Below are 115343 nucleotides of genomic sequence, written 5' to 3' on the forward strand. Positions count from 1 at the left end.
AAAGAAGGGCAAAGATGGACGACTTTTACGCCGCCCGCAGCAGGGTTATCCCGCCGCTACCGTGGTCGACTTTCTCACCGCCGTTCTCACCCGGTATCGGCCAAGACGGATGAAAGGCACCAACACCATTTGGTGTTGGTGCAGTAACGTTAAGCGCTCATTTGCGCAACAGGCTCGCCACTTTCTTCCCAAGAGCGGATTTCATCCTCGCTCGCCTTTGGTGAGAAAAGACCTGTCATGGCATAGATGATGCCGATGACAGGCGACAGCCAGCAGGCAAATGCGAGCGGAATATACAGCAAGTTCTCGAAGTTGCCGTCTGCGATACCCAAGCCAAGCGCCGTAATGACGAACGCACCACCTGCATTCCACGGGATAAGTGGGGACACCAGTGTTCCGCCCTCCTCTACCGCACGTGACAGGTTCAGCGGGGAATAGCCCATCGCGCGATAGACCGGCGCGTACATCCGACCAGGCAGAGCGATCGACAGGTAAGGATCACCTGCAACAGTGTTGGTCGCGACAGATGTCAGGATGGCCGAGGTTTGAATGCCGGCAAACGTCTTTACCTTCGCGATGACAACTTTGATGATGGCCTGAAGGCACCCAACACGCTCAAGCGCTCCGCCGAAACCCAGGGCCAGCAGCACCAACGAGATAGTCCACATCATCGACTGAATGCCTCCGCGGTTCAGCAGGGGGTCGATCTCTGGAACCCCGGTGTCGATCGAATAACCGCTGTTGGCGAAGGTAAACGTTTCATGCAGTCCAGCCCCCTGACAGAAGATGGCCATGACACCACCCGCGACGGCCCCTGCAAACAGCGAAGGGATCGGAGGTTGTTTCATTACCGCCAGCACGATGACCAGAACGGCAGGAAACAGCATGATCGGCGAAATCCAGAACGCGTCATCCAGCGCGGTCGTAATCGCGTGAATACGGTCGAACGAAACCTGAGATGTGTCGATCAGTGTGAAGCCAACGACCAGGTAGATCACCAGTGCAATCAGCATCGAAGGAACTGTCGTTGGCAGCATGTTTCGAATGTGATCGAACAGGTTGGTCCCCGTCACAGCAGGCGCGAGGTTGGTTGTGTCCGACAAAGGTGAGATCTTGTCCCCAAAGAATGCACCGGAAACCACTGCACCTGCGGTCCAATACATTGGAATACCAAACCCTGCACCGATCCCCATCAGCGCAAGGCCGACGGTGCCCGTTGTTCCCCACGACGTGCCCAATGAAACAGAAACGATGGAACAAAGTACCATACCTGCGGCAAGGAAAAGCTCAGGCGACAAAATTTTGAGGCCATAATAGATCAGCGTCGGAACCGTTCCGCTTGCGATCCAAACACCAATGATCATGCCCACTGTGATCAGTATCGAGACCGATGGTAGTGATATGTTGATGACGTGAAACACGCCTTCTTCGATGTTTGGCCATTTGTGGCCTAACGTAAGGCCAACAATCCCCGTGATCGCAATCCCGAATGCCAGCGGGATGTGCGGGGTAAAGTCGCCAAAATAGAAAAGTTGCAGCCCAAGCACGCACAGGGTCAGCACTATGGGAACAAGGGCCAGAACAATGCCCGGCTGCCTTATATTGTCTTCATTTGCAGACATATGGGTCTCCTACGTCAGAATGATCCAGAACCGTGATGATCTGCGGAAGAAACCAAGTTTGGCTGGGTGAGACTGTCGGTCAGAGCGCACATCCTATTAGAATTTGCGACATTGGGGCGTCAGATTTTGACGTCTTCGAATGAGTTAAAGGTTGATCAAGCGATCACGCCAAAATTTTCGCACGTTTAGGCTGTTTCACCTACTTTGTCGGAGGACACTACAATTTTTGCTAGAATAGAAATGGTTTTGTTGCTTTCGCCCCTTCCGGTCATCCAGCGGCGCCAACCGATGCTGCGACACGGTCTGTCGAAATCGCGGTTCGTTGCGAACGCGAAACATGCAGTCAGTTGCGCCCGCGCCGTCGAAACAAGCCGCCTAGAGTGTGCCGCACTCGTTGATCGTTCTGTCCAGAACATTTTGCACAGGTTGAGGGCTTCTGAGACCACGCAGTGTAGTTTAGACCTTAAAACGGATTGGCTTTGAGGAGGAGCACATGCCGGTATCCGGACCGCCGCTGGCAGAACCGGCAGATATGACAGACTTGCTTCGCCGAGGTTTGTCAGCAAATCCTGATGGGACAGCACTCTTTGCGTTAGATGGAGCTCTGACTTGGGGTGAGTTGGATGCAGCTTGCACGCGGCTTGCACACAGTTACCTGAATCTTGGGCTTGCGCCGGGAGAACGCGTGGCATCAATCATGCCGAACCGAGGAGCGTTGGTGATCCACTACCTGGCTTGTATGCGGGCCGGTCTGGTGGCGATGCCGCTTAACTATCGTTACTCAGCTGCAGATGTTGACTACGCACTTGGGTTGGCGACGCCAGCAGCGCTATTGGTGCATAGTGAGCGGGTCAAAGATTTGTCCGCAGTTTCCAGCATAGCGCAGTTGCCGGTGGGATTAATTGCGCATGCAGGAAAATTAAATGGCGCGTTTGTCTTTGAGGACCTTATGGACGCGGAACGTGATGATGCATTGCCTACAGTTCTGCCGGACGATCCAGCGTTCATATTTTTTACTTCCGGGACCACTGGTAAGCCGAAAGGTGTAACGCATAGCCATGCCAGTATGGGAAGCATGGTGGCCAGCAATGCGCAGGGGCTGGGTTTGGATTCTCAGGACGTGATACTACCTGCCTCGTGGATTTCGCATACCGCCGGGTTACGGCTCACGTTCGCAGGACTTTGGTCTGGCGCCAAGACAGACGTCGCGCGGAGTTTTGCACCTGACGAACTCCTGCAATTGCTGCGGCAGACACGTCCAACAATTGCGCAAATCCTGCCTGCCCCCTTGGCGGCACTGCTTACGTCTCACGGCGCAGTGCGAAAAGACTTTAGCTCTCTAAGGACGATGATGGCGGGAGGGGACAAGCCCTCGCAAAAGATTGTCAGAGCGTTTGACGCGCTGGCTGGCGTACCAATTGGATCGTTCTACGGCATGACCGAAATGGGAACGTCGCATTCCAACACGCATGGAGGCGCTGACAAGGCTGGCGCGGTAGGACTGAACAATCCGGGATATGTCTCAGAACTTCGCAATGAGGCCGGGGAGGAAGTTCCCATAGGGACGGACGGTCGGCACTGGGTAAAGAGCCCAAGCATGATGACCGGGTACTGGAAGAATCCGGAGGCAACCGCGGCGGCGTTTCGGGATGGTTGGCTCGACACCGGTGATTTGATGCGGCGGGATGCGGATGGCTATTTTTGGTTCCGTGGGCGCCGGAAGCAGATCATTGTCCATGACGGCTCGAATATCAGCCCAGCGGAGGTTGAAGATGCATTGACAGCTCATCCAGCCATAGCAGCAGCAGCGGTGGTTGGGGTGCGGGACGAGATGCATGGCGAGGATGTATGGGGGTTCGTGAGTTTGGCCGAGGGAGTCGCACCAGTTCGCGCAGGTGAGATAATTGAGTTCGCGCGGGAGCGGATTGGGTACAAAGCGCCAGATGTAGTTAAGGTATTGAATACGCTTCCGTTAACAATCGGCGGCAAACTGGACCGGGTGGCACTAATGCGACTGGCGGCAGAAGAGAGCGGTCCCGCGCACGTTTTGTAAGCACTTTGGCGGGCCGACAACAGCCGCAGCCGGGCTTCCGCCCGTCTCATCAGGAAACATCACGCCTTACCATAAGTACCGAACTGCTGAATGCTGCGTCCAGAACCAATGGCCTTTGGCCTCAGTAAGGTAACATTGCAGAAATTACGAAATGGCCAAAACTTGGAACTCGGCCAAGTGTATATGTCCTGTTGTCGCTGTCCATCTTCCGAATATTCTCTGCAACAGCGATGTACCCAGCGTTTTAAATTCACACGACGCGCGACTTGTCATACTTACCCGAAACACCGCCCAAATCTTTGACGCTTCGGCGCGCAATCAGTGATTATCATTTCTGAGAAAGACCCCGAGAGCAAAGCGCTCAAACTTGATCGGATGCAATCTAGCTCTTTTTTTTCGTTCTTGTAACGGCACGCCAGTCCTCCGTTGGCGGCCTGTTCATTAGGCTTTTGGCACGGGCTATCATTGCGACTGAGGCGGGATCCCCGTTTCGTGCCTGGTCTGCGGCCTCGAATGCAGCAACGGCCATTTCGAACTGCCCTGCCCGATAATGTGCAAGGCCTTGTTCATAGAGCTTGATCCAAGCAAGAGACCCGACAAACCCATCCTGCATGGCAATTAGTTCATAAACCACCAGTTCTTCGATGCGCCCAAAGACGGTAAGCGTGTCCAACTCGCGGACTACTATTGTGTCGGCCGCCTGACGCCTCGTCTCCGGCCCGATCAGGATCAGCGTGCCATAATCTTTGTTGGCACCCTCCAACCGGCTGGCAACGTTCACGACATCGCCAATCGCGGTGTAATTCAACCGCTCTTTTGAACCGATGTTTCCGACCAGAGCATCGCCGCTGTTCAGCCCGATCCTAATGCGCAGGGGGTTGCCTGCCTCATCTTCAATTCCGGACGCGTCCACGGCAGCGATAAGGTCCAACGCCGCGCGACAGGCATTTTCAGCGTGGTTGGCGTCATTGCGCGGTGCCCCCCAAAACGCCATCACAGCATCACCAATGAATTTATCGATCGTCCCGCCGTTTTGAGTGATAGCCGCGGAGGCCGCGCTGAAGAACGGTTCCATCAGTTGGGCGATCTTGGGGCCGAGTTTTTCAGACATTCCCGTGAAACCTGTGACATCGCAAAACAGCACCGAGATCTGCTTCATGTCTCCGCCTGGTTGCGTCTTGATACCCTCGGCGATCAGCATGCGCACCAGATCGGTGGGCACGTACTTGCGAAATGCAGACAGGCCCGCAGCCATACTTGCGGTCGCTGCAGAGAGATTTTCAAGTTCAGACAACTTGGAAGGCCGGCGCGCAATCCGTTCGACGTCAAAGCGTTCAATTTTTCCAAGGTCTGCTGCGATGCGCGCTAATGGATTTGCCACAACTCTTCGGATCAGCCAGATCGCCAGCCCGGTTGCGACAACCACTACAAAGACCAATACGTAAATCAGGTTAATCAGCGTTTCATCGATGCCCGAAAGAAAGGCCGCTTCAGGTATGACTGTGGCGACGCGCCAGCCGTAAAACCCCAGTGGTGTCAGCGCCACCGCATAAGGCACCCCGTCGATGACGGCACGTTTCGTCAAAGTGCCGGGGGCATTGGTTTGTGGGTCAGCCAATAGCCTTTCACCTGACATCATGGCGACTTCATAAAGCTTGCCCTCGCCCATGCGCGCAGGAGTAATCTCATCCGCTTCAGCGTCGGGTACCGCAATAACCTGTCCATTGGCGTCTAGAATAAATGCCGCGCCGAATTCGCCGGGTGCAAGCGTAGCAAGAAAGCGCGACAAACGATCCGTTTCGATTGCAACGGCCAGAACCCCTTGTCGCGTGCGGTTCACGTCTATGGGTCCGGCAAAGGCGTAAATGGTTTTGTCACTATCAGGAAGGTCGCGAGCTTCGATCCACCCAGGTGAGCTCAGGCCCATGAAGTTTTGAAACCAGGCATGTTCGCGCGGATCGTAAAACGTTTCGGTAAAGGTCCGTTCTTCGAACTGGATGTCACCTGGAATGAAGATGTAGCGGTCCTTCCGAAGCATTCGGTCCCGAATACCCTTGTCGATTTCAATCATCTCAAGCCCGCCGTCACCCAAGCGATGTGACGCAAAAAAATTGCCATCTGGCCAGCCGAAGAAAATCCATGAGATATTCGGCTGCGCCTGCAATTGTGACAGAAAAACAAACTCTCGCTTGTCGGCCTGCCGTGTCGCGATGACGTTCTGCACAAAAATAGTGCGAACGGCTGCCCAGGCGGCTTCGGCCGACCTGAGGGTCACGCCCACCTCGATGCGGACGGCATTTGCAATCTGGCCGTTGATTTCAGCCGCTAGCATGCGGCTGTTGTCGCGCGCTGTTGTCCACCACAGCGAATGGACGATAAAAGTCGACACCCCGATAGACACAGCCACCAGAATTGACACAGCGATGCCCACGCTAAATCGCAACTAAATCTCCGACAACAAAGTCATGCACTTAAGTATTGGATTGAGACCAATGGTAAGGCAAAGCTTTCTTGGGTGCAGTCCAGAAAACTCACGTATCTGTTAAGTACAAGCAAAGGACTATGCCCAAGTAAACACTTGAATACCATCTGCTGGGTTTGATCTTTGCAGCGTTTTCCAGACGCTTCGCGCAGATTAAGGTGTGGCCCGCAGCGGAGCTAGGCCCTGCCGCTCCGACGGCGTGGTGTGCTCATCAAAGGATGACATTGGCCGCAGATGCAGATGATCCAACGATTTAGTGTCCAGTCGGCGCAAAAAAACGTTAAGTCTATGGATCGAGGAACGCTTCGTTCGGGTGAGCATTCAATTGTCTCTTGATTGAATCTATGTCACCCAGAACCCAAAGGCTCCCGATTTTTTGGCCTCTTAAAGTAAAGAACGCTGCACCGGACCACTCGATCCGTTGCTGTGTTCCGTCAACCCCGAAAAATTTGCCTTGGTGAGTGCCGACGAAAGACATTCGAGCGGCTGCGTTTTCTCCTGCATCGACGATTTCAATAATATTGCATTGAAAATCCGGGAGAGCCGCTCGAACCTCTTCCATATAAAGAATAAATTCATCTGGTCCTGAGCGCTTCGGGCCGAGGCTCCCGCGAAAATCGAACTTTGGGTGTAGGATTTCCCGGGCGCAATCATTGTCCGCGACGTTCCATACTTCGTGGTAAAATCTCTTGATAAGATCAGACAGCGTCATGAAGTCTCCCCAACATTGGTGATTTGCTCCAAACATCATATCGCGAACTCGCGTGCTAATGGCCTACCAAAGACCTTAACACCCAACGCGGGCTTCGGTGATATAGTCCAGCGCCAACGACGAATTGGCGTTGAGACGGGAGAGGCGGAAGGGAATAACCGCCATGACAACGCGGATTTATCTGCCATTTGAGCCTGCCTGCCAGCCTGAAAAAATCGTGTCATCCTCCAAAACGCCCCATTATGCCTAAGCCCGTCCGGTCCATCCACGTTCGCCTTGTGATCGCCGAAAACCTCAGAGACCTGACGCTGTTCAATCTTGCAATTGAAAACATGCAGCGAAGTTGTGATTTAGTGAAGCTCAAGGTAGCCAATGTGTACGTCTCCTGTCACATCCAAGAGGCCGCTTCGATCATTCAAATTAAATCGCAGAGGCCGACGCGTTTCGAAATCTCGGATGGCACGAAAAATTGCACGCGCACTGGATGGAGGAACCATTGATGGTCGGATCAGTATACCTTTGACCCAGCGGGTTTACGAACGTCTGCACATATCGACGCGTCAGGCTGCCCGCCTCGCAAGGGATTAGTTGAGTTGCATCGGGCTGGGCCTTACTTCTTAAGGCACACATTCTATGCGGCGCACAAAGGTTACACACTTCCACAAAAAGACCGGCAGCCTGCGAGCTGTTCAGCGGCTGCTCGCTCATACCATAATGGACAACACAGTCCGCTCTCTTGAGGCTGAGATCGAAGATGCGTTGGCTATCTCTGAAAACGTGGAAATCTAAAGACGTGGGCTGTCCATACATCCAGCCCAGTGCGGAACTCAGAACAATCGATCGATGCGGCAAAACAGTTTGTCTGATACGGGCGTTGACCGATCCTGCTGCACCCGTATTCAACATCAACCGGGAACCACAATGCGGGCATTCGCTGTTTATTTTGCCCAATGCTGGTTTCAATGTCGCTGCTTATGTCAGTTCTTTCCGGATGTGCTGGGCAGCAAGTTGCGAAAACCGTTGTGTGGCGGCCGATCTGTACTGGGTTGGCGGGTACACTGCGTATATCCCTCCGGACGGGAGGGTCCAGTCCGGAAGAAGCTGGACAAGGGATTTTTCCGCAAGCTCTTTTCGAACATAGAAGTCTGGAAGGATAGAGATACCCGCAGACTCAAGTGTCATCGATTTGATTGCTGGCGTTACGTCCGCTGACAGGGCACGCGTCATTTCAACGTCGACCGAGTTGCCGGCGCGCGCTGTAAACCGCCATCGGAGCGGAGCAGATAATGCTTGATGCTCGATAAATGGGAAATTCGCCAAATCGCCTGGCGTTTTGGGGTCGCCAAACTCATCGATTAATCTAGCAGAGGCGACGACGATCTGCCTGAAGGCCCCAAGTTTACTGGCGATGTTTGCGGAATCGGCCAACCAGCCGACACGGTACGCAATGTCGAACCGCGCCTCGACCGGATCAATGCGTGCATCGCTCAGCGTCAGATCTATGGTTACTGCGGGGTACATTCTGCGAAATTCCGCCGCGGCAGGGGCAACATAATCAGTGCCAAAATCAAGTGGCGCAGTGATGCGCAATGTCCCGGATGGTTCGGTGCTGCCGCGGCGCACCATCGCATAGGCTTCTTCTGCTTGCGCAACAGAAGCCTGCGCAGCCGCGTAAAATGATTGACCGATTTCAGTCAGGTTCAGATGGCGGGAATTTCGGACAATCAAAGTAGCCCCCAGCTCTTTTTCAAGAAGCTGCAATTGCTTGCTGACAACTGCCTTGCTGACACGCAAGCGATCTGCCGCAGCCGTGATGGTTCCGGCCTCGGCTATTGCCAGAAAGTACTCCAGGCGGTTCAGGTTTGACTTAGCCATTTAATGTCAACTTTTAACTGACTTTAAGTCTATATAAAACGCATTTAGTTGACAACATCGGCTCCTTATTTGTTGCGTACATGGCAACCGCGACAGCCTTTCAAGGTTGCCCCTGACAACGGAGATGACGATGAAATCAATCCTGACCGCCACAACAGCTGTGATGATTTCGACGGCTGCGGTTGCCGCCGATCTTAAAATCACCCATTTCACACCTAACGAGGGCAGCCTTTTCCCGGTTTCTTCAAACTTGATCGAAGGGCCCACCGAGATACTGCTGGTCGATGCGCAGTTCGAAAAGGATGATGCCGAACAACTAGTCAACTTGATTAAAACCACCGGCAAACCGCTGACGACCGTTTTTATCAGCCACAAAGACCCCGATTTTTATTTCGGGCTTGATACGATCCGCGCAGCTTATCCCGATGTCAAAATCGTCGCCACGCCTGAAACCGTGAAAGGGATCGAGAAGACGATCCAGCTCAAATATGATTTCTGGGGGCCTATCCTGAAGGAAAATGCTCCGGCCGAGTTGATTATCCCGGACGTGCTAAAAGGCGACAGCCTGACCGTAAACGGAGAAAACATTCAGGTCGTGGGTCTGGATGGCCACGATCCCGTCCACACCTTCCTCTGGGCACCCGGTGAGAAGACTGTTCTGGGCGGTGTAATTCTTTACGAAAACATCCACGTCTGGCTTGCAGACAGCCAAACACCCGAAAGCCGCGACAAATGGCGAGCGACACTGGACCAAATCACCGCGCTCAACCCTGACCGTATCATTCCGGGGCACGTTATTGGTAAAAGCACCGAGGATCAAAGCATCGTCGATTTCACCAAAGAATACGTCGCAGCGTTCGAAACGGCGTCGGAGAAAGCAGAAAACTCTGCTGAGTTGATTGCGACGATGCGGGAAACCTACCCCGACTTTGAGAACGTGGGAGATCTAGAACTCAGCGCTCAAGTTATCGAGGGCGAACGTTCCTGGCCCTGAGGTCGAGGTTAGGGTCAGGGTGCGAGATTGCCCGGCCTTGCAATTCTAACGTCGGAGCGTTGGTTCTTCAGTTCCGACGCTCTGCCATTAAAATGTTCAGATATTGAGGGCGAATTAGAGTGCCTAGGCCACCAGATTAGAAACCGGCGCTCGTATACTTGGCGGTTATTGACACTAAGGGTTCGAAACGCGCCTAAAACGCGGCCTAAGATATCAATTTTGCAAAATAATATTTGTGTTTGGCGATTTTTGATCGACGTCCTGAATCCAATTTCGTTTGAGTGTATATATCTAAAAGTTGTTACTTAGAATTTGTTCTACGAAACTAATCTGCGAAATTTAAGCGGCCTTCAAAACACTAAATAAATTCGTAAAGACCGCTATCGAACCATGCAGTCTGTGATCGGAACCGGCGTGCCGTAATTTTCGTCCGTCCCTATCAACACACCATCATCACCGGGTATTGCACAATTTGACATGCAGCGGGAGGCAAATACGTCTGGACGGGCATCGCAAATGAAACCATCGACATTAGGCATCGTCACTTTCGTCATGCTGTTGCGATCCAGCGTTGCTCCGGCAGGTAGGATGTCGTTCAGCACCAAAATATACGCAGTAAGAGCATAGACGTCGCTATCGCTTAGTGAATGGGCCGTTGCGAACGGCATAGCGCGGCGAACATAATCAAAAAATGTTGTGGGGTACGGCCAGTAACTGCCCACAGTTTTCGCAGGCGAGTTTTCGGTGTCGGTCAAAGGCGGCGTCGAACCGACAAGAGTGGGAAACGCGCCACGATCCAATAGTACCTTCACCCCCACGCCTTTTTCGCCGTGGCAGCCCGAGCACTTGTCCATATAAATTTTGCCACCCTCTTCAGCGCTGCCCGTTCCTTCGGGAAGTCCGGTTCCGTCAGGGAAAACGTTAAGGGACCAAACCTCAAGTTCTGTCTCAGAGATTGTTTGGCCAAGACAATGGGGGCGATCATTGCAGTCGTTGGTCTGCGCAAAAGCCAGCCCAGAGGCCATTGTCATCAGAATGGTACAGAAAATCAGGTTACCCCTGCGCATTGTATACCTCTCCGTTGCTTTCGACCCGCCACGTCTGGATGCCATTATTGTGGTAGGATGAAAACTTGCCGCGCGCTTCGACGAGTTGCTGAACGAAGGGCTGCGTATAGCCGGTTTCGTCAGTGGCACGGCTCATTAACAGCGTTTCACTCCCGTCCCATCTCCAGGGTATGGTGAATTCCGTCAGGCATTTCGACATCACCGGCTCGGTCAGTTGCGCCTGAGACCAGTTTCGCCCACCATCGAATGACACATCCACATGTGAAATCTTCCCGCGTCCGGACCACGCGATGCCTCGGATCTGGTAGAACCCTTTTTCTGGCAAAGACTGACCTCCTGACGGGAAGGTGATGATAGACTTGGCCTCCATCACCAGCGAAGAAATCCACGCCTTTCCGGACTTCAGCAGATCGGTGTATTGACCGGTTTCGAACGTCGCAAAAAGGGGTTGGTCAGTTACCTCTATCCGCTGCACCCATTTGATGTTCAGATTACCTTCGCAGCCCGGAGCCAGCAGCCGCACCGGATACCCCTGTTCCGGGCGCAACATCTCGCCGTTTTGCGCAAAGGCGAGGATACAATCGTCCAGCGCCCGGGCCATCGGTAAGCTTCTTGCCAATGCCCCGGAATCTGCACCTTCAACAATCAGCCACTTGGCCCTCTCAGTATCGGCACCTGCCTCAAGTAACAGGTCAGACAGTCGAACGCCGGTCCATTCCGCGCAGCTGAGAAGACCGTGAATATCTTGCGCAGTCAAATTTGGTGAGGTTTCTTGCCCGCCATAAGTGGCTTTGCCCCAAATCAGATCGCTGTTGCCGGAACATTCAAGAAATCTGAACGTGGTGACAGTGGGAAAGCGGCGAAGATCCTCCATGCTGAGTTCAAGATTGCGGTCGACAAGCCCGTGAATGACCACTTTGTGCTTTGCCGGATCCATGTCCGCATAACCACCGTGTGATCGTTCATAAAACAGCCCATTGGGTGTGATGATCCCACGCAGGTCCTGCAACGGCGTCCCGGTCCAAGAGGCTTCGTTCATCGGCGGAACATAACCCTTTGGCGCATATTCGGTTGGCGTTGGGCGACGGATAACTTTCTTTTCGAATGATGATGGGTGACCGTATGGATTTATTCCGACCGGATTGCCCAATTCAGTTGCCCAAGGGCGTTGCAGGGGACCGGCCGCCGCGCCCTCAGCCCCGAGCCCGGCAATCAAACTGGCCGCAGTGCCGGTGACAACGCCGGCACCACTGGTCAACACACGGCGCCGCGTAAGATCGGCACTGGGCTTAGCCTGCTTGTCTTGATCATCACTCATATCAAATTCCACTTTTCCCGTTCGGGGTCGGTGCCACCTATTTCAATATCGCCTCGATGTCGGCATCGGTAAATTTGGGCAGATCCGGCGTTTCCGTAGCGAATGCGTATCGGAGAAAATTGGCCAATTCCGCGATCTGTGTCGGTGTCATACGTTCCTTGAATGCGGGCATCGGGCTGGAATTGGGCACGGATTTGGGGTCAGGAAAACCGTTGACGATTGCATAGAGCATGTTTCGGCCCCCAATTTGCGCAAGCGTGGAGTTGCCTGCCAGTGGCGGTGCTCCATCTTTCACGCCCTTACCGCGCGGGCCATGGCACATCGAACAATTGTTCAAATACAATGTCCGCCCCTCGGGATATGTTTCAGCAGTTTCACCATCAGCGGCGGCCAATCCAACGGTGCCATAGGCCATCGGGGCAGATGGCAAATCCAAAAGATAGGTGGCAATGGCTATTCGGTCTTCATCGGTTAATTGCGACAGCGAATTCTTCACCACCAGATACATTTCTTTGAATGCAGTGCCTTTGGGCCCCCTGCCCGTTTCGAAGAATTCGACCAGGTACTCTGCAGTCCACCCGCGCCGTTTCAGTGCCCCGGGTCGAATATCAGGGGCTTCATAGTCCACAAGCGGCGCTCCGGCCAGCGCCCGGTCATGCTCTGCAGCGCCAAACATGTTATGTGGCGTGTGGCAGGCCCCACAATGGCCCAGACCTTCGACCAGGTAGGCACCTCGGTTCCAAACCGCATCTCGAGACGCATCAGGTTCGTATGTCCCACGCGCCGCAAATAGAACATTCCAAAAAAGAACAAGCTGTCGAATATTGAAGGGAAAACGCAATTCGTTTTTTGGAACGCTTTGCTCAACCGGCGCCTGCGTCATTAAAAAAGAAAGCATCGCGTCGGAATCTTCGCGTGTCACAAGGTGGTATGACGGGTATGGCATTGCCGGATAGAGCGGTCGAAATGTTCTATAAGACCCATACGCAAGGACTTGATAGAATTCAGCCGAGGTCATTCCTTTGATACCATCTTGAGAAGGGGTGATGTTAGCGGAATATACCCCACCGAACGGCGTATTAAGCTTTAGTCCGCCTGCAAACGCGGCTCCGCCTTCGGTAGTATGGCAAGACGTGCAGTCGCCCGCTGCGGTCAGGTATTGCCCTCGCGCGACGGTTTCGGCATCGGTCGCTATCGGGCGGTTCTCAACACTGGGTACAGCCCACAGCCAAAAGAAAACAACGATCAGTATCATTGCGCATATGGAAGCTAGAACAATAACTCTTAAAAAGCGCACCATAGTTATATTTCGACTATTCAGTTTGATTTCGAAAATTGAAGGCGATGCTAAAGCATTACCACATCTGCACATATCTGTCTTGGGTGCGTTGTTATGTTATACGTTTTCCGGTTTCTTGTTTTTTGGATTTATAAGTGAATAACCCAATATTCTGCGTAATTTCCGACTAGAGTTTCAGGCACCGATGGGTGCATTTTTTGGGGCTTGCGGTAGTTGAATTGGTGCTTTCAGGCAAATTTGAACCAATCTGAGCAAGGCCAGGAGAGCAGTCCTTTTTGCAGCGTAAGGATCGCGCCATTCGGCACGAGCGGGCCAAATCAATCTAAGGAGTATAGATTGACGAGAGTTCGCCCCGAATTGAAGTGGTTGTAGACGGTGAAATGAACGCGGCTAATTTCTGCAGACTTCGATACGCCTGAAACGCTGCATCTCGGTTCTCTTCGTCGGAAAAGGAGGTGTGAGTTCTCAATCCGGTTGTTAAGCCACTTGCCCGTGCTTTGATTTTATGTTGCACCCAGTTCTCTGAGCGCGGCCCTTTATGACGTGAACCGATCCGTGACAACCTTATCCACAGTGCCGTGTCGCTTCATCAATTTCTCAAGGAATTCCAACGCTGTCTGGTTGCTTCGTCGTTTGGCGACAATGGCTTCAAGCACTTCGCCTCTATGGTCGAGTGCACGCCACAGTAAGTGCCGCGTGCCATTTATCTTCAAGAACACTTCGTCGACATGCCATTTCGCTTTTCAATAGGCCCGCAACTGTAGGACCCGTTTTCTCCGGATCTCCGACGCGAATACGGGGACAAAACGGCTCCAAAAGTAGCGTATGGTTTCATGACTAACCTCCACCCTGCGCTCATGCTGCAGACCGTCAACATTTCGGAACGAGCGGGGGGAACCGAACGTGCAACATGACTGCTGGGTGGAAGACTTCGGAACTAGTTTTGAAAAACTTGAATGGCGATCGTTTATTCGTTTACTAAGGCCAAGAATGCGCCCTTCCCGCCTTAAGCCAAGTTCTTTAGACACGGCCTTTCTAACAGCGCTTCGCTAATCCTACCAATTGCCCCCGATGGCATTCAGTCACAGGCTGCCGTCACAATCATTTCTACTTTCAAAACACTGCGGGCCAGTTTGGACTCTCCGCAGGCGCGGGCAGGAGCGTGGCCTTCGGGCACCCAAGCGTCCCAAACAGCATTCATCTCGGCAAAATCTACCATGTCAGCCAGCCAGATTTCGCATTTCAGAATACGGGTCTTGTCGCTGCCGGCTTTGGTCAACAAGTCTTCAACTTTAGCCAGGATGTCGCGTGTTTGTTCGGTTACTGTAGGTGCGTCCGAGGTCTGGCCGCATAGATAGGCGATTCCATTGTGTTTGACGATCCGGCTCATGCGCTGGCCTGTTTCGATCCGAGTGATGGTCATGCTTCGAGTCATCCCTTTCAGTGAATATTAGGTTGGATTTATGATAGATCGTTTACCAATTCGTTTTGGTACCCAAAGAGCGCTGGCAACCCGCCTGTGTGCAACATGACAACTTTCTGTCCGGATTGGATTTCTCCCGTACTCACCAAATGCAACAACCCCGCAAAGGTTTTTGCGGAATAGACGGGATCAAGGAAGATACCTTCAGTGCGCGCCATTTTTTCCAAGGCCGCGCGGGTCATTCCACTTAGTTTCCCGTAACCTGGAGGCAGCGCTTCATCCAGCACGTTGATCCTGTCCAGCAATAGTGCTGCGTCGATGTCCAGCAGATCCGCCAGTTTCTGCAAAACGGTATTCATCCGGGCCCTTTGCTGATCACGATCCCTCCGCACGCAGACGCCGAAGACTGTCGAGGCTTTTTCTGCCAAGACTAGTCCGGCTAACAGACCTCCATGTGTGGCTCCACTACCCGAAGGTACGACGACCGCGTCGAAATCCGGCATCTGATGACACAATTCTTGTCCAGCAACGACATAGCCCAAGGCGCCCAATGGTGGATGATTCAACCCCAGATGAATGACATATGGCTTGCGTCCTTGAGCCTTCAGTTCATCTGCACGCGCGTGCAACGCAGCATCTGCACCGGCTTCGTCCTCGCCTTCGGGATAACTCATGTGTTCGGCACCCAAAATCTTTGCCAGCAGCACATTTCCCGAGCTGTAATACTCTTCACCCATGTCCGGCACACGCTCCTCCAATTGCAGAACAGATTGCATGCCCAATTTGGCGGCAGCGGCTGCCGCGGACCTAACAAAGTTGGACTGAACTGCACCGGTGATCAGAATGGTATCGGCGCCTTGTTGAAGTGCATCACCGAAATAGAACTCAAGCTGCCGCGTTTTGTTTCCACCGAACCCAAGCCCGGTCAGATCGTCGCGTTTCAGCCAGAGGTCGATGCCCAATTCCGAAGACAACCTGTCCAAGCGTTCCAAAGGTGTTGGACCCGCCATGAGTTTCGCTCGTGGAAATCCGTCCAAGATGTTTTTTTGCGTCATCGTCGGTCCTTCGATTTTACGTAATTGTAAATGCGCGATGAAAGAGAACACCGCAGGCGATCAACGAAACCACGCGGATAGCTGTTGTTACGAGGGATTGTGGTAAATGAGGGCCAGCGGCGCGACCCAGGACGCTGCCAATCAGTGTGAGCGCGACATAGCCCCATAGTTGCGACCCAAAAGCGATCACCTGCGCCTCTGACAGGCTGTGCAATAGGAATGCGATACCGTAGGCCACGAGCGCAATGGGTTGAACCAGCTTTGCGACTTCTTTGGCTGAGCGCCCCTGCGCGATCAACCCGAATACCATAAGAGGACCCGGTGTCGCCGCCCAAACAGTCGCCAGTCCAGCCAATCCTGATACAACTGAAAATCCTGCCGTTCCAATTGGGCGACGCACGGGTAGCAAGGTCGTAAGAAGCCCGATCAGCAACAGGCTGCCCGTCAGCGCAAGGACAAATGCCTCACTCAACAGCGGATAGACCGCAAGGCCCGCAACCACCCCGCCAAGACATCCGAGAATTGCCGTTCGAATAGTCCGAATATTAGCATTCAGCACGTGCCGATCAGTCGCCACCACTGAAACGATAGTATTCAACAGCAGCAGTACCGGAACTGCTGTCGATGTACCAAGCAAGATCATCATCGGTGGCCCTGCGATGATGCTGAACCCTATGCCAACGCCGACTTGCAGCATTGCGCCAAGGCCAAGGGCGCCCAATAAGATGGCAAAATCAACGGACACTTATATCCCCCATGTCCCGCGCGATACCGCTGTCCCTTTACGCCCAAGGCATGATGCCAGCATAGTTTTTGCGCGTCGCAACGGTATGCGCCATCTGCGCCAGTGTCGTCAAATCGAAGACTGGCAGCTGCAGATCTTCCTGAAGGCGCGCGGCATAGGGCGGCAAATCTGTACACTCCAGTACCAGCGACCGAATTTCCGGCGCTTTGTTTCTTAACCGCCTCGCCGCCTCAAGCACTTCGGCCTCGATCAAATCTGTGTCCATGCGGGTCCGCGAGTTCCGCAAGATCACTTCAGCGAATTCGCTGGTATCCTCTAACCCTTGCACCGCAACGGGAATATCAGCCGCCCCGACACCTTCGAAATGGTTTGGCGTCAGCGCTGATGCATCGGCGGTCAGCACGCCAACCGGAGCATTCGCCCCGGTCATGTGGAATGCCAGAGGCACCTGGATCAGGCTGGATGCGAAGACAGGTACAGAGACGGCTGCGGCGAGTTCCTTTTGAAACAAGGCCAGAAAACCGCAGCTTCCCGTGATGGCGCGCACGCCCTCTGCCTCAAGCCTTTTTGCTCCTTCAATAAACGGTGCCAGCAGCTCGGGCGTTGGGTTGTTCAGCAGGGTAGGCACAGTGATGCCGTCGATCATTTCATACAGCACCGGAAACGGAAGGCTGGACGGGTTCTTGATATGCCCGGGTGGTTTCGGAAAATAGCTCTCAAGGCACAAAACCCCGATCGAAGCCCCGCAGATGTTTTGGCCGCCTTCGTAAATTGGCATGGTGCTCAGGTCCTTTCGAATTGGAGATTTAGAAGCGGGTCAGCGAGAATGGGTCCAGGTTTATGTTCGGGCTGCGACCAGACACGAGATCCGCCACAAGTTCCCCTGTTTTAGGCGCCATCATCAGGCCGTAGTGAGAATGCCCGAACGCGGTGTAGAGCCCGCCGTGGCCATTGAGCGGTCCAATCGCAGGCAAGCTGTCGGGAAACGAAGGACGTCGGCCCATCCAGAACTGTGCTTCGCCTGTGTTCAGGTCCGGCACCAAAGACTTGGCCTGATCGGTCAGTATCTGTTCCTTTCGAGGGTCTGCTGGGGCATCGACGCTGCCAAATTCAGCCGTACCCGCGACCCGCAGGCCGCCCTGCATCGAACTTGCAACGACCTTTGCATCCACATCCATGACCGAATTGTTCAGTACAGCGGTCGGGTTTGGAAACTCAACATGATAACCCCGCTCGGCGACAAGGGGCACGGGGAGTCCCAATAGTTTCAACAGCTCGGCAGACCACACTCCGGCAGCAAGGACGACTTGGTGCGCATTCAACGTGATTTGCGACGTGGAAATTTGCCAGGCGCCATCCTCAGCGCGGACCAGATTGCTGACTTCGGCTCGCACAAATTCGGCCCCTTGCGCACGCGCCTTGTCGGCCAGAACAGCACCCAAACGTCCCGGCGAAGTTGCGCGCGCCTGGCCCTTGATCACAATCGCCGCCTTGAACTCCTCTGAGAGTGCAGGTTCCAAGCGCCGCAGTTCAGCACCATCGACACGCTCCAACTCTCCTCCTTTTTCCCGGCGAATTTGATAGCCAAGCTCATCCAGGTCGGCCTGGTCTGCGTTACGGAATGCGTGGATATAATAGCTGTCGGCGATTAGCTCTTCGTACCCAGTGCCTTGGAGATGTCGGCGATACAGATCAATGGACGGGCGACACAAAATCTCCATCGCATCCGAAACTTCGCGCACGGACTTTTCGCCGGACTTTCCCAGAAAGCGCAGCCCCCACGGGATCATCTTCGGCCAGAATGACGCCCGAACCGACAGTGCACTTTTGGGGTCCAACAGCATTTGAGGAAGTTTTTTCCAAATGCCTGGGACTGCCTGCGGAATGATCGACCAGGGTGACACAACACCTGCGTTGCCGAACGAAGTTTCTTGCCCCGGATCGCCCCGGTCAACAAGGCGGACCGGTATGCCGCGTTCCTGAAGCGACAGGGCGCAACAGATGCCGACGATCCCAGCGCCGATGATGGTCACTTGTTCTGTCATCGTATCAGGCCGGGGATTGGCTGCGGTTGCGCGCGATCAACTGGGTGACGATGACCGGCGAGGCCACGGCCAGCGCGATTAGGTCCGCTGTCAGGCTGGGCGCGACGAAGATCACACCCGCAATTGCCATCAGAACACGCGACGCGAGGTTCAGTGGCTTCAGCCAGTAACCCACGACTGCAGCGGACAGGGCAATAACACCGGCTATGCAGCTGGTCGCGGTATATGTGAATTCCCACAAATTGAACCCGGTTGAGGACACGAACAGCAAGACCGGTGCGTAGACAAAAGCCATCGGTGCAATCACCTTGCCCAACCCAAGGGTGAAGGCGGACAAACCAGTTCGGAACGGATTAGAATTCGCAATGGCCGCTGCTGCATAAGCCGAGGTGCAGACCGGAGGTGTGATCTCGGAAACCACACCATAGTACAGCACGAACAGGTGGCTCGCGATGGGTGGAACGCCCAACTGCGCCAGCGCAGGCTGCGCGACCGAGACCAGCATGATGTACAGGGCCGTCGTGGGGATGCCTGCCCCCATCAGGATGCAAACGATGGCAATGAAGACCAACGAGATGAACAGTTGCAGGTCTTCCATGGCGAACAGTTGGAAGCTGCCGAACGAGATCATGTTATAAAGATCTGCCGCCAAGTTGCCCGCGCCCTGTGTAACCATGAACCCGATGCGGAAACCGATACCGGTTGTGTTGATCACACCCACGACGATACCGACCGCAGCCGCAGCGGCACCTACCGCCAGCGAGTATTTCACACCCAATTCAACCGCTTGCAGCATCTCGGGCACTTCGATGCGTTTCTGCGGGTTCAGCGTGGCGATCACCGACAATCCGCACAAGATCAGCGTCATGGTCAGATCGAATCCGCCATCCGAGAATTTCCACAGCACAAAGGCCAGGAACGCCGCGGCATAGATCAGCGTTTGTGGCTGCTTGATGCGCGACATGCCTGCGATAACGGCGAGCGAGATACCGCAGAAGGCGGACATGAACGGCGTGTAACCTGTGAACAGCACGACCAGCAGACCGATCAGAGGTACGATGTTGGCCCAACCTTCGGCCCAGACGGCTTTGAGCTGCGGCAGTTGCTCTTTCGCCAGACCCTGCAGGTTCAGCTTGCGCGCCATCAGGTGCACCACCGCGAAGACTCCGACGTAGTGAAGGATCGCTGGGAATATCGCGGCGATGACGATGGTGGTATAGGGAACCTCAAGAAACTCAGCCATGATAAAGGCGGCGGCTCCCATGATCGGTGGGGTGATCTGGCCCCCGGCAGAAGACGCGGCCTCGACGCCGCCCGCAAAATGGCCGGGGTATCCAAGGCGCTTCATGTTGGGAATTGTCAGCGCTCCGGTCGAAACGGTGTTTGCCACCGAAGAACCCGAGATCGTGCCGAAAAACGCCGAGGATACCACCGACACTTTTGCCGGACCGCCAGTATAACGGCCCGCCAAAATAGTTGCGTTGTCGATGAACAACTGTCCCAGCCCCGTGCGCTGCGCAATGACGCCGAAGAGGACGAAATGGAACACGATGGTCGAGACGACCCAGAGGGTGACGCCATAGATGCCTTCCTGCGGGAAATACATCGACGATACGAACGTTTTGAAGTTCACGCCGGGATGTTGCAGCAGGCCGGGGAAATACGGACCCAACAGGGCGTATGAGATAAAAACACAGATGATGAGCGGCAGCACCCAGCCCAGCGTGCGGCGCGCGATGTCCAGAACCAGCAGGATGATGATTACGCCCAAAACCACGTCATAGGTGTTCGGGTTGCCCATTCGGAACGTCTGTTCCTCGATCCCCAGAAACGGAATGCCGCGCCAGGCGACCCCAACATACAGCGCTGCGATGATCCCCAGCGCCATAAAGACCAAATCGTACAGAGGGATGTTGCCGATCCGGAACCGGCTGACCTTGAGCGCATAGAGGCTTTTGGAGCCAATAATCGGAATTGTCGCGTAGACCAGAATGAACAGCAGCGCCAGATAGATGCCCATATGCCAATGGTCGGCGGGAAGGCCAAAACCGGCTGTAAAGAATTCGTAGAACGCAAGGATCAGGGCAACAACGCGCAGCACCTTGCCCGCGGCGGGTGTGACCTGTCGGACAGCGGCACCTTCGTCGAACTGTTCTTCGATGGCCGCCAGCTCTTCGGCCGTCAGTTCGTGGTCATCAAGTTTCTGGGTCTCGGACATGATGGCCCCCCGATTTCGCATAATTCCAGAGTACGGTGCCCCGCGCAGGGGCACCGACGACAAGTGTCAGTAAGGTACGGTTACTGAAGCAGACCGGCTTCTTTATAGAACTTCTCGGCCCCCGGATGCAGCGGTACACCCAGCGCCTCGACACCATCCAGCGCCGTGTCGGGTGTGATCTGCTTGCCCTTGGCGTGGCCATTGTCCAGCAGCTTGCGGGTGTTGTCGTTCCATAGGGCCTTGGTCAGGCCATATACCAGTTCGTCGGACAGTTCCGAAGAAACAACCAACATTGCGCTGACCGCAGGGGTTTTAGTCTCACCGTCAATGCCTTCATAGACGCCCCCTGGGATGGTCGAGGGAATATAGGCCGGGATGATCTCGTTGATCTTCGCCATGTCTTCGTCTGTGAAGGAATGCAGGTTCATACCCTTGGTTGACGACAGCTGCACCATCGCGGCAACCGGCCAGCCTGCAGCGTAGAAATAGGCATCCAATTGTCCGTCAGCCAAACGCTCGGCGCTTTGGCTGTTGTTCAGTTCGGCCTCATCCATATTGTCGCGGTTGACGCCCCAGGCATCCAGCATCTGCAGCACGGCAACCTGTGTACCGGAACCGGCTTGCGCAATGCCTACGCGCTTGCCTTCCAGATCGCTCAGGTCGTTGATCGTTTGACCTGCGGGCAGAACCAGATGCAGGTCTTCGGGGAACAGGTTGGCCACGATGCGCAGATTGGGGTGGGGTTTGCCCTCGAACTTACCCTCGCCCAAATACATCGAGCGGGTAACGTCGGCCGCAGCCAGCCCGGCCTCCAATTCTCCGTTCTGAACAGCGGCGTTGTTGAAGACGGACGCGGTGGTGGATTGCGCGATAGCAATCAGGCCCGGAACACCACACTGGCCGCCTTCTTCGCACGGGCGCGATCCCGGAGGGGCGGAGATTCCGTTTGCGATGGTGCCGCCGATGGGGAAGTAGGTTCCGCCTGCACCACCAGTCCCGATGCGGAAAAAGGTTGGGTCCTGTGCCAGCGCAGGGGCGGCAAGCGCGCCTGCCAGGGCCAGTCCGGTCAAGCATTTCACAAATTTCATCATCATCTCCCTTGTTGGATCGTCGGATTCGGTTGGGCCGAATTTCGATCCTGCAAGCGTAATGGCAATTTTCATTAATACAAATTTGTTATATTTCACAAAACTAAAGTTTAGCTTATACATTTTACATGAATCTTACGCAGCTCACCGTTTTTCGCGAGGTGATGGAGACCGGCTCTATCTCTCAAACCGCCAAGAAACTGAACCGCACCCAACCAGCGATCAGCCTAGCCTTGAAGAACCTTGAAAGGGATCTGGGGCTGACACTGTTTGAACGTAAAGGGCGGCGGTTAGTGCCTGTTCCCGAAGCGCATTACCTATTGGCCGAAACCACAGGCATTCTGGACCGCCTTGCAACGATTTCCAGCACAATGGAGGGGCTGATCAAGGGACATTCCGGCAGCCTCAATATCGCGACAATGCCGGGCCCGTCCGCCTTTCTATTCCCACGTTTCATCAGTCAATCGGTCGGTGAGAACCCCGAGATTCGCATCACACTGTCAACGCGTAGTTCGCCTCAGATTATGGAGCTTGCGGGGACGCAGAACATAGATTTCGGCTTCGCTGATTTTGAACACTCGGCAGGAAAAAAACCTCAGTATTCGGCCGAGTTGATCCGAGCAGATTGTTTTTGTGCCGTAGATCGTGAAAGCCCGCTTGCCTCCCATAAGATCGTTTCCATTTCCGATCTTGATGGCGCTCCTATGGGAGGATTGCATGCAACGCATCCGTTCCAAAAAAAAATTCGGCAAAAGTTTCAGGAAGTATCAGCCAACTACAACCCAACAGTGACCTGTCAGTACTTTTTGCCGTTGATACCGTTTGTAAGCTCGGGTCAGTGTTATTCAATCGTGGATCCATTGACCGTCGCGACGGAACAAGCGCTAAACCTGTCCAACGGAAAGGTTGCTTTTTTACCTTTCAAACAACCGCTCAGATATGAATACGCTCTTCTTGAGCCTGATCACCGACCACCGTCGCAATTGGCTTTGAAGATCAAAGCTGGTTGGAAAGCCGAAGTATTAAAGATGTTGGAAGGGGTGAAAGCCAATCCCGATGCGGTAGGGATAGCTGAAGCGAGAAGCGAACAGAACTAAATTGGGTACTATCAGACGAATTAGAACTAGTCTCTGGTAGGCCAGTGAAGTTGTCGCTAGTACCGCGCCAAGTTCGCGCGAGTCGACAAGAGCGGCGGACCTTATCAACTTGAAGGTGTCTCAACTGGCAAGAGATCGCTCCGGGTTGAAGTGACTGTAGACGGAAAAGTGAACGGCGGCGAAATACTGCGAACTTCGCGTGCGCCTGAAACACTGCATCGAGCGTTCACAGAAAGTTGGGCCGGTTTCTTCTGAGATGAGTAACCCTGTGCTATGTTTTTCTGCACCTAACGACAGAGGTACAGTTTTCATGCGACCCCAAACGCGTAATAGCATTTTGACGCTTGGCATCGCCATTGCGTGTGTCGCTGCAATGGCGAACCTTGCTCTTGCCTCAGATGAAGAGTGTGGCGCACCCGACGAGTCTTGCAAACTAGACAACGGTGAATACTACGCGGCCTTGCCAAAGATTCCGGAAAAGGCGCCTGCCGTCATTTGGTTGCACGGTTTTGGGCGGTCTGGCAAGGCGATGATCCAGAATTCCGCCTATGTCGACCCTTTCATCCGGCGCGGCTACGCAGTGATTATGCCCAGCGGACAACCCAGTATAAATAACAAAGACCTCGATTGGGGGGTGGCTGACGGATATGATCTGGCACGCGACGATGTTGCCTTTCTCGGCGCTGTGCGCACCGACGCAGTGGAGCGGTTCGATATTGACCCGTCGCGAATACTGATCGCAGGCTTCTCTCGCGGTGGCTCGATGGTCTGGGACGTTGCATGCCAAGCGCCAGAGTTGGCGAAAGGCTTTGCTGCTGCGGCTGGGGCGTTTTGGGAACCCATGACCACAGAGTGCAATGCGCCCGTTCACCTGTTTCACGTTCACGGATTCAAAGACCGAATGGTGCCGTTCGAAGGACGACAACTGACATGGGAGGGTGTCGAATTCAACCAGGGTAATGTCATGAAGGGCGTGGACGTCTGGCGCCGCGAGAACGCTTGCTTGGGTAGTGCGGAGAACAGCATTGAGGACGATAATTCGATGCAGAAGGATTGGACAAATTGCGCCGCCGGCTCGATCCGGCTGAAAGTTACCAAAGACGGTCACGGCGTGCCCGATGGCTGGCGGAACGCGGTTCTGGACTGGTTCGAAGCGCTGCCTTGAGCACTGGAGGGGGCCACCGTCCCTGTGGGTATTGTGATCTGATTTGCATTCGGTGGCACCCAGCAGTTTTGTTGAAAGGATCCGAGAATGAAGGAACAGGTTTCTGATCACTATGGCCGCAGCCGCAGACTGATTGACCAGATAGCTGATGACCTGAGTAATACGGGCATTGACCCGACGAAACTGCGCGCCGCTGATTTTGAACCTATCGATGAGTTTCATTTTCGAGGCAGACAAGCGACTTTACAGTTGTTGGAGAAACTAGAGTTATCGCCAGGTTCAAACGTGCTTGATATTGGTAGTGGACTGGGTGGGGTCGCCAGAACAATTGCGGAAGAAGCAAGGGCCAAAGTTACAGGCATAGATCTGACGCAAGAGTTTTGCGACGCAGCTACAACCATTTCAGAGTGGGTCGATCTTGGTGAACAAACCACGTTTATTCAGGGGGATGCGACAAAGCTCCCATTTTCGGACAGCAGGTTTGATGGCGCGGCAACGGTTCATGTCGCAATGAACATCCCGGACAAACTTTCGGTGTACAAAGAGGCGCATCGTGTCCTGAAGCGCGGAGCACGATTTGGAGTTTATGACATACTACAGGGCGAAGGTGGTGACGTCGTATATCCGATGCCGTGGGCTATGGACGCCTCAATCAGCCATCTCGCGACCCCGAAGGAAATGGCCAGTTTTCTGCATGATGCTGGTTTTAAGATATTGGACGAAGAAGATTCGACGGCTGAAAGTTACGACTGGCTCAAAGCGCGAATTTCGAAGCCCAAGTCTGATCGCACCATGCCGGTTACGACGCAAATTCTATTTGGGAACATCGCCAATGATATGGTTCAGAACCAACTTCTGGCTCTGGACGAACGTCGTTTGTTAACATACCGCTTCATTTGCACGGCCTGACGATGAATGTGCGCTGGCGCTCGAACCAGCTTCTCTGCTGGATCTGCAAGCGCGGATCCCACTTAGATTGGGCAAATGGCACGAAGTTGAACCAAGGAAGGCGGCATAGCAGTGTGAGCTTGCTTCACTGCATGACTTGGCCGCTGATTGGTTCACAATTACGGCCAGTTGGTTGCGTCGGCCCTTGGCTTGCGGTTCAAAAACAATAAGAGGTTTGGTTACGATGGAACTGATTTACGTTGATGGCTCGCCATTTGCACGAGTGGTCAGAATTTTGGTTCATGAGTGGCGGCTTGTGGTTAAATGCGCTGAAGTGCCTTTTCCCTTGCCGCCTGAAACAGATGCATTGACCCCAATGGGGCAAGTGCCGCTCTTGATCCGAGAAGGCCTGCCTCCATTGTTTCCAACGCTCAACATAATAGAGCATCTGTCTTGTCTTGCCGCCGAAGACGTTCCGTTTCCTTATAACGATCAGACACGTGAGAATCTGGTCATTGCTCTTTCTGCTGGCGACGTATTGGCTCAAGCGGCATATCAGCAATGGTCCGGACTTGGCCAATCTGCCGAAAACGGATTGGGATTTGAACCGGGTGCGCGAAACTTGGAGAGATTCATCCGCACGATACTTTGGCTATCCGAAAAAACTGAAATCGAAGAGATTGCCAGTATGGTCGCCGCCGTTTTTCTATACTGGGCACGTGATCGCCAGATCGCCGGACTAGAATTGGCTGATGCGCGCTTTGATCGTTTTGAACCGTTGCTTTCTCGCCCAAGTTTCCAATTAACCAAACCCCGACCTTATGGACTTGTTGCTAACGATCAGTCAGCAGATGATCCCTTTGAGTGAACGTCTGCCGATAATTCTTTAAATCAAGCGTCCGCTTTTGGAGTAACTTGGGACCTCAAAAATCAGCTTCTCTGACCTCACCTATGTGCTACGGCTTCTCGTGATTTCGGCCAAAAAACTTCGACAACAACCGATCCCGACACAACAAAAATTGCCGCAAGCTGAAGCCACGTTGGGCTGTTGCCCAAAAAAACTATCGCCAAAACAGCTGCAATCACCGGCTTAAGAAAAAATATGTAAGAGGCGCGCGTCATGTCTGTGGCCGCCGCCAGCCCCCCGAACCATAGAAGTTGCGTGATCGTTGTGTTCCAAAGCCCCAGTACAATCAGCGACCAGAATGCAACCGCGGGCATTTCGGCAAGCCTCAATGGATTAACCCAATTACCCCAAAAGATGCCAACGCCGATCCACAATCCAATTGCGCCGATTGCAATTGCCAGCGTGGTGATCCGCATTCCGCCGTGGCGCACCATGAGCGGTTTGGCCATTACGGAGTAACCCGCTACGAGGGCTGCACAGAGAATTGCCATTAGAACACCCCAAAGAGATTTACCTCCCGCGGTCAGCACATCCAGGTATCCATCCGTGAGAAGCGCGGCCACACCAGCCACGGCAAGAATGCCGGTGATTATTTTAACTGCAGAGATCGGGGTACGATTGACCAACAGATTTAACAGCCCGACGAAAATCGGGATCGTTGTCACTAGTGTTGCCACCTGTATCACGCTGGCGAAGTCCAGCGACCAGTGAAAGAAAAGATAGGCGAGAGAAACTCCAAGCAGCGACAGTGGCACCAAAATCCGCCAATCCTCACGCAATGGGGTCAAAAGGTCGCGCGTATCGCTGCGCATCATTGACCAACTGACTAGCCCGACAGCGCCGATCAAATAACGCCATACAGAAACCTCCGGGCCAGCAACTCCGGTCAATTTGGCAAAGAACTCTGAACTTGCGTGACCGCATACGCCCACAAATACTGCTAGATAGGCCCATTTGGCGGGGATGTTCATTGCTGTTCGATCTCCTCTCCAAAGTTTGCCAGGCTTTCAACAAGGCGTTCCGGTCGTTCAAGTGGCTGTAGGTGGCCAGCGTTTTCCCAATCCTCCCTGCGAGCCTCGGGCAATTCAGAAAACAATCGATCTATGACTTCGACGTCCCGGAAGACACGGTCGTGCATGCCAGTTATCGAGAGAACCGGAAGATCAAGAGACGACCACGGAAAATCCCAATCTGTGTCGACGGAATTCCGCATCAAATTGGCGTGCCCATGCATTTGGTCGAGTGGTTCATATGGGCCCCTGAGGAAATTTGGTCTAACATTAGAGGCAAAGTCGGGGTTGGTCAGAAGTGGCATCATCAGCCCCATGAATAAAGAAGCTCCCCCTTTCTCGACATAGTGCGGAAGCGCATCGTTAATCCATGCAATACGTGGGTTAATCTCGCGCAAAGTATTCAGCAAAATAATCCCGCTGGCCGGCGCGCCCGCGGCATAGGCCTGAGACGCGTACAGCCCACCTATGGACAGACCGGTCAGAATTGATGTTGCTGGCGCAACCTCTCTGAGAAGGTGAACCAAGTCACCAATAATCAATTCATTAGTTAGCTCTAGTTCCGGGCTGAAGCGCGATTTGCCCTGCCCCCGAAAATTATAGCTGAGCGTCCCAAAGCCGCGCTTCCGAAGGTCAGGTGCAACTTTAGCCTCCCAGTGATCGGTCGATCCTGTAAGCGCATTAATGAACACAAAGGTTGGCGCTTCGGATCGCGTTGGTGCCGAGTGGAGATAGAAAACTGAATTGTTTGCATCAATGTGGAGATCCGCCATGCGTCGCTCCCCCAAGCCATACGACAGCTTACAGCATGAAACGGTTTTGACCAACTTATCCGACCGCGAGCAGTACCTGTTACCGGCGCAGATGATTGACATCTGGCTCAGAACTCCCGCACCTTGCAACTACCTTCCGTGGCTGCCAGCATCCCCAAACCGGACATTGGCGTTTTCGACTAATTACTGCACAATAACAAAAGGCAAACTGAACCAACGCATTTTTCTGCGGGTCAGAGAATATGGAAAAAGACCGCAACACCGGCCCGAACGGGCCAAACTTCGTTGCGCGAAGCGTCGCCGGGATCGCCCTTTCGGTTCGGGTCAAACTGCTTGTCGCGTTTTTAGGCATTACCTGCCTGCTTGTCGGATTGACGCTTTTTGGCCTCTATTCTCTGCATCACGCTAATGTAAGGACAGAAGCGATGGTCCGCGATCAGGAGCGTATTGCGTTTTTGACCGACACCTACGCAACCATTTCCAACTTGCAGGCTTACCTACTGGCAACCTTTTTGCCGCCAAAGTCCATAAACGTGGTTGGTGACGGCGGTCTTTTCATTACCGCTGCTGCCAGCGCCTACAACATCGCATCGGCGCTGGAACGCGATCTGGGGGTCGGTGCCCGGCGTTTTGGACAGCCAGGCATGCCTGACGAAAGTTTCATTGCGCAGCTGCGCTCGGACCTGGCGCCAATCATACCAGTCACACTGGAAATGAGGCGTTTGGACCGCGACGGTGATGTTCAGGCCGCCGCCGAGTACGGCATCGAAAACGGTTTTGAGCGTCTTCAGGCGATGCAGCGCGATGTTTATACCGCCGCGCAACGTATCGAGAACGAGATGCGGGACCGGGCACGTACGACGACACAGGCCTATCTAACCTCACGTCAAAACATCGTAGCGGCGGCGCTAATTGCAGTTGGAGTTGCGCTTTTACTTGGGTATTCGATCTCTTCCTCCCTTCTTTGGCCAATTCAACGCATTCGCGTGGCCCTTGGGAAGCTGTCCAAAGGTGGATTCGATGAAAGGGTTAGCGTGCCCAATCGGGATGAGCTTGGCGAGCTGGCCCATCATGTAAATCAAACAAGTGAAAAGCTAGGAAACCTCTACGAGCAAGTCGAGGCACAAAAATCGAAACTGGCCGAATGGAACGCTGCGCTGGAAACGCGGGTGGCAGAACAAGTTGAAGAGATCGAGCGCACCAACCGCCTGAAGCGCTTCCTGCCCGCTCAAGTGGCTACGATGATTATTGGCGCCTCGGATGAAGAAGACGTGCTTCGAACACACAGAGCAGAGATCACGGTTCTGTTCGCCGATTTGCGAGGATTTACGGCATTTGCAACAGCCGCAACTCCGGATCAGGTAATTGAAGTTCTCAACACGTTTCACGGCACTTGCGGACCACTTGTCGAGGCACATGGAGGAACAGTGGAACGGTTTCTGGGCGATGGTCTATTGGTTCTGTTTGGAGCTCCGGTTCCTGTGGAGAACGCAGCGCAAAAAGCTGTAGACTTGGCTCAGGACATGCAAAGTAAAGTACGCGAAGCGATGGTCCCGTTCAAAGCCGGGGCAGACGGGCGAATACTTGGGCTGGGAATTGGGATCGCAACTGGCGCGGCTACGATGGGCCAAATTGGCTTCGAAAGTCGTCTGGACTACTCTGCCATCGGCCCGGCACCTAATCTCGCTGCAAGACTCTGCGACATCGCCAAAGATGGTCAGACACTCATCTCACACGCCACTGCTTGGCAGGTGAACGGCGAAATGATGCCGGCAGGTCCGTTTGATCTAAAAGGTATCGGTTCGAACATAGCCGCGTTCGAACTCATGAGTCGGTAAAGAGCAGCCCGCACAGGGCGATGACGCAAGGATCTCAGGGAAGTTTTATTATTGGCCTGTCCGACAATGAAGATATTGGCTCGTAATGTTGGTTTGATTATGCGGCGTGTTTGCAGTGGTGCAATCGGCGCGCTTCGAGTGTTTTCTGTTTGATCCTATCTCGTGGTTTCAGAATGGCATTGTCTCGCCCTAAGTAGGCGTCTGCTGGTGTTACGTTGTTCAGGCTCTCGTGGCAGCGCGGATGATTGTAGTGATCGATGAAGGCCGCGATCTGGGCTTCAAGATCGCCGGGCAAGAAGTAGCTTCACAGTAAAATGCGGTTCCTGAGTGTCTGATGCCAGCGTTCAGTCTTGCCTTGGGTCTTTGGATGATACGTGCACCGCGTGAGTTCTTCATGCCTTTGTTCTGCAACCACGCGGCTACGTCGCTCGAGACGTATCGAATGCGATGTGTCTAACGAGGCTCAGGTGCGATCAATGGTTGAAACCACTGTCTCCAAACTTGGTCGACTTGATTACCCATGCATCACACTGTTTTCCCGACCTAAGCTCCCGCAATTTCACCGACGAAGCATTTGCTCGCAGCTGAGAGGCATCGCGTTTCACCAGTCAGGGGATTTGCCAGAGGTGCTACTGCAAGGACCGAAACCACAAAAAGATCGGAACTACAGAAATTCAGAAAAATTTTATTATTTTTCAAGACAATATACGTTCCACCACGCGCCGCCCGAAATCATGTGTTGGTCCTTCCCAATGCGGGCTGAGGCGGCCGCCGTCGTAGACAGGGGACATTCGGCCCTGCTGCAGTAGTTCGAGCATACCAAGATCCTCACGGTTCAGATCCTCCCACATCTGAATCAGTTCGGCCCGCGCGTCTGCATGGCTGTCCGAGGTGGCGGCATCACCGATAAGGAAGACATGCAGCTCTTCACGGGTCTTGTTTGGGGCTACCGGATAGCTGACCAGCACTGTGAACTGATCGGGGAAAACCTCTGCGGCAAAATGCGGGAAGCATAGGAACCACAGACCCCGCTTCGCGTCTCGTTCAGACAGGCCCGGGTAATGTGGCAGACGATCGCCGCGACCTTCACCCAATTCGGGGAAGATATAGTCGTTGTAAAACACGTGCCGATCCCATTCACCAGACCAACGTACGTTCATCGGCGCGAACTTCAGCAATTTTGGATGCACGGAAAAGACATGATAGCCTTCCATGTAATTCTCGTAGACCAGCTTCCAATTGGCCTCGACCTCGAAATCGATCTTCCCGGCCCAGCGGATCGATTTGAAGTCATAGCCCCGCGTGCGCTCAAGCATGGGTTTCAGCCAGTCCAGCAGCGGTTCTGCGTCCCCCGAAATGTTGACAAAGATACAGCCATTCCAGACCTCACATCGCACCGCCACCAAATCGAGTTTGTCGCCACCCCCGTCCTCGAAGCGGTCAGTGACATCCGGTCCGCTAAAATGTGGCCGTGCCCGCAGCTTGCCGTTCAGGCCATAGACCCAAGCGTGATAGGGGCATGTCAAGGTTGATCTCTTGCAAGGTTCGGTGACAAGTCTTGCACCGCGATGGCGACACACATTGTGTAATGCGCGAATTTCTTCGTGCTGGTCACGTAAGATTATCAGCTGCGCTCCACCAATTTCGATCGGTTTCATGTCTCCGCGCTCGGGCAATTCTGCGGTCGCTCCAGCAAAAACCCATGACCGGCGAAAGCAATGCTCCTGTTCCAGTGCCAACCATTCCTCGGACCAATAGGCCGCATTCGGCAGACCGCTGGCCTCCTCAATTGGGGCAAATGTCCGAGCGAACCCTTCCTCGCCCAGCAATGCCTTAACCTTTTTGAGGACCGGCGTGTCGGTGGACTGACCGTTCATGGGGCCTCCATTTAGAGAATTCTTGCGCCATGAGGAAAATTATGCACGGTAATTTTTCATGTACGTCAAGGAAAATCACAAAACAGGTACACAGGACTCGCTCAGTAAGCTGGGTGAAGACCTGCGTGCCCTGCGCAAAGCCCAGAGTATGACATTGAACGATTTGTCAGCAGCGTCGGGGCGGTCGGTATCGTTTCTGTCCAAGATCGAACGTGGGTTGGCGCGTCCCTCGGTAACGGCCCTGCAAGAGGTGGCAGAAGCATTGGGGGTTCCGGTGGGCTGGTTCTTTGAGACGGACGGTCCCGTCCCTGCCGAAGAGCGACCCTTCATCGTACGCGCTGATCGACGTCGCAAGCTGACCTATTCGGGGCTGTCGGGCACAGATTACATGGGGTTCGAAGATCACTTGCTTTCTGCCAGCCTGGACCGGCAATTAGCGATGGGCATTTCCACCTATGAACCCGGAGGCAGCACCGGTGACGACCTCTACACCCATGAAGGGGAAGAGGCCGGGATGGTGCTGCAGGGCGAGATCGAACTGACGCTGGATAACAGGGTTTTTCGCTTGCAAACCGGCGACAGCTTTAGCTTTTCCGCTGACATCCCACACCGATATCGCAATCCTGGCACTGTCGAGGCGCAAATCGTCTGGGCCAACACACCGGTTACCTTGAAAAGGTAGGATATGACAGAACACGCGCGGGTAGTTGTGATCGGCGGGGGCAATATGGGTGCCAGCGTTCTGTATCACATTGCCCAATTTGGCTGGACCGATTGTATCCTGATCGAGAAGGCCGAATTGACCAGCGGGGCCACTTGGCACGCGGCGGGTCTTGTCAGTCGCATGGTCGGCGGACACGCGCTTGGTTCGATTCATGACTACGCTGTGGATCTATATAAGCAAATTGAAAGGGAAACTGACGTCGGCGTAAGTTGGCACAATTGCGGTTCGCTCCGGGTGGCAACCAGCCCCGATCACATGGATTGGATCAACCATATTCGCGATGCTGTTCTCGCACGAGGTCAAGAGGCGCATATCATCGATCGGGCGGAAGTCGCACGGCTGAACCCGCTTTACGATGTCGAGGCAGCGGGCGTTTTGGGAGCACTCTACACCCCTGATGACGGCCACGTAGATCCCTCTGGCACCTGTCAGGCCATGGCGAAAGGCGCTCGACAACTTGGTGCGAAGGTGCGACGCAATTGCCGCGCGACCAGCTTGCGTCAATTGCCTTCGGGGGAATGGCAAGTCGATACTGAACAAGGCACAATCATCGCCGAGCATGTCGTCAACGCCGCCGGTTATCACGCGCGGCAGGTCGGTGCGATGGTCGGGCTGGACCTACCAATTACAACTATGTTGCATCACTACGCAGTGACCGATGCCGTGCCGGAATTTGCGGCAATGGACCACGAGATACCTGTCACCCGCGACGATTATTTCTGCGGCTATGTCCGGCGCGAACAAGGGTCCGCTCTTGTCGGGCTGTATGATAAGCAAGACCCGCAATCGGTCTGGCTGGATGGTTGTCCGTGGGACAGTGCAAACGAGCTATTTGAACCCAACTGGGACAACATCACCCCGTGGCTGGAAAACTGTTTCGAACGGATGCCCGCGCTGATGAACCGGGGTATCAAGCGCGTAGTGAACGGCGGTATCACCTATACACCCGACGGCGCGATGATGCTGGGACCGGCACCGGGTTTGCGGAACTACTGGCTGGCCTGCGGTGCGACCGTGGGCATTGCCTGGGGTCCGGGTGCCGGGCGCGCCTTGGCACAGTGGATGGTGGATGGATCAGCTGACATATCCACCCGCGCTTTCGACCCGCGCCGCTTCGGAGTTTGGGCCAACGCCCATTATGCCCGGGCGCGCGCGACCGAGGATTACACCTTGCGGCAGGCAATGCCGTATCCGCAGTTGCAGCGAGAAAGTTGTCGCGAGATCCGCGTTTCCGGCGTGCATACCCGCACCAAGGCGCTGCACGCTGTGTTTGAAGAGGTTGGCGGCTGGGAACGTCCACGGGTTTACGGCAAGCCTGAATGGGAGTGCAAGGAACCGCAATCCTGGAGGCGCGGCCCTTCGTGGGAAGCCGCCGTGAAAGAGGCCCGCGCGGTGCATGAGGGTGTTGGTATTGGCGACTTCTCGGCCTTTTCCAAGTTCGAAATCACAGGCCCCGAAGCCGAAGCCTATCTAAACCGTCTCTGCGCCAATCGGATGCCCAAAAGTGTCGGCGGCACATGCCTGACACTGCTTCTCAATGAACAAGGCACGATCGAGGGCGAAGCGACGATTGCGCGGCTAGCCGAGGATCGGTTCTGGTTTGTCACCGGTGGTCCGTCTGAGCGCCGCGTCTGGGACTGGATCACCATCCATCAGCGCGGTTCGGAGGATGTGACCTTACGCAACAAGTCTGACGATTGGGGCATCCTGACTGTGGCCGGACCTAAAGCACGCGAGGTGCTTGCACCGCTCAGCAACGCTTCGCTGAACAATGCGGAATTCGGCTGGCTGAAAGCACGCGAGATGTCGGTCGCAGGGGTCAAGCTGATCGCGTTGCGCCTGTCCTTCTCGGGTGAATTGGCTTGGGAACTGCACGCGCCCATGGCTCAGCTCGGCACGCTTTGGGATGTGCTTTGGGACAAAGGACAGCCCCACGGAATGTTGCCGTTCGGATCAAAAGCGCTCGAGATGATGCGCATGGAAAAAGCCTATCGCAGCGGGCATGAATTGGCCAATGACGCCAGTCCCGTTCACACCGACCAGATGCGATTTGTTAAGTTCGACAAAGAGTTTGTCGGCAAAGAGGCCCTGACCAAACTGGCCGAGGCGGGAACCTCTTCGGTCATCGCGTATTTGGACATCCTGATGGAAGGCACAGATGTGCTGGGCGGAGAGGCGGTCTATCTGGACGGAGAAAAGGTCGGATCGGTGTCCTCGGGCGGCTTTGGCCCGGTCACAGGGCGCAATCTGGCCTTTGCCTTTGTGAAACCGCACGCCGCACTGCCGGGGACAGAGCTTGAGGTGATCGTGTTCGGCCATATGCACAAAGCCACCGTGCTGGCCGATGCGGTTTTTGACCCGCAAAACATGCGTCTGCGCGACGTCGAGTATGCGTGAGGGAGGTCCGAGATGATGCGCCATGAACCGTTTGCCGAATTCTCTAAGGCCGTTCTGACTGCACCCGACATCAACTGGACCAAGCTGAACGACTACCGCATGGGTCGCATTCGTGAAGCCATGGTGGAAAAAGATGTAGAACTAGCTGTCATTACCAACCCGCTGACCATGTGCTATGCGGTGAACTACCATGAATACATGCAGTTCCAGGCCCGCATCCCGCTGATGATGCTGATGATCTTTGCTGACGGGCCGGTGGTTTTCAGTGGCGCGTTTATCAAGGATCTGGATCACGTAACCGAATATATCCCGATGTTTGGTCTAGCTCCGTTCCTTGCTGGTTTTGACCAGGAGGAGAACACACACAAGTTCGTGGATTTTGTCAAAGGTCGTCTCGCTGGAAAAGGGCGCTGCCGTGTGGCAGTCGACCGCTTGGATGCCTCTGCAGTGCAAGGTTTGATGCAGGCAGGGTTCGAGGTTGTCGACGCGCCCGGCTTTTTGGAGAAAGCCCGCTCGATCAAATCTGAGGAGGAGATCACGCTCTGCCGTTACGCCATCGACGTTGCACAGCTGGGCATTACCAAGATGCACGAGGCGTTCCAGCCCGGTATCTCGGAAAACGAACTGTGGAGCATCCTAAGCCAGGTTAACATCGCGCATGGCGGCCTTTGGTCCGAAGCACGGATGCTGGCCTCGGGTGAGCGTACCAATCCATGGCTGCAAGAGGCAGGAGAACGCCGCGTTCAGAAGGGTGAGCTTTTGGGGTTTGACACCGACATGGTCGGCCCTTTTGGTTATATGTCCGACATTTCCCGCACCTGGTTCTGCGGCGAGGGGAAGGCTCCTGATGATTTCCGCGATCTCTACAAGCGAGCTCTTGATGAGATCGAGCACAACAAGGCCAATGTGCGCCCAGGTGTGTCATTCAAGGAATTGGTGGACAATAGCTTCCGCCACCCCGAAGAGTTCCACGCCCACCGATACCCCTGCATCATGCACGGTGTGGGGATGTGCGACGAATATCCGTATGTTCCCTATCCACAGGATTGGGACCAAATCGGCTACGACGGGATCATCGAGGAAAACATGATGATCTGCGTTGAAGGATATGTGGGTTCAGATCGGGGTGGTAGCGGCGTCAAGATCGAGCATCAGTTTCTGGTCACCAAAGACGGGCTCGAACAGCTTGACACTTATCCCTATGACGAAAGTCTGTTGAGATGATGAGGGCGTCGCATCCAAGCTAAAAAGTGATGATATGAACGCCGAACCCATTATTGCGCGGGGTTGCTATCCTGGTGATGGCCCAATGGACAATTTAACGCCAAGCTACTGGCTGAAATCAAAACATACGCAGCGTCTTTCTGAAAACCTCGGGTTGTTCAGATCAGAAACACACCATACCGGACATAGGTTATCCCAAAAATGTAGGACAACGAAATTCAAAAGCGGGTTTTGCTGCACAAGCCGAACCCAACAAAATCGTAAGCCGAAATATTGTAAAAGCCTTAGTCGAACTTGAGATTTTGACACTCGATTCAGAAAATATAGCTGATAGTTATTGGAGTTCGCCAGTTTTCCTAAACATAACGGCGAAACACTTCGGTAGGTGAAGATCGCCCGGAAACTGTTTGTCTCCCGCACCCAATACAGCCGTTAAACTATCAACGGGGCGCTGTCAGACAAAATCGAAACAGTCTCAGCTAGGCCAGTATTGCTGCCCTTTATGCCGTACCAATTTCCCACCACTCGGCAAGAGCGGCGGGTGCGTGTCAGCTTGAAGGTGTCTCTGCTGGCTAGCGATCTTTCCTGATTAAAATGGTTATAGACGGAGGAGTGAACGGAAGCGAATTTCTGTAAACTTCGCATGCGCCTAAACCGTTGCATCGCTCGTTCGCGTCGTCGGAAAGGAAGGTGTGAATTCTCAACGCGGTTATTGAGCCACCCGCCCGTCTGCTGTTTTTCGGTGGCACCAAGTTCTCTGAGAACGGCCCGATATGATGCGAAGCGATCCGTGACGACGTTTTCCGCATCACCGCGTCGCTTCATCAATTTCTTGAGGAATTTCAGTGCTGCGGCTTTGTTTCGGGCCTGGAGACCACGTCTTCCAGCACCTCGCCTTCGCTATCAACGGCCCGCCAAAGATAATGACGCTGGCCATTCACCTTCGCAAAAACCTCGCCCACATGTCCTTTCTATTTGGAGAACGCGCGCAGTTGCTGAACACGCTTCCGTCAAATCTCAGCAGCAAACATCGGGCCGAAACGGTTCTGCCAGTAGCGCACAGTTTTTTTCTGGTCACGTCGATGCCACGCTCGTGCAAAAGGTCTTCTGCCCTGCGAATTGATAGTGGGACTGAACATATAGCATCACGGCCAGACGAATGACCTCTTTCCATCTCAACCCGAGTTCTTTTGACAAGACCGAAATCAATCTCTGGGCGCGATCTTCAGAAACTGAGCAGGATTGTCGACCACTGATTTTTTGGTGCGAGCAGGTTTTTCTGCGTAATCGCATGGCATTTTTGCTTTTGGCTCGAAACAGCCATCTAAGACTTTTGGGCATGTGCCTGCTTACTGGCAGGCAGCTGTCATTCCTTGGATGTTTGCAGGTCATCCAATGACATTGGCGAATATCTCGCCAAGCGTGCTTAAGATCAGCGACGAACGAAGGTGCAGGCCCCAGAATGAATGACAAATCCCAATTTCCGTATCAATACCTTCCGATCAATTGGGTGGGCGGCGATGACGTCCGACAAATGAGAACCAGCCTCAGACCGAACTCCCCTGACAGGACGGAACCATCTTCACACAAACCTGTTCACGTAGTTTTCCAGAACCTCCTGGCGACCAGACTTTGGCTTCGGGTTAATACCCTCATCTATAACCCGGGCGGATACTTGTTCCAGACTGCTTTCTAACATTGACGCCGCCTTTGGGGTGTTCCAACCAGAATACCTATCCGAAAGCGCGGCATCCAAACCACCGTCTTCAATCATTGCCGCGGCAGCCTTTAAACCACGCGCACAGTTGTCCATTCCGCCGACATGAGCAGCCACCAGATCACTGGCATCAATTGACTGTCGGCGTATTTTTGCGTCGAAATTTGTGCCTCCAGTCCTAAAGCCCCCTGCTTTAAGAATGTGATAGTAGGCCATTGCAACTTCGGCAGCATTGTTGGGGAATTGATCAGTATCCCATCCAGACTGGTAATCGTTACGATTCATATCAATCGACCCCAGCATTCCTTCGGCGGCGGCAACCGCAATTTCATGTTCGAAACTATGGCCCGCAAGGATGGCATGGCCCTGCTCGAGGTTCAGTTGCACTTCATTTTCCAACCCATATTTTCTGAGAAATCCTATGCAAGTCGCGGCGTCATAGTCGTATTGGTGTTTGGACGGCTCCTGAGGTTTTGGCTCTACGAGAATGGCACCTTTGAAGCCGATCTTGTGTTTGTACTCCACGACCATGTTCAGAAACCGGCCCATGTGATCCAGCTCGGTTTTCATATCCGTGTTCAAGAGGGTTTCGTATCCTTCACGCCCCCCCCAGAGAACATAATTGTCACCGCCCAGTTTGTGGGTAGCGTCCAGACACGACTTTACTGTAGCCGCTGCGAACGCGAATACGTCGGGATCTGGGTTCGTGCTGGCTCCGGCCATCCAGCGACGATGACTAAACATATTGGCCGTCCCCCAAAGCAACTTGGTTCCAGACACCTGCATCTTTTCACCGATGTAATCGGTGATTTCTTCCAGCGTTCTCAGGTTGTCGGCGAAGTTTCCTTGTTCCGGGCGGATGTCAGCGTCGTGCCAGCAAAAGAACGGTTGGCCAAGAATTTCAAACATTTCGAAGGCGATATCCGCTTTCATGCGCGCCCGCCCCATATCGTCCTGTGGGTGCCAAGGACGCTCAAAGGTAGGGCCACCAAAAGGATCGCCACCTTCCCACGCGAAAGAGTGCCACCACGCCACCGCAAATCGCAGATGGTCTTCCATGCGTTTTCCCATGACAAACTCATCTGGATTATAATGTCGGAAGGCCATCGGATTATCGCTTTCCGCACCCTCATACTGAATCTGATCGATCCCGTCGAAAAATCCGCTTGCCATACTTGCCCCCTAATCTGCTATTTGGCTGGGCTGTTTGCCCAGAATGATCATTGATAAAAGGTCGTCGTCAGTGACGTCCGAGATATCGACAGTCCCAACCAATTTCCCGTTTTTCATCACAGAGGCGCGATCGCATAGCTCCATGACGGCATGCACATCGTGATCGATCAGGAATATTCCGATACCTTGCGCCTTTAGCTGATGGATCAAATCTGCAACCATCTGTGTTTCATGCGGCCCAAGCGCTGCTGTCGGCTCGTCCATAATTAGAATACGCGCATTGAAGTAGACGGCCCGAGCAATCGCCACAGACTGTCTTTGTCCCCCCGACAAGGCGGAGACCGGATCGTTGAACTTTTGAAAGTTCGGGTTGAGCTGCGCCATGATCTTTCGACACTCGGCCTCCATGGCTGCATCGTTGACCAACCCGAAAGGTGTCGTCATCTCGCGCCCCAGGAAAAGATTCGACGTCGCATCCAGATTGTCGGCCAAGGCGAGCGTCTGATAAATAGTCTCGATATTATTCGCCCGGGCGTCACGGGGGTTGCCAATCTCGACCGGCTTGCCATCGATCAGGATCTCACCGTGATCCATTTGATAAGCGCCGGACAATACCTTGATCAAAGTAGACTTTCCGGCCCCGTTGTGGCCAAGCAGTCCTACGACTTCACCCGGATAGAGATCGACCGACACATGGTCGACGGCTTTGATCCCTCCGAAGGAAATCGAAATATCGCGCATCTCGACCAATGGCGGTGCGCCCGATCCTCGACCAGAGTTTGAGGGGGGTTGCTGCGTATCTTGAGCTTGCATCACTTGGCCCCTAGTCGCTTGCGATAGACGATGTCGATGTACACAGCCAGCACGAGAACGCTGCCGACCACGATGTTCTGGAACGGCGCATCCACTCCAACCATGGCCATACCCGATTGAAGCGCTTGCATGATCAATGCGCCAAGGATCGCGCCGTAAATTGTGCCGATACCACCTGACAGAGCGGTCCCACCGATAACGGCAGCGGCGATCACTCTAAGCTCGTCCAGCGTGCCAATATCGTTCGAATGGTTCGCCAGACGCGCCGAGGCGACCACAGCAGAAACGGCGCACAGGAAGCCCATAAGCGCAAAAATCTTCACGGTCAGAAGCCGTGTATTGATGCCGGAAAGCTCTGCTGCATCCGGGTTGCCGCCGGTGGCAAAGATATAGCGTCCAAACCGGGTTTTACGTGCCACGATTGTCAGCGCGACGGCCACGATAATCAGGATGAGGACAGAAATCGGTATGCCGTATCCTACAACCAGCCCCTCTGGCATAGTCTCCCCGCGCGCTTCAAACATACGTTGCAGTCGGCGTGTCGGAATGGCGTAACTGTTTACGATGTAAACGTAACCAAGGATAGCGATTGCGATTATGCCGGCCAGTGTCGCTTCGGCCCAAACGGGTTTCACAGGGAATCCATGAGCCGCTTTCGCGCGTCGGCCACTCCACAAAGCCCAGATGGCGATCGCAGTCGCAAAAAAACCGAACAGCCAGCTTGTGGTTGTTCCCAATGTTCCGTTGGTACCGCCAAACATCAGAAACGTACTATCCAGAGGGCCTATGGTCTGGCCGCTGGTCAAGTACCAAGCCACGTTTCTCCAAACCAGAAACCCACCGAGTGTTACAATGAAAGCCGGTATCGTCAGGTACCCGACCATCCAGCCGTGAAACGCACCAATCAAGGTGCCGACAAACAGCCCGACAATAATGGTAATCGCCCAGGTTGCCGGGTTGTTCAAACCCATACCGAGCACCTGCGGCAAGAGCTCAGTTTGCGTCATTGCCATCACTGCTGACGTTGTTGCCAGTAGTGCTCCGACAGACAAGTCGATGTGCCGCGTAACAATTATGAACACCATCCCGCACGCCATAATGGCAACCGAAACCGTTTGGATAGACAGGTTGAAAAGGTTCCGAGGCGTCAGGAACCGTCCGTCTGTGAAGATGTTGAACCCGATGCACAGGATGACAAACGCGCCGATCATTCCCAAAAGCCGCATATCCAGTTCCAATTGCTGGAACAGGCTGGGTTTTGCTTTTTCTGGTATCGGCTGAGACGAAGTTTCGGTCATTTCCGATCTTTCATTTTCAGCAGTGTTCCCCGGCCCCCAAGAGGGCCAGGGACTTCGAAGTTTAGTTGCAGGGAGCTGGACCGTTTTCAACGCCCTGGCACAAATCCTCCAATGGAATCCATCCAGCATCTACAACGACGGATAGGTTATCCTTGGTGATCGGTACGGGCGCAAGGAATACGGAATTCATCTCGGTGCCACCCGGTGACGTCCAGCTGACTGCACCTTCCACATCAGCTGGGCTTGTGCCGCCACTCAAAGCAACCGCGATCTCGCCAGCTGCTTTACCAAGCTCACGGGCATCTTTCCAAACCGAAACGGTCTGAGTGCCCAACGCGACGCGGTTCAGTGCCGCGTGATCTCCGTCCTGACCTGACACTGGAATACCTTCCATGCCCTGCGCAGTCAGCGCCGCAACGACGCCGCCCGCTGTCCCGTCATTCGACGCAACAACCGCATCCACGTTGTTTTCATTTGCGGTCAGAATCTGCTCCATGTTCCGCTGTGCGTTCGCGGGTAGCCATCCATCTGTATATGCTTCCCCAACGATCACAATGTCTCCGCTGTCTACAGCCGCGCCGATGATCTCTTGCTGCCCACCCCGCAAAAAATCGGCGTTCGGATCAGTAGGAGAACCCTTGATCATGACGTAGTTGCCTTTGGGCATGGCTTCAAAAACAGCCCGGGCCTGCATTCTGCCAACTTCCACGTTGTCGAAAGTTAGATAAAATGCACGGTCGTCCTCAATCAGTCGATCATAAGCGATGACCGGAATACCCTCGTCGGCCGCGGCCTGAACAGCCGGCCCGATGGCCTGCGCGTCCTGCGCCAGAATGATAAGTGCGTCTACACCCTGAGCAATCAGGCTTTCAATGTCCGATAGCTGCTTTGCGGAGGACGATTGCGCGTCCGCCGAAATGTACTCGGCACCCCCTGCTTCAAGCGCAGATTTGATGGCTGCCTCATCAGTTTTCCAACGCTCTTCCTGAAAATTCGACCAGCTTACGCCAACCACAGGCTCCGCGAATGCCGTCGAGGCCAGCAAAGTGGCCACAGCTGAAACGCTGAGAATTCTTTTCATGATTTCCTCCCATTTGCCGAGCCATCATTTCTCGATTCGCGGCTCTCCCAATTCTGAATAGCATATTTATTTCAGTCAGTAAAATATTTAGCCTACAAGACACCTCTAAATTCACTTAAGTTGGGTTCAGAGTAAGATTCGCGAGGGCAAGATGCTGAAAAGCAAAGCGTCTGTGGTTTCCTTGGACCAAAGAAACGCAACCCGCTTGCGGGTGTTAGAACAGATAAGAAGCAAGGGATCCGTGTCACGGATCGATATCGCGTCCGCATTGGAAACCAGTCCTGCCACGATCACCTCAGCGACGGCAGATCTGATCTCGGCGGGGCTGATCAAAGAGATTGAAGGCGAAGCAAAGTCAAAGTCGGGAAAAAGAGGACGACCCAGGGTTTTGCTGCAATTGGACGGCCAGTCGTTCCTTGTCGCAGGTCTGAAGATTGCACGCCAGATGATCTCGGTCATTCTCGTGGATTTTGAAGGGAACGAGGTGACGTCGCACAAGGTCCCGCTTGAAGACGCCCGAATGTTGCCAGCAAACCTAGTTTCGACTATTCGCATGGCCCTTGAAGGCACGTGCCAGCAGGTCGGCCTTTCAATCGGTCACTTGGCTGGCGTTTCAATCGGATTGGCTGGGCAGATCGATGCGGCTAGAAACTTTGTCCACTGGTCGTCTTCGGTGACCGAAAGAAACTTTGATTTCAGCCCTTTACTTGCAAAAGAGCTCCCCTGCCCTGCCTTCGTGGAAAACGACGCCAACCTCGTTGCAAAAGCCGAACAGCTTTTTGGGCTAGGCAAAGGGCTGAAGAACTTTCTTGTTGTCACGATCGAGCATGGTGTTGGCCTCGGCATCGTTTTAGACGGCAGACTCTACCGCGGTGAAAGAGGCTGCGGAGCCGAGTTTGGGCACACCAAAGTGCAACTCGACGGCGCTCTGTGCCAGTGCGGGCAACGTGGATGCCTGGAGGCCTATGTCGGAGATTATGCCTTAATCCGGGAAATGACCGTCACGGGGCAGGCCGATGACATGCAAACGGTCTCGGACATCCATACTCGAGCCAATTCCGGTGATGATAGAGCCGCCTCGGTGCTTGCACGTGCGGGTCAGATGTTTGGTCTTGGAGTGTCCAATCTGATCAATCTGTTCGATCCTCAATGCATCATTGTATCAGGCGCGCAAATGAGCTTTGAACACCTCTGCTCAGCAGAAGTTATGACGCGCATTCGAAATGGCGTGGTGAATGTCGACGCACCCTTGCCTGAAATCAAAGTGCATCACTGGGGAGATCTGATGTGGGCCAAAGGTGCGGCCGCGTACGGGATCGAGCAGGTCTCGATCCTGAAGGTAAAGGAGCTTGCGTCGAATGCGTCCTGAAATTGCGGCACTACTCGTTCTTGTGTCAGCTGCAGATGCCGATACACAGCCTCAATTCAAAACTGTCGACGTGCCCGCTCATATCTACGATGGCGGTTGGGAGCACTTTGTTGGCGGCGGAGTAGCGGTCTTCGATTGTGACGGAGACACGTTACCCGAATTGTTTGTAGCGGGCGGGTCCAATCGATCTCAGCTGTTCAAAAACACTTCTGAGACCGAGGTTTCTTTTTACATTGAGACACCGGATCAGCTGTCCTTAACCGGAGTAACCGGCGCCTACCCATTGGACATTGACGGCGACGGGTTAATGGATCTGGCCATATTGCGCGTGGGCGAAGATGTCCTGCTTCAAGGACAGTTGGATTGTCAGTTCCGTCCCTTCAAAAACATCAAGTTCCGTTCCGAGGATCGCTGGACCACTGGGTTCTCGGCCACATGGGAAGACGACCAATATTTGCCAACTTTGGCATTTGGAACTTACGTGGATCGCTTCGACCCGGAAGGCCCGTTTGAATCCTGCGAACCAACCCTACTCTATCGCCCGAACGGGGGCAGCTACGGCGCCCCCCAGCAGCTAGAACCCAGCTACTGTTCGCTTTCCATTCTGTTTTCCGACTGGGCGCGAACTGGACGTGCGGACCTTCGTGTCAGTAATGACCGCCACTATTATGTGCGCAATGGTCAAGAACAGCTATGGGCGATGGAACATGAGCCGCGGCTGTACTCATCCGAAGACGGATGGCTGCCTTATTCGATCTGGGGTATGGGTATTGCCTCCCGCGATCTGACCGGCGACGGCTTTCCCGAGGTTTATCTGACCTCCATGGGTGACCAGAAGCTTCAGGTGTTTGATCCTGATGCCAACGGCCCGACGTGGCGCGATGCGACCTACGAAAAAGGCACAACTGCCCACAGACCGCATATCGGCAATGACGGAAGGCCGTCGACCGGCTGGCACGCACAGTTTGGAGACGTCAACAATGACGGCCGAGACGACATCTTCGTGACCAAAGGCAATGTCGAGCAAATGCCGGATGCCGCCCTGAACGACCCAAACAACCTTTTGGTTCAGCGCTCGGAAGGTCACTTTATCGAAGCCTCGGCAGAGGCTGGTGTTGCTTCGATGGCGAAGTCTCGCGGTGCCGCGCTAGCAGACCTGAACAACGATGGGAGGCTCGATCTGGTGGTTGTAAACCGAGGATCAAAACTTGACGTCAGTCAAAATATCTCAACGGGCGGCAATTGGCTATTGGTTGATGTTGTTCAGGACAAACCCAACCATGCGGCGGTCGGGGGATTTGTCGAGGTTCAAACCACGCAAGGTTTGCAAACACGTGAAATAACAATTGGCGGCGGACATGCTGGTGGCGTGGCCGGATATCATCATTTCGGCTTGGGACACGAAACCAAAGTGCGGCTTAGGATGATCTGGCCGGATGGAGAAGAAAGTACATGGCAGGACGTCGTGCCGAACCAGATTATCCAATTGCACCGTTGACTTATTGATCTACCGGCAGACCGCTCGGAACTTGGGCCGGCACTCCCAGTCTCTGCGCCGGGTCCTCAAGGCTTGCCAGAAAACTTAAAAGCGCGTCGACCTCCTGATCCGTCAAACTAACCTTTGGCAAACTGTTGGTTTTCGCTATGGCGTCGAGATGTTGCTGATCCAGCAACGGAGTTTCGTCTTCAGAGCCCGGAAAATCTGGCAACAAGGCCATGTCCACCGTGTAGTTTCGCAAGGACGAGACCGGGTCCAGATGGTGGCGCACGATGTCCTCGAGCCGTGCAAAAGCACCATTGTGCCCGTAAGGCGCGGTCAGCGTTACATTGCGGAGAGACGGTGTGCGAAACGCGTACGCATCTTCGACACGACCTGTAACACGTATTCGCCCATCATCGCGAACATGGTTCTCAAACCGCGCGGCCTTTCCGGGCCCGATTTGCGGCAAGGCAATCGAATGAAACTTGTGATCCGTCTGGAACCAGCCTGCGTGGCAGGCACTGCACCCCGCCTTGCCATAAAACAGATTCATGCCAAGTTCGGCGTCTTCGGATAATGTGCCCTCGCCTCGCATCGCGCGATCAAAGGGGCTGTTGTCGGCGCGCCATTCGAATGCGATGAAATCTGCGATCACGTTTGCAATGGCCGTGAATGAGATCTCGCCACCCAACGTAATGCCATCAAAGCGCTGTTTGTATTCTGGGACAGCGGCAACACGTGCCGCAATCAGATCCCACGCGCCGTCTTGTTGCGTCAATAGCCCCAATCGAACCGCTGTACTGACGTCATTTTCCGAGTAATGACCGGCCATTTCGTCTGGCGAAAGAACCGGGAACATCGCCTGCGCTGCCAATGCCGATTGAAAACCGGGCCGCATATGTGTCCCCAAAGGTGTTCTGATCCCGTATGGTTGCGTGGGATCTGCTTCTAGACGTCCATCATGGAAAAACGTCGTGAACTCCGTAGCGCCTAGATTCCAAAGCGCAGGTGAGTTTCTGGGGATGCGTTGTTCCGGGGTATTCCTGGGATCCAGCGTGCGTTCAGTGCCCAAACCCTTGCCGCCTTCCCCAATTCCAAGCGAAAGGCCATCCGACGTGCCAAGCCTGGGATGATGGCAGGTCGCGCAACTGATATTCTTGTTGCCGGACAAAATCGGGTCATAGAAAAGCAACTGTCCCAATTCCACGCGGTCGAAATCGGGTTCAAGGAATGTCGGAGGTGGTCCAAGCTTCTGAGCATTGGCGCCTGTACCAGCGATCAATAGGCTGATGGTGGCAATGAATAAACTAACTCTCATTGCCACCTTCCGAAATCTCGAGTGTGAGAACCTGCCTGTACGGTCTCTCGGGCGTGCAAATGATCGATGGAAACGAAGGAATATTGGACGCGTTCGGGTGCCCTGATGGCTCTATGCACAAACCAGCTGCACCGCGTAGTGGTTTCGCCAGTTGGGCACCCGAATAAACCTGTGCTCCGGGTTGGTCAGAATAGGCAGCCAGAGAAAGACCTGAAGGCGCGGTGAGTTTCGCGACCGGATCTTCCGGATCGCGATCTTGGTCAAAGCAGAAATATTGATCGATCGCCCTTGGAACATGCCCGATCGATCTCGGCGCAGAAAAATCCAATTCGGTGTCCTTGGTCGAGCACACCGCGCCATTCGGAACCCCTTGTTCGTCAAGTTCCAAGTACCTACCTGAGGCGAGTTCCAGTTTGTGTTCGTCAACACCCTTTGAGCTGCCCAATGTATAGTAGTTATGTTGTGCAAGGCTAATCGGCGTAGGGCGGTCAGTATGCCCTGTTAGCGTGTAGATCAACTTTGGGTACCGAAGCGTTACGCTGACCTCAATCCAGACATTGCCCGGAAAACCGTTTTCCACGTCGCGTGAATGGTATTGCAATACCGCTACATTTGATGCGGTCTGCTCAAGGTTCCAGAATTGCTTGGAAAGTCCGTCTGCTCCCCCATGCAGAGTATTTTCCCCCTCATTGGCGCTAAGCTCAAATTCTGCCCCTGCCAACTCAAATCGAGCGCCGCCGATCCGGTTCGCAACACGTCCGACAATTGCACCCATATATGTTGAATCGGTGAAGTACTGGGTTGGGTCATTGAACCCCAAAATAAGCGGTACGTCCTTGTGCCACCAACCCTGTGTGATCGCCCCGTAGTTCAAAATCGAGGCCCGCATGCCCCCATCGATCAGCATAACCGTTTCGACGCGAGAAGGTTTTCCCACTTCAGGCATAATCAAACCGCCAAGGGCGCCAGCGCCTTATAGAATTGCCGATATCGACAGTACTCGCTTTCATATGGTTCAACCAGATCGCTGCGCGGTTCGATGCTTTCCTGAATTATTGGCGGTGTCATGATGTCGTCGGGATTTGCGTTGTTGGCCGCACAAATTGCGAGACGCGCAGCGCCCATGGCCGCTCCGAATTCGCTGCCTTTCGGCACGTCAAGCTGCACATGCAATACGGTCGATAGCGTTTCCAACCAGAACCTCGATCGTGCGCCGCCTCCAACAGCCACCAATTTGGCTGGCGCGGTTCCTGTGCTCTTCAAGGCTTCAAGACAGTCCCGCATAGCAAAGGCGACGCCCTCCATCACAGATTGGGTCAGATCAGCGGGTTCCGATGCGACGTCCACACCCAAGAAAGCTGCCCGAATCTGGCTGTCGTTATGTGGCGTTCGCTCGCCTGAAAGATACGGCAGGAACGTAATCGAAGACGGTCCGACAATGCTCTCAGGTACCATCGACGCCAATTTTTCAACAGGCGCGTTGAGATTGCGCGACAGCCAATTCATACTGTTTGTTGCCGAGAGTATGACCCCCATTTGAATCCACATTTCGGGCACAGCATGGCAAAAGCAGTGTACGGCAGTTTCAGGCGCAGGGGCATAGGCATCCCGAGCGACAAGAAGAACGCCGGACGTGCCCAACGACACGAATCCCGTGCCGTCCTGAATGCTCCCAATACCGCAAGCCGCCGCAGCGTTGTCACCCGCGCCACCCGCCACAACGACAGGGCCAGAAAGCCCCCATGCCTCCCGCAACTCAGTTTTCAGTTCACCGCCCCGGTCATTTCCCTCGACCAAGCGAGGCATTTGGTCCAACCGCATGTGCCCCAAACCCAGCGCCGTTTCTGACCACTGCCGTTTATCAACGGCCAACCATGATGTACCGGCACTATCTGACATGTCCGATAGGTACTCACCCGTCAGCCAAAAACGCAGATAGTCTTTCGGCAATAGAACCTTAGCTGTTTTTGAGAACACATCAGGCTCGTGCGACCGCACCCATTCCAGTTTTGGTGCGGTGAATCCGGGGAAAACAATATTCCCCGATAAGATCCGCATCTGTGGCGTTTGATCGAGCCTTTTTGCCTCGTCAGCCGACCGTGTGTCGTTCCACAGTATGCAGGGTCTCAGGACCTCTCCATCAGCATCCAGCAGTGCCGCTCCATGCATGTGCCCGCTCAGACCAATGCCGCGAAGTTTTGCGAATGCCAGTTCGTTATCCGCACGTAGCTTAGCAACAACCTTAGCGCACGCGTTGATCCAATCTGATGGGTTCTGCTCTGACCAACCTGGTTTTGGCGTCGAAGTAGAAATGCCAGCTTCTGCGTCGCTGACGACGTGACCGGATTCATCGATCAATATGCCTCTGAGGCCCGACGTTCCCAAATCCAACCCAAGATACATTCGGCGCCACCCTTCGAGTTTTATTTTAGTTGGTAAAATTAATCATGGAAGATGCCGTGTCAAGGCGACTGTCGTGCTATTCCAACTTAACCCAAGCCGCATTTCTTGCCGAGCTTTGAACACAAGCTGCGACGAACCTGACGCCATTCAATCCATCCTGAACGGTTGGATAGATCACCGACGGATCAGGTTGTTTGCCACTTCTAAACGCGATTATGGCATCCGCAGCTTCACTGTAGATATTTGCAAACCCCTCTAGATACCCTTCGGGATGGCCGGGGGGCACCCTGCTCAGCCGACTTGCTGCATCTCCTGCACCGGCCCCATTTCGGGTGATCAGGCGCTTTGGTTCGCCATAGGGCGTAAACCAAAGATAGTTCGGGTCTTCCTGCGCCCATTCAAGCCCACCCTTTTCACCATAGACACGCAATCGCAGGGCATTTTCGTTGCCGGGTGCAACTTGAGAGGACCACAGCATCCCACGCGCGCCACCGTCAAACCGCAGCAGGACATGCGCGTTGTCGTCGACTTTGCGCCCCGGCACAAAGGCCTGCAAATCAGCCGCGAGGCTTTCTGCCTTTAAGCCTGTCACAAAGCAGGCGATATTATAGGCATGGGTTCCGATGTCGCCTGTTGATCCCCCTGCGCCCGAACGCTCAGGATCGGTTCGCCATTCGGCCTGCTTGAAATCCTGCTGCTCGGTCAACCAGTCCTGCGGATATTCAACCTGAACTACGCGAATTTTGCCGATCTCCCCATTGGCGACCATCTCACGCGCCTGGCGAACCATTGGATAGCCGGTGTAGTTATGGGTCAGAATGAACAGCGCGTTTGAGTTTTCCACGGCTTTGACCAGCTTTTTTGCATCGGCAAGGGTCGAGGTGAGTGGTTTGTCACAGATCACATGAATTCCGCGCTTCAGGAATTCACGCGCGGCGGCGTAGTGAACGTGATTAGGCGTGACGATTGAAACCGCCTCGATCCCGGATTTCAGCCGGGCTTCTCTTATCGCCATTTGTTTGAAGTCTTCATAGACCCGTTCGAGCCCCAATACCCGTCCGCTTTCAAGAGATTTTTCTGGCGTAGAAGACAAGGCACCGGCAACCAGCTCGAACTTGTCGTCCAGTCGCGCGGCTATGCGATGAACACCGCCTATGAAGGCGTCGTTTCCGCCGCCAACCATTCCAAGTCGAATACGACCAGAGGTTTCTTCACTACGTCCTGTGACCATCACTCAATCCCCAGCATTTTGCGATTGGCCGCTTCGTCTGCGCCACCATCAGCGAAATCATCAAAGGCTTTCTCGGTCACACGGATGATGTGATCGGACACAAATTGAGCGCCTTCACGCGCTCCATCCTCAGGGTGTTTCAGACAGCATTCCCATTCGACAACTGCCCAACCATCAAAGTCATTCGCCGCCATCTTTGAGAAGACCGCACCGAAATCCACTTGGCCATCACCAAGCGATCGGAACCTCCCGGCACGATCAACCCAACTTTGATATCCGGAATAGACGCCTTGCCGACCTGTCGGATTGAATTCAGCGTCTTTGACGTGGAACATCCGGATCCGGTCTTTGTAGATGTCGATATTGTCCAGATAGTCGAGACATTGCAGGACGTAGTGCGACGGGTCGTACAACATACACGCACGCGCATGATTGCCCGTCCGTTCAAGGAACATCTCGTAAGTCACACCGTCATGCAGGTCTTCGCCCGGATGGATTTCATAGCACACATCCACTCCGCAGTCTTCCGCGTGGTTCAGGATGGGGACCCAGCGGCTGGCAAGCTCATCAAAGGCCGTTTCGATGAGGCCAGCGGGGCGTTGCGGCCAGGGATAGACATAAGGCCAGGCCAGTGCGCCAGAGAACGTTGCGTGCGCTGAAATCCCTAGATTCTTTGAGGCTGACAGCGCCTTCTTAACCTGATCCACCGCCCATTCCTGACGGGCTTTTGGATTTCCCCTGACGCTTTCGGCGGCGAAGCCATCGAACGCGGTGTCGTATGCGGGATGCACAGCGACAAGTTGGCCCTGAAGATGCGTGGATAACTCAGTAACCTCGACGCCGTTCTCTTGGGCCTGTCCCTTGAACGCGTCGCAGTAGTCTTTGCTTGAGGCGGCCATTTCAAGGTCAAACAACCGGCCGTCCCAACTGGGCACCTGAACGCCTTTGTACCCACAGTCCGCCGCCCATTTGGTGATGGCATCCCACGAGTTGAAAGGTGCTTCATCTCCAGCGAACTGAGCCAGAAACAACGCCGGGCCTTTTATCGTTTTCATAATGTCTCCTCCCCAAAATACCAACGCCTCTATGGCGGCAAATTTTCCTTCAGATAGATGTCGATGCGGATGCGTTCTTGTGCCTTGTTGAAAGGAACCTTGTCTGACGTTGCACGCAGCAGGCGGACCGCAGATCGTACCAGGTGCCCCGAGTCTTGTGAGATCAACGCATCAAATGTTCCACGGCTTAGCGCGTCGCGGCTAAGCGGCGTAAGCTCGTGGGCAATAATCACCAGATCTTTACTGATTTTGCTGTCTGATAGAAATTGGATCAGTCCGGCGTTGCCTGCGGCGGAAGAGTAGATCCCGACGAGATCTGGGTAGGTCTCAAAAATCTCGGGCATTATCTTGTAGATCAGTTCGGGGTCATCGCGACCTTCGACCGACGCCACAACTTCGAGATGCGGAAAATCTTCGGCAATAACAAGATCGAAACCCTGCCGTCGTTCCAAATGATCCCGAGCCAAGCGCGAGCCGGTCAGGACCAACACCTTGCCCTTGCGATGCACGAAGCGCCCCATCAGTTGAGCAGCCGTGCGACCGGCTGATACGTTGTCAATGCCAACGAAATGGTCGCGGTCCGAACTGGGAAGGTCGGACACCAAAGCCACTACCGGAACGCCTTTGTCCCGGACCCTTTTCACAGCGTCGCGCACAGAAGGTGTTTCCGGGCCGAAAACGGCGACACCATCGACATCCCGGCTGTCCAAAGCATCTAAAATTTCGACTATTTCCTGGGGATCAAACGGAGCCACCCGTTGAATTTTCATCCTTGTCCGCTCGATGAACTGATCGCGTGATTGTTCTAAAATTTGCTTGCTGAGCGCTTCAACAAACTCATTGTCCGTATCTGGCAGGACGAACAAAAAGTTATAAACACGCTGTCGCGCAAGATTGGCTGCAGCAGTATCGCGGACATAGCCAAGCTCATCGATTGCCTGTTGAACCTTTTTTACGGTTACGGCGCGAACGCCCGGTCGCCTGTTTAGGACCCGATCGACGGTTGCCAGGCTAACACCCGCAACACGCGCGATGTCATTCACAGTTGGTTTATTCACCAATTCTAGTTTGTGTTTTTGATCTTCCACGAATCGTTCAGCCTTTGATTTCCTGCGCCAACCCCTCGAACAGCAAGGCGACGGCTTCAGCGCCAGGATCGTTGTTTCCCATCAGGTTTTCCGCGGGAACATAGGCGGCCCGACCGGCCTTGGCACGGTGAATATTCGCGGTACTGTCCGCACCTGCGCGCGCCGCCTTTGCAGCTTGGGCCAAACCCGAGGGCAAAGCGTCCAGCGCGGGTGCCAATGCATCGATCATCGTTCTGTCCCCAACTTTGGCCCCGCCAACCTGGCTGACGCGGTTCAAACCTTCCACAAGGGATTTCGGGATTGACGCGCCGCTGGCACAGGCGTCTCCTGCAGCATTGAAGAAGATGGCAAGTATTACGCCTGAAGAACCGCCCATTGTCTGGCTGAGTTCGTTACCCAAAGCCGGGAAGAGTTGCGTCAAATCTGCAAGGGGCATTCGGTCCAGACTACCCTGCAATGCCCGTGCCGCTGTTGCCAATGTGCTGCCAGTATCGCCATCGCCGGATTTGGCATCCAACTCGTTCAGGTCCTTCTCGGCATTAATCAGCAATTCGGACAAACGCGTAATTGTTTCCTTTGTGGCTGGATTGTTCGAGGGAATAGGATCAATTGGGGTCAAGCCATCGGGCAGCGGCGCAACTTGAATTGGGCCGACCGCGTTGACGCCAGGCCATGCCGCCAGAGCGACCGGAGATTCAAGGGCCGACAATTCGCCCTGACTGACGGGCAACACAGAAACAGAAAACCCGTGCATGTCTAGCGATGTCATCATTGGCGCAGGTCCAATGACATGACGGGCCAACCCGGTTTCGGACAATGCATGTGTCAGAACGGACATTTCCAATGGCGTTGTCGACCCAAGGTTGTTGATCAACGCGACACATTCCCCAGAGCTAACCCGTTGTTTCAACTTTTCCACGATGGTGGACATAGCCGTAACCGCGTTCGCAAAATCCACCTGCTCGACACCCGGTTCGCCATGGATACCCAACCCTAACTCCGCTTTGCCCGGCGCGATCCTGTCCTCTTTCGGAGACCCCGGAACGGTACAGGTGTCCAAACTCATACCGATGCTGACGACCTTGGCTATGGTGCGTCTCGCTGCGGCGGTGACGGTGTCCAGGTCAGCACCGCTTTCGGCGAGCGCGCCTGCAATTTTGTGTACGAACAAGGTCCCCGCCACACCGCGCGGCTGCGGCAGGTCTGGCAAGGCGATGTCATCATCCACCACGACCATCTCAACCTTGCGCCCTAAAGCACGGGCACGCTCCGCCGCTAGCCCAAAGTTCAACCGATCGCCCGTATAATTCTTGACGATCAGCAAACACCCCGCCTCACCAGTCACAGCGAGAATACCCGCAAGAACCGCTTCGACTGAGGGTGATGCAAACACTTCTCCACACACGGCTGCTGTCAGCATGCCAGCCCCGACAAAGCCCGCATGAGCAGGCTCATGACCAGACCCGCCGCCAGACACCAAAGCCACCTTCGATTTGTCCCAGTCCGAGCGGTAAACCACCTTGATATGCGGGTAGCCGTCCAATCGGGTCAATGCGCCGCCGGAAGACGCCAAAAGGCCGTCTATCGCCTCTGTTACAAGGGTTTCTTTTGTGTTGAGGAACTGGGCCATGCTTTTGCTCCTTAAGTCACGCGCGCGCCAGAGGCGTCAAAATACAATGGGTTGTGAGGGCGTATTTTTATCGTTTGCCCTGCGGGGTAATCCTGATGAATATCGATCAAGGTCACGACCGAATGGCCGTTCAAATCCAGGTGCAATCGCGTTTGGTCCCCCAGGTGTTCGGCACGAATAACACGGGCATCACTGCCCTCACCTTGCACGATATTCTCTGGACGCAAGCCAATCTGAGGGCCTTTGTGATCCCCTCCAAACAATTCGGATGGCAGAATGTTGATCCGCGGCAACCCCAACCTGCTGGCAACATAAACACTGCGCGGGTTTTCGTAGATGTCCCGAGGCGTGCCGTATTGCACCAACCTGCCCTCCTCCAGCACGCCAATATGCGTTGCCATCGTCATGGCCTCGACCTGATCATGGGTTACGTACAATAGGGTGGAACCAAGGTCTGCCTGGATTCTTTTCAACTCCACGCGCAAGTCCGCACGCAATTTGGCATCCAACGAGCTAAGTGGCTCGTCCATGAGAAAAATCTGTGGATCGCGCACCAGCGCCCGCCCGATTGAAACGCGCTGCATTTCGCCGCCAGACAGTTCGGTGGCTTTGTTGTCCAATTTGTGCGGGATCTGGAGAATGTCCGCGACTTCGTTGACCTTCCTCGTGATCTCATCCTCTGGCGTCTTCAGGATCGGCGAACGCAGAGGGAAAGACAGGTTTTCGCGCACTGTCATATGCGGGTACAGCGAGTATTGCTGGAAGACCATCGCCACATCGCGTTGGGCAGGTGTATCTAATCCAACGTCACGCCCGGCAATGCGCACCGTTCCTGAGTCCAGTTTCTCAAGTCCGGATATCAATCTCAGTGTCGTTGTTTTTCCTGCACCTGTCGGGCCCAACAACACCACAAAGGCCCCGTTGGGGATCGTCATTGAGATATCATCCACTGCTTTGAGATTGCCGAAGGATTTCGAGATGTTTTCCAAAACGACTTCAGCCATTGCTTAGTACCTCGTCGTTTAGGGCAGACCTCAACGCGCGCCCGGTAGATTTGTCAAATAGGGTTACTGCGGGTGAGCGGAACTCCAATCCCACTGTCTCGCCGGGATTAACGGTTTCGCGCGCATCAATCCGGGCTTTCAGCTCTCCGTTCGGGCTTTGCAGCGTCACGATCTGGGTGGTTCCCAAATATTCTGCGGCCAGTACTTTGGCCCGGTAGGTGCTCGCATCCGATAGAAAAACGTGCTCGGGGCGAACGCCGAAAACCAAGTCACCTTCCGCCCCTTCCATCAGTTTGGGCACGGCTTCGTCATGGCCATTCAGTCGTACCATTTCCGAACCAGGCTCGACCTTTCCCTGAAACGGCAGGAAGTTCATCGAAGGAGACCCGATAAAATCCGCAACAAACATCGTCGCTGGCTTGTCGTAGATTTCCTGAGGTGTGCCAAACTGCTCAATTACGGCGTTGTTCATCACGACGATTTTGTCGCCCATCTGCATGGCTTCCAACTGGTCATGTGTGACATACACCGTAGTTGCACCCATGCGATCATGAAGGGCGCGTAGTTCTTCGGCCATATGCTCGCGAAACTCAGCATCCAATGCGCCAAGAGGTTCGTCCATCATGAAGGCTTTGGGCTCCCTGACAATCGCGCGACCCAGCGCCACGCGCTGCCTGTCGCCGCCTGACAGTCCACCTACCGGGCTATCGAGGATGTCCTTGATCCCCAGAATTCCTGCGACTTCCTCTACTTTGGCTTTGACAGCAGCACGCGGCATGCCCTGCGATATCAACGGGTAGCTTATGTTCTTGCGCACGTTCATGTGCGGATACAGCGCGAACATCTGGAACACGAAGGCAATGTCTCGTTCTGATGGTGGCCGCTGGCTGATCTCTTCACCGTCCAGATAGATTTCGCCCGACGTTGGAAGCTCCAACCCTGCGATCATCCGCAGCGTCGTCGTCTTTCCGCAGCCGGATGGGCCCAGCAGCATGAAAAACTCACCATCCTCGATTGTGAACGAGCTTTCGCGGACAGCCGTGAAATCACCGAACATCTTCTTTACGTTTTTGACTACGATCTGGGCCATTTCTACTCCGGGAAATGGCTGACGATGATGAACATGACGGTTCCGATCAGCGTGACGATGAAAGAGTAAGTGAAAGCCCAAAGGACAAAGGGCTGCATCAGCATAAAGACACCCAGTGCGATAAGGATGGTTGCGACCATCTCCCACGGGCCGCGGCGGAGCCGCATCAATCCGGTTAGAAAATCGCTCATTTGCGTACGGCTCCGAATGTGATCCCACGCAGCAAATGTTTGCGCATCAGGATGGTGAAAATCATGACGGGGATTAGGAAGATCGTTGCGCCAGCGGCAACTGCAGGCCAATCCAGTCCACCAATACCGATGATGGTTGGAATGAAAGGCGGCGCGGTCTGAGCGTTCGCGGATGTCAGCAGCACGGCAAACGCGTATTCATTCCAAGCGAAGATCAGGCAGAAGATCGCAGTTGACGCGATGCCTGTGGCGGCTTGTGGCAGCACAACTTTGTAAAATGCCTGAAAACGGGTGTATCCGTCGATCAGCGCCGCTTCTTCGTACTCCCGCGGGATTTCGTCGATGAACCCTTTCAGCAACCAAACAGCGAGCGAGATATTCACACCCGTATAGAGCAGGATCATTCCCAGATGCGTATCGCTCAGCCCAAGGTTCCTGAACATCAGGAAGATTGGGATGGCGACAGCGACCGGGGGCATCATCCTGGTACTCAGGATGAAGAACAAAAGGTCATCCTTGAGCGGAACCTTGAACCTGCTGAACGCATAGGCGGCCAGCGTACCAAGGAAGATGCTCAAGAACGTCGAGCCGAATCCGATGATAACCGAATTCATAAAGCGTTCGCCGAACTTTGATGGCCCCACAATCACCATGTCATATTGGCGGACGATCTCATCGGCCCAGTTCTGCGGCGGGTTGGCCTCCAGAAACTCCTGCGTTTGCCGAGTACGTGTGGTGAAGAGATTCACATAGCCTTCTAGCGTTGGGTCAAAGACGACTTTGGGCGGGTAGCTGATCGCATCGGCCGGGGACTTGAAGCCAGTCAGCAAAATCCAAACCAGCGGGATCATCGTGATCAGCGCATAAGTGATGACCAGAAACCCGGCGATCCACTTGGACCGGTTCGAAGGTTCAGTGACGGAAAAACTGCTCATCTCTGTTTCACCTTGTTCAGGGCTTTAACGTAGATCGACGCAAGGCCGAACACGGTGACGAAAAGGATGATCGCATAGGCCGAGGCATAACCTGTACGCCACTTTTCAAACGCCTCTCGTTTTAGATTGATCGAGGTGAGTTCCGTAACAGAACCCGGACCACCGCCAGTTAGCTGAACCACTAGGTCGAACATCTTGAAGTTCTCAATTCCCCGGAACAGCACCGCCAACATAAGGAACGGCAGCACCATCGGGATGGTAATCGTAAAGAACTGCCGCAGCTTGCTGGCCCTGTCGATCTCAGCCGCCTCGTATATGTAATCGGGAATGCTGCGCAGACCGGCCAGACAGATCAGCATCACGAAGGGGGTCCACATCCAGGTGTCGACAATCACAATCGCCCATGGGGCCAACGTGACTGATCCTAGCATTTCAAAGCTCGATGGGTCCTTGCCGGTAAACCAGGACACGATGTAATTGAACAGGCCGATCTGAGGTTGATACAGGAACTTCCAGAAGTTTCCAACAACCGCCGGAGACAGCATCATCGGCAGCACGATGATCGTAGTCCAAAGATCGTTGCCTTTGAATTTTTTGTTGATCAACCATGCCAGCGTGAACCCGATCAAAACCTGGAAAAAGATCGTCCAGAACAGGAAATGCGCAGTGGCCTGCATGTTCAGCCAGGTGTCCGAGTCCGTCAGGATACGCTCGTAATTCCTGAACCCGACATCTTTGACTTCACGCCCGATCCGGTTGGCCTTGTAATTGGTAAAGCTCAGTTGGATGGTCCAGATCAACGGAAAGATATTGATCGCCAGCAATAGAAAAATCGTTGGGGAGATGAATATCCAGGCGATCGCGCGGTCGGATAATCCTCGGATTTTTCGCGCAACTCGCTCGGGCGTTGCCTGCGCAACGCGATCTACGGTCCTGTCAGACATCTCTTTGCCAGTTCTTGTTGGTTTCGGACTCACGGGTGAAGGTGGAGCGGGATTGCACCCGCTCCTGCCTGTGTCCGGACTATAGCTTGCCTTCGTCTTCGAAGACTTCCGTCCAATCTTCGATCAGAAGATCAAGCGCTTCTTGAGCGGTACCTTGGTCAGCAACCACGTAGTCGTGTATGCGTTTCTGCATGGCCAGCAAGAGTTCCGCATAGGCAGGCTCTTGCCAGAAATCCTGCACACCAGCCATAGCTTCCAGAAAGTCACCGGCGAACGGTTGGCTGTCCACGAAACCAGGATCTTCCAGCACTGAGTTATGCGCCGAGTAGCCGCCCAGTTCCCACCATTTGGCCTGAACGTCTGGCTGCGCGAACCACTTTATATACTCAAGTGCGGCGTCCTGTTTGTCAGAATAGCTGACAACAGAAATACCTTGTCCGCCCAGCGTTGAACCCGCCTGATTTTGTGGTGGGTTCACGAAGAAGTCGATCTTGTCACCGCCGGTATTGGGATCGGCATAGAGACCCGGGAAGAACGCAAACCAGTTCATGGCCATGGCAACCTGGCCGGACTTAAAGGCGTCCAAGCTCTCACCCATGTAAGAGTTGGTGTATCCCGGAGGTGTCGCCGTTTTGTAGAACTCCTTGTAGAATTCCAGAGCCTCAACCGCTTCCGGTGAGTTTACGGCGCCTTCCATGTCATACGAACCCGGTGTGTTTTCGTATTTGAAGCCCCAAGGATACAGTGCTCCGGTCACACCCATGGTGATCCCTTCCGAGCCGCGCTCGGTAAAGATTGCCGCCCCATAAACTGTCTTGCCGTCGATCTCACGACCTTGGAAGAATTGCGCGATCTGCAAGAGTTCTTTCTGAGATTGAGGCTCGCGCAGGTCCTGACCAGTTGCCTCTTTGTACGCGGCTTGGATATCGGGATTTTCGAACCAGTCCTTGCGATAGAACCAGCCATTCGCATCGCCCATCGCAGGCAGCGCGTAGTAATTTGGTGTGCCCTTGGGCCACGTCGAATAAGCGTAGACTGTGGCCGGCGCGAAGTCGTCCATGCTGATACCTTCTGCATCGAAGAAATCATTCAGCTTAACGTAGTGGCCGTTTTCAGCTCCACCACCGATCCACTGGCTGTCTCCGATCAACAGGTCACAAAGCCTGCCACCAGAATTCAGTTCGTTCAGCATCCTAGCTGCAAAGTTTGGCCAAGGCACAAACTCAAAGTTCATTGTGTGGCCAGACTCTGCTTCGAATTCCTTTGATAGCTCGACAAGCGCGTTGGCCGGGTCCCATGCAGCCCAACATAGTGTCAGATCTTCAGCATTTGCCTTGGTAGAAAGAGTAGTAGCGGCAAGGACTATTGCGCTGGCCGAGGCCAGTTTTGAGTAAGTCATCCATTCCTCCCTTTTTTGCGCCGTCAACCGAGGATGTGCGAATCGCGGCATAGCTCCAAGGCTATTTGAGGTACGCACCTCAAGTCCAGAAATTTTTGAGGTTCGTACCTCAGAACTGCTAAAATCACCTCAACAACGACCAATAGTAAATTGTTTTTATTATATACATCACCGCATCCCGCCTCCTAAGATTCATCATGCAAAAAGGGAGAGGGTATTCGAAATCTAACGGGTCTAAGCTTCAAGTCAGGGCGCAGACGGCTTTTGATTGCCAACCCGAACCCACCTCTTATGGTGCCAAAACCAAATACTTGCCGTTCAACCGAGGAGCTGGAGTGGATTAGCTTGAAGGGCGCTTGCTAGCCCCACCGCGGGAGTAACTCGACAAATCAGGATCCCACGAATGAATGAACTCACCATTGTGCGGATGAACCGCTACCCCATCAAAGGTTTGAGCCCGGAACCACTAAGCACAATAAACCTTCGAGCGGGAGAAGGCATTCCTGGTGACCGCCTGTTCGGCTTTGCACGCTACAATTCAGGTTTTGACCCCCTTGATCCGAAACCTGTGGAAAAAGACCGATTTGTTGTGCTTTTGAATGAAGCACGTCTGGCTGGCATCCAAACCAAATTCGACGCTCAAACTCAGCTGCTGGAGATTGAGGCAGACAAGAGAACTCACCGCTTCAAAATGCGAGAGCCAAAGGGGCAAATGGAGGCGGCGAATTTCCTCCACAGCACACTTTGCTTGAGAGACCCCGAGCCACCAGTGTTTGTCTCTTCTTACCCACATCGATTTACGGACGTTTCGGTTGTGTCGCCAAAAATGATGAACGCTATTTCCGTTCTCAACCTAGCTTCTGTCGACGCGCTAAGTAGGATGCTAAGCGTGGAAATTCATCCGGCAAGGTTTCGCGCGAATATTGAATTGGACGGGCTACCACCGTTTTCCGAGTTAGATTCAATCGGCTCCACTTTGGCGTTTGGCGATGTGAAGCTGAAAATGATCTCGCGAACAAAAAGATGCGCGGCTACTGAAGTTAACCCAGAAACAGCCGAACGAGACCTGAGAATCCCGTTCCTCATTCGAAAACATTTGGGCCACATGGATATGGGTGTGTACGCCGAGGTGAAGGACAGCGGTATACTAAACGTAGGCCAACACGGAAAGAGGTCGCAGTAGCACAAATTCGAGCCAATCTCTGCGTCGCTTTCAGGCAAGTTTGAACCAATTGCAGCTAAGCCAATAGGGCTGCCCATTATACCGCGCCAATTTCGCGTAACTCGGCGATTGCGACACAATTCCGGATCAGACAACACGACTGAAGAGAGGCATGTATGAGTGGCGGTGCTGTCAGACAAATTCGAACCAGTCTTAGCCAGGCCAGTTTAGCTGCCCTTTTTCCAGGCCTGCGCCCTGTTGGGCCTGTGCGAAGAAGGCCTCGTTTCCGCGTTGATTTTGACGTGATTGCAACTGCGGAAGACCGCTTATTGCGTCATTCAGTGTCACCGTTTGTCCCCGCCCAGTATACGGAGCACCCAAAGCGGTTGCCAACAGGAACTTACGACGTGTGATCATGGCATTCATTTGGAAGTAAATCTCCGAATGTCCAGACGCCTAAGCAACTTCCCAATAATTTTTTCAAGATGTTCGAAAAGCCTCCCAAAACGAGTAGTGGGATTTCAGGCAACAGGAAACTTCGTTCGCACACTTGGCCAGCATCCTCGCGCGTAAGAACTGTGGTAGACTGACCCTGAGGACATTCTAGCAGGAGATCTCCCGTTGCTACCGAATTCACTCCGTCTCGCACTCTCTGCCATGACATTTGCAATCTCGGTAGGCGTCCTGCCCGACCGTGTCGATGCGATATCGCAAGATGTGCCAGCGTGGTTAAAAAAGCACGTGGGTACAGGTGATGGGCAAATCGCGCCGATCGTTCTGGAAAGGGCGCGAGCGCTTTACATAGAAAAACTACGCCGAGGTGAAGTCAGAAACCCCTGCTATCTGGCCAAGGATGCAACCCGCCCCAGCACTGCAAGAAACGGCAATCCGGGCAAGCGGTTTTACGTCATCTGCGAGTCACAAAAGTCCTTTCGAGCGGTTTCGTCCGGCTATGGCAATGGCCGAAAACTCAAGAGCGCCAATTTTTCGAATGGCCGGCAATGCGCGAAGAACTTTAGCAATGCGGAAGGATCCAAACTGACCGCCGGAGGCGCTTATGTGACGGCTGAAACCCGCACGTCCTTCAAAGGTTACTACAGGCATTCCGGCAAAACGCAGCCGTTCTACCGCACATTCCTATTGTTTGATGGTGAAGGAGAAACGAGCAATGCTCGAGAACGCGCCATCGGAGGCCATCCCGCTGTCTTCCTTAAGTGGCAATGTAGATTCAAAAACCCACGAAGCACACATGCAGACAACGACGGTTATGTCCCTTACGGGAGACTTGTGAACTACACGGGTGGTCGCAGCAATGGTTGCACAACCTGGTCGCAGTCCGCGTCAAAAGAGATTTTGGCGCTTGTAGAAGGGAATCCGACGACTCTCTACATCTACCCAGAATCCAAAGACATAAACGCTGTTGCCAAGGCGGTAAAAAAAGGAAAATCACTGTCTCGTGCAGGGGTTTATTGGAACGCAGCTTGCCTACAAGCAATTGGCGCACCAAAGTTCTGGCCCAAAAGCAGCCTCCAACCGATTATAAACAGTTGGAGAGCATCCTTGCCCAAGCAACCGCCATTGGAATTGCCTATCTGCAAGTAGAAAACACTACGAAAGACAACCTGAGCGCGCTGCACCTCACTCATTTCGGCTTGGGCTCCGGACGTCAAACGTCGCATCGCCACCTTCCCCAATTGCATGGCTGGTGCTGTCAGACAAATTCGAACCAGTCTCAGTTAGGCCGTTAGAGTTGCCGTTTATGCCGCCCATAATCCGCGCCACTCGGCTAGAGCGGCGGTGAATATCAACTTGAAAGCATCTCTGCTGGCTAGCGATCTTTCCTGGTAGAAGTGGTTGTAGACGGAGGAATGGACGGAGGTGAATTTCCATAGACTTCGCATGCGCCTGAAACGCTGCATCGCGCGTTCGCGTCGTCGAAACGGCAGGTGCGAATTCTCGACGCGGTTGTTGAGCCACCTTCCCGTTTGTTGTTTTTTGAGTTCGCTCATTTCTCGAAGCGCAGCCTTGTAGGAAGCGAAGTGATCCGTCACGATCTCTTCTGCACAGCCATGGCGCGTCATCAATTTCTTGAGGAGTTTCAATGCCGCCTGCTTGTTTCGACGTTTAGTGGCCGCTGCTTCAAGCACCTCGCTTTCATGATCGACCGCGCGCCATAGATAGTGCCGTTTGCCGTTCAACTTTACAAAGACCTCATCACATACAATTTCGATTTTGAGTATGCCCGCAACTGCTGGACCAATTTCCTCCGGATTTCCGATGCGAACATCGGGCCAAAACGGTTCTACCAGTACCGCACCGTCTCGTGGTTGACTTCGGTGCCACGCTCATGCAGCAGGTCTTCTACGTTTCGAAGCGGTATTAGGAATCGAACGCACAGCATCACAGTCAAACGGATGATCTCGGGGCTGGTTTTGAAGTACTTGAATTGCGATCGCATATTCATGGACCAAACCTACGAAAGCCCTTTGCCCGCCTCAAGACAAGTTCTTCTGACAAGACCAACCAAGGTAGCTCAACCAGGATCGGCCAGGAGCGCCAACGGCTTTTGCTTTGTCAGCGTGGTGTGCGATCAATTCAGCGACTAAATGGGGCATCTGATATCCGTTTACATAAGCGTCGATTTCTTTCGCAAAGTAAGGTTGCCGCAGCAGGTCCTATGTTACGCACACGTTCAAGCTGCCCAGCTTGTCGACGGCCAAAACCATAACATCCCCTCGGTTGACGGGACCAACACCAGATGGTGTCCCCGAAAGGATAACGTCACCGGCCGCAAGCTCGAAGTAGTCGCTCAGGTAAGAGATCATCTCGGGGACTTTCCAAATCATCTGGTTCAAGTCGCCTTCTTGCCGAACATCACCATTTACCGTCAGAGTAATCGGACCTCTGTCGAGATGCCCGACCTCTGACGCCTTATGAATTGGTCCGCATGGCGCCGAGCGCTCAAACGCTTTCCCAATTTCCCATGGGCGACCCATTTTTTTCATCTGTCCCTGCAGGTCGCGACGGGTCATATCAAGCGAAAGGCCGTACCCAAAGACATGATCCAATGCATCGTCCACCAAAATATTCGTGCCGCCGGACTTAAGCGCGACGTACATTTCAGCTTCGTGGTGCACATCAGAACTGTGCGGAGGGTACGGGAATTCCCCTGAAGCGTCTAAATTGTTCGGGTTCTTTTGAAAGAAGAATGGGGGTTCCCGGTTCGGGTCATGACCCATTTCAATTGCATGCGCCGCGTAGTTTCGCCCAATGCAATAGACACGACGGACCGGGAACGTGCCGCCCCCCGCTACGGGTATGACATGCACCTGCGGCGCGGGAATGACATGATCGGACATCGCTTTCCTCCTGGACGTTTGACTACCAATGATCGGATTTCCAAACGGTCAGATAGCTTCCGATCGATGCCACGCCACATTCAAACAGACGCGGCGGCTTACCAAGTCATCGCCAAAATTCGCGCTGTTTTGCAAGACCAACGGCTTCAATCCGCCCCGACCATTTCCGGAATTGGTTGGGCAATGCTACTGCGTCAGCTCTCGGACTGGATGCTCGTTGGCAGCACCCGCGAATAAACCGATTTCAGGTGATTCACCATGGCACTGGCTGCAAGCTCACAGTCGCCCTTTGCAATGGCAGACACGATCACATCATGTTCGCTAAAGCTGGAATAGTTTTCTGCGGGTTTTAAAGTTTCGCGCGGCTGCCCCCAAACAATCGATCTTCGAACCGAGTTCAAAGTCTCAAAGAAGTATAAAAAGAGCTGGTTACGAGTAGAGCGGGCTATAGCGTAGTGCAAATTGTTGTCCCAAGCTTCGTACGTGCGCCAATCCTCTGCGGTACGGCATTTGTCCGCGCAAAGCCTCATTTGCTCACGATCCGAACGTGTGGAATGGAGCGCTGCGAGGCGGCTAAGCTGTGGCTCGATCGTAAACCGCACCGACACAACCTGTTCAGGTTTTATTTGATTACCCAAGTACGTTACGTCTGTGAGGTTAAGAACCGGCCTGGAACCGACGAAAGTTCCTCGCCCTACATGGCGCCAGATAAGCCCCTGCGCCTCAAGCTCTGCCAAAGCTCTTCGCAATTGATTGCGGGTTGTCCCAAGTTTTGAACAGAGTTCGCGTTCAGGCGGAAGCCTGTCGTTGTGCCGGTATCCAGCATTGTTAATCAGGTCGCGTACGCGTTGTGCGAGTTCTATTGGCCCACTCATGTCTCCACCCAATTCGGTGATTGGTTGATTGATTGAAGCGCCAAGTCGGAAAAAACTCAAGGGCAAGAGGAAAGCATGAAACGAGTCGCAGGACGGTATCCGCGACCACAGCTTGACATCAGCACGAGGGAGGAGTGCCGAGTGCGGTTAGCAACTGTCTCCGTAGAGGGTCGCGCAGTTTGCGTGGCAATACTTACCGATAACAGCAGGTTGGACATTTCGCGCGCAGCGAAAATGCTAGGCAAGACGCTAGACACTAGTTCGATGCAGCACATGATCGCAGGCGGCGAACCTGCGCTTGGAGTATTGAAAACCCTCGTATCATTGGCCGAAGCAGGCGAACTAAAAGATGCATTGGCTCCCACCGATGCGCCATTTTTGGCACCCATTCCTGCTCCGCGTAAAAACGTTTTCTGTGTTGGACGCAACTACACTGAACACATTGCCGAGGGCGATCGTGCACAAAACCAAAAAGTTGGTGTAACAGAGCATCCCGTTTTCTTCACAAAACCGCCGACCTCTATTGTGGCGCCTGAGGAGGACATTTTAATATTTCCGAACGTTTCTCTGGCCATCGACTATGAAGTTGAACTGGCAATTGTGATCGGAAAGCCAGGGCGCAACATAGCAAAGGCTGACGCGTACGACCATGTATTCGGCTATACGATTCTCAACGATGTAACCGCCCGAGACGTCCAACGCCGACATGGTGGTCAGTACTTCAAAGGCAAGGGTTTGGATGGGTCTTGCCCATTGGGCCCCTGCATAGTCACCGCTGACGCAATCAGCGATCCGCACGCATTGTCGATTGGGTTGACGGTCAACGGTGAACGGCGCCAAAACGGGTCTACGTCGGACATGATTTTCAACATTCCAACGCTGATCGCATCCCTTTCAGAAGGTATGACCCTGGAACCGGGCGACGTAATCGCGACCGGCACACCGTCTGGTGTCGGATACGCCATGGACCCACCACAGTTCCTGAAAGACGGGGACACTGTGGTTTGTGAAATCTCAGAAATCGGCACGCTCAGGAATACCGTGCGCGCCGTGTAAGTGGCTTCTGCATCGCTAAATCTGCGGGATGCCAATCATGCAAGGGAGGAAGACTACAATGATGAACAGAAGGACTTTCACAGCGTCCTTGCTTTCGGCTGTTCCGGTGGCGGGAGCATTGGGAACACAGGGTTTTGCGCAGGACTTGCGTAAAATTACCTTCGTGCAGCCAAGCCCTTCGGCAATCAATTCATTTCCGGTTTTCGTCGCCATTGGCGAAGGTTATTTCGCTGATGAGGGATTGGATGTGACCGTCGAGGCGATCAACGGCTCAGGAGCCGTGCTTCAAGCATTGTCTGCCGGACAGGCGCACTTCGGTCGCCCCGGTCCTGGCCCCTTAATTGCCGCACGGTCGCGGGATGTAGATGCCGTGCACATTTACAACGTTGCGGCACGCAGCAACTTCGGCATCGCCGTGCCAGAAGACTCTGACATCCAAAGTGTTGAAGAGCTACGAGGTAAAGTTATCGGTACAGGTACGGCTGATGGCGCGGAAGTCGGCTTTGCACGCAATGTGATGACCGGAGCAGGCATGAAAGAGGGTGAAGACTTTACCTTCCTTACCGTCGGCGATGGTGGCCCGGCGACTGCGGCTTTCCTGAACGGCGAAATCGACGCTTACTCAGCTTCGACGGCTGACACGGCAATTCTGAACCAGCGCGGAATGGCGGTGCGTGACATCACGCCTGCGGAATTCGGGCGTTTCTTCGGTAACGGCATTGCCACAATGGCTGACACAATCGCCAACGACCGCGAATTGGTCGAAGCTTGGAGCCGTGCTTTCGCACGTGGTCATGCCTTTGCGCTGGATGATGCCAACCGTGAAGCCGTTCTAAAGCATCTGGCGGATGGTAACCCGCAGGAAGGCGAGGACAAGGAGTTCCAGTCAGCACTGTTCGATGCCGTACGCTCGAAAACTATCGCGGCAGATCCGAGTAATGGTCTGGGGTGGTATCCCGCTGAAGTTTGGCAGGAATGGCAAGATGCACTTGTTGCAGGGGGCGAAATTCCAGGGCCGCTGGATGACTTGAGCGCGGCCTGGACCAACGAGTTTGCTGCCATCGGCAACGAGGCTGCCAGCAAATGAACGCTGTAGTCACACATGAGTTTTCCGGCGCGCCCTTGGGCACGCCGGTCTATGAGTTGACCCATGTAAGCAAGACTTATGCACGCAATCTTGTCGTCGCTCTCGAGGACATCAATCTGACGCTTCGGAAAGGAAGCTTTACATCTGTCATCGGTTCCAGCGGGTGCGGAAAGTCAACTCTACTCAAGATCATGGCGGGTCTGATCCCGCCAACCAAGGGCCGTGTGATCCTTCAGGGGCAACCAGTCACGGGGACCCGCCGGGACATAGGTATGATGTTCCAGCAGGCGACGCTTTTCCCCTGGAAAACGGCCGTAGAAAACATCGTTTTGCCAATTGAGATCCGAGATGGAAAGGCCGCGGCCAAGCAAGCCATGGCAAAAGCGCACGAACTTTTAGACATCGTGGGGTTGCAAGGGTTCGAAAACGTATATCCGAACGAATTGTCAGGCGGTATGGCACAACGCGCTTCGATCTGTCGAATGCTGATCACGGAACCAGCCGTGCTGTTGATGGACGAACCGTTCAGCGCGCTCGACGAGTTGTCACGCGACATGATGAATATGGAATTGCAGCGGATTTGCCGGGAACAGGATGCGACAGCCTTTCTTGTAACGCACTCCATTCAGGAAGCTGTTATTTTATCGGACGAAATCGTCGTTTTAAAGCCTCGCCCGGGCAGGATAGCCGAAATCGTTGAGGTCGACCTGCCACGCCCACGAACACTCGACATGATGACGACACCCAAATTCGGCGCTATCGTAGACTACATTCGCAGCCTCCTGGATAAGGGAGAAGAAATGTGAGCGAAGTTCAGAATTACTCACCTTCCGTAAAAGACGCTGCCACAGCAGAAGATACTGTATGGGAGCAGAAAGTTCACTTTATCGACTCGGTTCCACGCTGGCTGGCGATGACCTTTGTATTCGCGGTCTTCGTTGGGACCTGGCAAATTGTAACCAGCCTACAGCTGGTTTCTCCGATCATACTACCGACGCCGATGGAAACCCTCAAAGATATGATATTCGTTGGGCAAAATCTTTTGACCGGGGGTTACATGCTTGGTGCGCTATGGATCACCATAAAAGAGGTTATTTATGGCTTTGCGCTGGCAATCGCGATTGGCTTTTCGCTGGGCGTTCTGGTCGGCGAAACGGCCTTTGGCGAGAAGGCAGTAATGCCCTACTTGGTGTCTATCGATACGATGCCGAAGGTCGCTTTCGCTCCTCTCTTTGTGGCTTGGCTGGGCTTCGGCATTGAATCCAAGGTGGCACTTGCGGCCTTTATCGCGACGTTTCCCATTGTGGTTGGAACCGCGGCAGGGCTACACGCAGCCGACGAAAACGCCCGCATGTTGTTCAAGACTATGGGCGCGAGCCGGATGCAGACATTGATAAAGATGAAGCTGCCAACTGGTTTGCCGCAGATTTTCACCGGCCTCAAAATCGGAGCAGTCGGCGTTATGGCAGGCGCGATCACAGGAGAGTTTCTGGGCGGTGGAAAGGGATTTGGTGAGTTGATCCGTGTTGCGGCATCGCAGCTCAATACACCACGAGTGTTCTCGTTGATACTTTATCTCAGCCTCGTCGGCCTGGCCGTTTTCGCGACAGTAGTTTGGACGCAGCGCAAATTGGTATTCTGGCACAAAGAGCAGGTTGGCAGAGATGACTTCTGAGCCTGTGAAAATAAACTGCCAGACCTTGCGAGAATTTGTGGCGAGCGCACTCGAAACGCGAGGTGTGTCAAAAGCAGATGCAGACAAGGTAGCCTCGCTGATGGTCGAGGCCGATATCTTCGGATACGGCACTCACGGGGTCTTTCGCTTGCGCCAGTATCTTGCCCGATTAGCCGGGGGCGGGTGCAATGCCAAGCCAAGCGTCACAGTCATACATCAGACCGTCGCGACCGGGTTGATTGACGGCGATGACGGCCTTGGGCATTTGGCTATGTCAGCAGCACGTGATCTTGCAATAGAAAAGGCAAAAGAGGCCGGTATCGGATGGGTCGGCGTTCGGCGCGGCAACCATGCGGGACCTTTGGCGCTATATGTACGTCCGCAAGCTGAGGCTGGATTACTTGGCATGGCCGCGGCGGTTGGCAGCGCGAACCACGTTCCGCCCTATGGTGGAAGCGACTTGCTTCTTGGCACCAATCCTATCGCTTTCTCCGCACCTGCCGATGGCCCCGATCCGTTTGTGTTTGATATGGCCACAACTGTTGCCGCGATGGGTAAAATCAAGACGCTGCTGCAACAAGGTGAGCCTATGCCCGAAGGTTGGATGGTCGGGCGCGATGGAAACCCATTGACTGACCCTGCCCGCAAGTCAGAAGGGTTTCTATTGCCGATCGGCGGTCCAAAAGGATTCGGTCTTTCTGTAGCTATCGGGTTGATGGCCGGGGTCCTGAACGGTGCTGCCTTCGGTTCGGACGTGGTCAACTTCACCTCAGACACGACATCATACACAAACACAGGGCAATTCGTAATGGCGCTTGATCCGGCGGCCTTCGGAATGGGAAATGACTTTGCTTCGAATGCAGCCCGTGTCTTTTCCGAAATGCGCGCGTCACCCCCCCTGCCCGGTCATGACCCAGTACGCCTGCCCGGAGACGGAAAAACGGCCGCCGCTGAGGCCCGTCGCAAAGACGGTGTGAGGCTTAACCCAGCGCTTTGTCGAGACCTAAACAATCTTGCCGAGGATTGTGGGCTGTCCCCCCTGATTCCTGGTCTCAGAGCGGACTAGCGGCCAATCCGAAAGATAGTTGAATAGCGCTTTAGAAGAGAAGCTAGCAAATCGGCTCTTCCTCCGCCTCCAACGCCTTCACTAGAGCAGAAAGTTTGTTCATCATGTGAAGCTTCATGAAATTACCAAGCCCATCCGCATCGCGTGCTTTAAGCAAGTCCATCATGGTTTCATGTTCATCAATTGCCTGCGCCCAGCGCTCGTCCGACAAGTTGGCCATAAAACGCGCACGCCGGACCCGCGCGGCCAACAATTTGTGGTGGCTTTCTAATATGTCATTTCGCGCGCCCTGTATCAGTGCCTGATGAATGTCCTGGTTTGCCTTAAAATACGCTTGTCGATCGCGGTTCTCATAGGCATTCAGCATGTCCTTGTGGCGATCCTCAATCAGCTGAACTTCGGCAGGGCCCATATGCTGACACGCCAGTTCCCCCGCCAGTTGCTCAAGTGTTGCGAGCACTGGAAACGTGTTTTCCAATTCTTCCCTCGTAACACTCGCGACACGGGCACCCCGGTTGGCCTGAAGCACCACAAAGCCTTCGGATGCAAGAACCTTTAGGGCTTCTCGCAATGGTGTGCGGGAAACACCCAATGAGTCGCAAAGCTGTTTCTCGGGCACTTTTTCACCTGGTTTCAACACATCTTCGACCACAAGGTTGCGCAATCGTTCAACCAGCTCTTCATGCAGTGTCGTGCGCTTGATACTGTCTGTCAGATTCATAACCACTTCCTATTCATCAAGTACCATTTCCAACAAGCGCGCGACATGCATGGGCTGCCGCCAGGTGCCCTCGGAGATTTGGTGTCGGCATGATGTTCCATCTGCCACAATAATTGCATCCACTGGCGCCGTTTCTAAAGCTGGAAACAGGTCTAGCTTTGCCATCTTGATTGAGACATCAATAGTGCCGGGCGCGTATCCAAATGCCCCTGCCATACCACAACAACTGCTTTCAATCATATGAACCTGTGATGCGGGAATACGATTAAGTAAGTTGAGCATCGGTGTGACGGCATCGTGTGCTTTCTGGTGGCAATGACCATGCACATAGATGGGGCGATCTATCGCTTTGAGAGGCAGTTCCGGCTGCTCGGCCAGAAATTCCTCAAAGGTATGAGTGGCGTTGGATAGCAACTCCGCATCCAGCCCAGGGCAAAGAGCCAAATATTCGTCCCTGAAAGTGAGGATAGAAGAAGGTTCGAGACCGACTACTGGTATGCCCTGTGCAACCGCTTCTCGCGTCGCGTCAATCACGCGCTGTGCCTCGTGACGGGCTTCTTCAACGCAACCCACAGCCAAAAGAGTACGCCCGCAGTCCAAAGCCTTTCCGGTTAGGTCATCCCGCGCGACGGCAACCCGAAGCCCCAAGGCGCGCAGAACCCGGATCGCGGCTCGTAGGTTGTCCGGCTCGAAATACCGGTTGAACACATCTGCAAACAGAAGGACCTGCGGTTCAGTGTCCTGGGCCTCAGCGTCACGGAACGGGTCAGAAGACCACACTGGCAGGTCACGTCGTTCGGAAATTCCAGTCGGTTTCTCCAACAGCGCTCGTAAGGGCCCAATTTTGTTCCGAGCATTCAATAGCCACGCGACTTTTGCAGCTATTGGCGCATATCTCGGCAGATAAGCTATTAATCTATCGGCCAATGTCAGCCCGTCTTTTTTGCGCCTCGCTGAAAGCACTTCTATCTTCATTCGCGCCATGTCGACGCCAGTAGGGCACTCAAGAGCACAAGCCTTGCAAGACACACAGTATTTCATCGTGTCCTGCATTGCGTCTGAGGTTAAACCGCCTGGCAACTGCCCGCTGATGGCAAAACGCAACGTGTTTGCCCGCCCACGTGTGGCATCACGTTCGTTTCGGGTCGCACGGAAGGAGGGGCACATAACCCCACCCTTGAGCTTGCGACACGCCCCGTTGTTGTTGCACATCTCGACTGCGCCCTGGAATCCTCCTCCGGCACCCGGCCAAGCCGACCAATGCAGCGCCGTTTCGAATTCTGGAACTGAGTAGTCCTGGCTGTATCGGAATAAGCGGCGATCATCCATGGCAGGCGCGTGCACGATCTTGCCGGGGTTCATTACACCATTGGGATCAAACCGGTTCTTTACCTCTTCAAACGCGGAAACGATACGCGGGCCGAACATCTTGCCATGAAACTCTGATCGCACGATCCCATCACCATGTTCGCCTGAATGAGACCCTTTAAATCTCTTGACCAGATCAAAGGTCTCTTCGGCAATTGCTCTCATTGTCCGGACGTCTTTATCCTGCCGCATGTTCAGGACAGGACGAACATGTAGGCACCCGACCGAGGCATGTGCGTACCATGTCCCTTTTGTGCCATGCCGGGCAAAAACTTCAGTCAGGCCAGCGGTATAATCGGCGAGATCAGGCAACGGGACGGCGCAATCTTCCACAAAAGAGATCGGTTTACCGGCCTCTTTCATCGACATCATGACGTTCAACCCGGATTTTCTGTATTCGGCGATAGCACCCTGCAAAGAGTTGTCCTCAACAGAGACAACGCCGCCCCACCGGTTTTCCGCTCCGCTGAAAGAAAACCCGAGATCTCCGACCAATTGCGAAAGCTCCACCAATTTTGCAGCATTGGCCTCGGCGCTGCCCTCTGCGAATTCCACCAGCAGCAGGGCTTCGGGGTCGCCTTCGACAAATGCCTCAATCGTATCTCGGAACATCGGTATCTCGCGCCCCAATGCGATCATGGTGTCGTCGATCAACTCCACCGCCTGCGGATTGAGCGTCACGAGGTGCTGAGTTGCCTCCATCGCAGCACGGAATGTCGGGAAATGGCAAACGCCGACAACTTTCTCGCCGGGTAAGTGAGCCAGGCTCAACTCCAATTCAGTGAAATAGCCCAGGGTGCCTTCCGACCCCACAAGCAAATGGGACATGTTGACTTCATTACCAACGAGCGCATCGATATTGTATCCGCCCACACGGCGCTGGACTTTGGGAAAGCGAGCGTCAATTTCCGCAGCCTCGCGTCGTCCAAGAGCGCACATATCATCAACAAGTTTCGCATAGTCGCCAGATGCCGTCGTATCGGCGCTGAACCGCGCCTCCATGCCGTCGCTGAGGATTGCATTTATTGCACGGACGTTGTCTCGCATGATCCCGTACCGAAGGGATTTTCCGCCTGAAGAATTATTGGCTGCCATTCCTCCAAGCGTGCAGCGCGACGCGGTCGAGGGGTCGACGGGAAACCATAGACCATATTGCTTTAGTGACTGGTTCAACTGATCCAGAACAACGCCGGGCTGCACGCGCGCGACACGGTTCTCAACGTCCACGTCAAGAATACGATTCAAGTGTTGAGTGTTGTCCAGCACAACGCCTTGATTAACCGTTTGTCCGCATTGGGACGTGCCGCCACCGCGCGGAAGAAGTGCACATCCCTCGTCACGCGCAATAGACATCACGGCCTGCACATCCTCTGTGTTTCGGGGAATGACCACGGCGTCCGGCATCATCTGATAAATCGAAGCGTCGGTCGAATATCGTGCGCGTGATGCCGCGTCAGCCATCACCTCGCCCTGGACGTCAGACATCAGTCGGCGGTGCAACGATCCATTCTCTCGCATCGGGGCACCTTCCCTTCCTTGTAAGCCCACTCTGAAGCTTCACTTCACCGTTGACTGAATTATGAATTCATAATTAACTTTTGCCAATAGGTAATCACGCCACTTTCATGTCACCAACGGAAGGATCAGTTCAGATGCGCCAGGCGGGTAGACATTTTTTGCAAATCCCGGGGCCAAGTGCCGTGCCGGAACGCATCCTGAAGGCCATAAGCATGCAGACCATCGACCACCGGGGGCCAGATTTTGCAGAAGTCGGCCACAAGGCCCTCGCTGGGATGAAAACGATTTTCAAGACAGAACAAAACGTCTTTATCTACCCTTCATCCGGTACAGGCGCGTGGGAAGCTGCCCTTGTGAACACAGTGTCACCGGGTGAAAAAGTTCTTATGTACGAAACAGGACATTTCTCGTTCATGTGGTGCAACTTGGCTGAAAAAATTGGGTTGCAGCCGGAACTGATTGAAGGGGATTGGCGCGGCGGTGCGGACCCCAATCAGATCGAAGATCGTCTGCGCGCGGACAGTCATCACAAGATCAAAGCGGTATGCGTCGTCCACAATGAAACCTCTACCGGGTCAGTCTCGGCTATTGTGGAAGTGCGCAGGGCCATAGACGCAGCGAAACACCCTGCCCTTCTTATGGTCGACTCGATCTCCGGCCTTGGGTCTATCGATTTCAGGTTCGATGACTGGGGCGTAGATGTCTGTGTCTCTGGTTCGCAAAAAGGGCTGATGCTACCGCCGGGTCTCAGCTTCCACGCCGTAAGCGATCGCGCACTGGAACATTCAAAATCCGTGACCATGCCACGCAGTTATTGGGATTGGCGGGATATGGTCGGACCAAACCAGAAAGGGTTCTTCCCTTATACCCCTGGCACCAATCTTATCTATGGATTGAATGAGGCCATCGATATGTTGCACGAGGAGGGGCTAGAGAACGTATTCGCTCGTCATACCCGCCACGGAGCGGCGACTCGGGCAGCCGTGCAAGCATGGGGGCTTGAGGTATTGTGTGCTCGTCAAGGTCAGGAGTCAGGCGTACTGACCGCTGTTAAAGTGCCTGAGGGACATTCTGCTGATGCCTTTCGTGCGACGGCGCTGGAGCACTATGATATCTCACTTGGAAATGGTCTATCCAAAGTAGCCGACAAGGTATTCCGAATAGGTCACTTGGGTGACTTCAACGATCTAATGTTGATGGGCACATTGTCTGGCGTAGAAATGGGACTTGCCAAAAGCGGCATGCCTCACAACAAAGGTGGCGCCCAGGCTGCATTGGAGTATCTCAAGGCCGCGTAACGCTGGACAGAGTCTCCAAAAACTCAACTAGGTCTGCGATCTCCTGCTCGGACAAATTCAGTACAGAGAGTATAGCTTCGCCATCGGCGTGAAGCCTTTCTATGTCAATGTCGTCATAGTGTCGGACCACGGCCTCCAGATCATTAAGGCTGCCGTCATGCATGTAAGGGGCGGTTTCGGCCACGCCTCGCAGGCTGGGCGTACGAAAGGTTCCAAAATCAGAATGGCTCCTGCGTACATTTCGAACCACCCATGCACCTTGCTTGTCCGGATCGTCATTCCAGTCGCCGTCCAGTGTGTATGCGCTTGAGAGCAAAAAGTTCAGCCCTCCGAACCGGCCGTCGTCGACTTCGGTTTCATTCAGAAAATATGGCACGCCTGCATCGTGGAATTCGTTGTTGGAAAATCTCGGGCCATTGTGGCAGAACGCACAGTTCCCGCGCCCCAAGAATAGCTGAAGGCCTCGCTGGGCAGCTTCGGAGTATTTCGCAGCCTCTTCTAGATTGCCGCGTTCCAATGCATCCCGAAAATCGTCAAATTGTGTCCGCTCTGTTACTTGCGTTTCCAGATAAGCAGATAAAGTTTTAGCAGTGTTTACCAAGACCTGCTCCGGGTCTTGGCTTTGAACATCGCCAAAAATAACTTCAAAATCTTCAATATACGCACTCTCGGAAATGGCTCTCATCAGGCTTTCTTTGCTGTGCGCCATCTCTTGTTCTTCGATGATAGGATGCAAGCTGGCTGCCCAAAGATTATCGCTCTTTCCGCCCCATCCGTACCATCGCAGACCAGCAAGATTCCGCAGCGATGGTGTATTCCGATCTATCAGAGCGCGACCGAATACACGCGGCTCGGACGTGGTAAACGCCCGCTCCGGATCGTGACAACTTGCACAAGCAAATGAACCGTCTACAGACAATATAGGATCGTTGAACAAGACCGCGCCGAGCGCAATCGCTCGTGGATCGCTTGAAACCCTGTTGCTTGGATCAGGTTGGAATGATGGTGGCCACGGTCCGAAGGACAGCGTTTGCTGGATTTCGTCTTCTGACAATAGGACTTCTGCGCGCACCGAACTCGTCAGGACAACTAGCGCAGCTGCCACCCACAACTTCATTTCAGCGCAATATCAGAAGTGTAGGATACCGTTTGCCCGTTGAAATCGATGTCCAATTGCAGCTCCCACAATCCCGGCATGTGAAACAGCATGTTATCGACACGGAACACGTCGTCGCCCATCACGGTGACCTTGGGAGCGTAGTTCATCCCATGTTTGTGAGCAGGCATGATTGCATCGACGCGCATATCACTTACGATAACTTCACTGCAGACCGTGACTAGTATCGAAAACGGTTCAGCCAACGGAATTTCGTCGACAGCCACATGCACCGCAGGCGCGTTCTGAATTTCCGCCCCCATCCGTTGCCCCGTCGCCTCACAAGCGACAACCGAGCCGGAAGATGCCAGAAACCAGACAAGCCAACGGATCATTCTAATGCCAACAAACGCTCTGCATTGGCATATGCGATGTTGTCTGCGATCTGGTCTGGAAGCAAATCCAGCCATTCGCGTGAAAAATCTGCATGCGGGCCAACGTAGTACCAACGTTCCGGTGCAAAGGTATCTGTACCGACCATAAACCGATCAGGATGCGCTTTGAACACAGCTTGCCAATCCGGATCGACACGGCCCCGCGAGACCATATCAGAACGGAACGCCAGATCGGCCCACAGCCGGGGATACGTGTCAAGAGCGTCGACCACCTTTCCCGGATCGTCAAAGCCAGAATGGGCCCACAATACCCGAGCCTCCGGCCAGGTTTCGAAGATCAGGTCAACCGCCTCGCGATCACCGTGATGGTGCAGAATTAAGTTCCGCTCCTTCGCCAGTGCAATCATACGCTGGACAACCGGCGTTTTGATATCGTCCCCATAAGCGTGAAATTCGCCGATGGCTTCGTAGTCATTCTTCGACAGATTTGCTTCCAGATAGTCGATAACTGTTTCGTCGTGCATCCAGGTATTGATTTCACCACGACGCCGATAAGGGCGAAGTGCCGGAACAACGATGTCCGGCGCTGCAGCCAAAAGCAGTTGCGTACCGTTATCGTCCGAGCTGGAAACCAGGGCTTTTCGCACGCCTGCATCCCGCAGGATTTTGGCCACTTGTTCGGGCGGAACCAGTTTGACGGCATCATGGCTGTAATGAATATGCGCATCGAAGATCGGTCGCTGGTCGGCGATGGCCGCACCGCAGAACAGCCATGCACCTAAAAGGAAGGTATATTTTAGCACTTCAAACATCCTCCGCAGCTTTCAGTCCCGAGCAAGCGTGACGTCGAAATTCACGTGCAGGTAAGGTTCGGTGATCCTACCAGAAAGCTCCATATCATCGGGAAATTCTGAAGCCGGTCGTTCAACATACGTCATCACCAGATCGTCTCGAACGCCAAAGACAGTATCCTGATCCAGATAGGGATCGTCATCCGGGAAAATCTCGGTCACGAGTGAGCGATATCCGGGGGCTTTGACGATAAAATGCAGGTGTGAGGGCCTCCATGGATGGCGACCGCAAGCACGCAGAATGTCGCCAACTGGCCCGTCAGACGGCACAGTGTATTCCACTGGCTTTACGGTGGTGAACGCATATCTGCCGTCATCACCAACTGTCATCAGCCCGTGGAAAGAATAGGTGTCCTGTTCTTCATCCTGACTGGCGTAGAGGCCGTTGGGTGCCGTTTGCCAGATGTCGAGTTCTGCTCCTGCAATGGGATTGCCCTCTGTGTCCCTGATCACGCCTTCAGCAAGAAGAACCGGCCCGCCGTAATGTCGTTTCATATCCCCGCCCATGGGCAGCGGAGGCGCGCCGGATACGTGAAACGGACCCAACACAGACGAACTTGTTGCGTCGGGACTTGAATGCAGCATGTCCACCAAAGAAGACAGGCCGAGGACGTCCGACGCCAGCACAAACTCGTGCCGGTCCTCGGTTTGCACAGCGGCACACCCCTCGAGAAATGCAATCCCAGCGCGCCATTCGTCATGCGTCAGGTTGGTTTCGCGTGCGAAGTCATGAAGGTGCTTGACCAGGGATCCCATGATTTCGCGCATCCTTGGGTCAGTGTCCTTTGACAAGTACCTCATGAAGACTTCGGTGATGTTGTCTTTGGTGACAGAGCGCATCTTGACCTCCTTAAATCAGGGCCAGGCTGAGGATCGGAAATTCGATCAGAATGAACAGAACGATCAGCATTACAAACGCAAAGGGCAATGCACCCATGAACACGTCCTTTAGTAAGATCCGGTCATCGTTGATCGTGGATTTTATAACAAAGCACGATATGCCCAATGGTGGAGTCAAAAGCCCGATCTCGGCTCCGACCACTGTGATGATTCCAAACCAGATCAGCGACATATCAAGGGCTTCGGCCATCGGCAGGAACAACGGGACAACAATCAAAATGATGGACGCAGTGTCGAGCAACGTTCCCAAGAAAAGCATCAGCAAGACATAGAGCAGCATGACCGACCAGAAGGACGCCGAATTCCCAGCGAGCAGGTCCTGCAACTGGTTGGGTAGCCCGGCAAGTCCCAGCATGCGGCTATAGATTGAAGCCGCCGTGATCAGGAACAGGATCGCAGCTGTGATATGGCCTGTTTCCAACAATGCATCCCAGAACGCTCTTGGCGTCATCGATTTGCGTGCAATGGCGATGATTAGCGCAACAAGTGCCCCGGCAGCACCCGCCTCGACGGCGGTTAACCACCCTGTGTAAATACCGCCAAGCACCACCGTGATGATGAATAACGTCGGTAGAGTTTTGGATGCGATCTCGCGCCCGGACATCCATTCGCTGTCTTCGACGACCCGGCCACCCACGAATGATGGTGTGAAACGCCCCATGCCCCAAATCGCGCCAACATAAGCGATTGCCAGCATGACACCCGGAATAACGCCCGCCAGGAACATATCCCCCACGGATTGCTCGGCGACAAATGAATAGATGATCAGCATCGCCGAAGGCGGGATAATCATGCCAAGAACCGAAGACCCGGCCACCACGCCCACTGCGAAACGCGGGTTATACGCTTGCGCCATCATCTGCGGAACAGAGACTTTGGTGAACACGGATGCAGATGCAATTGACGACCCAGTAACCGCAGCAAAGACGGCGTTGGCTCCAACGGTTGCCATTCCAATACCGCCTTTTACCTTGCGAAACCGCATTGTCATGACTTCGTAGATGTCCTTGCCCAACCCGGCCTTTGAGACGATGAGTCCCATGAAGGTAAACAGTGGAATAGTCGCAAAGCTGTATTCCATCGCGCTGTCGCCAACCGCCACTTTGAGCAAGTTGAGCGCAAGCGTGAAGTTGTCCCGCATGAGCCAGATCGACACGAACGAGACCACGCCCAGCGCAATCGGAATGTAGACGCCCGCGTAAATCAGAAAGACGATGGCGACGACCGAAATCAAGCCAATCTCAATCGGCGTCATTCTGCGGCCTCGTCATGTTCAGGGGTACGGATAAGTTGCGGGCGGTCCTGCGCCGTGACGACCTTTAACAGGAATATCACGCAGGCAAGCGCAGTACCGCACGCGATGACCAGTTTGACCGGCCACCATGGAAGTGTGAAAAGACCCGGAACGCCAAAATAGTCCTGCGTCTCCCACATATGAAGAAATTCAGGGAAGGTCACATATGCAATCAATGCCATGAAGATCGCCGAGATGGCGTTTATGATGCGCCTCAGGTTCGCTGTCAGGCCGGGGCGGCGGTGGTGCATCAGGTTCAAGAACCCGTCCGAACGTGTCAGCCGATCCACTCTGACTACGTCGGCCAATTGAAGAAAGACGATCATCACGACCGAAAACTGCACCATCTCGTAGGTTCCGCGCAGAGGAGCAGAAAACAGACCGCGCGCAACGACATCCACGTTTAGGATAACCACCAACGCCAGCACAACGAGCGTACCCAAAGCGTTGGCAGCGATTGCAAGCGAATTGGCAACCCGCGACAGGACAGCAACAGCAGTCTTCAGCATGTAAAGCCCCTTTCTCAGGTCGCCGAAAGGCTATTTGACCGTCCAGTCACGCACACCGGTGAATCCGGCGCCCTGAAGCTTGCCGAGATAAGCGGCTAGCATCTCTGTGCCCTGTTCGCCGTTTTCGTTCAGCGTTGCAGCCCATTCCTGCGCAACATTGGGCATAGCATTTGCCCACGCGGCGCGGTCTTCGTCCGAGATCTCGACGATTGTTCCGCCGGCTTCGACGAAGGCGTCTCGCGACGCTGCAGCCCGATCCATCGCAATACCTGCCACATGGTCACGGTAGTCAATAGCCACCGTCTGGAGCACTTCTTTGACCTCATCGGGCAGATTTGCCCAATAATCGGCGTTGACGGTGACTGTCTTTGTATTCACTGCACCAAGGTCCGCCTTCAACATGTAAGGGGCCACTTCGACGATTTTGAACGTCTTGGAAGCTTCGGGCCAAATCATTACGCAATCGACGAGACCAGTTTGGACCATGTTGTAGAAATCTGTGAGGCCACCGCGAACGCCAGCCGCGTCTTTTATACCCTCAAGATATCGCAGGTTCAGGCCGGCACCGGCAATCTTGCGTCCTTCGAGGTCTGCAACTGTCCCGATCGGCTCTGAGCAGAACATCTGATATGTGTCGAGCACAACGCCGGTCGCCAGATAGACTTGATTTTGCGCAGCGAACTCATTCTGCATTGCCGGGTATTCTCGCGCGATTTCGTCAACGGCTTTTGCCACTGCGCGGGCATCCGACGCGACGAATGGTGTCGATCCCGAAATCCCCTGACTAGGCAGCTTGGACGAATGGAAGATGGTTGTGACAATACCAATGTCCCCCAGACCCAGCTGTACGCCTTCCAGAACACCTTTGGGTTTTACAATTGAGCCGCCATAATTCTCCTGCCAGTTCATCTTGTAATTACCGGACTCAGCCAACCGTTTATCCACTTCGGGAATAAAGAAGTTTGTGAATTCTTTGACCCACAAAGCCCGATCCGGGTAACCATCAATTACGACAGCTGAAATGGTCTCTTCTGCTGCGACTGACAGTGCCATGGCGCTTGCCACGGCAGCGCCCAGCAGACTGCGCTTGGTCCAGTTTTTCATCGTCTCTCCTCCCAGAAAGATTGATCTTGTTGCCCTTTATTTGTTCGCCTTGTCCCCCGGTTGCCCGTCAGATCCACACCTACCGATCTGCGCAACATTGCGACGGCAAAGTACTTGGCCGACTGGCCGCCCACTTGCGTCGTTTCCTCATGCATAAGAGCAAACCTTTTCGAATGGAAAACGCGGCAGTTTGTGGAACAAACCCGTTTCATCGGCGTAACCCAGGTTGCACAGAAAATTCGAATTGAGGGTGGTTCCTGCAAAGAACTCTTCGTCTACGATCTTGTTCGAAAAGCCTGACATGGCACCAACGTCCAACCCAACGGCCCGGGCCGCAATCATGAAGTAAGCGCCCTGAAGAGTGCCGTTGCGAAACGCTGTGTCGGCCACGTACTCGGGGTTGTTTTCGAACAAAGGCCTGCGATCTTCGTGCGGGAAAAGAAAGGGCAGTTCCTTCCAGAACTCCATGTCATGCGCAATGATAGCCGTGACCGGCGCATCCATCATCTTTGGCACGTTCTTTGGTTTCAAAGACTTGGCCAGCCGCTCTTTGCCCTCAGCACTTTTGACAAAAATGAACCGCGCAGGCAGCGTATTCATACTGGTCGCGCCGTTGATCGTTATGTCGTAGATCTCTTCAAGCAACTCGTCGGGGACCGGTTTGTCCGTCCACGCGTAGTGAGACCGGGAATCCCGCAGGATCAGGGCGATCGCGTCATCCGAAAGACGAGGAATGCGCGCACGCAGATCACGATGATCTTGCTGCGCCTTGGCGCGAAGTGCATCCATATCTGCCCCGGCCTGTACGCTCATTCCGCGGCCACCTTTGATCTGTTATTTTTTTCGTCAACGATCGGACTGGAACAGATGCCGATGCCTTCGATCTCGACCTCGACTGTTTCGCCCGGCTTCAACCACCGTGGGTCAGGTTTTTTAGCGTGGCCCACGCCCGGCGGTGTTCCCAATGCAATCAGATCGCCCGGCTCGAGGGTCATGAATTCCGAAATTGTCGCGATAACCTGACGTACGCCCCAGATCATGTTGGCGGTATTCGAACTTTGCAGGATTTCATCGCCAACGCGGCTTTCGATCTTGAGGCCCGACGCTCCCTCAGGCAACTCATCCTGAGTTACAGTGAATGGGCCAATTGCTCCTGTGTCGTCAAAATTCTTACCAGGTGTCCATTGAACCGTTTTGCGCTGATAGTCCCTCACGGACCCATCGTTAAAAACGGTATAACCAAACACATGATCCAGCGCGTCTTCTTCCGAGACATGGCGACCGCGTTTCCCCACGATCAGCATCAATTCCGCTTCGTAGTCGAATTGCTCGGAAGCAGCCGGTCGCACCATGGGTTTTCCGGCCGCCATGACCGAGTTCTTCCCACGCATGAAAAGCGTCGGGTATTCGGGAATGTCGTAGCCACCTTCCTTAATGTGGTCTGTGTAATTCAATCCCATACAGATGATGGTACCAGGGGAGGCTACCGGCAACGCCGGCGTGATACCCGCCAATGGCACAGTATCCGCTGCAGAGATTTTGCGGTTTAGTGAGTCGCCAAGCTCCGGATTGACTACTAAGCCCATCAGATCAGTGCCGACGGCAGGATCCAAAGCCGTTAAATTCACTGCCTTTTCGCCGATCACAGCAAATACCGCTGTACCTTCTGAAGTCTCTCCCACCAGGTATTTCATTTTCACCATCCATGTCAGTTCGCTTGATTTTTGCCGACTATTTTGCAATATGTCAAATAATATCGATATTTTTGGAGAGCGCCAATGGTTGCTTGGGCAGACTACAAATCAGAAGCAAAGAGCCGTGGCGCGCTGGCTTTGGAGCTATACGCAGCACTCAGCACACCGGCCAAGGCGCCCGAAGATGTTAAAGCGTCGCTTCCCGATCACCTGTCATATCAGGCGCAACTTGAACGCTCAGGGCAGCTGGCTTTTGCAGGGCCAATGTCGGATGAGACTGGCGAGCATATGCAAGGCGTGGGCCTGATCATCTATCGCGCCGACAGCCTTGAGGCCGCTCGAAAGCTGGCCGAGGACGATCCGATGCATAAAAGCGGGGCGCGCAGTTTTGTGCTTCGGCGCTGGATGATCAACGAAGGTTCGCTGAACCTCTCAGTCGGGCTATCGACCGGAACGAGCGCCCTCAGTTAAAAGCACCCGAAAGTTTGCGCATTCAAAGAGGAACAGTCGGATATGGACGCCATGCTTGATACCGAGGGCAAAGAGACATCAGCCACGCATGGTGCCTATCGACGGCTACGCGATATGATCCTGACAGGCGAGTTGCCTCCCGGACAAAAGCTCAAGATCGAACAACTCCGCGGACTGTTGGACACTGGCGCAAGCCCGGTTCGCGAGGCGCTTAGCCTTCTGACCTCTGACTTGCTGGTCGAGCGGATCGATCAGCGTGGATTTCGGGCGGCGCCGGTCAGCAAATGCAACTTTGAGGAAATCCTATTGCTGCGATGCAACCTCGAGGAAACAGCGCTGCGCGCATCCATCGCCAATGCAGACGGAGCTTGGGAAGACAGGCTAGTCTTGCGCCATCACCATATGAAAAAGGCCAGTCAAAAAGGTGCGCCTGACTTCGAAGATGCTCACAAAGCGTTTCATATGGCCTTGTTAGAAAATGCAAAACTGCCGTTGCTGTTACGGTATTGCTCGCAGCTTTATGACCTCAACATCCGCTACCGGTATCTGGCAGCGGGAGGGCCAAGTTACAAAAAGCGCGACATCGCTGCCGAACACCAGCAAATCCTGGATGCCGCACTCGACCACGACGCAGACAGCGCAACCCGGCACTTGCTCAACCACTACCGCCGAACGGGTGAGTACCTGAGCAGTCAGATGGAGGCGTGAAATGCAGCGGAACTGGTTTCTGGGCGATCTGTTGAATCAGTTGTTCGACCGCCCCGGCAAAAGGCGCGGCAACGACGACAATCGATCCATTGTAGAGCTTTGTGAGGCCTTGTTGTCTGCCGAAGGCGAAGTATCGGGCTTTACCCTCGCTTCCACGATTCTTGATCGCTACCAGACTTTGAACGATTCCGAGAAATTTAAATTTTTTACCTATTTGAATGATCACCTTGAGCTGGACGCGGATCAGCTTGCCGAAACGGCAAGCCTCTATGCCAAGGACCGAAGTGTCGATTTATATCAAAAGCTTAGTGAAGTCGCGGAACCCAGGCGGCAGGAGTTGTTGCGCCGACTAAACCAACCATCTGGCGCGACACAAGAACTCGTAGCAATGCGCGTTGACCTATTGCGCTTTCTCAAATCCAACCCCAAGCTCAAGCGAACAGATATTGATTTCGTCCATTTGCTGCGAAGCTGGTTCAATCGAGGGTTTCTTGTCCTCAAACAAATCAGTTGGGATACCGCTGCCCGCGTTCTTGACAAGATCGTTGCCTACGAGGCGGTCCATCAGATCAACGATCTGGACGATTTGCGGCGCAGACTTTACCCGCCTGACCGCCGGTGCTTTGCTTTTTTTCATCCTTCGATGCCGGATGAACCGCTGATTTTTGTCGAAGTTGCTCTGACGGCTGAAGTTCCAGACGATATTGATGCGCTTTTGTCCGAAAGTCGAGAACCGATCCAAGCTGAACAGGCAAGAGTCGCGGCGTTCTATTCCATTTCAAATTGCCAAAAGGGTTTAATGGGTATCAGCTTTGGGAATCTGTTGATCAAACAGGTTGTGACCGAGCTGTCGCGAGAGCTTCAGGGGATTGATACTTTTGTGACCTTGTCGCCAATACCAGGGCTCAATCGTTGGTTAGCGGGCGAGACAGAGCACCCTGAGCACGGCCATGCCGCCGAGGCCGTGCTTGCGGCAACAACCTCGCCACAAGATTTGCGCGCGATGGCCGCGCGATATTTGATGTTTGCCAAGCGTGAAGATGGGATGCCCCTGGATCCCGTGGCCCGCTTTCACCTAGGCAATGGTGCCGAGTTGCACGAACTGCACGCCGAAGCCGATTTGTCACCGAACGGACGATCACAATCCGGCGGCGCGATGGTCAATTACCTGTACGATTTGAACAAAACAGAACGTTATCACGAAGAATTCGCAACACATGCGACAATCGAAGCCTCGCGTTCAGTTCGCGCGGCCTCAACCGCCGCACTTGCGGCCAAGCCAAGGGAACATACAGAGTGACCAATACCCTCTACGATAGTTTGTTTGCCCACCATGAGGGCAACGAGGCGCCGTTCCTGCAGCTCGACGATGGCCAGGTTGTGTCCTATGACGCGTTTTTGAAGCGCGCGGCGCAGATCGCACGTGTTTTGCAAAGCAACGGAGTTTCCGCCGGCGATCGCATCATTGTGCAAGCGCCCAAGCTTGCGGATACGATTGCGCTCTACGCTGCGGCGGTACAAGCAGGTGCAGTCTACCTGCCGCTTAACACTGCTTACACTTTGGCAGAGCTAGACTATTTCATTTCTGATGCCCAACCTGCGATGGTTGTCTGCGACAGCAGTGACGAGGCTGAAATCGGAAGTTTGGCAGACCGATCTAGCGCCAAGCTGTTGACCCTCGGCGGAGAATCTCCAAGCCTGAGCCTTGAGGCAAACGCGCAGCCCTGCGTATTCGAAACCGTGAAGCGCGCACCGGACGACCTTGCAGCGTTACTTTATACGTCGGGCACCACGGGCCGCTCCAAGGGCGCGATGCTGACCCATCAAAACCTGCTCTCCAATGCCCAAGCTCTCGTCGATCTGTGGGGTATCACAAACGACGATCGCTTGATTCACGCGCTGCCGATCTTTCACACGCACGGGCTTTTCGTGGCCATGAATACATCACTGCTCGCCAGTGCCAAGGTTCGGCTGATGGAAAAGTTCGACATTGGCACGATCTTGAAAGAGTTGCCTCATTCGACCCTTCTAATGGGTGTGCCCACATTCTACACGAGGCTGCTGGCGGAGGACAATTTCACCAAAGAAATCACCGGGAACATGCGCCTGTTCGTTTCCGGTTCTGCCCCGTTGCTCGCCGAAACCCATAGTGCATTTGAAACGCGCACCGGTCACCGCATCCTCGAGCGCTATGGCATGACCGAGACAAACATGAACACCTCGAACCCCTATAGCGGTGAGCGTCGCGCAGGCACCGTTGGCATGGCGCTGCCGGGTACCGAGGTCATTGTAACTAGCCCTAAAACCGGAGCGCCAGTGGCCCAAGGCGAGGTTGGAATGATCGAAGTGCGCGGCCCCAACGTGTTCAAAGGCTATTGGCAGATGCCCAAAAAAACCGCGGCAGAACTGCGAGAAAACGGGTTCTTCATCACCGGCGACTTGGGCCAATTCAGCGAAGATGGCTACCTTTCGATTGTGGGCAGGTCAAAAGACCTGATCATTACCGGCGGTTACAACGTCTATCCCAAAGAAATTGAAGACGTCCTGAACGACATCGACGGTGTTCTGGAATCGGCGGTTTTCGGCGTCCCCGACGACGACTTCGGCGAAGCAATCATCGCCGCTCTTGTTGCTAAGCCTGGCGTAAAACTTGACACGGATCAGATTGCTGAGACCATCAGGGACAAGCTGTCGCGCTTCAAGCATCCGCGCCGCTACGACCTCGTCCCGGAATTGCCACGAAACACTATGGGAAAAGTTCAAAAGAACGTGCTGCGCGAACGGTACGCGGACAAGGAACTGTCACTGGCGGTATCTTAGGAATCCCATCCAGACGCTCAATCAAATCAAGACTTTTAGATCGGATACTACCCACCCTTCAGACTGCCAAACTCATTAGGAGATCCACAATGACCCGCATGACGGCAAAAGACTTCGACCAGGAACTTCTGGACCTGTACGACTTTTACGCGCACGGCAAGATCACCAAGCGCCAATTCCTGGACCGCGCCGGTAAGTTCGCGGTTGGCGGCGTGACAGCGGTTGCATTGCTGAACATGCTCAGCCCCAATTATGCGATGGCTCAGCAAGTGTCATTCAACGATCCCGATATCCACGCAGACTACATTACCTATCCGTCACCGAATGGAACCGGTGATGTCCGAGGGTATCTTGTCCGGCCCGCCGGTGTTGAAGGGCCCATTCCTGGGGTGCTGGTGATCCACGAAAACCGCGGTTTGAATCCTTACATCGAGGATGTGGCGCGCAGGTTGGCAAAAGCCGGCTTTATGGCGCTGGCCCCCGACGGTCTGACATCGGTAGGCGGCTACCCGGGCAACGACGCCGATGGGCGCGAATTGCAAAAGACAGTGGACGGTGTCGAGTTGATGAACGATTTCTTCAACGGGTTCGAATACCTGCTGAACCGGGAAGATTGCACCGGCAAGGTCGGCGCGGTGGGTTTCTGTTATGGCGGTGGAGTGGTCAGCGCAATTGCCGTGGCCTACCCCGAACTGGCGGCAGGAGTGCCATTCTACGGACGTCAGCCTGCAGCAGAAGACGTACCCAAAATTCAGGCACCGTTACTTGTTCAGATGGGCGAACTTGACGAACGCATCAACGCAGGTTGGCCAGATTTTGAAGCCGCTCTGCAATCCAATGATAAGGTTTACGAGGCCTATATCTACGAAAATGCCAACCATGGTTTTCACAACGATAGCACGCCGCGCTATGATGAGGAGATGGCAAACCTAGCCTGGGATCGCACCATTGATTGGTTTAACTCCTATCTGAAATGAGTTCGCGGAACGGCTAAGCGACGGCAACAATTTTGTCATCGCTTCGGTGCTTACAGGTCCCAAGAGGTGCTGTCAGGCGAAGTCCAACCAGTCTCTGGCAGGTCTGAGAGACTACCCTTTAAGCCGCGCAAAGATCGCTCCACCCCGCTTGAGCGGCAGACCGAGTCAGCTTGAAGGTGTCTCGGCTGATGAGAGATCTTTCTGGTTGAAGTGGTTATAGACGGAGCAAGGATACTGAAGTCTGTAAAAAAATGGGCGTGCGAAAGATGGCTAGCCTCTACGGAACCAGCTGCAGTCGGTGCCCTTTCAAGGCCAGGTTATTCCCAGACTTAATCCCGATAGAATAGGCGTGCGCGGTAGACGCGGCAAAGCTCTCTAACCCGCGCTGGATAGTGCGGATCGCTGTCTTTCCATCCACTCGCCCTTCTAGGTCTAGCCCTGCAAATTCGTTTTAATTTGTGGACTCCGCTCACCGACCGATTACGCGAAGTGTTGGCTTCAACGAAGCGTCACAGCTTGCGCTACATTCTTTGCGATGAACACGGGCGTCAATTGGATTACGACAAAATTCAAAACGCCAAGATAAAGGCGCGCAAGACTCTGGGCCTCGTTGTCTACACCGTGCACAGACTGCGGTACAGCGCAGCCAGCGAATTAGCCGAGGCCGGATGCATAGACCACCAGTTTGCAGCCATTACGTGTCACAAATGCCTGTCCATGGTTCAGAATTATCCCAAAGGTGCCAGTCAAAAACGACTCGCAAAACTGGCCCAAATCAAGCGGGACCAGAACAAGAACCGAACATGAACGTGGGAAACTTTGTGGGAAACCGGAAAATCGGTGGGTCAGAAAGGCGCTCATAGAGTGGTCGCAAACGCCTTATTTTTATGGCGGTGCTGTCAGACGAATTCGAACCAGTCTCAGCTAGGCCAGTACAGCTGCCCTTTATGCCGCACCAAGTTCGCGCCACTCGGCGAGAGCGGCGGTGCGTGTTAGCTTGAAGGTATCTCTGCCGGTGAGAGATCTTTCATGGTTGAAATGGTTGTAGACGGAGGAATGGACGGCGGCGAACTTCTGCAAACTTCGCATGCGCCTGAAGCGTTGCATCGCGCGTTCTCTTCGTCGGAAAGGCAGGTGCGAGTTCTCGATGCGGTTGTTGAGCCACCTGCCCGTCTGCTGTTTTTCGGTAGCTCCGAGCTCTCTGAGAGCAGCCCGATACGACGCGAAGCGATCGGTGACTACTTCTTCAGATTTACCGTGCCGCTTCATCAATTTCTTGAGGAATTTCAGTGCTGCAGCTTTGTTTCGGCGTTCAGTGACAACGGCTTCCAGTACTTCGCCTTCGTGATCAACAGCCCGCCAAAGATAATGCCGCTTGCCATTCACCTTCACGAAAACCTCGTCCACGTGCCACTTCCATTTAGAGAACGCACGCAGTTGCTGAACGCGCTTCCGTCTAATCTCAGCAGCAAATATCGGGCCAAACCTGTTCCACCAATATCGGACAGTTTCGTGGCTCACGTCGATACCTCGCTCGTGCAGCAGATCTTCGACATTCCGAAGCGAAAGAGGGAAACGGATGTACAGCATCACCGCAAGGCGGATGATCTCGGGGCTGGTTTTGAAGTACTTGATAGAGGCAGGTCTGGTCATGGACAAAAGCTAAGCAACCGCCCTGCCCCGCTCAAGCAAAGTTAATCTGACAAGACCCCCTCGATAATCATTGGGTCCTGACCCTAACACATTGAATGCCAATGTCTCGGTTGATACAGTCCTTATAGAGGAAACGAAATGGCTCTATTCAACCGCCCGAAATCATTAACCGAGTTAGTCGCTGAAAATCTGAAAGAACGCATTGTAAGTGGCGAGTTCGATCTAGGTGAACAGCTTTCAGAGTCTAAAATTGCCAAAGAACTGGAAGTAAGTCGAACGCCGGTACGTGAAGCGATCAACAGACTTGAAATGGAAGGATTATTGGTCGTCGAACCCCAACGTGGATCATTCGTATTTGACCTTGAACCTGACGAACTCGATAAACTAATCGATGCGCGAGTTTGCCTTGAAACCGCGGCGTTAAAATACGCTATGCAAACCGACAGCAAGAAGCTGCACGCCGAACTGGACAAATGTGTTAAAGAAATGAATCTGGCAAGAGATTCCGGAAATGATACGGAATATCTTCGACAGGACACTATTTTCCACCAGTGTATATTCGATTGCGCGAACAATAGGTTCCTCAACGACGCCTATCAGACAATAGCTTTGAAAGTCTCAGCCGTGCGCAACAGGCTAGGTCGCCACCCTAGGCATATGTCGAGATCCCACGAGCAGCACATTGAACTAGTCAAGTCAGTGAAGCAGGATGATTTCCACAGTGCTTTCGAAGTATTGGAAAACCACATTGACAAAAAAAGTGGTTCATATTGGAGCGAAGCAACCGAAAAGGTCAAAACAAAGGAAGAGGCGCTAAGCGCAACGATCGCAAATTAAAAATTAAACAGAATACTTTTTGAGTTTGTAATGACTATTTTGATTTCGAACCTGCCGTAGACTTCCTCTGCAACTTTTCGCCCAGTGGAAGAAAAGCTTAGCGACTATGTTAACTTTTAATTGTCTACTAGTTTTCGCGATTCAGGGCGGCTTCCCGGTCGATATAGCAATGGGTCTGAGCTCGCGAAGGGAGTCATTACACTCCGGCGAAGAGTATTTGTTTCTTGCGATCTGCATCCCTTTGACACAAAACGAAATCGTTCTCATGCAAAAAGCCCTGAGGGGAGGACGCAACTAAAAAATGCCCAAAATCATCTCGCCCTGCGACTAGCGCAACCAAAGTTTTCACTCCGTTTTGCTGTTTCATTGAGGGCTTTATGAAACGCAACGCCGCACCAATGCGTCTATCGTCCGTGTTATTGGGCCCTGATGCGTGAAAGAGATGCCCGTGATGCATGGATGCCTGCCCTGCACGCAATTCGGCTGCAACTGCATCTTTTTCGTTCACATCGACTGCGATTTCCTGCCCACGTGACAAAAGATTGTTTTCGCTGAAGGTGTCCACGTGAGGCACGATCCGGCTTTTATGGCTGCCAGGAACAAACCTCATACACCCGCTTTGCTCAAACGCTTCTGAAATCGCAACCCAACAGGTTACCTCTTCAGCATCATCCAAACCCCAATAGGTCAAGTCTTGGTGCCACGAGACTATCTTCGATGATCGCGCTTCTTTTACGAAAAGTGCACCGCTCCAAACCATGAGGTCCGGCCCCAACACTGTTGAAGCAGCCTCAATCAGCTTCGGATGGCGAAGAAGTGCATCGAATGATGGTATCAGCCTGTCCGGATAAGAATATAGAAGCTTGAGTTTCTCTGGGTCGTCTCTGAGAATGAGCTCTGCTTTCTCAAAATCATCGCGCAGCGTTTGGACCTCGGAAGCTGTCAGGATATCCAGCGGAGCTACGAAACCGTCTCTTTCATAAGTCTTTGCAATATCACGCATTCGCCTATCCATCGTCATTTTCCGGAAACGTTAACTGCACTTTCATTGATTGGCTTCGATCAGACGCGACCTCAAAGGCAGTTACAGCCTCGCCAACTTCGAAGGAATGCGTCACCAACTGGTCGACGTTTATTAGTCCGCTTCGCATCATCTCGACCGCGACTGAGAACTCGGAATGGAAACGGAAAGACCCGCGAAGCACTATCTCTTTTGCAGTCAACGCCTGAATCGGCACAGTCATATCTCCACCCAGACCAAGCTGAACCAATGTTCCACCCGGTCGCAAGCATGCGACGCCAGAAGCCAGAGCCGATTGAGCCCCAGAACACTCCAGTTGGACATCAACCTGGCCCTTGTCGTTTTCAAACTGCTCCAGTTTTTGCGGATCGGCGTAGGTGTTGATGACATCGTCTGCCCCGCATTCACGCGCCAGAGCGAGGGTCTGGTCCGAGATATCCGTCGCCACTATTCTGGCCGCTCCAGAACGACGTACCGCCAAGATCGTGAGGCAGCCAATCGGACCGCATCCCGTGATAAGTACCGTTTTGCCTAAGAGGTTCCCGGCTTGTTTAATCGCGTGCAAACAGACAGCCAGAGGTTCGGCCATAGCGGCCTGCGCAGGGCTCAACCCATCTGCCGGAACACATTGACTGGCTTTCGCCACGAGTTTGCTTTGAAAAGCGCCTTGGATATGCGGGAACGGCATCGCGCTGCCATAGAACTTCATATCAAGACAGTGGTTTTGCTGCCCGTTAAGACAATAAATGCAGGCTTGGCAAGGGCGGGATGGAGAAACTGCAACCAGTTGGCCTAAGTGCAGCCCCTGCACACTTGACCCGACTTTCACGATTTCTCCGGCGATTTCATGTCCTAGCACCATCGGCTGACGCAACTTGATCGCACCGAAACCACCGTGGTTATAATAATGCAGGTCAGAGCCGCAAATCCCACCCGCGCGCATGGCAATCAAGACTTCGTCTGGCCCCACTTCGTGTACGTCCCGGTTTTCCAACCTCAGATCTTTTGCGGCATGGATAACAACAGCAACATTGGCCGAAGACATTGCACAGACTCCCTATACATATTGCCAAAAGATACGGATAGTCGGTGCTGACAACCAAGGGGTTTTTGCATGATGCTTGAAATGTTCAACCTAGAGGGAACACGCGCACTAGTAACAGGCTCTAGCCAAGGCATTGGATTTGCGTTGGCCCGTGGCTTGGCTGCCGCCGGTTCGCAAGTCGTTTTGAACGGGCGCGACACCGCGAAACTAGCGGCAGCAGCATCCGAGTTGAGCGAAACAGGCGCCTCGGTACGTGAACTTTCGTTCGATGCAACCGATCATGAAGGTGTCCGATCTGCCGTGGACAACTTTGAAGACAATGTCGGCCCCATAGACATCCTGATAAACAACGCCGGAATGCAACACAGGACGGAGCTACAGGATTTCCCCGCTGATGCCTTCGAGCACCTACTACAGACAAATGTAGCGTCCGTCTTTCATGTCGGTCAGGCTGTGGCACGGCACATGATTGAAAGAAAGTCAGGCAAGATCATTAACATTGCGTCGGTTCAATCCGCATTGGCAAGACCGGGTATTGCGCCTTACACGGCGACAAAAGGTGCCGTGACCAACCTTACAAAAGGAATGGCGACTGATTGGGCTAAGTATGGCCTAAACTGCAATGCCATTGCGCCTGGATATTTCGATACACCTTTGAACGCCGCATTGGTTGCTGACCCTGAGTTTAGTGCATGGCTCGAGAAACGAACCCCGGCCGGTCGCTGGGGCAATGTGGAAGAACTTGTCGGCGCCGCCATATTCCTTGCCTCCCCTGCATCCAGTTTCGTTAATGGACATACTCTCTACGTTGATGGCGGAATAACGGCGTCACTTTGATTTGTGTCTTTCAACCGTCTGCTAAGTACGACTGACGCAGGCTTCGTTTAAAGCGCCGACGCCAAAGCAATCACCACAACAACCATCAATGAAGCCGCCATCGCAAAGTTGATCCTTTGATGTGATCTCTCACTTAAATCAAGGCTGCCTAGCTTTGCGCCAGCACCCAGCCAGATCATGTGCACTGGCACCCAAATCATATTGAATATTACGATTTTTATGACGACCTCCCAAACGGGCGCATCGGGCAAAAAGGCAAACCCTGAAAACAATGCAGTGCCGACCACGTAAGCCTTGGGATTAATGAACTGAAGTGTCAGCCCGTTCGCAAAACCAAGTGGCGAGACCGCGGGGGAAAACCCGACCTTTGAGCCAGCTCTTGCAATACGCCAGGCGAGAAATCCCAAATACCCGACAGAGGCAAATAGCAGCAAAGTTCTAAGTACCGGTATAGCCAAAGCTACTGCAGCGACTCCAGAGACAACAAACATCATGTTGATGAACCCGCCCAGCATCAAACCGGCCAGAAAAGCGAGCCCAGCTCGAAAACCAAATGCTGATCCAATACCCGCAGTTGTCAAAACACCTGGGCCAGGCGTAATCAGCAGAAAGAAAACCGCAACGGCAAACTCAAACACTATTCAGATTGGCCTTCTACAGATCTCTGCATTCCGGCACAGCTGTGATCACCGATCCGTCCTTAAGGTGTTGCAGGAGATTGTCGACAGTTAGGTCACCCATAGCTGCACGTGTCTCAATAGTCGCGCTACCAGCGTGAGGGAGCAGAACGACATTGGACAACTCGCGCAATGCTTTTGGAACGCGCGGTTCGTCTTCAAAAACATCAAGCCCTGCCCACCCGAGCTCACCGTTTTGCAATGCATTGATTAGGGCAGTTTCGTCGACAACCGAACCTCGACTAACGTTTATAAGAGTGCCCCCTGCCCCCAACGCGCGCAACACCTCAGCGTTGACCAGCCTATTGGTCGACGGGCCGCCGGGCGTGATGCATATGAGGACATCCACATGTTCTGCCATTTCAACCAAACTGTCGAAATATCGGTACGGGACATCCTTTTGATTGCGGGTGTTATAAGAGATTTCGGGGGCCCACGGCTCCAACTTATCAACGATCGCCTGACCAATGCGACCAAGACCAAGAATGCCTATTCTTTGATTGTCCGCTGATCGTGTCAAAGGGGCATTGCCTTCAACTTCCCACCGTCCGGACCGAACGTAATCGTCGTCACGTATGAGCTCTCGATAACATGACAGCAACAGCAGAACGGCGGTGGTTGCGACTTCTTTGTTCAAAACATTGGGTGTGTGCGTCACGACAATCCCGCGCTCAGCCGCGGCATTTGCGTCGACGGCGTCGTAACCGACTCCATAGACGCTGATCATCTTTAAACTGCTGAGTGATGTCATGAGGTCATGCGGAACGCCATCATGCCCATTTGTAACGATATGTGTTATACTATCCGCGCTGAAATCGTCCAATTGATGAATATTGAACACTGTGGACAGGCGTTCTCGCATCCGTTCAGTGATCCCTCCGATTTGCAATAAGTCAGTCATCTTGGCCGACCTCTTGCCGCTGAACGCCAAGCCCATCGATGCGAAGCTCCATGACGTCGCCTTTTTTCAGGTAAACTGGTTCCGGTTTGATCCCCATTCCAACACCGGGCGGTGTTCCAGTTGAAATGACGTCACCGGGATGCAGTGTGAAAAGTTGGCTTAAATGTTCAATGATCTCGGCAACGGAAAAGATCATCGTAGCAGTATTCCCGGTTTGCATGCGCTGACCGTTTACATCCAGTGACATACCAAGACTTTGAGGATCCGGCACCTCATCCCGGGTCACTAGCCACGGGCCAGTAGGGCCAAATGTGTCGCAAGACTTGCCTTTGGTCCATTGACCGGTCAGTTGAGTTTGAAAATGCCTTTCCGACACGTCGTTTACGATGCAATAGCCAGCAACGTATTCGAGCGCGTCGGTCTTGGAAACGTATTTGGCTGTTTTACCTATGACGACGCCCAGTTCGCATTCCCAGTCAGTGTGTGTAGATCCCCGCGGCATGACAACTTCGTCATATGCCCCAATGACCGCTGAGTTAGCCTTGAAAAAAAGTATCGGATGCTCGGGAATATCTGCGCCGGTTTCTGCAGCATGGTCCGAGTAGTTCAAACCGATGCAAAGAAATTTACCGATGTCACCGACACACGGTGCGATACGAGGGTCACCCTCTACAATTGGCAGGTTGTTCGGATCCAATGAGCGCAGGTTATCAAGCGTTCCATCATCCAACATATCACCTGTAATATCAATGATATGAGCGGACAGATCCCGCAATTGGCCCTCAGCGTCGACCAACGCAGGCTTTTCCGAGCCCTCTGCTCCGTAACGAACAAGTTTCATTTCTGTTCCTTTTAGTGATTGTCGCGTGGCATGAATCCCCGCGCGATATCGTGGTAGTTTTCTGCCCCCTTGAGCGTCATACCGCGATCCAACCGATCTACTTTTTCGCGGAAAATTTCCTGCCACGGGGATTGGTTGGGCGGCATTGAATACCCACCCTTTGCCTCCAGATCGCGGGCGCGTTCATGCAGTTCTTCGAGCGAAACCAGCATATCTGCTGTGCCTTTGCCAAGATCGATGCGCAGTCGGTCACCATTTCGTACTAAGGCCAACCCACCACCCTCCGCAGCTTCGGGTGAAGCATTCAGGATAGACGGGCTTCCTGATGTTCCGGATTGCCGTCCATCACCGATGCAAGGAAGGGCTTCGATACCTTGTTTCAACAAGTACGCGGGCGGACGCATGTTCACGACCTCTGCAGCACCTGGGTATCCTTTTGGTCCTGCTCCGCGCATAATCAGAATACAGTTTGCGTCGATGTTTTCTGCGGGATCATCGATCCGATGGTGAAAGTCCTCAGGCCCATCAAACACTACCGCCCTGCCCTCAAATGCATTAGGATCATCCGGGTTCGACAGGTAGGTCTCTCGAAATGCCTGGGAGATCACAGATGTTTTCATAATCGCACTCTCGAACAGGTTACCCGAGAGATTGATGAACCCCGCCTGTTGCTTAACCGGGCTACCGACAGGTTTGATTACTTCGCTATTCTGAGACCGGCGCGCCGAGCAATTATTGCCCATCGTCTTGCCGTTCACCGTTATCGCATCGGGATGCGGCAGCAATCCAGCATCAAGAAGCTCTCCTACAACGGCGGGAACACCCCCGGCCTGTTGGTAGTCTTCGCCAAGATATTTACCCGCAGGCTGCATGTTGACCAACAGAGGAACGTCGTAGCCATGTTTCTGCCAGTCATCGTTGGTCAACGGAACACCAAGATGCCGGGCGATCGCATTCAGGTGGATCGGCGCGTTCGTCGAACCGCCAATTGCCGAGTTTATGACAATCGCATTCTCAAAAGCCTGCCGTGTCATGATATCGCTTGGTCGTAAATCCTCCCAAACCATATCCACAATGCGTTTACCCGTTTCATAACTGATTTGACCGCGCTCTCTATACGGGGCTGGTATGGCTGCTGATCCGGGCAATTGCATACCCAAGGCCTCAGCAAGCGAGTTCATGGTCGTCGCTGTTCCCATCGTATTGCAATAACCCACAGAAGGTGCTGCGGCGGCTGCGATTTCCATGAACTCATCGGTGTCGATTTCATCAGCCGCAAGGTCTTCGCGCGCTTTCCATATAACCGTGCCCGATCCGGCGCGTTCACCTTTCCACCAACCGTTGAGCATGGGACCGACCGACAGGGCAATCGCTGGGATGTTGACAGTCGCAGCGGCCATAAGAAGTGCGGGCGTGGTCTTGTCGCAACCAATGTTCAGAACAACGCCATCAATTGGATACCCGAACAGACTCTCAACCAAGGACAAATAAGCCAGGTTGCGGTCGAGCGAGGCCGTTGGCCGTTTACCGGTCTCTTGTATCGGGTGGACCGGTATTTCGATGCACGTTCCCCCGGCGGCGATGATTCCGTCGCGAACGCGTTTAGACAACTCGATATGATGCCGATTGCAGGGGCTCAAATCACTGCCGGTCTGAGCAATACCGATGATCGGTTTGCCTGATTGCAGTTCTGCACGAGTCAACCCGTAATTCAGGTATCTCTCTAGATACAATGCGGTCATCTCAAGGTTCTCAGAATTCATGAACCACTTGCGAGATCGGAGATCATTTTTTGATACTTTTGTCATTGGCCTGACCATCCCCCGTCAATTATATGCGTGTGTCCTGTGGTGAATGCACTCTCATCGCTCGCCAGATAGACGACCAATGCAGCAATCTCTTCTGCTCTCGCTACACGCCCCATAGGCTGACGCGCCACAAATTGTGCAAGGGCTTCTTCTCTGCTACCCAGTAGCTCGCCCAACGCATCTACGCGGTCACGCCAACTGGGACTGTCTACTGTTCCCGGACAAATGCAATTGCACCGAATTCCTTGCGTTATGAAGTCCACGGCTACCGATTTCGTCAGCCCAACAACAGCAGCCTTTGTCGTTCCATATACAAAACGATTTGGCGCACCAATTATGGAACCCAGTGCGGAAGACATATTGATTATCGAGCCTCCTCCGCGCTCTAGCATTCCCGGCAATACAGCCTTTGTCGTGCGCACCATTGAGCGAACATTAAGGTCCATGGCGAAATCCCATTCTTCATCGGTTGCATCCAGAATAGTTCCGTGATGCACAAACCCGGCGCAGTTGAATAAGACGTCTGGCTTCGCTCGCGCGACCCCATGATGAATACTGTCATTATTCGTCACATCCATCTCGAAAATTTCGAGATTTTCGAGATTGTGACCGCGAATCAAATTTAGTTTTTCAGGGTTAATATCCGTTGCATAGACTTTCGCACCCTCTCTTGCCATTGCAATTGCGCTTGCAAGTCCGATCCCTTGTGCGGCGGCTGTGACTAGGACGTGTTTTCCCTTAAGTCTTTCTGACATATAAATATTCCGACCCTATAAGTGGCGACTGGAAAAGTGTTACTTCGTCCCACTGATTAACCGAAAAGCAAAGAAACCATAGCGAACTCGCAACGACTTCTGGCATGTGGACCCAGAGCCGTTAGCGTATGACAGAGATTTTGGTTTGGCCATAACCATGCGTGGCGCACCTTCGGAAGGACAGTAGATGATGAGCAAGCAGTTCAAAGTAGCTCTGTTGGGAACCGGCCTGATGGGTGCTCCCATGGCACGGAATATTTTACGCGCCCAAATTCCGCTCACTGTATGGAACCGAAGCTTGGAAAAGGCAAAACCGTTAACAGCAGAAGGAGCGACATTGGCGGAAACTGCCCCGGTGGCGGTTTCGGGTACAGATGTAATAATAACCATGCTCTCGGATGGTTACGCGACCGGCGCGCTAATTTCTGACGAGGCTTTCCGTGAACAACTCAAACCGGGGATGATCTGGATTGATATGTCCAGCGCCAAACCCGAACACGCCAGAGAGCAATCCGCGCAATTGTCCTCGATGGGGGTGCAGCATCTGGATGCCCCGGTTTCCGGTGGCACCGTAGGTGCCGAAGCTGGCACCCTTGCGATCATGGTCGGTGGCGATCAGGACATTTTGGAGCGCGTGCGGCCGGTTCTGACGGCAATGGGACGTCCTGTGCATGTAGGCCCAAGTGGTTCTGGTCAATTGTGCAAATTGGCCAATCAAACAATTGTCGCTGTGACAATATCGGCCGTCGCCGAAGCGACACTACTGGCTCAGCAAGGCGGTGCAGACCCCACCGCGTTGAGGGCCGCACTGAAGGGGGGCTTTGCGGATAGTATTATCTTACAACAACATGGCGAACGAATGTCTGATGGAAATTTTGAACCCGGAGGTTTATCCAAGTTTCAATTAAAGGATTTGGATAACACGCTAGAGGAGGCACGAAGCCTGAGCGTTGAGCTACCTAGCACCCAATCTGTGCGCAATCGTTTCGAATATCTGATAGACGAAATGGATGGGGCCGAACTGGATCATTCGGCTTTGTATCTGGAACTCAAAAAACGGAATGGAATGCTGTGACGCGGATCCTTGTTATAGGCGGCGGAGGAATGCTGGGCCAGAAACTGGCCCATCGCATTACGACCCAAAAGACTTTTGGAGCAGATGCCCAATTCTCACTGTTCGATCTCTCGTTTCCGCTCGACAGTGCGCCAGGTAAGCAAATTGTGGGGAATTTGACTGCGTCAGGCATCGCCAAGTCGGTTGCAGCTCAACGCCCGGACGTCATATTCCACCTTGCAGCTATCGTTTCAGGCCAAGCTGAGAAAGACTTTGCGATGGGCTGGGATGTCAACCTTATGGCGACGTGGGCACTGCTGAACGCACTCAAAGATGAACACGAGGCATCAGGAGGCGAGTACACACCTTGTCTGGTTTTTGCCTCATCCATAGCAGTTTTCGGGTCACCATTCCCCGAAAAGATAAACGATGAGTTCCTCTCGGCACCTTTGACCAGTTACGGAGCGCAGAAAGCGGCGTCTGAATTGATGATCACAGATTTCAGCAGGAAAGGATATATCGACGGTATTTCCTTACGCTTGCCCACTTTGTGTGTGCGCCCTGGCAAAGCCAACGCTGCCGCTTCGTCCTTCTTTTCAAGTATAATCCGAGAGCCTTTGAATGGGAATGAGGCTGTTTTGCCAGTTGCCGAAACTATTCGCCACTGGCACGCCAGCCCCCGCGCCGCTGCGACTTTTTTGACCCACGCAGCAACAATGGACACGCAGCTTTTGAATGATAGACGCGCGTTGAACATGCCGGGCGTAAGTTGCACCGTCGCCGAACAAATCGAAGCGCTGCGCGATGTGGCCGGTCAAGATGCAGTGGGCTTAATTAGGCGAGAACCCGACGAGGCAATCGAAAGAATAGTCAAGAATTGGCCGCGCGACTTTCAAACAGATCGCGCCCTGGAGTTGGGGTTTAAGGCGGAATCAAGCTTCGACAAAATCATTCAGGTGTATTTGGAAGACGATATTCGGCTTTAGTCGCCCATCGTCTTTCCAGTTAGGTGGCGTTTCAGATGATCGTGAATTTTTTCTCGTGTTAACTGCTCATCCCCAGACAATGCTGCTTCAAGTATATCGGCATGGTGTCTTATGTTTTGAGAAATGAACTCAAAGTTCCGATCTGCCACCATCAACTGCTGTCTGAATTGCGCGTAAACTCGGCTATGCATTTGCTTTAAGGTTTCCGAGCCACAGGCAGAAATAAGCGTTTGGTGAAACTCCTTCTCCGAGGCAAACCATATCTCGATAAGGCCGCTCGGGTCGTCTGTGGAGTGTATGCGTTTTTCGATATGGCTAAGTTTGTGATGCGCGGCCGTCAATCTTGCTTCCCAATCCACTCCGCCATTGCGGATCGACATCGCAGTGCCTTCGGCCTCCAATAGAATACGGACGTGGGTTAGTTCTATGAGCTTCTGCGGCGAACGCGCTGGAACACGAAAACCTTTCTGCTCTTGAAAATCTACTAGACCTACCGCCGCCAGTCTAAATAGAACTTCGCGAACGGCGCTTGCCGAACAGCCATACTCTTTACGCAATTCTTCGGCCCGAACCTTGGCTCCATGCTCGAATCCATTCGAAATCAAGCGCATCTTAAGGTCTTGATAAATATCGATCTCTTCGTTCATTCCAGCATTTACCTTCGAGTTCTGTCCAAATAGCGTCCTAACCTTATTTTTGATTTACAGCAAGAATCTCGAAAATTTTTAAAATTTCAAATTTTTCTTGTTGCATTCGTCTCTTCGGCTTAACGTCAACCTGCGTAAAGGCAAGGGAGGCAGCAAGATTTCCTATCTCGCGCAACGCTCAACGTCTGGGAGGACATTATGCAAATAGTCAAGACAGCGGCCGTCGCCGCGGTGGCCACGACATTGGCAACCGGCTTCGCGATGGCTGAAACAACCAAACTTCGAATTCAAACACATTTTTCACCCGAAACACTGTCAGGCCAGATGGCGGCAAAATTCGTCGAAGACATTCAAGAAATGTCGAATGGCGAAATCGAAGTTGAAATGTTCTACTCATCTTCGGTCGTCAAGTCGGTTGAAACATTCGATGCGGCAGCAACAGGAATTCTTGACTGCGACATGACGGGTGGCGGTTATCAGACCGGCAAAAACCCAGCCTTCCAGTTTGCAGGCGATCTTCTCGGCGGTTACCAGAACCCATATCAGCAAATGGCTTGGCTTCTGCACGGTGGTGGCAGAGAAGCTGTCAACGATCTATATAATGGGTACGACATGGAATTCATTGGATGGTGGATTCCCGGACCTGAGTCGCTTTCGTCGACTAAGCCAATTGCTAAGGTGGAAGACTTTAAGGATTGGAAGTTCCGCTCGCCTCCGGGACTGGCAACCAAGGTATTCGCAGAACTCGGAGCCTCTCCGATCGTGATGGATTTCAACGAAATCTTCACGGCCTTGGAAACCGGCATTATTGACGGCGCAGACGCTGCAAACCTTACCAACAATGTGGGCTTAGGTCTTTATGAGATTGCAGGGCACACGAACTATCCGGGTTTCCACTCAATGCCAGCTGACCACCTTGCGTGCCGCAAAGACGTTTGGGAAGCAATGCCCCCACACCATAAGAAAATCATGGAAGTCGCGATGGACAGCCTGGCATTGCACAATGCCACCATAAACGAAGTTCAGAACGCTCAAACTGCAAAAGACCTGAAGGCAAAAGGTGTTCAGCTGTATGAGTGGACGCCTGAAGATCTGGCAGCGTATCGCGCAGCCGTTCAGGTTGGTTGGACGGAATTTGCCACAACGCCTGAAGCAAAGGCGCTTTTGGAAAGCCACATCAACTTCCTGCGTGACCTGGGCGCAATGCAGTAATCAGGCTTCGACCAAAATATGATACACGGAAAGGCCGCCGTAGCGGCCTCTCCGGATCGGTGCCGGGATCCAGAACTTCATGAAAATTACCAGAATAATAAGTCACGTACTGCAGTACGACATGCCGGAAGTTCTGGGCTATTCGCAACAGTATTACGACAAGCGTACAACCCATCTCGTCGAGATTCAGACTGATGAAGGAGTAACCGGTTGGGGGGAGTGCTTTGGTCCCGGAAACGTAGCCATAGCCAACAAGTCCATCGTGGAAAAGGTAATCCAACCATTGGTCCGTGGCTTGGACCCTTTGGACAAAGACGTGATCTGGCACAAGGTGTACAACCTTTTGCGAGACCATGGCCAAAGCGGAATGCCAATCCAGGCTTTGTCCGGGGTGGACATCGCACTTTGGGATATCACCGGCAAAATCTCTGGCCTACCCCTTCATAAGCTTGTCGGCGGCGCGCATCGCACAAGCGTTCCTTGTTACGGCTACGGCATGATGCTCCGGGATGAACCGATTTCCAATCTGGCCAGCCGTTTTGAGGATGAAGCCGCAAAGATAAAGGCAATGGGATTTACCGCCACCAAGATGAAAACGGGCTTTGGCCCGAAGCCTGATGTGAAGCTGTGCGAAGCAGTTCGACGCGGAGTTGGAGACGACTTTCCTTTTATGGTCGATGCAAACCACGCCTATACGACTTCGGACGCATTTTTTGTCGGTCGGGCGTTGGAAGAACTGGACGCATATTGGTTCGAAGAACCCGTCGCACCGGAAGACATTGACGGATACCGCGAATTGCGCACTTCGCTTAAAGTTAACATCTCAGGCGGGGAGGCAGTTTTCAATCGCTGGGCCTGGCGCAGCCTTCTTGAAAATCGCGGCATCGACATAGCGCAGCCAGAAGTATGCGCTTTGGGCGGTATTTCAGAGTATCTCAGAGTACTGTCTCTATGCCACGCACATTTCACTCCGGTCGTAAATCACGTCTGGGGTAGCGCAATCGCCGTCGCAACTAATGTGCATTTACTGGCGGCCATGCCAGCAATTCCAGGCGGCTTGCATCCATGGGAGCCGATGCTGGAGTTCGACACCACGGACAACAAGTTTAGGGACGATCTGCTGACCGTTCCGCTGGAAATTCAAAATCAGGTCAAGGCCAACAACGGCCGTGTCATGATCCCGACAGGCCCAGGACTGGGTGTCGAACCGGATCGAGACTTTATCGATCATTACAGGATCGAAGGATAGGGACGAGGGTTACGCGATGCACAAGAATTCAGGCGGACCAATTGAATGGCTCATACCGTTGGCCTTCGTCGCGACTGCCAGTTGGCTTGTTTGGCATCTCCCAGCATTCCTATTGGATTGGCTGCCTTACACGTCTGAATCCCTCAAAAGTCAGGTAACAGAAATATATCTGCGCAGCGACGTCACGCCCGAATTACCTGGTGTGTTCGGGGGGTATGTCGACACCATCGACGTGGCCGCGCTCGTCATTCTACCGTTTCTTGCAGTGATAGGTACAAAGACCGTGCGCCCAGCGACGATGGAGTTCGAGGGCTCTACGGTTATGGATTATTTTGCGTTGTTCATAGGCCGAGTTACGATGATGATGATCGCAATCATGACTGTCGTCATGCTCTACGAAGTCTTCATGCGCTATATCCTGGAAAAGCCGACCGAGTGGGCCAATGAAATGACACTCTGGTTCGCTAGCTTTGTGTTTTTGATGTCTGGCTACTACGCCATGCAACAACGCAGTCACATTCGAATATTCCTGCTGTACGATGCAGTTCCACGTTGGCTTCAGCGCGTTTTTGATACGGTTTCGACAATACTGATCGTGCTATTTGCTTTCTTTCTGGTCTACGGCAGCTACAAACAGGTGTTCGTCAACAAGCTCTATAAATGGGAGCTTTATGGCTCCGCCTTCAATCCTCCGATCCCGGCGACGTTGCAGCCGATGGTGCTGATCGTGATTACGCTCGTCGCAATGCAAGCAATTTTGAACTTGATCGCTGATTGGAACAAAGAACCGGAAATCCACACAGATGAACCGGACGAAGACGAAATTGAAATGATCAAACGAGCGGTGGGACAAGACTGATGGATATTGGAACAATCTCACTCATCCTGATGGTCGCCCTGATCGTGCTTCTGGCGATCGGAATGCCCTTGGGTCTGGCCTCGGCTTCGCTTGCGGTTCTGGTTCTTGTCCTGAAGTTCGAACCGACACTGCTTTTGAACCCGTTTTCATTCGGCGACGGGGTTCTCACCGGTCGGCCAGGGACTGGGCCGCTCTATATCCTAGCGCAGAAAATATACGGGCTCTTAACGGACTACGTGCTCATATCAGTGCCATTGTTTATCTTCATGGCGTCGCTGCTAGAGCGGTCCGGGATCGCGCGTGACATGTATTCGTCGCTGAATGTCTGGCTCTCCAGAACACGCGGCGGCATCGCGATCGTGACCTCGATCATGGCGGTGATCATGGCAGCCATGTCCGGCATAATCGGTGGTGAGGTTGTCCTGCTGGGACTTATCGCCCTGCCCCAGATGCTGCGCCTAGGGTACGATCAAAATCTCGCGATCGGCGTCATCTGCGCCTCGGGGTCGCTGGGCACCATGATCCCTCCCTCCATCGTTCTGATCATCTATGGGCTGATCACCGAAACCTCGATCAAGTCGCTGTTCACCGCGTCTTTCATTCCCGGCTTCATGCTGGCCTCGATGATCATCCTGTACATCATCATCCGCACGCAGTTGAATCCTCATCACGCTCCGCTACCGGAACCGGATCCGAACGACCCCGAACCGGCCGAAAAACGCAAACTGTTTGGGGCCTTCATGAGCATCGTCGTCGCAGGATTTTCCACCGTTCTGTTTATCCGGGCCGCGTTTTTCGAGCTCTCAGGCTCGAACGCTGCCAGCCAGGGCGAGCCCGCGAGGCTGGGAACGGCTGACTACCTGCCCTGGTTTGCCGGCATCACGATCGTTGCCCTTCTGCTGATCTTCTTCGTCTTTGGCAGAGAGCGCGCTAAAATCGGGTGGGAAATGGGCAAAGGCCTCGTCGCTCCGCTGGTCGTCATCGGCGTCGTGCTCGGCTCGATCTATGGCGGGATCACAGGCATCACCGAGGCTGCGGGCATGGGCGCCTTCGCCGTTCTGATTATCGCCATCCTGCGGGGCGAAGGATCGTTCGAGCTGGTTTGGGACAGCTTGATGCGAACCCTAAAATCCACAGGCACCATCATCTGGGTTACGATCGGGGCCGCCGCGCTGGCGGGTGCCTACACCATTGCTGGCGGGCCCCAATACGTGGCCGACCTAATCGTCGGCCAGGAGCTGCCAACCATGCTGGTCATTCTGGTGATGATGCTGATCTTGCTGTTCATGGGCGCATTCATGGATTGGGTCGGCATCGTGCTGTTGATTATTCCGGTCTTTCTGCCGATCGTCCTGCGCCTTCCTATCGAAGAAATCGGAGTCTTTGGCCAGTTGGAGCCGAGTCATATCGCCATCTGGTTCGGCGTCGTGTTCTGTATGAACATGCAGGTCAGCTTCCTCTCGCCCCCTTTTGGCCCGGCCGCGTTCTACCTGAAGTCGGTGGCCCCGCCACATATCAGTCTGACGGATATCTTCCGCGGCTTCCTGCCATTCATCGGGATCCAGTTGCTGGCGCTTTCCGTTCTTCTGATTTGGCCGGGCATCATCGCGCTGCTGTTGTGAGGTCGCACCCATGCTGGCACAATATCAGATTAGCAAGTTCCAGACGGACGGATACCTCGTGGTCGAGGATGTTATCCCTGCCGATGTCCTTGATCGGGTACAGACCGAATACTCGGATGTCCTGAGCCGGCTCTATGACGGTTGGTACGAAAAAGGGCTGGTCAAGGACGAACCGTCTGGAATGACCTTCTGGGACAAACTTCTGTCCGCCTATCAGGCCGGTTGCGACTATTTCCAGCCGCTGGACATCTCGTTGCCCGGCGATCGGATCATGGCGGACACACCTTTCCATATCGGGCCTGCAGTGTTCGACTTGCTAACGGCCCGGCCCATGCTTGACATTGTCGAGCAGTTGATCGGGCCAGAGTTGGTGAGCAATCCAATCCAGCACGTTCGGCTGAAGCCCCCCGCTCTCAAGCTGTCCAAGGATGAGGTGCGCGCGCACATCACAGCGACGGACTGGCATCAGGACCGGGCGGTTGCGTTGGAGGATGCGGATCAGACCGACATGGTCACGGTGTGGATTGCCGTCAACGATGCAACGGTCGAAAACGGCTGCCTGCAAGTGCTGCCAAAGGCACAGGACCAATCCATCCTGCCGCATTGCGCGCGGACGCAGACTGGTATTGCCGACGGATTCATTGACGAAGGCCGGGCTGTGCCCCTTCCTGTCAAGGCGGGCGGGATCATCCTGTTTCACCCTCTGACGCCACATGCTTCGCTGGTCAATGAAACGGACCGGTTCCGCTGGTCGTTCGACATCCGCTTCAGTGCGGCAGGCCAGCCCACCGGTCGAGACCATTTCCCCAGCTTCATCGCGAGGTCCAGATCGCGCCCCGAAACCGAACTGCGAGATTGGCGTGTCTGCAAGTCCAATTGGGAAGCGGCGCGAGCAAGGCTGTCCGGACAACCGCACATAGATATTCACCGGTGGACATCGGACTCACCGTTCTGCGCCTAGCTGCTGCCGCCAAGAAAGCTGATTATGACTTTTGTACGTTTAGATCGAACGGATAGCGTGGTTGTTGCAACTCGGTCCCTGGAGGCCGGCAGTATGGTGGAGGATGTCATGACCAATACGCGCATCCCCTCGGGACACAAGGTCGCCACGCGGAATCTTGCACCCGGCGATCCTGTCAGAAAATACGCCCAGATTATCGGTTACGCCAACCAACCGATCGAACCTGGCGACCATGTGCACACCCACAATATCGAGTTCCGCAACACCAGTGTGGACTACGAGTTTGCGACGGATCACAGGCCCATGAAACCCGCCACCTCGGTCGATACGTTCATGGGCTACCGCCGGGACAGTGGTCGGGTCGGCACGCGCAATTACATCGCGGTTCTGACCACAGTTAATTGTTCGGCGACTGCGGCCCGTATGATCGCCAACCACTTCACGCCGGACAAGTTGGCCGAGTTTCCGAACGTCGACGGCGTGGTGGCCTTTGTCCACGGAACAGGCTGCGGAATGGCCGATTCCGGCGACGGTTTCGAAGCACTTCAACGGGTCATGTGGGGGTTTGCGAAACATCCCAACCACGCTGCCGTTCTAATGGTCGGTTTGGGCTGCGAGATGAACCAGATCGACTGGCTGCTGGACGCGTATGGTCTGAAGCAAAGTCCCACCTTCCAGACAATGAACATCCAGAACGTCGCCGGATTGCGCCGGACCGTGGAAGCGGGCATCAGCAAGATTAACAAGATGCTGCCCATTGCGAATGTGGCGAGGCGCAGCGAAGCCCCGGCGTCTGAATTGATGGTTGCGCTGCAATGCGGTGGATCGGACGCTTGGTCAGGTGTGACCGCAAACCCTGCGCTCGGACATGCCTGCGACCTGTTGGTTGCCCAAGGCGGCACCGGTGTCCTTGCGGAAACGCCCGAAATCTACGGAGCCGAACATCTTTTGACCCGCCGCGCCCTTGGTCGCGCAACTGGGCAAAAACTTATCGGACTGATCGATTGGTGGCAGGACTATACCGCTCGCAATCACGGCTCGATGGACAACAACCCAAGCCCCGGCAACAAGCACGGGGGGCTGACGACCATCCTTGAGAAATCGCTGGGGGCAGCGGCGAAGGGTGGAACCACCCCTTTGACCGGTGTATTCAAATACGCTGAACCCATCACCGCCAAAGGCTTCACCTTCATGGACAGCCCCGGATATGACCCGGCCTCGGTGACCGGGCAGATCGCGGCCGGGTGCAACCTAGTGTGCTTCACCACGGGGCGCGGCTCTGCCTTTGGGTCCAAACCAGCGCCCACGCTGAAAATCGCTACCAACTCTGAGTTGGCAGCGCGCATGCCTGAAGACATGGACGTGGATACGGGCGATATTCTGACCAAAGGTGCCAGCGTCGAAGAAAAAGGACAGGAAATATACCGACGGCTGCTCCAAGTCGCCTCGGGCGCGCGGACCAAGTCCGAGGCGCAGGGCCTGGGTGACTACGAATTCGTTCCCTGGCAAATCGGAGCGGTGATGTGAAACGGATCCTTGTAGCTGGCGGCGGGTTGATCGGCATCCGCCACGTCCGCGCCGTGATTGAGCATCCCGACTGCATGTTGGTCGGGTTGGCCGATCCAGATGGTTCGATCCAGATCGACGCGCCGCGTTTTGCCAGTATGGACGAGGTGCAGAGCCCCGTAGATGGCGTCATCATCGCGACGCCCACCCGCCTGCATGCCGAACATGGCATTCTAGCCGCATCCCGCGGTTGGCACATGCTGATCGAAAAGCCGGTTGCCGCATCGGTCGATGATGCCCTGCGCCTGAGAACGGCCGTTCGCCAGGCCGATGTCCGCAGCCTTGTGGGCCACCATCGGCGGTATCATACAACCTTGCAGCACCTGAAAGAGGTGATCGCGCAAGGTACGATCGGACAAGTCATCAACGTCTCGTTGCTGTGGGCCATGCGTAAACCCGAGAGCTATTTTGAACAGAACTGGCGGACTTCTGATGGCAGCCCAGTCATGATCAATCTGGTGCATGATATCGATGTCCTGCGGTTTGTGATCGGAGAAATCTCGGATGTCGTCGCCCTGCCCGGCGCGTCGATCCGCGGATCGGATCGGATAGAAAGCGGGGCTATCGCGACCGCGTTCGAAAACGGCGCGACGGGCACTATCAGCTTTGCCGACACCGCACCCAGCCCTTGGGGGTTTGAGGCTGGAACCGGCGAGAACCCGAACATCGGCACGACCCACCAGGACATGATGTGGATCACGGGAACCAGTGGTGCTGTGAGTTTTCCCTCCATGACTCTGTGGCGTGGAAAGGATTGGGGGACTGCGGCCCAAAAGGACCAGCTTACACGACCGGAACAGCAACGCGCACCATTGGAGGCGCAACTGGATCATTTCCTTGACGTGATCGACGGCGCCCCTCCACTGATCGACGTCGAGGATGCAGCCCGGACGCTCGAGGTCACATCATGGATAGAAGACGGGCTAAAGGCGCGAACAACTCGAGCGCGGGCGCCGGCCTGATGGACATGCGGCCCGGCAAAATACCGGACCACTCAAAAATCAATGATATTCCACCGGGCAAAATGAGCATTTAAACTGTAAAGCCGCCCGCACCAGACACAAGAATGGAAACCAGACACATTCACGGAAAGGGAAACCAATGAGCAAACCATCAATCGGGTTTATCGGCTTGGGACTAATGGGCGGAGCCATGGTGAGCCGACTGTTGGACCAAGGATACTCGGTCGCTGTATTGGGAAACCGCGACCGCACGCACCTGGACGCCGCGATTGACCGGGGCGCCCGCGAGATGCAAAACGCCCAAGAACTGGCTGAAGCCAGCGACATCGTGATGCTGTGCATGGGCACCTCCGAACAGGTCGAGGATCGTATGCGAGGTACAGATGGAGTGATTGCGGGATTGAAACCCGGGGCGGTCGTCATCGACTTTGGCACCTCTCTCCCAGGCAGTACACGCGCCTTGGCCGAAGAGGTTGCCGCAGCCGGTGGAAGCTATCTTGATGCGCCGCTTGGCCGGACGCCGGCGCACGCGCTCGAAGGCAAGCTCAACATCATGACTTCCGGCAACAAGGTTGCCTTCGACAAAGCCGAGCCGACACTGAAGGATTTGGGCGAAAACGTCTTTTACCTTGGCCCCGTTGGGTCCGGGCACACGGTAAAGCTGATCAACAACTTCTTCGGAATGACCGTCGCTAACGCGATGGCCGAAGCCTTTGCCATGGCAGATATCACCGGTGTTGACCGCAAGCAGCTGTATGACGTTATGGCCGCAGGGCCGCTGCATTCCGGAATGATGGATTTTGTCAAAGCCTACGGCGTTGAGAGCGACCCAAATCAGCTGGCCTTTGCCATTAAGAACGCGGCAAAAGACCTCGGGTATTATGACCGAATGGCGCGCGAGGCGGGCGTTGCCAGCGTGATGTCGCAGGGCGCGCTTTCGGCGCTGAATGACGCGCGCGACCACGGTCAGGCGGATGACATGGTCAGCCAGATGGTTGACTACTACGTCAAGCGTTTCAACACCTGATCGATGGCTGTCACCGCCAACCCCAATGCGGACCTGCCGCGCCTTGGCATCGTGCTGATGCTGACGGCGTGGCTATTCTTTTCGCTGGTGGACCTTGGGGCCAAGTGGTTGGCATTGGCCGGCGTGCCGGCATTTCAGTTGGCGTTCATGCGCTATGCGGGGCACTTCGTGATCTCTGTGGGCGTGATCGCCAAGGGCGGGATTGAGGCCAGCCGGTTCAAGACCGACCATCCATGGCAGGTCATTAGCCGGGCCTTGCTGCTGATCTCAGCGACCGTTTTCAATTTTTTTGCCCTGCGGTTTTTGCCTCTGACCGTCGTGTCGGCAATCATGTTCTCAAGCCCGGTCATCGTGTGCTTCCTGTCCGTTTTCGTTTTGAAGGAGAGAGTGGGACCATGGCGTTGGGCGGCTATCATCCTGGGTTTTCTGGGGGTGTTGGTTGTCGTGCGGCCCTTTGGTTCGGCCTTTCATCCGACCATGCTGCTGATCGTTTACAACGCCACCGCGTTGGCTTTTTACTCGATCATGACGCGCAGGCTGTCCGGGGTTGTTGCCGTGGACACCATGCAATTCTACCTCGGGCTTTCCGGGACGGTGGTCCTGCTGCCCTTCGCCATCTGGTTTTGGGTTCAGCCGGAAAACACGTGGAGCCTGATAGTCCTGATCAGCCTAGGCGTCTTTGGCTGGTGCGGGCATCAACTGCTGACGAACGCGCATCGGTTCGGAACGGCGAACCAGTTGATGCCATTCACCTATTCGTTCCTGATCTACGTTGCGATCTGGGGCTATCTGTTCTTTGACACTGTACCGGACGCATTCACGTTGGCAGGGGCTGCGCTGATCATGGTCGCCGGGCTCATCATCTGGAAAAGAGAAAATAAATGACGCGAATTGCCTGCATCGGCGAAGCAATGATCGAATTGTCCATGCTGGAGACCGGCGCGAACGTGGGCGTCGCGGGGGATACGCTTAACACAGCCATCTACATGCACCGCGCGGCTCCTGATCTGCAGGTGGAGTATGTGACATGTCTGGGCGACGACCCGTTCTCAGGGCGCATTGCGGACTTTATCGCCAGCCATGGCATCGGGACATCCGGCATCCGCATCATTCCCAACGCTTCTCCGGGACTATACGCGATCACGACCTCTGCGGACGGTGAACGCAGCTTTACCTATTGGCGCAGCGAGGCGGCCGCCCGCCAGCTTTTTGCCGATCATGACTTCAGCTCGCTGAAAGGTTATGACGTGCTGTACTTGTCAGGGATTTCCGTGGCCATTCTTCCGCATTCAGTAAGGCTTGCGCTTCTGGACTGGCTCGAAGGCTCTTCAGTCCGGTTGGTCTATGACAGCAATTTTCGTCCACGTCTTTGGGACAGCGCCGAACACGCCCGGCAGATCAACCAACGGCTTTGGCAGCGTGCAGATATTGCCCTACCATCCATCGACGACGAGATGGCACTGTTCGGGGAAAGCGCGGATCAAGTGGCGGCACGCTTTACCGATCATCACGGTGTCGGTGCATTGAAACGCGGAGAGGATGGCCCTCTTTCCATTGGTCAGAACATTGACCAATCCTATGAGTCTGCCAAAAACGTGCTGGATACCACAGCGGCGGGCGACAGTTTCAACGGTGGGTACCTCGCAGCCTTGCTGACAGGAAAATCGCAGGCCAAGGCCCTGATGGCCGGACACAATCTGGCCTCCACCGTTGTTCAGTTCCGCGGCGCGATCATTCCCGGATAAGTGACGCGAGATCCTCAGCGCCAACAAGGTCCAAAAGCGGTACTACCGGATCTGGCTGTGTGACAGCCGAGGCGATTTCCAACGCGCAAGGATCGTTCAGCGTCCTGCCCTTGGCGGTCTCGGACATGCAAAAGGAGATCCAGGCCCGCATCCCTGCAATCACCGCCTGAGAGCCGGTCTCACGGAGTGTGGGAACAAACCGATACGGCAGCTTCTGGCTGCCATCCATCGCGATTTGGTCCAGACGGTGCGCCAGCTCGAGGTTTTCAAAGCGGCGCAACAAAGCCTCGGCATAGTCCGGAACCTGTACTTGCAGTGCTGCGGGCAGCGTTGCGCCCGCATCCTTCATCAACTCGGAAACCAGCGGGCGCAAAACCGGGTCTCGAACCGCTTCGTGGACGTAGGTCAGGCCTCGCTCCAACCCGGCATAAGCCAACAGGGAATGGGCACCGTTCAACATGCGCAGCTTTCGCATCTCGTGCGGGGCTACGTCATCGACCAGTTGCACGCCCGGCCAATCCGGGTGCGGACCGGCGAAACTGTCTTCGATCACCCACTCCGAGAACGCCTCGGTCGGAACAGCCATAGGATCGCCGCTGATTGCGCGAACGGCGTCCGTGGTAGCCGGGGTGATCCGGTCGACCATCGCGTTTGGAAAGCGAACGGCATTCCAATTCACGTCCAGACCGGCTGCATTCGCAAAATCGGCAACTGCCGTTTCGAGCGTTTTGCCGTTTTCCATGCGATTGTCACAGCTTAGCACCGTCACTGGCTTGCACCGTTCCGCAAGGCCATAAGCTAAAAACCCGATCAGCGTCGCAGGTCCTTGCCCTGCCAGATCGGTGGCAATCGCCGGGTCCTGAAGGTTCAGATTGCCCGCGGCGTCCAAATGGTAACCTTTCTCGGTGACGGTCGCCGAGATGATCTCGGCATCCGCCATCACATCGAAAATCTCTGTGCGATCATTGGGCACGACCAGAACGTCACGCAGAGCTTTGATGCGCCGGACGCCCTGCCCCTGTACGCACAAATCGTACTCGAAACCTTGTCGAGCCAATCCATCCCGAACCGAGGATGAACGCAGGCTGACGCCGACAACGTCCCATCCGCCAGCTTGATCCGTGTAGTCCAGCAAATGCGCCCGGGCGAAGTTTCCAAGGCCGAAGTGAAGAATTGTACCCATCTAGCTATGCAATCCGTAAACTTGTTTCGCCAAATCGACAGCCAGCAACTGCGCAAGATGCTCAGCACTATCCCGACCGAAATAGCCGCGCGCAACCTGCTCGGCCAGATGAATCGCCACTCCCCGTCGCCACAGGTCGTGCCGTGCAGGAATGGACAGAAAAGCCCGCGTGTCGTCATTGAATCCGGCCAGATTGTAATATCCGGACGTTTCAACAATCTGATCGAAATACCGCGCTATCCCGGCTGGGCTGTCGTGGAACCACCAAGGCGGCCCGATCCTAAGGCACGGCCAATGTCCCGCCATGGGCGCCAGTTCACGGGCATAGGTGCTTTCGTCCAATGTGAAGAGTATGATGCGCAGTTCCGCCGAGTTTCCGACCCGGTTCAAAAGCGCCTCAAGACCCGTGACCCAATTCATCGCGATTGGAATGTCGGCCCCCTTGTCCCGTCCGAAGTCTCGCATTACCGCGTCGTTCGTGTTGCGCTTGCTGCCAGCATGTATCTGCATGGTCAGACCATCATCGATAGACATCTGCGCCATTTCGATCAGCATATGCCCATAGAACCGGCGCGCGCCCTGTTCTGTGCCTTCCCGCCGTCTCAGCCGTTGGTACAGCGCATCCGGGTCGTCCAGCCACTCGGTCTGCACACGTTCGATACCGTGGTCGGTGGCCGTACAGCCCAGCTGGATGAAATAAGCCCGCCGCATTCGCAGCGCGTTGAGGTAGCCATCGTAGCTGCCCAGATCGCAGCCCGTCAGCTCGGCCAACTTTTTCAGGTTTTGTACGAACTCCGGGTCCGCCCCATCCAAAACCCCGTCAGGGCGGAACGTCGGAACAACTCGCCCACCCCAACCGCTTGCACGAATTTCCCGATGCTCAACGAGGCTGTCGAGAGCGGAATCTGTGGTGGCCAGAACCTCGATCCCAAATCTGTCGAACAAAGCCCTCGGACGAAATTCAGGTCGCGCCAGCTTTTCTGAGATCTTATCGTAAACCTGGTCTGCCGTGCGCGAAGACAACTCCTCAGACACGCCCAGCGTTTCATGCAGCACGTAATTCATCCAGATCCGGGATGGCGTTCCCAGAAACAGATGCCAGTGCTCGGCAAAAGTGCGAAAAACGGCGCGAGGATCCTTCTTTCGCCCCTCTTCCCCAATGCCAAGTTCGGACAAGGGAACGCCCTGCGAATAGAGCATACGGAACACGTAATGGTCGGGAACCACCAGCAGTTCTGCCGGGTTGGGAAACGGCGCATCGGTTGCAAACCACCCCGGATCGCAGTGACCATGCGGAGATACGATCGGCAGGTCCCTGATGCCCAAGTACAGGTCTTCTGCCATGCCATTCAAATTACCGGTCAATTCTGCCTCCGATACTGCTGCCCGCAATTGTTAACACAGTTTTTAATGGTTGCATCTTTCCCGTTCGAACCCGCAGACTGACCGGGTGATCCGGGGGAATGAATGAATATTGCGCTGATTGGTTTGGGGATGGTTTCGGGTACGCATTTGGCTGCAATTCGGGCATCGGATCAAGGCCTCAATCTTGCTGGCGTCCTCGGGCGCAATCCTGAAAAAGCAGCTGAGTTCGCGCAGCGAAACGACACCCGCGCGTTCAGCTCGGTCGAGGAAATCGCAAACGACCCAAACGTCGACTTTGCGATCATCGCAACCCCGCCCGATCAGCGCACAGAGTTGGTTCGGGTTCTTTCGACCGCTTCGAAACCGATCCTGATGGAAAAGCCCATCGAAAGAACGCTGGCCGCCGCGACAGCCATTGTCGAGCAGTGCGAGGCCTCTGGCGTGCCGCTGGGTATCGTCTTTCAGCACCGCGCCCGCGCCGCCTCGCAGGCGCTGAAATCAGCCATTGAACTGGGTGAGCTGGGCTCGATCGCCACGGTGGAGATCCGTGTCCCTTGGTGGCGTGATCAGAGCTACTATGACGAGCCGGGTCGCGGCACTTACGCACGCGACGGAGGCGGTGTCATGATCTCGCAGGCAATCCACACGCTTGACCTTGCGATGTGGCTGCTGGGGCCGATCTCGGGCATTCAAGCCATGATGAGAAAAACTCCGTTACACGATCTCGAGGCCGAGGATTGGGCAGGTGCAATCTTTGAAACAGATAGCGGCGCAGTGGGTACCTTGATGGCGACAACGGCCGAATATCCCGGGGCCGCAGAGTCCATCACCATCCAGGGCACGCACGCCAAAGCGCATCTGGAGTCAGGTGTCCTGACCTTGACCACTTTCGATGGTCAGAAATCCACGTTTGGCGAATCGTCCGCCACAGGCGGAGGGGCCGATCCCATGGCGTTCACCCATGCTTGGCATCAGGCGGTTATCGAGGATTTCGCCAAGGCCGTTGCCGGTGGAACGCGGCCCATGGCCACTGGACGTAGTGCCCTTTTGACCCACGCCGTCATCGACGCGATGCAGATCGCCAATCGAACCGGCCAGAAAACACGAGTCATCTCATGAGCCTGACCTGCGTCGCCCTTGGCCTGGACCACCGCCATATCTATGGCATGACGGAAAACATGCGCAAAATCGGAGTGGACTGCGTTGGCTATTGGACAAAAGGCGATCCGGAAACGCTGGCGGGCTACGTCAAAAGGTTTCCCGATATTCTGCGGCTGGCCCGACTGGAAGACGCCTTAACTTGCGGGGCGGATCTGGCGCTAATTTCGGCAATACCGGCAGATAGGGCCACTTTGACAATCCGCGCCATGCAAAACGGCATGGACGTCATGAGCGACAAGCCGGGCTGTA

The 115343-nt window shown here is 54.2% G+C and carries 99 protein-coding genes and 6 pseudogenes (1 of these 105 running past the window's edge); 42 read left to right on the forward strand and 63 right to left on the reverse strand.

Annotated elements, in window-relative coordinates; translation table 11 throughout:
- Positions 1-149: 149 nt before the first annotated feature.
- A complete protein-coding gene (gene nhaC / locus ACR0LN_RS13735; RefSeq protein ID WP_480430367.1) occupies positions 150-1622 on the reverse strand; it encodes a Na+/H+ antiporter NhaC in 1473 nt (490 codons plus the stop codon).
- Positions 1623-2115: 493 nt separating this feature from the next.
- Here nhaC and ACR0LN_RS13740 point away from each other — a divergent pair, with 493 nt between their 5' ends.
- Positions 2116-3675, forward strand: a complete 1560-nt coding sequence (locus ACR0LN_RS13740; protein ID WP_480430369.1) for a class I adenylate-forming enzyme family protein — start codon at positions 2116-2118, stop codon at positions 3673-3675.
- 382 nt (positions 3676-4057) lie between these two features.
- Here ACR0LN_RS13740 and ACR0LN_RS13745 read toward each other — a convergent pair whose 3' ends face one another.
- The 3 genes from ACR0LN_RS13745 to ACR0LN_RS13755 form a co-directional block, all read right to left on the reverse strand.
- Positions 4058-6118, reverse strand: a complete 2061-nt coding sequence (locus ACR0LN_RS13745; RefSeq protein WP_480430370.1) for an adenylate/guanylate cyclase domain-containing protein — start codon at positions 6116-6118, stop codon at positions 4058-4060.
- Positions 6119-6443: 325 nt separating this feature from the next.
- Positions 6444-6869 carry an ester cyclase gene (locus tag ACR0LN_RS13750; RefSeq protein ID WP_480430371.1) on the reverse strand — a complete coding sequence of 142 codons (426 nt, stop codon included), beginning with the start codon at positions 6867-6869 and terminating at the stop codon, positions 6444-6446.
- A 972-nt stretch (positions 6870-7841) separates the two neighbouring features.
- On the reverse strand, positions 7842-8744 hold the full coding sequence (locus ACR0LN_RS13755) for a LysR family transcriptional regulator (RefSeq protein WP_480430373.1): 903 nt from the start codon (positions 8742-8744) through the stop codon (positions 7842-7844).
- 130 nt (positions 8745-8874) lie between these two features.
- Between ACR0LN_RS13755 and ACR0LN_RS13760 the strand changes: the two genes are divergently transcribed.
- The gene (locus ACR0LN_RS13760; RefSeq protein WP_480430374.1) at positions 8875-9738 is read left to right on the forward strand and encodes an MBL fold metallo-hydrolase; all 864 of its coding nucleotides are present in this window, start codon (positions 8875-8877) and stop codon (positions 9736-9738) included.
- A 380-nt stretch (positions 9739-10118) separates the two neighbouring features.
- Here the strand turns inward: ACR0LN_RS13760 and ACR0LN_RS13765 are convergent, their stop codons facing one another.
- The 11 genes and pseudogenes from ACR0LN_RS13765 to ACR0LN_RS13815 form a co-directional block, all read right to left on the reverse strand.
- Positions 10119-10805 carry a c-type cytochrome gene (locus tag ACR0LN_RS13765; protein ID WP_480430375.1) on the reverse strand — a complete coding sequence of 229 codons (687 nt, stop codon included), beginning with the start codon at positions 10803-10805 and terminating at the stop codon, positions 10119-10121.
- Positions 10792-12123 carry a sulfite dehydrogenase gene (soxC, locus tag ACR0LN_RS13770; protein WP_480430376.1) on the reverse strand — a complete coding sequence of 444 codons (1332 nt, stop codon included), beginning with the start codon at positions 12121-12123 and terminating at the stop codon, positions 10792-10794. The genes ACR0LN_RS13765 and soxC overlap by 14 nt, the downstream gene beginning before the upstream one ends.
- A gap of 37 nt (positions 12124-12160) precedes the next feature.
- Positions 12161-13378, reverse strand: a complete 1218-nt coding sequence (locus ACR0LN_RS13775; RefSeq protein WP_480430377.1) for a c-type cytochrome — start codon at positions 13376-13378, stop codon at positions 12161-12163.
- Between the two features lie 380 nt (positions 13379-13758).
- Positions 13759-14392, reverse strand: a pseudogene (locus ACR0LN_RS13780) (IS6 family transposase); the annotation flags it as partial.
- 109 nt (positions 14393-14501) lie between these two features.
- On the reverse strand, positions 14502-14846 hold the full coding sequence (locus ACR0LN_RS13785) for a RidA family protein (protein ID WP_480430380.1): 345 nt from the start codon (positions 14844-14846) through the stop codon (positions 14502-14504).
- A 38-nt stretch (positions 14847-14884) separates the two neighbouring features.
- Positions 14885-15901: a D-cysteine desulfhydrase family protein gene (locus ACR0LN_RS13790; RefSeq protein WP_480430382.1), complete on the reverse strand. Its 1017-nt coding sequence runs from the start codon at positions 15899-15901 to the stop codon at positions 14885-14887.
- 16 nt (positions 15902-15917) lie between these two features.
- Positions 15918-16646 carry a TSUP family transporter gene (locus ACR0LN_RS13795; RefSeq protein ID WP_480430383.1) on the reverse strand — a complete coding sequence of 243 codons (729 nt, stop codon included), beginning with the start codon at positions 16644-16646 and terminating at the stop codon, positions 15918-15920.
- 37 nt (positions 16647-16683) lie between these two features.
- Positions 16684-17424 carry an aspartate/glutamate racemase family protein gene (locus tag ACR0LN_RS13800; protein ID WP_480430385.1) on the reverse strand — a complete coding sequence of 247 codons (741 nt, stop codon included), beginning with the start codon at positions 17422-17424 and terminating at the stop codon, positions 16684-16686.
- Between the two features lie 28 nt (positions 17425-17452).
- Complete coding sequence (locus tag ACR0LN_RS13805; protein ID WP_480430387.1) at positions 17453-18691, reverse strand: NAD(P)/FAD-dependent oxidoreductase; 1239 nt, start codon at positions 18689-18691, stop codon at positions 17453-17455.
- A gap of 4 nt (positions 18692-18695) precedes the next feature.
- Positions 18696-20909, reverse strand: coding sequence for a TRAP transporter permease (locus ACR0LN_RS13810; protein WP_480430388.1), 2214 nt, complete (start codon positions 20907-20909; stop codon positions 18696-18698).
- 80 nt (positions 20910-20989) lie between these two features.
- Positions 20990-21997, reverse strand: coding sequence for a TAXI family TRAP transporter solute-binding subunit (locus ACR0LN_RS13815; protein ID WP_170336470.1), 1008 nt, complete (start codon positions 21995-21997; stop codon positions 20990-20992).
- A gap of 128 nt (positions 21998-22125) precedes the next feature.
- Here ACR0LN_RS13815 and ACR0LN_RS13820 point away from each other — a divergent pair, with 128 nt between their 5' ends.
- From ACR0LN_RS13820 to ACR0LN_RS13835, 4 genes are all read left to right on the forward strand, one after another.
- Positions 22126-23094, forward strand: a complete 969-nt coding sequence (locus tag ACR0LN_RS13820) for a LysR family transcriptional regulator (RefSeq protein WP_480430389.1) — start codon at positions 22126-22128, stop codon at positions 23092-23094.
- Positions 23095-23404: 310 nt separating this feature from the next.
- Positions 23405-24259, forward strand: coding sequence for a CE1 family esterase (locus ACR0LN_RS13825; RefSeq protein ID WP_480430390.1), 855 nt, complete (start codon positions 23405-23407; stop codon positions 24257-24259).
- Between the two features lie 87 nt (positions 24260-24346).
- Entirely contained in the window at positions 24347-25168 is an 822-nt protein-coding gene (locus tag ACR0LN_RS13830; protein ID WP_480430391.1) for a class I SAM-dependent methyltransferase, read from the forward strand.
- Between the two features lie 223 nt (positions 25169-25391).
- Positions 25392-26015 carry a glutathione S-transferase N-terminal domain-containing protein gene (locus tag ACR0LN_RS13835; RefSeq protein ID WP_480430392.1) on the forward strand — a complete coding sequence of 208 codons (624 nt, stop codon included), beginning with the start codon at positions 25392-25394 and terminating at the stop codon, positions 26013-26015.
- Positions 26016-26092: 77 nt separating this feature from the next.
- Here the strand turns inward: ACR0LN_RS13835 and ACR0LN_RS13840 are convergent, their stop codons facing one another.
- Both ACR0LN_RS13840 and ACR0LN_RS13845 read right to left on the reverse strand, forming a co-directional pair.
- Entirely contained in the window at positions 26093-27025 is a 933-nt protein-coding gene (locus tag ACR0LN_RS13840; protein WP_480430393.1) for a DMT family transporter, read from the reverse strand.
- A complete protein-coding gene (locus ACR0LN_RS13845) occupies positions 27022-27837 on the reverse strand; it encodes an alpha/beta fold hydrolase (RefSeq protein ID WP_480430394.1) in 816 nt (271 codons plus the stop codon). Before ACR0LN_RS13845 ends, ACR0LN_RS13840 begins: the two co-directional genes overlap by 4 nt.
- 242 nt (positions 27838-28079) lie before the next feature.
- Here ACR0LN_RS13845 and ACR0LN_RS13850 point away from each other — a divergent pair, with 242 nt between their 5' ends.
- A complete protein-coding gene (locus ACR0LN_RS13850; protein ID WP_480430396.1) occupies positions 28080-29675 on the forward strand; it encodes an adenylate/guanylate cyclase domain-containing protein in 1596 nt (531 codons plus the stop codon).
- Between the two features lie 97 nt (positions 29676-29772).
- On the opposite strand, the pseudogene ACR0LN_RS13855 reads toward ACR0LN_RS13850, so the two are convergent.
- Together ACR0LN_RS13855 and ACR0LN_RS13860 are read right to left on the reverse strand one after the other, a co-directional pair.
- A pseudogene (locus ACR0LN_RS13855) lies at positions 29773-30113 on the reverse strand (integrase core domain-containing protein); the annotation flags it as partial.
- Positions 30114-30370: 257 nt separating this feature from the next.
- Positions 30371-31552, reverse strand: a complete 1182-nt coding sequence (locus ACR0LN_RS13860) for an aromatic ring-hydroxylating oxygenase subunit alpha (protein WP_480430397.1) — start codon at positions 31550-31552, stop codon at positions 30371-30373.
- A gap of 58 nt (positions 31553-31610) precedes the next feature.
- On the opposite strand from ACR0LN_RS13860, the gene ACR0LN_RS13865 reads away from it, so the two are divergent.
- From ACR0LN_RS13865 to ACR0LN_RS13875, 3 genes are read left to right on the forward strand one after another with little or no spacing between them, the layout of a single operon-like run.
- Positions 31611-32234 (forward strand): cupin domain-containing protein, encoded by a 624-nt coding sequence (locus ACR0LN_RS13865; RefSeq protein ID WP_480430399.1) that lies wholly within the window; start codon positions 31611-31613, stop codon positions 32232-32234.
- Positions 32235-32237: 3 nt separating this feature from the next.
- The gene (locus tag ACR0LN_RS13870) at positions 32238-34673 is read left to right on the forward strand and encodes a GcvT family protein (RefSeq protein WP_480430401.1); all 2436 of its coding nucleotides are present in this window, start codon (positions 32238-32240) and stop codon (positions 34671-34673) included.
- Between the two features lie 12 nt (positions 34674-34685).
- Positions 34686-35897, forward strand: a complete 1212-nt coding sequence (locus ACR0LN_RS13875) for a M24 family metallopeptidase (RefSeq protein WP_480430403.1) — start codon at positions 34686-34688, stop codon at positions 35895-35897.
- Positions 35898-36397: 500 nt separating this feature from the next.
- Here ACR0LN_RS13875 and ACR0LN_RS13880 read toward each other — a convergent pair.
- From ACR0LN_RS13880 to xylF, 5 genes and pseudogenes are all read right to left on the reverse strand, one after another.
- Positions 36398-37106, reverse strand: a pseudogene (locus ACR0LN_RS13880) (IS6 family transposase).
- 373 nt (positions 37107-37479) lie between these two features.
- On the reverse strand, positions 37480-38787 hold the full coding sequence (gene xylA / locus ACR0LN_RS13885) for a xylose isomerase (protein ID WP_480430404.1): 1308 nt from the start codon (positions 38785-38787) through the stop codon (positions 37480-37482).
- 9 nt (positions 38788-38796) lie between these two features.
- On the reverse strand, positions 38797-39600 hold the full coding sequence (locus ACR0LN_RS13890; protein WP_480430406.1) for an ATP-binding cassette domain-containing protein: 804 nt from the start codon (positions 39598-39600) through the stop codon (positions 38797-38799).
- On the reverse strand, positions 39600-40898 hold the full coding sequence (locus tag ACR0LN_RS13895; protein ID WP_480430407.1) for a sugar ABC transporter permease: 1299 nt from the start codon (positions 40896-40898) through the stop codon (positions 39600-39602). Before ACR0LN_RS13895 ends, ACR0LN_RS13890 begins: the two co-directional genes overlap by 1 nt.
- Positions 40899-40959: 61 nt before the next feature.
- Positions 40960-41979, reverse strand: a complete 1020-nt coding sequence (gene xylF, locus ACR0LN_RS13900; protein ID WP_480430408.1) for a D-xylose ABC transporter substrate-binding protein — start codon at positions 41977-41979, stop codon at positions 40960-40962.
- Positions 41980-42130: 151 nt separating this feature from the next.
- On the opposite strand from xylF, the gene ACR0LN_RS13905 reads away from it, so the two are divergent.
- Both ACR0LN_RS13905 and ACR0LN_RS13910 read left to right on the forward strand, forming a co-directional pair.
- Positions 42131-43348, forward strand: coding sequence for an ROK family protein (locus ACR0LN_RS13905; protein WP_480430410.1), 1218 nt, complete (start codon positions 42131-42133; stop codon positions 43346-43348).
- A complete protein-coding gene (locus tag ACR0LN_RS13910; RefSeq protein ID WP_480430412.1) occupies positions 43338-44846 on the forward strand; it encodes a CRTAC1 family protein in 1509 nt (502 codons plus the stop codon). Before ACR0LN_RS13905 ends, ACR0LN_RS13910 begins: the two co-directional genes overlap by 11 nt.
- A 1-nt stretch (position 44847) precedes the next feature.
- Here ACR0LN_RS13910 and ACR0LN_RS13915 read toward each other — a convergent pair whose 3' ends face one another.
- The 13 genes from ACR0LN_RS13915 to ACR0LN_RS13975 form a co-directional block, all read right to left on the reverse strand.
- Positions 44848-46146 (reverse strand): cytochrome-c peroxidase, encoded by a 1299-nt coding sequence (locus ACR0LN_RS13915; RefSeq protein WP_480430414.1) that lies wholly within the window; start codon positions 46144-46146, stop codon positions 44848-44850.
- Positions 46136-47092 (reverse strand): aldose epimerase family protein, encoded by a 957-nt coding sequence (locus ACR0LN_RS13920; RefSeq protein WP_480430415.1) that lies wholly within the window; start codon positions 47090-47092, stop codon positions 46136-46138. The genes ACR0LN_RS13915 and ACR0LN_RS13920 overlap by 11 nt, the downstream gene beginning before the upstream one ends.
- Before the next feature lie 2 nt (positions 47093-47094).
- Positions 47095-48549 carry a xylulokinase gene (gene xylB / locus ACR0LN_RS13925; protein WP_480430416.1) on the reverse strand — a complete coding sequence of 485 codons (1455 nt, stop codon included), beginning with the start codon at positions 48547-48549 and terminating at the stop codon, positions 47095-47097.
- A 76-nt stretch (positions 48550-48625) separates the two neighbouring features.
- Positions 48626-49780 (reverse strand): Gfo/Idh/MocA family protein, encoded by a 1155-nt coding sequence (locus ACR0LN_RS13930; protein WP_480430417.1) that lies wholly within the window; start codon positions 49778-49780, stop codon positions 48626-48628.
- Positions 49780-50835 (reverse strand): sugar phosphate isomerase/epimerase family protein, encoded by a 1056-nt coding sequence (locus ACR0LN_RS13935; protein ID WP_480430418.1) that lies wholly within the window; start codon positions 50833-50835, stop codon positions 49780-49782. The genes ACR0LN_RS13930 and ACR0LN_RS13935 overlap by 1 nt, the downstream gene beginning before the upstream one ends.
- A gap of 29 nt (positions 50836-50864) precedes the next feature.
- A complete protein-coding gene (locus ACR0LN_RS13940; RefSeq protein ID WP_480430420.1) occupies positions 50865-51923 on the reverse strand; it encodes a LacI family DNA-binding transcriptional regulator in 1059 nt (352 codons plus the stop codon).
- Positions 51924-51930: 7 nt separating this feature from the next.
- Entirely contained in the window at positions 51931-53553 is a 1623-nt protein-coding gene (locus tag ACR0LN_RS13945) for a dihydroxyacetone kinase subunit DhaK (RefSeq protein WP_480430422.1), read from the reverse strand.
- A gap of 11 nt (positions 53554-53564) precedes the next feature.
- Positions 53565-54557 carry an ABC transporter ATP-binding protein gene (locus tag ACR0LN_RS13950; protein WP_480430424.1) on the reverse strand — a complete coding sequence of 331 codons (993 nt, stop codon included), beginning with the start codon at positions 54555-54557 and terminating at the stop codon, positions 53565-53567.
- A complete protein-coding gene (locus ACR0LN_RS13955) occupies positions 54550-55647 on the reverse strand; it encodes an ABC transporter ATP-binding protein (RefSeq protein ID WP_480430425.1) in 1098 nt (365 codons plus the stop codon). The genes ACR0LN_RS13950 and ACR0LN_RS13955 overlap by 8 nt, the downstream gene beginning before the upstream one ends.
- A gap of 2 nt (positions 55648-55649) precedes the next feature.
- A complete protein-coding gene (locus ACR0LN_RS13960) occupies positions 55650-55838 on the reverse strand; it encodes a hypothetical protein (RefSeq protein WP_010442360.1) in 189 nt (62 codons plus the stop codon).
- A complete protein-coding gene (locus ACR0LN_RS13965; RefSeq protein WP_010442361.1) occupies positions 55835-56773 on the reverse strand; it encodes a carbohydrate ABC transporter permease in 939 nt (312 codons plus the stop codon). Before ACR0LN_RS13965 ends, ACR0LN_RS13960 begins: the two co-directional genes overlap by 4 nt.
- A complete protein-coding gene (locus tag ACR0LN_RS13970; RefSeq protein ID WP_170690866.1) occupies positions 56770-57717 on the reverse strand; it encodes a carbohydrate ABC transporter permease in 948 nt (315 codons plus the stop codon). Before ACR0LN_RS13970 ends, ACR0LN_RS13965 begins: the two co-directional genes overlap by 4 nt.
- A gap of 79 nt (positions 57718-57796) precedes the next feature.
- Positions 57797-59116 carry an ABC transporter substrate-binding protein gene (locus ACR0LN_RS13975; RefSeq protein WP_480430427.1) on the reverse strand — a complete coding sequence of 440 codons (1320 nt, stop codon included), beginning with the start codon at positions 59114-59116 and terminating at the stop codon, positions 57797-57799.
- 403 nt (positions 59117-59519) lie between these two features.
- Here ACR0LN_RS13975 and ACR0LN_RS13980 point away from each other — a divergent pair, with 403 nt between their 5' ends.
- Together ACR0LN_RS13980 and ACR0LN_RS13985 are read left to right on the forward strand one after the other, a co-directional pair.
- Positions 59520-60299 (forward strand): MOSC domain-containing protein, encoded by a 780-nt coding sequence (locus tag ACR0LN_RS13980; protein ID WP_480430429.1) that lies wholly within the window; start codon positions 59520-59522, stop codon positions 60297-60299.
- A gap of 636 nt (positions 60300-60935) precedes the next feature.
- Positions 60936-61880: a hypothetical protein gene (locus tag ACR0LN_RS13985; RefSeq protein ID WP_480430431.1), complete on the forward strand. Its 945-nt coding sequence runs from the start codon at positions 60936-60938 to the stop codon at positions 61878-61880.
- A gap of 155 nt (positions 61881-62035) precedes the next feature.
- Here ACR0LN_RS13985 and ACR0LN_RS13990 read toward each other — a convergent pair.
- The 3 genes and pseudogenes from ACR0LN_RS13990 to ACR0LN_RS14000 all read right to left on the reverse strand — a co-directional run bounded on the left by ACR0LN_RS13990 (position 62036) and on the right by ACR0LN_RS14000 (position 64512).
- Positions 62036-62742 (reverse strand): annotated as a pseudogene (locus ACR0LN_RS13990) (IS6 family transposase).
- A gap of 211 nt (positions 62743-62953) precedes the next feature.
- The gene (locus ACR0LN_RS13995; RefSeq protein WP_480430433.1) at positions 62954-63637 is read right to left on the reverse strand and encodes a fumarylacetoacetate hydrolase family protein; all 684 of its coding nucleotides are present in this window, start codon (positions 63635-63637) and stop codon (positions 62954-62956) included.
- Positions 63638-63831: 194 nt separating this feature from the next.
- Complete coding sequence (locus tag ACR0LN_RS14000) at positions 63832-64512, reverse strand: FadR/GntR family transcriptional regulator (RefSeq protein WP_480430434.1); 681 nt, start codon at positions 64510-64512, stop codon at positions 63832-63834.
- A 234-nt stretch (positions 64513-64746) separates the two neighbouring features.
- On the opposite strand from ACR0LN_RS14000, the gene ACR0LN_RS14005 reads away from it, so the two are divergent.
- Genes ACR0LN_RS14005 through ACR0LN_RS14025 form a run of 5 tightly spaced genes read left to right on the forward strand, consistent with a single transcriptional unit; the run spans position 64747 to position 69396 of the window.
- Positions 64747-65568, forward strand: coding sequence for a fumarylacetoacetate hydrolase family protein (locus ACR0LN_RS14005; protein ID WP_480430435.1), 822 nt, complete (start codon positions 64747-64749; stop codon positions 65566-65568).
- 58 nt (positions 65569-65626) lie between these two features.
- Complete coding sequence (locus tag ACR0LN_RS14010) at positions 65627-66655, forward strand: ABC transporter substrate-binding protein (RefSeq protein WP_170585567.1); 1029 nt, start codon at positions 65627-65629, stop codon at positions 66653-66655.
- A complete protein-coding gene (locus ACR0LN_RS14015) occupies positions 66652-67461 on the forward strand; it encodes an ABC transporter ATP-binding protein (protein ID WP_170336353.1) in 810 nt (269 codons plus the stop codon). The genes ACR0LN_RS14010 and ACR0LN_RS14015 overlap by 4 nt, the downstream gene beginning before the upstream one ends.
- On the forward strand, positions 67458-68330 hold the full coding sequence (locus ACR0LN_RS14020; RefSeq protein WP_480430437.1) for an ABC transporter permease: 873 nt from the start codon (positions 67458-67460) through the stop codon (positions 68328-68330). The genes ACR0LN_RS14015 and ACR0LN_RS14020 overlap by 4 nt, the downstream gene beginning before the upstream one ends.
- Positions 68320-69396 (forward strand): Ldh family oxidoreductase, encoded by a 1077-nt coding sequence (locus ACR0LN_RS14025; protein WP_480430438.1) that lies wholly within the window; start codon positions 68320-68322, stop codon positions 69394-69396. The genes ACR0LN_RS14020 and ACR0LN_RS14025 overlap by 11 nt, the downstream gene beginning before the upstream one ends.
- Positions 69397-69439: 43 nt before the next feature.
- Here the strand turns inward: ACR0LN_RS14025 and ACR0LN_RS14030 are convergent, their stop codons facing one another.
- On the reverse strand, positions 69440-70117 hold the full coding sequence (locus ACR0LN_RS14030; protein ID WP_480430440.1) for a GntR family transcriptional regulator: 678 nt from the start codon (positions 70115-70117) through the stop codon (positions 69440-69442).
- A 9-nt stretch (positions 70118-70126) separates the two neighbouring features.
- Entirely contained in the window at positions 70127-73003 is a 2877-nt protein-coding gene (locus ACR0LN_RS14035) for an FAD-binding and (Fe-S)-binding domain-containing protein (RefSeq protein WP_480430441.1), read from the reverse strand.
- A gap of 134 nt (positions 73004-73137) precedes the next feature.
- On the opposite strand from ACR0LN_RS14035, the gene ACR0LN_RS14040 reads away from it, so the two are divergent.
- Complete coding sequence (locus ACR0LN_RS14040; protein ID WP_480430442.1) at positions 73138-74301, forward strand: pyridoxal-phosphate-dependent aminotransferase family protein; 1164 nt, start codon at positions 73138-73140, stop codon at positions 74299-74301.
- On the opposite strand, the gene ACR0LN_RS14045 is transcribed toward ACR0LN_RS14040, so the two are convergent.
- The 9 genes from ACR0LN_RS14045 to ACR0LN_RS14085 all read right to left on the reverse strand — a co-directional run bounded on the left by ACR0LN_RS14045 (position 74288) and on the right by ACR0LN_RS14085 (position 82144).
- Positions 74288-75355 (reverse strand): cytochrome-c peroxidase, encoded by a 1068-nt coding sequence (locus ACR0LN_RS14045; RefSeq protein WP_480430443.1) that lies wholly within the window; start codon positions 75353-75355, stop codon positions 74288-74290. The genes ACR0LN_RS14040 and ACR0LN_RS14045 overlap by 14 nt on opposite strands.
- Positions 75356-75414: 59 nt before the next feature.
- A complete protein-coding gene (locus ACR0LN_RS14050) occupies positions 75415-75792 on the reverse strand; it encodes a hypothetical protein (protein WP_480430444.1) in 378 nt (125 codons plus the stop codon).
- A complete protein-coding gene (locus tag ACR0LN_RS14055) occupies positions 75789-76595 on the reverse strand; it encodes an amidohydrolase family protein (protein ID WP_480430445.1) in 807 nt (268 codons plus the stop codon). Before ACR0LN_RS14055 ends, ACR0LN_RS14050 begins: the two co-directional genes overlap by 4 nt.
- A 21-nt stretch (positions 76596-76616) precedes the next feature.
- The gene (locus ACR0LN_RS14060; protein ID WP_480430446.1) at positions 76617-77483 is read right to left on the reverse strand and encodes a dioxygenase family protein; all 867 of its coding nucleotides are present in this window, start codon (positions 77481-77483) and stop codon (positions 76617-76619) included.
- A gap of 10 nt (positions 77484-77493) precedes the next feature.
- Positions 77494-78798, reverse strand: coding sequence for a TRAP transporter large permease (locus tag ACR0LN_RS14065; RefSeq protein WP_480430448.1), 1305 nt, complete (start codon positions 78796-78798; stop codon positions 77494-77496).
- Entirely contained in the window at positions 78795-79346 is a 552-nt protein-coding gene (locus ACR0LN_RS14070; RefSeq protein ID WP_480430451.1) for a TRAP transporter small permease subunit, read from the reverse strand. Before ACR0LN_RS14070 ends, ACR0LN_RS14065 begins: the two co-directional genes overlap by 4 nt.
- A 30-nt stretch (positions 79347-79376) precedes the next feature.
- On the reverse strand, positions 79377-80450 hold the full coding sequence (locus tag ACR0LN_RS14075; RefSeq protein ID WP_480430453.1) for a C4-dicarboxylate TRAP transporter substrate-binding protein: 1074 nt from the start codon (positions 80448-80450) through the stop codon (positions 79377-79379).
- Positions 80451-80597: 147 nt separating this feature from the next.
- Positions 80598-81263: a malonic semialdehyde reductase gene (locus ACR0LN_RS14080; RefSeq protein WP_480430454.1), complete on the reverse strand. Its 666-nt coding sequence runs from the start codon at positions 81261-81263 to the stop codon at positions 80598-80600.
- Entirely contained in the window at positions 81260-82144 is an 885-nt protein-coding gene (locus tag ACR0LN_RS14085; protein ID WP_480430456.1) for a fumarylacetoacetate hydrolase family protein, read from the reverse strand. The genes ACR0LN_RS14080 and ACR0LN_RS14085 overlap by 4 nt, the downstream gene beginning before the upstream one ends.
- Before the next feature lie 84 nt (positions 82145-82228).
- Here ACR0LN_RS14085 and ACR0LN_RS14090 point away from each other — a divergent pair, with 84 nt between their 5' ends.
- The 5 genes from ACR0LN_RS14090 (at position 82229) to yghX (ending at position 87120) form a co-directional block, all read left to right on the forward strand.
- Positions 82229-82615, forward strand: coding sequence for a YciI family protein (locus ACR0LN_RS14090; protein WP_480430458.1), 387 nt, complete (start codon positions 82229-82231; stop codon positions 82613-82615).
- A gap of 42 nt (positions 82616-82657) precedes the next feature.
- The gene (locus ACR0LN_RS14095; protein ID WP_480430460.1) at positions 82658-83323 is read left to right on the forward strand and encodes a GntR family transcriptional regulator; all 666 of its coding nucleotides are present in this window, start codon (positions 82658-82660) and stop codon (positions 83321-83323) included.
- Between the two features lies 1 nt (position 83324).
- Positions 83325-84623: a malonyl-CoA decarboxylase domain-containing protein gene (locus tag ACR0LN_RS14100; protein ID WP_480430462.1), complete on the forward strand. Its 1299-nt coding sequence runs from the start codon at positions 83325-83327 to the stop codon at positions 84621-84623.
- Positions 84620-86143 carry a malonate--CoA ligase gene (locus ACR0LN_RS14105; protein ID WP_480430463.1) on the forward strand — a complete coding sequence of 508 codons (1524 nt, stop codon included), beginning with the start codon at positions 84620-84622 and terminating at the stop codon, positions 86141-86143. The genes ACR0LN_RS14100 and ACR0LN_RS14105 overlap by 4 nt, the downstream gene beginning before the upstream one ends.
- Positions 86144-86232: 89 nt before the next feature.
- On the forward strand, positions 86233-87120 hold the full coding sequence (yghX, locus tag ACR0LN_RS14110; protein WP_480430465.1) for a YghX family hydrolase: 888 nt from the start codon (positions 86233-86235) through the stop codon (positions 87118-87120).
- A 118-nt stretch (positions 87121-87238) separates the two neighbouring features.
- Here yghX and ACR0LN_RS14115 read toward each other — a convergent pair.
- Positions 87239-87345, reverse strand: a pseudogene (locus ACR0LN_RS14115) (IS6 family transposase); the annotation flags it as partial.
- A 231-nt stretch (positions 87346-87576) separates the two neighbouring features.
- Between ACR0LN_RS14115 and ACR0LN_RS14120 the strand changes: the two are divergent.
- On the forward strand, positions 87577-87927 hold the full coding sequence (locus ACR0LN_RS14120) for a tyrosine-type recombinase/integrase (RefSeq protein ID WP_480430466.1): 351 nt from the start codon (positions 87577-87579) through the stop codon (positions 87925-87927).
- Positions 87928-88065: 138 nt separating this feature from the next.
- Here the strand turns inward: ACR0LN_RS14120 and ACR0LN_RS14125 are convergent, their stop codons facing one another.
- A complete protein-coding gene (locus tag ACR0LN_RS14125) occupies positions 88066-88773 on the reverse strand; it encodes an IS6 family transposase (RefSeq protein ID WP_480430467.1) in 708 nt (235 codons plus the stop codon).
- Positions 88774-88911: 138 nt separating this feature from the next.
- Between ACR0LN_RS14125 and ACR0LN_RS14130 the strand changes: the two genes are divergently transcribed.
- Positions 88912-89610, forward strand: coding sequence for a GntR family transcriptional regulator (locus tag ACR0LN_RS14130; protein WP_480430469.1), 699 nt, complete (start codon positions 88912-88914; stop codon positions 89608-89610).
- Positions 89611-89806: 196 nt separating this feature from the next.
- On the opposite strand, the gene ACR0LN_RS14135 is transcribed toward ACR0LN_RS14130, so the two are convergent.
- Both ACR0LN_RS14135 and ACR0LN_RS14140 read right to left on the reverse strand, forming a co-directional pair.
- Entirely contained in the window at positions 89807-90613 is an 807-nt protein-coding gene (locus ACR0LN_RS14135) for a phytanoyl-CoA dioxygenase family protein (RefSeq protein WP_480430470.1), read from the reverse strand.
- 4 nt (positions 90614-90617) lie between these two features.
- Positions 90618-91676, reverse strand: coding sequence for an L-idonate 5-dehydrogenase (locus ACR0LN_RS14140; protein WP_480430472.1), 1059 nt, complete (start codon positions 91674-91676; stop codon positions 90618-90620).
- 69 nt (positions 91677-91745) lie between these two features.
- On the opposite strand from ACR0LN_RS14140, the gene ACR0LN_RS14145 reads away from it, so the two are divergent.
- Complete coding sequence (locus ACR0LN_RS14145; protein WP_170777660.1) at positions 91746-92513, forward strand: SDR family oxidoreductase; 768 nt, start codon at positions 91746-91748, stop codon at positions 92511-92513.
- A gap of 47 nt (positions 92514-92560) precedes the next feature.
- On the opposite strand, the gene ACR0LN_RS14150 is transcribed toward ACR0LN_RS14145, so the two are convergent.
- From ACR0LN_RS14150 to ACR0LN_RS14170, 5 genes are read right to left on the reverse strand one after another with little or no spacing between them, the layout of a single operon-like run.
- The gene (locus tag ACR0LN_RS14150; protein WP_480430474.1) at positions 92561-93151 is read right to left on the reverse strand and encodes a LysE family translocator; all 591 of its coding nucleotides are present in this window, start codon (positions 93149-93151) and stop codon (positions 92561-92563) included.
- A gap of 16 nt (positions 93152-93167) precedes the next feature.
- A complete protein-coding gene (locus ACR0LN_RS14155) occupies positions 93168-94091 on the reverse strand; it encodes a 2-hydroxyacid dehydrogenase (protein WP_480430475.1) in 924 nt (307 codons plus the stop codon).
- Entirely contained in the window at positions 94084-94932 is an 849-nt protein-coding gene (locus ACR0LN_RS14160; RefSeq protein ID WP_480430477.1) for a fumarylacetoacetate hydrolase family protein, read from the reverse strand. Before ACR0LN_RS14160 ends, ACR0LN_RS14155 begins: the two co-directional genes overlap by 8 nt.
- Before the next feature lie 11 nt (positions 94933-94943).
- A complete protein-coding gene (locus tag ACR0LN_RS14165) occupies positions 94944-96740 on the reverse strand; it encodes an IlvD/Edd family dehydratase (RefSeq protein ID WP_480430479.1) in 1797 nt (598 codons plus the stop codon).
- Positions 96737-97495 carry an SDR family oxidoreductase gene (locus ACR0LN_RS14170; protein WP_480430481.1) on the reverse strand — a complete coding sequence of 253 codons (759 nt, stop codon included), beginning with the start codon at positions 97493-97495 and terminating at the stop codon, positions 96737-96739. The genes ACR0LN_RS14165 and ACR0LN_RS14170 overlap by 4 nt, the downstream gene beginning before the upstream one ends.
- 190 nt (positions 97496-97685) lie before the next feature.
- Between ACR0LN_RS14170 and ACR0LN_RS14175 the strand changes: the two genes are divergently transcribed.
- Both ACR0LN_RS14175 and denD read left to right on the forward strand, forming a co-directional pair.
- Positions 97686-98570, forward strand: a complete 885-nt coding sequence (locus ACR0LN_RS14175; RefSeq protein ID WP_480430483.1) for an NAD(P)-dependent oxidoreductase — start codon at positions 97686-97688, stop codon at positions 98568-98570.
- Positions 98567-99535 carry a D-erythronate dehydrogenase gene (denD, locus tag ACR0LN_RS14180; RefSeq protein WP_480430485.1) on the forward strand — a complete coding sequence of 323 codons (969 nt, stop codon included), beginning with the start codon at positions 98567-98569 and terminating at the stop codon, positions 99533-99535. The genes ACR0LN_RS14175 and denD overlap by 4 nt, the downstream gene beginning before the upstream one ends.
- On the opposite strand, the gene ACR0LN_RS14185 is transcribed toward denD, so the two are convergent.
- Positions 99532-100182: a GntR family transcriptional regulator gene (locus ACR0LN_RS14185; protein ID WP_480430487.1), complete on the reverse strand. Its 651-nt coding sequence runs from the start codon at positions 100180-100182 to the stop codon at positions 99532-99534. The two genes, denD and ACR0LN_RS14185, sit on opposite strands and share 4 nt — an antisense overlap.
- 198 nt (positions 100183-100380) lie before the next feature.
- Here ACR0LN_RS14185 and ACR0LN_RS14190 point away from each other — a divergent pair, with 198 nt between their 5' ends.
- The 10 genes and pseudogenes from ACR0LN_RS14190 to ACR0LN_RS14235 all read left to right on the forward strand — a co-directional run bounded on the left by ACR0LN_RS14190 (position 100381) and on the right by ACR0LN_RS14235 (position 111385).
- Entirely contained in the window at positions 100381-101394 is a 1014-nt protein-coding gene (locus ACR0LN_RS14190; protein WP_480430489.1) for a TRAP transporter substrate-binding protein, read from the forward strand.
- 79 nt (positions 101395-101473) lie between these two features.
- On the forward strand, positions 101474-102643 hold the full coding sequence (locus ACR0LN_RS14195) for a mandelate racemase/muconate lactonizing enzyme family protein (protein ID WP_480430490.1): 1170 nt from the start codon (positions 101474-101476) through the stop codon (positions 102641-102643).
- Positions 102644-102659: 16 nt separating this feature from the next.
- Positions 102660-103502 carry a TRAP transporter small permease subunit gene (locus ACR0LN_RS14200; RefSeq protein ID WP_480430491.1) on the forward strand — a complete coding sequence of 281 codons (843 nt, stop codon included), beginning with the start codon at positions 102660-102662 and terminating at the stop codon, positions 103500-103502.
- Positions 103502-105124, forward strand: a complete 1623-nt coding sequence (locus ACR0LN_RS14205; RefSeq protein WP_480430492.1) for a TRAP transporter large permease — start codon at positions 103502-103504, stop codon at positions 105122-105124. Before ACR0LN_RS14200 ends, ACR0LN_RS14205 begins: the two co-directional genes overlap by 1 nt.
- A gap of 10 nt (positions 105125-105134) precedes the next feature.
- Complete coding sequence (locus tag ACR0LN_RS14210) at positions 105135-106085, forward strand: phytanoyl-CoA dioxygenase family protein (RefSeq protein ID WP_480430493.1); 951 nt, start codon at positions 105135-105137, stop codon at positions 106083-106085.
- A 24-nt stretch (positions 106086-106109) separates the two neighbouring features.
- Positions 106110-107612: a UxaA family hydrolase gene (locus ACR0LN_RS14215; RefSeq protein WP_480430494.1), complete on the forward strand. Its 1503-nt coding sequence runs from the start codon at positions 106110-106112 to the stop codon at positions 107610-107612.
- The gene (locus tag ACR0LN_RS14220) at positions 107609-108613 is read left to right on the forward strand and encodes a Gfo/Idh/MocA family protein (protein ID WP_480430495.1); all 1005 of its coding nucleotides are present in this window, start codon (positions 107609-107611) and stop codon (positions 108611-108613) included. The genes ACR0LN_RS14215 and ACR0LN_RS14220 overlap by 4 nt, the downstream gene beginning before the upstream one ends.
- Before the next feature lie 97 nt (positions 108614-108710).
- Positions 108711-109640: pseudogene (locus ACR0LN_RS14225) on the forward strand (NAD(P)-dependent oxidoreductase); the annotation flags it as partial.
- A 3-nt stretch (positions 109641-109643) separates the two neighbouring features.
- On the forward strand, positions 109644-110525 hold the full coding sequence (locus ACR0LN_RS14230) for a DMT family transporter (RefSeq protein ID WP_480430496.1): 882 nt from the start codon (positions 109644-109646) through the stop codon (positions 110523-110525).
- Positions 110522-111385, forward strand: a complete 864-nt coding sequence (locus ACR0LN_RS14235; protein WP_480430497.1) for a sugar kinase — start codon at positions 110522-110524, stop codon at positions 111383-111385. Before ACR0LN_RS14230 ends, ACR0LN_RS14235 begins: the two co-directional genes overlap by 4 nt.
- On the opposite strand, the gene ACR0LN_RS14240 is transcribed toward ACR0LN_RS14235, so the two are convergent.
- Together ACR0LN_RS14240 and uxaC are read right to left on the reverse strand one after the other, a co-directional pair.
- Positions 111372-112568, reverse strand: coding sequence for a mannitol dehydrogenase family protein (locus ACR0LN_RS14240; protein ID WP_480430499.1), 1197 nt, complete (start codon positions 112566-112568; stop codon positions 111372-111374). The genes ACR0LN_RS14235 and ACR0LN_RS14240 overlap by 14 nt on opposite strands.
- Positions 112569-113912, reverse strand: a complete 1344-nt coding sequence (uxaC, locus tag ACR0LN_RS14245; RefSeq protein WP_480430530.1) for a glucuronate isomerase — start codon at positions 113910-113912, stop codon at positions 112569-112571. It abuts the gene before it with no gap.
- A 123-nt stretch (positions 113913-114035) separates the two neighbouring features.
- On the opposite strand from uxaC, the gene ACR0LN_RS14250 reads away from it, so the two are divergent.
- Together ACR0LN_RS14250 and ACR0LN_RS14255 are read left to right on the forward strand one after the other, a co-directional pair.
- A complete protein-coding gene (locus ACR0LN_RS14250; RefSeq protein ID WP_480430500.1) occupies positions 114036-115052 on the forward strand; it encodes a Gfo/Idh/MocA family protein in 1017 nt (338 codons plus the stop codon).
- A protein-coding gene (locus ACR0LN_RS14255) for a Gfo/Idh/MocA family protein (protein WP_480430501.1) crosses the window boundary here: on the forward strand, positions 115049-115343 show its start. It continues 707 nt past the right edge of the window; the window shows 295 of its 1002 coding nt (coding positions 1-295); the start codon lies at positions 115049-115051; its stop codon lies beyond the right edge, outside the window. The genes ACR0LN_RS14250 and ACR0LN_RS14255 overlap by 4 nt, the downstream gene beginning before the upstream one ends.

This window comes from Ruegeria sp. AA6, assembly GCF_056542865.1.

Excerpts from the sequence above, each read along its gene's own strand:
- ACR0LN_RS14215 (WP_480430494.1), top strand. The coding sequence starts at position 106,110 with ATGACTTTTGTACGTTTAGATCGAACGGATAGCGTGGTTGTTGCAACT.
- ACR0LN_RS14065 (WP_480430448.1), bottom strand. The coding sequence starts at position 78,798 with ATGACGCCGATTGAGATTGGCTTGATTTCGGTCGTCGCCATCGTCTTT.
- ACR0LN_RS13945 (WP_480430422.1), bottom strand. The coding sequence starts at position 53,553 with ATGGCCCAGTTCCTCAACACAAAAGAAACCCTTGTAACAGAGGCGATA.
- ACR0LN_RS13800 (WP_480430385.1), bottom strand. The coding sequence starts at position 17,424 with ATGCCAATTTACGAAGGCGGCCAAAACATCTGCGGGGCTTCGATCGGG.
- ACR0LN_RS13895 (WP_480430407.1), bottom strand. The coding sequence starts at position 40,898 with ATGACCGAAACTTCGTCTCAGCCGATACCAGAAAAAGCAAAACCCAGC.
- ACR0LN_RS13810 (WP_480430388.1), bottom strand. The coding sequence starts at position 20,909 with ATGTCCGAGACCCAGAAACTTGATGACCACGAACTGACGGCCGAAGAG.
- ACR0LN_RS13965 (WP_010442361.1), bottom strand. The coding sequence starts at position 56,773 with ATGAGCAGTTTTTCCGTCACTGAACCTTCGAACCGGTCCAAGTGGATC.
- ACR0LN_RS13910 (WP_480430412.1), top strand. The coding sequence starts at position 43,338 with ATGCGTCCTGAAATTGCGGCACTACTCGTTCTTGTGTCAGCTGCAGAT.
- ACR0LN_RS13980 (WP_480430429.1), top strand. The coding sequence starts at position 59,520 with ATGAATGAACTCACCATTGTGCGGATGAACCGCTACCCCATCAAAGGT.
- ACR0LN_RS14230 (WP_480430496.1), top strand. The coding sequence starts at position 109,644 with ATGGCTGTCACCGCCAACCCCAATGCGGACCTGCCGCGCCTTGGCATC.
- ACR0LN_RS14130 (WP_480430469.1), top strand. The coding sequence starts at position 88,912 with ATGGCTCTATTCAACCGCCCGAAATCATTAACCGAGTTAGTCGCTGAA.
- ACR0LN_RS13870 (WP_480430401.1), top strand. The coding sequence starts at position 32,238 with ATGACAGAACACGCGCGGGTAGTTGTGATCGGCGGGGGCAATATGGGT.
- ACR0LN_RS13750 (WP_480430371.1), bottom strand. The coding sequence starts at position 6,869 with ATGACGCTGTCTGATCTTATCAAGAGATTTTACCACGAAGTATGGAAC.
- ACR0LN_RS14090 (WP_480430458.1), top strand. The coding sequence starts at position 82,229 with ATGGTTGCTTGGGCAGACTACAAATCAGAAGCAAAGAGCCGTGGCGCG.
- ACR0LN_RS13860 (WP_480430397.1), bottom strand. The coding sequence starts at position 31,552 with ATGAACGGTCAGTCCACCGACACGCCGGTCCTCAAAAAGGTTAAGGCA.
- yghX (WP_480430465.1), top strand. The coding sequence starts at position 86,233 with ATGACCCGCATGACGGCAAAAGACTTCGACCAGGAACTTCTGGACCTG.
- ACR0LN_RS14165 (WP_480430479.1), bottom strand. The coding sequence starts at position 96,740 with ATGACAAAAGTATCAAAAAATGATCTCCGATCTCGCAAGTGGTTCATG.
- soxC (WP_480430376.1), bottom strand. The coding sequence starts at position 12,123 with ATGAGTGATGATCAAGACAAGCAGGCTAAGCCCAGTGCCGATCTTACG.
- ACR0LN_RS13820 (WP_480430389.1), top strand. The coding sequence starts at position 22,126 with ATGAATCTTACGCAGCTCACCGTTTTTCGCGAGGTGATGGAGACCGGC.
- ACR0LN_RS13960 (WP_010442360.1), bottom strand. The coding sequence starts at position 55,838 with ATGAGCGATTTTCTAACCGGATTGATGCGGCTCCGCCGCGGCCCGTGG.
- nhaC (WP_480430367.1), bottom strand. The coding sequence starts at position 1,622 with ATGTCTGCAAATGAAGACAATATAAGGCAGCCGGGCATTGTTCTGGCC.
- ACR0LN_RS13805 (WP_480430387.1), bottom strand. The coding sequence starts at position 18,691 with ATGACAGAACAAGTGACCATCATCGGCGCTGGGATCGTCGGCATCTGT.
- ACR0LN_RS13975 (WP_480430427.1), bottom strand. The coding sequence starts at position 59,116 with ATGACTTACTCAAAACTGGCCTCGGCCAGCGCAATAGTCCTTGCCGCT.
- ACR0LN_RS14100 (WP_480430462.1), top strand. The coding sequence starts at position 83,325 with ATGCAGCGGAACTGGTTTCTGGGCGATCTGTTGAATCAGTTGTTCGAC.
- ACR0LN_RS14210 (WP_480430493.1), top strand. The coding sequence starts at position 105,135 with ATGCTGGCACAATATCAGATTAGCAAGTTCCAGACGGACGGATACCTC.
- ACR0LN_RS14095 (WP_480430460.1), top strand. The coding sequence starts at position 82,658 with ATGGACGCCATGCTTGATACCGAGGGCAAAGAGACATCAGCCACGCAT.
- ACR0LN_RS14085 (WP_480430456.1), bottom strand. The coding sequence starts at position 82,144 with ATGAAATACCTGGTGGGAGAGACTTCAGAAGGTACAGCGGTATTTGCT.
- ACR0LN_RS13740 (WP_480430369.1), top strand. The coding sequence starts at position 2,116 with ATGCCGGTATCCGGACCGCCGCTGGCAGAACCGGCAGATATGACAGAC.
- ACR0LN_RS13815 (WP_170336470.1), bottom strand. The coding sequence starts at position 21,997 with ATGAAATTTGTGAAATGCTTGACCGGACTGGCCCTGGCAGGCGCGCTT.
- ACR0LN_RS14135 (WP_480430470.1), bottom strand. The coding sequence starts at position 90,613 with ATGCGTGATATTGCAAAGACTTATGAAAGAGACGGTTTCGTAGCTCCG.
- ACR0LN_RS14140 (WP_480430472.1), bottom strand. The coding sequence starts at position 91,676 with ATGTCTTCGGCCAATGTTGCTGTTGTTATCCATGCCGCAAAAGATCTG.
- ACR0LN_RS13835 (WP_480430392.1), top strand. The coding sequence starts at position 25,392 with ATGGAACTGATTTACGTTGATGGCTCGCCATTTGCACGAGTGGTCAGA.
- ACR0LN_RS14160 (WP_480430477.1), bottom strand. The coding sequence starts at position 94,932 with ATGAAACTTGTTCGTTACGGAGCAGAGGGCTCGGAAAAGCCTGCGTTG.
- ACR0LN_RS14005 (WP_480430435.1), top strand. The coding sequence starts at position 64,747 with ATGCTAGGCAAGACGCTAGACACTAGTTCGATGCAGCACATGATCGCA.
- ACR0LN_RS14125 (WP_480430467.1), bottom strand. The coding sequence starts at position 88,773 with ATGACCAGACCTGCCTCTATCAAGTACTTCAAAACCAGCCCCGAGATC.
- ACR0LN_RS14175 (WP_480430483.1), top strand. The coding sequence starts at position 97,686 with ATGAGCAAGCAGTTCAAAGTAGCTCTGTTGGGAACCGGCCTGATGGGT.
- ACR0LN_RS13905 (WP_480430410.1), top strand. The coding sequence starts at position 42,131 with ATGCTGAAAAGCAAAGCGTCTGTGGTTTCCTTGGACCAAAGAAACGCA.
- ACR0LN_RS13950 (WP_480430424.1), bottom strand. The coding sequence starts at position 54,557 with ATGGCTGAAGTCGTTTTGGAAAACATCTCGAAATCCTTCGGCAATCTC.
- ACR0LN_RS13775 (WP_480430377.1), bottom strand. The coding sequence starts at position 13,378 with ATGATACTGATCGTTGTTTTCTTTTGGCTGTGGGCTGTACCCAGTGTT.
- ACR0LN_RS13785 (WP_480430380.1), bottom strand. The coding sequence starts at position 14,846 with ATGACCATCACTCGGATCGAAACAGGCCAGCGCATGAGCCGGATCGTC.
- ACR0LN_RS14155 (WP_480430475.1), bottom strand. The coding sequence starts at position 94,091 with ATGACTGACTTATTGCAAATCGGAGGGATCACTGAACGGATGCGAGAA.
- xylB (WP_480430416.1), bottom strand. The coding sequence starts at position 48,549 with ATGTATCTTGGGTTGGATTTGGGAACGTCGGGCCTCAGAGGCATATTG.
- ACR0LN_RS13865 (WP_480430399.1), top strand. The coding sequence starts at position 31,611 with ATGTACGTCAAGGAAAATCACAAAACAGGTACACAGGACTCGCTCAGT.
- ACR0LN_RS13840 (WP_480430393.1), bottom strand. The coding sequence starts at position 27,025 with ATGAACATCCCCGCCAAATGGGCCTATCTAGCAGTATTTGTGGGCGTA.
- ACR0LN_RS13825 (WP_480430390.1), top strand. The coding sequence starts at position 23,405 with ATGCGACCCCAAACGCGTAATAGCATTTTGACGCTTGGCATCGCCATT.
- ACR0LN_RS13915 (WP_480430414.1), bottom strand. The coding sequence starts at position 46,146 with ATGAGAGTTAGTTTATTCATTGCCACCATCAGCCTATTGATCGCTGGT.
- ACR0LN_RS13830 (WP_480430391.1), top strand. The coding sequence starts at position 24,347 with ATGAAGGAACAGGTTTCTGATCACTATGGCCGCAGCCGCAGACTGATT.
- ACR0LN_RS14015 (WP_170336353.1), top strand. The coding sequence starts at position 66,652 with ATGAACGCTGTAGTCACACATGAGTTTTCCGGCGCGCCCTTGGGCACG.
- xylF (WP_480430408.1), bottom strand. The coding sequence starts at position 41,979 with ATGAAAAGAATTCTCAGCGTTTCAGCTGTGGCCACTTTGCTGGCCTCG.
- ACR0LN_RS14170 (WP_480430481.1), bottom strand. The coding sequence starts at position 97,495 with ATGTCAGAAAGACTTAAGGGAAAACACGTCCTAGTCACAGCCGCCGCA.
- ACR0LN_RS13845 (WP_480430394.1), bottom strand. The coding sequence starts at position 27,837 with ATGGCGGATCTCCACATTGATGCAAACAATTCAGTTTTCTATCTCCAC.
- ACR0LN_RS14195 (WP_480430490.1), top strand. The coding sequence starts at position 101,474 with ATGAAAATTACCAGAATAATAAGTCACGTACTGCAGTACGACATGCCG.
- ACR0LN_RS14205 (WP_480430492.1), top strand. The coding sequence starts at position 103,502 with ATGGATATTGGAACAATCTCACTCATCCTGATGGTCGCCCTGATCGTG.
- ACR0LN_RS14235 (WP_480430497.1), top strand. The coding sequence starts at position 110,522 with ATGACGCGAATTGCCTGCATCGGCGAAGCAATGATCGAATTGTCCATG.
- ACR0LN_RS13970 (WP_170690866.1), bottom strand. The coding sequence starts at position 57,717 with ATGTCTGACAGGACCGTAGATCGCGTTGCGCAGGCAACGCCCGAGCGA.
- ACR0LN_RS14035 (WP_480430441.1), bottom strand. The coding sequence starts at position 73,003 with ATGCGAGAGAATGGATCGTTGCACCGCCGACTGATGTCTGACGTCCAG.
- ACR0LN_RS13890 (WP_480430406.1), bottom strand. The coding sequence starts at position 39,600 with ATGCAAGCTCAAGATACGCAGCAACCCCCCTCAAACTCTGGTCGAGGA.
- ACR0LN_RS13850 (WP_480430396.1), top strand. The coding sequence starts at position 28,080 with ATGGAAAAAGACCGCAACACCGGCCCGAACGGGCCAAACTTCGTTGCG.
- xylA (WP_480430404.1), bottom strand. The coding sequence starts at position 38,787 with ATGGCAAGCGGATTTTTCGACGGGATCGATCAGATTCAGTATGAGGGT.
- ACR0LN_RS14080 (WP_480430454.1), bottom strand. The coding sequence starts at position 81,263 with ATGAGCGTACAGGCCGGGGCAGATATGGATGCACTTCGCGCCAAGGCG.
- ACR0LN_RS14050 (WP_480430444.1), bottom strand. The coding sequence starts at position 75,792 with ATGATCCGTTGGCTTGTCTGGTTTCTGGCATCTTCCGGCTCGGTTGTC.
- ACR0LN_RS13755 (WP_480430373.1), bottom strand. The coding sequence starts at position 8,744 with ATGGCTAAGTCAAACCTGAACCGCCTGGAGTACTTTCTGGCAATAGCC.
- ACR0LN_RS13985 (WP_480430431.1), top strand. The coding sequence starts at position 60,936 with ATGACATTTGCAATCTCGGTAGGCGTCCTGCCCGACCGTGTCGATGCG.
- ACR0LN_RS14010 (WP_170585567.1), top strand. The coding sequence starts at position 65,627 with ATGATGAACAGAAGGACTTTCACAGCGTCCTTGCTTTCGGCTGTTCCG.
- ACR0LN_RS13930 (WP_480430417.1), bottom strand. The coding sequence starts at position 49,780 with ATGGTCACAGGACGTAGTGAAGAAACCTCTGGTCGTATTCGACTTGGA.
- ACR0LN_RS13765 (WP_480430375.1), bottom strand. The coding sequence starts at position 10,805 with ATGCGCAGGGGTAACCTGATTTTCTGTACCATTCTGATGACAATGGCC.
- ACR0LN_RS14040 (WP_480430442.1), top strand. The coding sequence starts at position 73,138 with ATGCGCCAGGCGGGTAGACATTTTTTGCAAATCCCGGGGCCAAGTGCC.
- ACR0LN_RS14060 (WP_480430446.1), bottom strand. The coding sequence starts at position 77,483 with ATGCGCTCTGTCACCAAAGACAACATCACCGAAGTCTTCATGAGGTAC.
- ACR0LN_RS14145 (WP_170777660.1), top strand. The coding sequence starts at position 91,746 with ATGATGCTTGAAATGTTCAACCTAGAGGGAACACGCGCACTAGTAACA.
- ACR0LN_RS13790 (WP_480430382.1), bottom strand. The coding sequence starts at position 15,901 with ATGACGCAAAAAAACATCTTGGACGGATTTCCACGAGCGAAACTCATG.
- ACR0LN_RS14190 (WP_480430489.1), top strand. The coding sequence starts at position 100,381 with ATGCAAATAGTCAAGACAGCGGCCGTCGCCGCGGTGGCCACGACATTG.
- ACR0LN_RS14240 (WP_480430499.1), bottom strand. The coding sequence starts at position 112,568 with ATGGGTACAATTCTTCACTTCGGCCTTGGAAACTTCGCCCGGGCGCAT.
- ACR0LN_RS13995 (WP_480430433.1), bottom strand. The coding sequence starts at position 63,637 with ATGTCCGATCATGTCATTCCCGCGCCGCAGGTGCATGTCATACCCGTA.
- ACR0LN_RS14075 (WP_480430453.1), bottom strand. The coding sequence starts at position 80,450 with ATGAAAAACTGGACCAAGCGCAGTCTGCTGGGCGCTGCCGTGGCAAGC.
- ACR0LN_RS13955 (WP_480430425.1), bottom strand. The coding sequence starts at position 55,647 with ATGGCCCAGATCGTAGTCAAAAACGTAAAGAAGATGTTCGGTGATTTC.
- ACR0LN_RS14185 (WP_480430487.1), bottom strand. The coding sequence starts at position 100,182 with ATGAACGAAGAGATCGATATTTATCAAGACCTTAAGATGCGCTTGATT.
- ACR0LN_RS14070 (WP_480430451.1), bottom strand. The coding sequence starts at position 79,346 with ATGCTGAAGACTGCTGTTGCTGTCCTGTCGCGGGTTGCCAATTCGCTT.
- ACR0LN_RS14250 (WP_480430500.1), top strand. The coding sequence starts at position 114,036 with ATGAATATTGCGCTGATTGGTTTGGGGATGGTTTCGGGTACGCATTTG.
- ACR0LN_RS14025 (WP_480430438.1), top strand. The coding sequence starts at position 68,320 with ATGACTTCTGAGCCTGTGAAAATAAACTGCCAGACCTTGCGAGAATTT.
- ACR0LN_RS13935 (WP_480430418.1), bottom strand. The coding sequence starts at position 50,835 with ATGAAAACGATAAAAGGCCCGGCGTTGTTTCTGGCTCAGTTCGCTGGA.
- ACR0LN_RS13760 (WP_480430374.1), top strand. The coding sequence starts at position 8,875 with ATGAAATCAATCCTGACCGCCACAACAGCTGTGATGATTTCGACGGCT.
- uxaC (WP_480430530.1), bottom strand. The coding sequence starts at position 113,912 with ATGGCAGAAGACCTGTACTTGGGCATCAGGGACCTGCCGATCGTATCT.
- ACR0LN_RS14030 (WP_480430440.1), bottom strand. The coding sequence starts at position 70,117 with ATGAATCTGACAGACAGTATCAAGCGCACGACACTGCATGAAGAGCTG.
- ACR0LN_RS13875 (WP_480430403.1), top strand. The coding sequence starts at position 34,686 with ATGATGCGCCATGAACCGTTTGCCGAATTCTCTAAGGCCGTTCTGACT.
- ACR0LN_RS14200 (WP_480430491.1), top strand. The coding sequence starts at position 102,660 with ATGCACAAGAATTCAGGCGGACCAATTGAATGGCTCATACCGTTGGCC.
- ACR0LN_RS13920 (WP_480430415.1), bottom strand. The coding sequence starts at position 47,092 with ATGCCTGAAGTGGGAAAACCTTCTCGCGTCGAAACGGTTATGCTGATC.
- ACR0LN_RS14000 (WP_480430434.1), bottom strand. The coding sequence starts at position 64,512 with ATGAGTGGGCCAATAGAACTCGCACAACGCGTACGCGACCTGATTAAC.